Annotated in this window: 97 protein-coding genes and 3 tRNA genes (1 of these 100 running past the window's edge); 35 read left to right on the top strand and 65 right to left on the bottom strand. The window is 34.5% G+C overall.

Going from position 1 to position 115,343, the window contains the following annotated elements; translation table 11 throughout:
* From FNW17_RS02995 to FNW17_RS02980, 4 genes are all read left to right on the top strand, one after another.
* A protein-coding gene (locus FNW17_RS02995; protein ID WP_144070833.1) for a Crp/Fnr family transcriptional regulator crosses the window boundary here: on the top strand, positions 1-564 show its 3' portion. 12 nt of this gene lie to the left of the window's left edge; only the last 564 of its 576 coding nucleotides appear in the window; its start codon lies beyond the left edge, outside the window; it ends in the stop codon at positions 562-564.
* A 44-nt stretch (positions 565-608) separates the two neighbouring features.
* Positions 609-809, top strand: coding sequence for a hypothetical protein (locus FNW17_RS02990; RefSeq protein WP_126563200.1), 201 nt, complete (start codon positions 609-611; stop codon positions 807-809).
* A gap of 12 nt (positions 810-821) precedes the next feature.
* A complete protein-coding gene (locus FNW17_RS02985; protein ID WP_158618347.1) occupies positions 822-1,259 on the top strand; it encodes a putative polyvalent protein kinase domain-containing protein in 438 nt (145 codons plus the stop codon).
* A gap of 109 nt (positions 1,260-1,368) precedes the next feature.
* Positions 1,369-2,085 carry a pirin family protein gene (locus tag FNW17_RS02980; protein ID WP_144070832.1) on the top strand — a complete coding sequence of 239 codons (717 nt, stop codon included), beginning with the start codon at positions 1,369-1,371 and terminating at the stop codon, positions 2,083-2,085.
* A gap of 143 nt (positions 2,086-2,228) precedes the next feature.
* Here FNW17_RS02980 and FNW17_RS02975 read toward each other — a convergent pair whose 3' ends face one another.
* Positions 2,229-3,857 (bottom strand): hypothetical protein, encoded by a 1,629-nt coding sequence (locus FNW17_RS02975; protein ID WP_144070831.1) that lies wholly within the window; start codon positions 3,855-3,857, stop codon positions 2,229-2,231.
* Between the two features lie 226 nt (positions 3,858-4,083).
* On the opposite strand from FNW17_RS02975, the gene fabD reads away from it, so the two are divergent.
* Together fabD and FNW17_RS02965 are read left to right on the top strand one after the other, a co-directional pair.
* Complete coding sequence (fabD, locus tag FNW17_RS02970; protein WP_143390619.1) at positions 4,084-4,956, top strand: ACP S-malonyltransferase; 873 nt, start codon at positions 4,084-4,086, stop codon at positions 4,954-4,956.
* Between the two features lie 128 nt (positions 4,957-5,084).
* A complete protein-coding gene (locus FNW17_RS02965; protein WP_143390620.1) occupies positions 5,085-5,474 on the top strand; it encodes a hypothetical protein in 390 nt (129 codons plus the stop codon).
* 55 nt (positions 5,475-5,529) lie between these two features.
* Here FNW17_RS02965 and FNW17_RS16255 read toward each other — a convergent pair whose 3' ends face one another.
* The 4 genes from FNW17_RS16255 to FNW17_RS02950 form a co-directional block, all read right to left on the bottom strand.
* Positions 5,530-5,676 (bottom strand): hypothetical protein, encoded by a 147-nt coding sequence (locus FNW17_RS16255; protein ID WP_185964811.1) that lies wholly within the window; start codon positions 5,674-5,676, stop codon positions 5,530-5,532.
* 107 nt (positions 5,677-5,783) lie between these two features.
* On the bottom strand, positions 5,784-6,800 hold the full coding sequence (gene galE / locus FNW17_RS02960) for a UDP-glucose 4-epimerase GalE (RefSeq protein ID WP_143390621.1): 1,017 nt from the start codon (positions 6,798-6,800) through the stop codon (positions 5,784-5,786).
* 6 nt (positions 6,801-6,806) lie between these two features.
* Positions 6,807-7,247 (bottom strand): nuclear transport factor 2 family protein, encoded by a 441-nt coding sequence (locus FNW17_RS02955; protein ID WP_126563138.1) that lies wholly within the window; start codon positions 7,245-7,247, stop codon positions 6,807-6,809.
* 2 nt (positions 7,248-7,249) lie between these two features.
* Positions 7,250-8,383: a DegT/DnrJ/EryC1/StrS family aminotransferase gene (locus FNW17_RS02950; RefSeq protein ID WP_144070830.1), complete on the bottom strand. Its 1,134-nt coding sequence runs from the start codon at positions 8,381-8,383 to the stop codon at positions 7,250-7,252.
* A 143-nt stretch (positions 8,384-8,526) separates the two neighbouring features.
* On the opposite strand from FNW17_RS02950, the gene FNW17_RS02945 reads away from it, so the two are divergent.
* The 3 genes from FNW17_RS02945 (at position 8,527) to FNW17_RS02935 (ending at position 12,370) form a co-directional block, all read left to right on the top strand.
* Positions 8,527-9,771 (top strand): 3-deoxy-D-manno-octulosonic acid transferase, encoded by a 1,245-nt coding sequence (locus FNW17_RS02945; protein ID WP_144070829.1) that lies wholly within the window; start codon positions 8,527-8,529, stop codon positions 9,769-9,771.
* Positions 9,772-9,811: 40 nt separating this feature from the next.
* Positions 9,812-11,950 carry a S46 family peptidase gene (locus FNW17_RS02940; RefSeq protein ID WP_144070828.1) on the top strand — a complete coding sequence of 713 codons (2,139 nt, stop codon included), beginning with the start codon at positions 9,812-9,814 and terminating at the stop codon, positions 11,948-11,950.
* Positions 11,951-12,172: 222 nt separating this feature from the next.
* Positions 12,173-12,370, top strand: coding sequence for a hypothetical protein (locus FNW17_RS02935; protein WP_143390625.1), 198 nt, complete (start codon positions 12,173-12,175; stop codon positions 12,368-12,370).
* Between the two features lie 361 nt (positions 12,371-12,731).
* Here the strand turns inward: FNW17_RS02935 and FNW17_RS02930 are convergent.
* From FNW17_RS02930 to mutS, 3 genes are all read right to left on the bottom strand, one after another.
* A tRNA-Leu gene (locus FNW17_RS02930) sits at positions 12,732-12,817 on the bottom strand.
* Between the two features lie 279 nt (positions 12,818-13,096).
* A tRNA-Gly gene (locus FNW17_RS02925) sits at positions 13,097-13,169 on the bottom strand.
* A gap of 144 nt (positions 13,170-13,313) precedes the next feature.
* On the bottom strand, positions 13,314-15,920 hold the full coding sequence (gene mutS / locus FNW17_RS02920) for a DNA mismatch repair protein MutS (protein ID WP_144070827.1): 2,607 nt from the start codon (positions 15,918-15,920) through the stop codon (positions 13,314-13,316).
* 151 nt (positions 15,921-16,071) lie between these two features.
* On the opposite strand from mutS, the gene FNW17_RS02915 reads away from it, so the two are divergent.
* The 3 genes from FNW17_RS02915 (at position 16,072) to FNW17_RS02905 (ending at position 21,121) form a co-directional block, all read left to right on the top strand.
* On the top strand, positions 16,072-16,536 hold the full coding sequence (locus FNW17_RS02915; RefSeq protein ID WP_143390627.1) for a DUF1573 domain-containing protein: 465 nt from the start codon (positions 16,072-16,074) through the stop codon (positions 16,534-16,536).
* A gap of 74 nt (positions 16,537-16,610) precedes the next feature.
* Positions 16,611-17,147, top strand: coding sequence for an RNA methyltransferase (locus FNW17_RS02910; protein ID WP_143390628.1), 537 nt, complete (start codon positions 16,611-16,613; stop codon positions 17,145-17,147).
* A 35-nt stretch (positions 17,148-17,182) separates the two neighbouring features.
* The gene (locus FNW17_RS02905) at positions 17,183-21,121 is read left to right on the top strand and encodes an Ig-like domain-containing protein (protein WP_144070826.1); all 3,939 of its coding nucleotides are present in this window, start codon (positions 17,183-17,185) and stop codon (positions 21,119-21,121) included.
* A 49-nt stretch (positions 21,122-21,170) separates the two neighbouring features.
* Here the strand turns inward: FNW17_RS02905 and folK are convergent, their stop codons facing one another.
* A complete protein-coding gene (gene folK, locus FNW17_RS02900) occupies positions 21,171-22,307 on the bottom strand; it encodes a 2-amino-4-hydroxy-6-hydroxymethyldihydropteridine diphosphokinase (RefSeq protein ID WP_143390630.1) in 1,137 nt (378 codons plus the stop codon).
* A 134-nt stretch (positions 22,308-22,441) separates the two neighbouring features.
* Here folK and sppA point away from each other — a divergent pair, with 134 nt between their 5' ends.
* Positions 22,442-24,202 carry a signal peptide peptidase SppA gene (gene sppA / locus FNW17_RS02895; RefSeq protein WP_143390631.1) on the top strand — a complete coding sequence of 587 codons (1,761 nt, stop codon included), beginning with the start codon at positions 22,442-22,444 and terminating at the stop codon, positions 24,200-24,202.
* 58 nt (positions 24,203-24,260) lie between these two features.
* On the opposite strand, the gene FNW17_RS02890 is transcribed toward sppA, so the two are convergent.
* Positions 24,261-25,055, bottom strand: a complete 795-nt coding sequence (locus FNW17_RS02890) for a DUF2797 domain-containing protein (RefSeq protein WP_143390632.1) — start codon at positions 25,053-25,055, stop codon at positions 24,261-24,263.
* Between the two features lie 220 nt (positions 25,056-25,275).
* Here FNW17_RS02890 and FNW17_RS02885 point away from each other — a divergent pair, with 220 nt between their 5' ends.
* Positions 25,276-26,808 (top strand): GH3 auxin-responsive promoter family protein, encoded by a 1,533-nt coding sequence (locus FNW17_RS02885; RefSeq protein ID WP_143390633.1) that lies wholly within the window; start codon positions 25,276-25,278, stop codon positions 26,806-26,808.
* Positions 26,809-26,891: 83 nt separating this feature from the next.
* Positions 26,892-27,062 (top strand): hypothetical protein, encoded by a 171-nt coding sequence (locus tag FNW17_RS16250; RefSeq protein WP_185964813.1) that lies wholly within the window; start codon positions 26,892-26,894, stop codon positions 27,060-27,062.
* Between the two features lie 336 nt (positions 27,063-27,398).
* On the opposite strand, the gene serB is transcribed toward FNW17_RS16250, so the two are convergent.
* From serB to FNW17_RS02855, 5 genes are all read right to left on the bottom strand, one after another.
* Positions 27,399-28,634: a phosphoserine phosphatase SerB gene (serB, locus tag FNW17_RS02875; RefSeq protein WP_143390634.1), complete on the bottom strand. Its 1,236-nt coding sequence runs from the start codon at positions 28,632-28,634 to the stop codon at positions 27,399-27,401.
* Positions 28,635-28,922: 288 nt separating this feature from the next.
* Entirely contained in the window at positions 28,923-30,155 is a 1,233-nt protein-coding gene (gene clpX / locus FNW17_RS02870) for an ATP-dependent Clp protease ATP-binding subunit ClpX (protein ID WP_144070825.1), read from the bottom strand.
* Between the two features lie 77 nt (positions 30,156-30,232).
* The gene (gene clpP / locus FNW17_RS02865) at positions 30,233-30,904 is read right to left on the bottom strand and encodes an ATP-dependent Clp endopeptidase proteolytic subunit ClpP (protein WP_143390636.1); all 672 of its coding nucleotides are present in this window, start codon (positions 30,902-30,904) and stop codon (positions 30,233-30,235) included.
* Between the two features lie 221 nt (positions 30,905-31,125).
* A complete protein-coding gene (locus FNW17_RS02860; protein WP_144070824.1) occupies positions 31,126-32,451 on the bottom strand; it encodes a trigger factor in 1,326 nt (441 codons plus the stop codon).
* 123 nt (positions 32,452-32,574) lie between these two features.
* On the bottom strand, positions 32,575-32,916 hold the full coding sequence (locus FNW17_RS02855) for a phage holin family protein (protein ID WP_143390638.1): 342 nt from the start codon (positions 32,914-32,916) through the stop codon (positions 32,575-32,577).
* Positions 32,917-33,118: 202 nt separating this feature from the next.
* On the opposite strand from FNW17_RS02855, the gene FNW17_RS02850 reads away from it, so the two are divergent.
* Positions 33,119-34,435 (top strand): T9SS type A sorting domain-containing protein, encoded by a 1,317-nt coding sequence (locus FNW17_RS02850; protein WP_143390639.1) that lies wholly within the window; start codon positions 33,119-33,121, stop codon positions 34,433-34,435.
* Between the two features lie 60 nt (positions 34,436-34,495).
* On the opposite strand, the gene FNW17_RS02845 is transcribed toward FNW17_RS02850, so the two are convergent.
* The gene (locus tag FNW17_RS02845) at positions 34,496-35,287 is read right to left on the bottom strand and encodes an alpha/beta fold hydrolase (RefSeq protein ID WP_143390640.1); all 792 of its coding nucleotides are present in this window, start codon (positions 35,285-35,287) and stop codon (positions 34,496-34,498) included.
* Between the two features lie 72 nt (positions 35,288-35,359).
* The gene (locus tag FNW17_RS02840) at positions 35,360-36,073 is read right to left on the bottom strand and encodes a pyridoxine 5'-phosphate synthase (protein WP_143390641.1); all 714 of its coding nucleotides are present in this window, start codon (positions 36,071-36,073) and stop codon (positions 35,360-35,362) included.
* A 99-nt stretch (positions 36,074-36,172) separates the two neighbouring features.
* Here FNW17_RS02840 and FNW17_RS02835 point away from each other — a divergent pair, with 99 nt between their 5' ends.
* The 8 genes from FNW17_RS02835 (at position 36,173) to murI (ending at position 44,949) form a co-directional block, all read left to right on the top strand.
* The gene (locus tag FNW17_RS02835) at positions 36,173-36,832 is read left to right on the top strand and encodes a CBS domain-containing protein (protein ID WP_144070823.1); all 660 of its coding nucleotides are present in this window, start codon (positions 36,173-36,175) and stop codon (positions 36,830-36,832) included.
* Between the two features lie 3 nt (positions 36,833-36,835).
* Positions 36,836-37,720: an NAD kinase gene (locus tag FNW17_RS02830; RefSeq protein WP_143390642.1), complete on the top strand. Its 885-nt coding sequence runs from the start codon at positions 36,836-36,838 to the stop codon at positions 37,718-37,720.
* 171 nt (positions 37,721-37,891) lie between these two features.
* A complete protein-coding gene (gene porG / locus FNW17_RS02825; RefSeq protein WP_143390643.1) occupies positions 37,892-38,566 on the top strand; it encodes a type IX secretion system protein PorG in 675 nt (224 codons plus the stop codon).
* Between the two features lie 3 nt (positions 38,567-38,569).
* Positions 38,570-39,310, top strand: coding sequence for an isoprenyl transferase (locus tag FNW17_RS02820; protein WP_143390644.1), 741 nt, complete (start codon positions 38,570-38,572; stop codon positions 39,308-39,310).
* Complete coding sequence (locus FNW17_RS02815) at positions 39,243-42,011, top strand: BamA/OMP85 family outer membrane protein (RefSeq protein ID WP_144070822.1); 2,769 nt, start codon at positions 39,243-39,245, stop codon at positions 42,009-42,011. The genes FNW17_RS02820 and FNW17_RS02815 overlap by 68 nt, the downstream gene beginning before the upstream one ends.
* 35 nt (positions 42,012-42,046) lie before the next feature.
* Entirely contained in the window at positions 42,047-43,549 is a 1,503-nt protein-coding gene (locus tag FNW17_RS16720; protein ID WP_143390646.1) for an OmpH family outer membrane protein, read from the top strand.
* 15 nt (positions 43,550-43,564) lie between these two features.
* On the top strand, positions 43,565-44,065 hold the full coding sequence (locus FNW17_RS02805; RefSeq protein ID WP_143390647.1) for an OmpH family outer membrane protein: 501 nt from the start codon (positions 43,565-43,567) through the stop codon (positions 44,063-44,065).
* A gap of 107 nt (positions 44,066-44,172) precedes the next feature.
* Positions 44,173-44,949: a glutamate racemase gene (murI, locus tag FNW17_RS02800; protein ID WP_144070821.1), complete on the top strand. Its 777-nt coding sequence runs from the start codon at positions 44,173-44,175 to the stop codon at positions 44,947-44,949.
* 15 nt (positions 44,950-44,964) lie between these two features.
* Here the strand turns inward: murI and FNW17_RS02795 are convergent, their stop codons facing one another.
* Complete coding sequence (locus tag FNW17_RS02795; RefSeq protein ID WP_143390649.1) at positions 44,965-45,477, bottom strand: gamma carbonic anhydrase family protein; 513 nt, start codon at positions 45,475-45,477, stop codon at positions 44,965-44,967.
* Between the two features lie 33 nt (positions 45,478-45,510).
* Positions 45,511-46,509: a PorP/SprF family type IX secretion system membrane protein gene (locus FNW17_RS02790; RefSeq protein WP_143390650.1), complete on the bottom strand. Its 999-nt coding sequence runs from the start codon at positions 46,507-46,509 to the stop codon at positions 45,511-45,513.
* A 152-nt stretch (positions 46,510-46,661) separates the two neighbouring features.
* Here FNW17_RS02790 and FNW17_RS02785 point away from each other — a divergent pair, with 152 nt between their 5' ends.
* The 4 genes from FNW17_RS02785 to FNW17_RS02770 all read left to right on the top strand — a co-directional run bounded on the left by FNW17_RS02785 (position 46,662) and on the right by FNW17_RS02770 (position 51,010).
* The gene (locus FNW17_RS02785; RefSeq protein ID WP_143390651.1) at positions 46,662-47,561 is read left to right on the top strand and encodes a NifU family protein; all 900 of its coding nucleotides are present in this window, start codon (positions 46,662-46,664) and stop codon (positions 47,559-47,561) included.
* 48 nt (positions 47,562-47,609) lie between these two features.
* The gene (locus FNW17_RS02780) at positions 47,610-49,625 is read left to right on the top strand and encodes a thioredoxin domain-containing protein (RefSeq protein ID WP_143390652.1); all 2,016 of its coding nucleotides are present in this window, start codon (positions 47,610-47,612) and stop codon (positions 49,623-49,625) included.
* A gap of 50 nt (positions 49,626-49,675) precedes the next feature.
* Complete coding sequence (locus FNW17_RS02775) at positions 49,676-50,107, top strand: YtxH domain-containing protein (RefSeq protein ID WP_185964814.1); 432 nt, start codon at positions 49,676-49,678, stop codon at positions 50,105-50,107.
* Positions 50,108-50,182: 75 nt separating this feature from the next.
* Entirely contained in the window at positions 50,183-51,010 is an 828-nt protein-coding gene (locus FNW17_RS02770; protein ID WP_143390653.1) for a mechanosensitive ion channel family protein, read from the top strand.
* A gap of 5 nt (positions 51,011-51,015) precedes the next feature.
* On the opposite strand, the gene tsaB is transcribed toward FNW17_RS02770, so the two are convergent.
* From tsaB to FNW17_RS02735, 7 genes are all read right to left on the bottom strand, one after another.
* Entirely contained in the window at positions 51,016-51,684 is a 669-nt protein-coding gene (gene tsaB, locus FNW17_RS02765; RefSeq protein ID WP_144070820.1) for a tRNA (adenosine(37)-N6)-threonylcarbamoyltransferase complex dimerization subunit type 1 TsaB, read from the bottom strand.
* Between the two features lie 134 nt (positions 51,685-51,818).
* Complete coding sequence (locus FNW17_RS02760; protein WP_144070819.1) at positions 51,819-53,105, bottom strand: efflux RND transporter periplasmic adaptor subunit; 1,287 nt, start codon at positions 53,103-53,105, stop codon at positions 51,819-51,821.
* Positions 53,106-53,111: 6 nt separating this feature from the next.
* Positions 53,112-54,548: a TolC family protein gene (locus FNW17_RS02755; RefSeq protein ID WP_144070818.1), complete on the bottom strand. Its 1,437-nt coding sequence runs from the start codon at positions 54,546-54,548 to the stop codon at positions 53,112-53,114.
* A gap of 81 nt (positions 54,549-54,629) precedes the next feature.
* The gene (locus FNW17_RS02750; protein WP_144070817.1) at positions 54,630-55,745 is read right to left on the bottom strand and encodes an efflux RND transporter periplasmic adaptor subunit; all 1,116 of its coding nucleotides are present in this window, start codon (positions 55,743-55,745) and stop codon (positions 54,630-54,632) included.
* A 43-nt stretch (positions 55,746-55,788) separates the two neighbouring features.
* Positions 55,789-57,054, bottom strand: a complete 1,266-nt coding sequence (locus FNW17_RS02745; protein ID WP_144070816.1) for an ABC transporter permease — start codon at positions 57,052-57,054, stop codon at positions 55,789-55,791.
* Positions 57,055-57,056: 2 nt separating this feature from the next.
* On the bottom strand, positions 57,057-58,301 hold the full coding sequence (locus FNW17_RS02740) for an ABC transporter permease (protein ID WP_144070815.1): 1,245 nt from the start codon (positions 58,299-58,301) through the stop codon (positions 57,057-57,059).
* Entirely contained in the window at positions 58,294-58,995 is a 702-nt protein-coding gene (locus FNW17_RS02735; protein ID WP_144070814.1) for an ABC transporter ATP-binding protein, read from the bottom strand. Before FNW17_RS02735 ends, FNW17_RS02740 begins: the two co-directional genes overlap by 8 nt.
* A gap of 169 nt (positions 58,996-59,164) precedes the next feature.
* Here FNW17_RS02735 and FNW17_RS02730 point away from each other — a divergent pair, with 169 nt between their 5' ends.
* Positions 59,165-60,574: a DUF4403 family protein gene (locus FNW17_RS02730; protein ID WP_144070813.1), complete on the top strand. Its 1,410-nt coding sequence runs from the start codon at positions 59,165-59,167 to the stop codon at positions 60,572-60,574.
* Between the two features lie 93 nt (positions 60,575-60,667).
* On the opposite strand, the gene FNW17_RS02725 is transcribed toward FNW17_RS02730, so the two are convergent.
* The 29 genes from FNW17_RS02725 to FNW17_RS02585 all read right to left on the bottom strand — a co-directional run bounded on the left by FNW17_RS02725 (position 60,668) and on the right by FNW17_RS02585 (position 97,436).
* Complete coding sequence (locus tag FNW17_RS02725) at positions 60,668-60,979, bottom strand: hypothetical protein (RefSeq protein ID WP_394344360.1); 312 nt, start codon at positions 60,977-60,979, stop codon at positions 60,668-60,670.
* On the bottom strand, positions 60,972-61,511 hold the full coding sequence (locus FNW17_RS02720) for a DUF420 domain-containing protein (RefSeq protein WP_143390669.1): 540 nt from the start codon (positions 61,509-61,511) through the stop codon (positions 60,972-60,974). The genes FNW17_RS02725 and FNW17_RS02720 overlap by 8 nt, the downstream gene beginning before the upstream one ends.
* A 2-nt stretch (positions 61,512-61,513) precedes the next feature.
* Positions 61,514-62,200 (bottom strand): SCO family protein, encoded by a 687-nt coding sequence (locus tag FNW17_RS02715; protein ID WP_144070812.1) that lies wholly within the window; start codon positions 62,198-62,200, stop codon positions 61,514-61,516.
* A 12-nt stretch (positions 62,201-62,212) separates the two neighbouring features.
* Positions 62,213-62,854, bottom strand: coding sequence for a hypothetical protein (locus tag FNW17_RS02710; protein ID WP_144070811.1), 642 nt, complete (start codon positions 62,852-62,854; stop codon positions 62,213-62,215).
* Between the two features lie 77 nt (positions 62,855-62,931).
* Positions 62,932-63,282: a cytochrome C oxidase subunit IV family protein gene (locus FNW17_RS02705; protein WP_143390672.1), complete on the bottom strand. Its 351-nt coding sequence runs from the start codon at positions 63,280-63,282 to the stop codon at positions 62,932-62,934.
* A gap of 19 nt (positions 63,283-63,301) precedes the next feature.
* A complete protein-coding gene (locus FNW17_RS02700) occupies positions 63,302-64,279 on the bottom strand; it encodes a cytochrome c oxidase subunit 3 (protein WP_143390673.1) in 978 nt (325 codons plus the stop codon).
* 42 nt (positions 64,280-64,321) lie between these two features.
* A complete protein-coding gene (locus FNW17_RS02695) occupies positions 64,322-64,909 on the bottom strand; it encodes a cytochrome c oxidase subunit 3 (protein WP_143390674.1) in 588 nt (195 codons plus the stop codon).
* A 2-nt stretch (positions 64,910-64,911) separates the two neighbouring features.
* Positions 64,912-65,814 carry a heme o synthase gene (cyoE, locus tag FNW17_RS02690; RefSeq protein WP_126563107.1) on the bottom strand — a complete coding sequence of 301 codons (903 nt, stop codon included), beginning with the start codon at positions 65,812-65,814 and terminating at the stop codon, positions 64,912-64,914.
* Between the two features lie 621 nt (positions 65,815-66,435).
* A complete protein-coding gene (locus tag FNW17_RS02685) occupies positions 66,436-66,651 on the bottom strand; it encodes a hypothetical protein (protein WP_144070810.1) in 216 nt (71 codons plus the stop codon).
* A gap of 473 nt (positions 66,652-67,124) precedes the next feature.
* Positions 67,125-69,242, bottom strand: coding sequence for a capsule assembly Wzi family protein (locus FNW17_RS02680; RefSeq protein ID WP_144070809.1), 2,118 nt, complete (start codon positions 69,240-69,242; stop codon positions 67,125-67,127).
* A gap of 15 nt (positions 69,243-69,257) precedes the next feature.
* Entirely contained in the window at positions 69,258-70,001 is a 744-nt protein-coding gene (gene deoC, locus FNW17_RS02675) for a deoxyribose-phosphate aldolase (RefSeq protein ID WP_144070808.1), read from the bottom strand.
* A gap of 23 nt (positions 70,002-70,024) precedes the next feature.
* Positions 70,025-70,411: a VanZ family protein gene (locus FNW17_RS02670; RefSeq protein ID WP_144070807.1), complete on the bottom strand. Its 387-nt coding sequence runs from the start codon at positions 70,409-70,411 to the stop codon at positions 70,025-70,027.
* Positions 70,404-70,784 (bottom strand): glycine cleavage system protein GcvH, encoded by a 381-nt coding sequence (gene gcvH / locus FNW17_RS02665; RefSeq protein WP_144070806.1) that lies wholly within the window; start codon positions 70,782-70,784, stop codon positions 70,404-70,406. Before gcvH ends, FNW17_RS02670 begins: the two co-directional genes overlap by 8 nt.
* Positions 70,785-70,888: 104 nt before the next feature.
* Positions 70,889-78,046 carry a T9SS outer membrane translocon Sov/SprA gene (gene sov, locus FNW17_RS02660; RefSeq protein ID WP_144070805.1) on the bottom strand — a complete coding sequence of 2,386 codons (7,158 nt, stop codon included), beginning with the start codon at positions 78,044-78,046 and terminating at the stop codon, positions 70,889-70,891.
* A 36-nt stretch (positions 78,047-78,082) separates the two neighbouring features.
* Entirely contained in the window at positions 78,083-78,664 is a 582-nt protein-coding gene (gene ruvA, locus FNW17_RS02655; RefSeq protein ID WP_143390680.1) for a Holliday junction branch migration protein RuvA, read from the bottom strand.
* A gap of 88 nt (positions 78,665-78,752) precedes the next feature.
* The gene (locus FNW17_RS02650) at positions 78,753-81,038 is read right to left on the bottom strand and encodes an NADP-dependent malic enzyme (RefSeq protein WP_143390681.1); all 2,286 of its coding nucleotides are present in this window, start codon (positions 81,036-81,038) and stop codon (positions 78,753-78,755) included.
* A 152-nt stretch (positions 81,039-81,190) separates the two neighbouring features.
* A complete protein-coding gene (locus FNW17_RS02645) occupies positions 81,191-81,622 on the bottom strand; it encodes a CBS domain-containing protein (protein WP_144070804.1) in 432 nt (143 codons plus the stop codon).
* Positions 81,623-82,050: 428 nt separating this feature from the next.
* Positions 82,051-82,605: an REP-associated tyrosine transposase gene (locus tag FNW17_RS02640; RefSeq protein ID WP_143390683.1), complete on the bottom strand. Its 555-nt coding sequence runs from the start codon at positions 82,603-82,605 to the stop codon at positions 82,051-82,053.
* A 456-nt stretch (positions 82,606-83,061) separates the two neighbouring features.
* Complete coding sequence (gene queG / locus FNW17_RS02635) at positions 83,062-84,003, bottom strand: tRNA epoxyqueuosine(34) reductase QueG (protein WP_143390684.1); 942 nt, start codon at positions 84,001-84,003, stop codon at positions 83,062-83,064.
* 2 nt (positions 84,004-84,005) lie between these two features.
* Entirely contained in the window at positions 84,006-84,359 is a 354-nt protein-coding gene (locus FNW17_RS02630) for a four helix bundle protein (protein ID WP_143390685.1), read from the bottom strand.
* A gap of 198 nt (positions 84,360-84,557) precedes the next feature.
* Positions 84,558-85,580: a Holliday junction branch migration DNA helicase RuvB gene (gene ruvB / locus FNW17_RS02625; protein WP_143390686.1), complete on the bottom strand. Its 1,023-nt coding sequence runs from the start codon at positions 85,578-85,580 to the stop codon at positions 84,558-84,560.
* Positions 85,581-85,673: 93 nt separating this feature from the next.
* Positions 85,674-87,464 carry a cytochrome c oxidase subunit I gene (locus FNW17_RS02620; RefSeq protein ID WP_143390687.1) on the bottom strand — a complete coding sequence of 597 codons (1,791 nt, stop codon included), beginning with the start codon at positions 87,462-87,464 and terminating at the stop codon, positions 85,674-85,676.
* A 31-nt stretch (positions 87,465-87,495) separates the two neighbouring features.
* On the bottom strand, positions 87,496-88,647 hold the full coding sequence (locus FNW17_RS02615; protein WP_144070803.1) for a cytochrome c oxidase subunit II: 1,152 nt from the start codon (positions 88,645-88,647) through the stop codon (positions 87,496-87,498).
* 393 nt (positions 88,648-89,040) lie between these two features.
* Positions 89,041-90,405 carry a quinol:cytochrome C oxidoreductase gene (locus tag FNW17_RS02610; protein ID WP_143390689.1) on the bottom strand — a complete coding sequence of 455 codons (1,365 nt, stop codon included), beginning with the start codon at positions 90,403-90,405 and terminating at the stop codon, positions 89,041-89,043.
* Between the two features lie 21 nt (positions 90,406-90,426).
* Positions 90,427-90,978: a c-type cytochrome gene (locus FNW17_RS02605; RefSeq protein ID WP_143390690.1), complete on the bottom strand. Its 552-nt coding sequence runs from the start codon at positions 90,976-90,978 to the stop codon at positions 90,427-90,429.
* Positions 90,979-90,986: 8 nt separating this feature from the next.
* The gene (locus tag FNW17_RS02600; protein WP_143390691.1) at positions 90,987-91,511 is read right to left on the bottom strand and encodes a DUF3341 domain-containing protein; all 525 of its coding nucleotides are present in this window, start codon (positions 91,509-91,511) and stop codon (positions 90,987-90,989) included.
* Positions 91,504-92,907, bottom strand: a complete 1,404-nt coding sequence (gene nrfD / locus FNW17_RS02595; RefSeq protein ID WP_143390692.1) for an NrfD/PsrC family molybdoenzyme membrane anchor subunit — start codon at positions 92,905-92,907, stop codon at positions 91,504-91,506. The genes FNW17_RS02600 and nrfD overlap by 8 nt, the downstream gene beginning before the upstream one ends.
* Before the next feature lie 30 nt (positions 92,908-92,937).
* Positions 92,938-96,006: a TAT-variant-translocated molybdopterin oxidoreductase gene (locus FNW17_RS02590; RefSeq protein WP_144070802.1), complete on the bottom strand. Its 3,069-nt coding sequence runs from the start codon at positions 96,004-96,006 to the stop codon at positions 92,938-92,940.
* Between the two features lie 98 nt (positions 96,007-96,104).
* Positions 96,105-97,436, bottom strand: a complete 1,332-nt coding sequence (locus FNW17_RS02585; RefSeq protein WP_143390694.1) for a c-type cytochrome — start codon at positions 97,434-97,436, stop codon at positions 96,105-96,107.
* Between the two features lie 245 nt (positions 97,437-97,681).
* Between FNW17_RS02585 and FNW17_RS02580 the strand changes: the two genes are divergently transcribed.
* Positions 97,682-98,041 carry an SPOR domain-containing protein gene (locus tag FNW17_RS02580; protein ID WP_235893233.1) on the top strand — a complete coding sequence of 120 codons (360 nt, stop codon included), beginning with the start codon at positions 97,682-97,684 and terminating at the stop codon, positions 98,039-98,041.
* A gap of 125 nt (positions 98,042-98,166) precedes the next feature.
* Here the strand turns inward: FNW17_RS02580 and FNW17_RS02575 are convergent, their stop codons facing one another.
* The 6 genes from FNW17_RS02575 to rimP all read right to left on the bottom strand — a co-directional run bounded on the left by FNW17_RS02575 (position 98,167) and on the right by rimP (position 103,891).
* The gene (locus FNW17_RS02575) at positions 98,167-98,454 is read right to left on the bottom strand and encodes a hypothetical protein (protein ID WP_143390696.1); all 288 of its coding nucleotides are present in this window, start codon (positions 98,452-98,454) and stop codon (positions 98,167-98,169) included.
* 36 nt (positions 98,455-98,490) lie between these two features.
* Positions 98,491-98,763, bottom strand: coding sequence for an ankyrin repeat domain-containing protein (locus FNW17_RS02570; RefSeq protein WP_143390697.1), 273 nt, complete (start codon positions 98,761-98,763; stop codon positions 98,491-98,493).
* Positions 98,747-99,052 (bottom strand): hypothetical protein, encoded by a 306-nt coding sequence (locus tag FNW17_RS02565; RefSeq protein WP_144070800.1) that lies wholly within the window; start codon positions 99,050-99,052, stop codon positions 98,747-98,749. The genes FNW17_RS02570 and FNW17_RS02565 overlap by 17 nt, the downstream gene beginning before the upstream one ends.
* A 77-nt stretch (positions 99,053-99,129) precedes the next feature.
* Positions 99,130-102,018 carry a translation initiation factor IF-2 gene (infB, locus tag FNW17_RS02560; protein WP_143390699.1) on the bottom strand — a complete coding sequence of 963 codons (2,889 nt, stop codon included), beginning with the start codon at positions 102,016-102,018 and terminating at the stop codon, positions 99,130-99,132.
* A gap of 141 nt (positions 102,019-102,159) precedes the next feature.
* A complete protein-coding gene (nusA, locus tag FNW17_RS02555) occupies positions 102,160-103,413 on the bottom strand; it encodes a transcription termination factor NusA (RefSeq protein ID WP_143390700.1) in 1,254 nt (417 codons plus the stop codon).
* Positions 103,414-103,426: 13 nt separating this feature from the next.
* Positions 103,427-103,891 carry a ribosome assembly cofactor RimP gene (gene rimP / locus FNW17_RS02550; RefSeq protein WP_143390701.1) on the bottom strand — a complete coding sequence of 155 codons (465 nt, stop codon included), beginning with the start codon at positions 103,889-103,891 and terminating at the stop codon, positions 103,427-103,429.
* A 181-nt stretch (positions 103,892-104,072) separates the two neighbouring features.
* Here rimP and FNW17_RS02545 point away from each other — a divergent pair, with 181 nt between their 5' ends.
* Positions 104,073-104,897, top strand: a complete 825-nt coding sequence (locus FNW17_RS02545; RefSeq protein WP_143390702.1) for a universal stress protein — start codon at positions 104,073-104,075, stop codon at positions 104,895-104,897.
* Positions 104,898-104,983: 86 nt separating this feature from the next.
* On the opposite strand, the gene FNW17_RS02540 is transcribed toward FNW17_RS02545, so the two are convergent.
* Together FNW17_RS02540 and FNW17_RS02535 are read right to left on the bottom strand one after the other, a co-directional pair.
* Positions 104,984-105,054, bottom strand: a tRNA-Gln gene (locus FNW17_RS02540).
* Positions 105,055-105,387: 333 nt separating this feature from the next.
* Positions 105,388-105,801 carry a c-type cytochrome gene (locus tag FNW17_RS02535; RefSeq protein ID WP_143389321.1) on the bottom strand — a complete coding sequence of 138 codons (414 nt, stop codon included), beginning with the start codon at positions 105,799-105,801 and terminating at the stop codon, positions 105,388-105,390.
* 408 nt (positions 105,802-106,209) lie between these two features.
* On the opposite strand from FNW17_RS02535, the gene FNW17_RS02530 reads away from it, so the two are divergent.
* Both FNW17_RS02530 and FNW17_RS02525 read left to right on the top strand, forming a co-directional pair.
* Positions 106,210-109,482: a DUF2723 domain-containing protein gene (locus FNW17_RS02530; protein ID WP_144070799.1), complete on the top strand. Its 3,273-nt coding sequence runs from the start codon at positions 106,210-106,212 to the stop codon at positions 109,480-109,482.
* Positions 109,483-109,569: 87 nt separating this feature from the next.
* Positions 109,570-110,223, top strand: coding sequence for a polysaccharide deacetylase family protein (locus tag FNW17_RS02525; RefSeq protein WP_143389319.1), 654 nt, complete (start codon positions 109,570-109,572; stop codon positions 110,221-110,223).
* On the opposite strand, the gene FNW17_RS02520 is transcribed toward FNW17_RS02525, so the two are convergent.
* On the bottom strand, positions 110,220-110,516 hold the full coding sequence (locus FNW17_RS02520) for a thioredoxin family protein (RefSeq protein ID WP_143389318.1): 297 nt from the start codon (positions 110,514-110,516) through the stop codon (positions 110,220-110,222). The two genes, FNW17_RS02525 and FNW17_RS02520, sit on opposite strands and share 4 nt — an antisense overlap.
* Positions 110,517-110,589: 73 nt before the next feature.
* Entirely contained in the window at positions 110,590-111,825 is a 1,236-nt protein-coding gene (locus FNW17_RS02515; RefSeq protein ID WP_143389317.1) for a metallophosphoesterase, read from the bottom strand.
* Between the two features lie 237 nt (positions 111,826-112,062).
* Here FNW17_RS02515 and polA point away from each other — a divergent pair, with 237 nt between their 5' ends.
* Entirely contained in the window at positions 112,063-114,915 is a 2,853-nt protein-coding gene (gene polA, locus FNW17_RS02510; protein ID WP_144070798.1) for a DNA polymerase I, read from the top strand.
* 84 nt (positions 114,916-114,999) lie between these two features.
* Positions 115,000-115,161 carry a hypothetical protein gene (locus FNW17_RS16245; protein WP_185964758.1) on the top strand — a complete coding sequence of 54 codons (162 nt, stop codon included), beginning with the start codon at positions 115,000-115,002 and terminating at the stop codon, positions 115,159-115,161.
* Positions 115,162-115,343 lie beyond the last annotated feature (182 nt).

Here is a 115,343-nt window from a genome sequence, read left to right as displayed (position 1 = left end):
ATAGACAATCTCTCCAAACACATTTCACTGACTCCGCAAGAGCAGGAACTTTTTTTGTCTAAAACAGAAATTTGTCAGTATAAAGCCAAAACCATTTTGCTCAATGCCGGCGAGGTTTGCAAGACTTCCTATTTTGTGAATTCGGGTGTGTTGCGAAGTTTCAACATCAACGACAATATTGTGGAACACGTGATGAGTTTTGCTTGTAGCGGTTGGTGGATTAGCGATATGTACAGCTTGCTTTCGCAAAAGCCAGGCAATCTTTTCATTCAAGTCATAGAAGATGCAGAAGTGGTTTTATTATCTAAAGAAAATCAGGAAATACTCTTTAAAGAGATACCCAAACTCGAACGGTTCTTTAGAATTCTAACCGAAAATTCATTGGTAGCACATCAGGAACGATTAATGGATAATTTAAGCTTAACCGCCGAGGAACGCTTCGAAAAATTCTGCAACAAACACCACGACTTAATCCAGAAAGTTCCCCAAAAACAAATTGCCTCTTATTTAGGAGTAACTCCGGAATTTTTCAGCAAAATGAAAAGTAAGCTTTTGAGGAAATAATCAACAATTATTAAATAAAAAATAATTATTACATTTGTATAAAAATGATTTCAAATGATACCAAACAAACTCTTAAAAATATCATTAGCGGAACTATCATTGAAGGCAAAAATGATACGCTCACAACAACCCGAAATCAATTATGCACAAGCTTTAGAACAGATACAACTACTAAAAGAGATTTCGACAAACAATGCGAAATCAAAAAAGAGCAGGAAAAACAGCTAACCGATTATATTTCTTAAAATAATCTTTGTATAACTGACTTTTCAGATCAGGAAAATTATCTTACCGAAGGAGGCGAGGCCAAAATCTATTTCGGCAAAGACAATAAAAGTGTAATTAAACTTAACGATGCTATTTATTATTTCACTTGGTTGGATTCTTTCAACAGCTTATTTATTCATAATTTATTCTTTGAGGGAACAAAATATGAATTACTTGGCTTCAAAAGTTCAAACGAAACACTTTTTGCCGTTCTAAAACAAGCTTTTATTATTTCTGACAAACCCGTAAATTTGGATGATGTTAAGTATTTATTGGAATTTAATGGTTTTACAAACACACGCAGAAATGATTATTATAATCCTGAATTGGGATTAATATTAGAAGACATCCACGATGAAAATGTAATCGTGAATTCAAATGTACTATTCTTCATTGATACAGTTTTCTTTATCAACTTAAAAGAATAATTTGTTTTTTTTAATAATGTTGCTAAAATAATTTCTTAATCTACATTAAGTACCTTTTCTTACTTCCAGCGTAAATTTGTATAACAAAAAACAACTAAATTTATTTATTATGACATCTACCCTTTTACACAAAGCAGATACAAGAGGACACGCAGATCACGGATGGCTTAACGCTTATCATAGTTTTAGTTTTGCCAGTTGGTACAATCCAGATAGAATTCAATTTGGAATGTTGCGCGTTTTAAACGACGATACCGTGGCTGCCGGAATGGGTTTTGGAACACATCCACACGACAATATGGAAATTATTACCATTCCCTTGGAAGGTGATTTGGCACACAAAGATAGTATGGGAACTGAATCGACCATAAAAACGGGCGATGTACAGGTAATGAGTGCGGGAACTGGAATTAAACATAGTGAATTCAATCCCAATGCAGATCAACGCACCAAACTTTTCCAAATTTGGGTATTCCCAAAAGTGAGAAATGTGGAACCTCGTTACCAACAAATCACTTTAGACATTACTGAACAAAAAAACAATTTTGCTCAGATATTATCTCCAAATCCTGACGATGCCGGAGTTTGGATTCATCAAGATGCTTGGTTTCATTTAGCCGATTTCGAGGCAGAATTTGCTAAAACTTACGAATTGAAAAAAGAAGGAAATGGTCTTTATGTTTTTGTAATATCTGGAACAATAACTGTCGATGGTCAGGAATTGCAAACTCGTGATGGTTTGGGAATTACTGATTTCAAAACATTAGACATTAAAGCAACAACTGATGCGAAATTTTTGTTAATGGAGATTCCAATGGAACAATAAATAATAATCAGTGTTCCGTTAAAAAATTAATTTTAAATATTAAACTGTAAATTTTAAATAAAAAAAAGGGAAGTTCAGCAATTGAGCTTCCCTTTTTTATTTTAGACAAACATCTTCGAACTATTTTAAAAATAGGATAGGCATTATTTTTTCATACTGATGTTCTCAAATGTAGAAACATCAACAATCTCTTCATTATCTAAATCGAAGGAAATTTTCACCTTATCGCCAGCCACTGTTATGGGCAATTGATTGGATATTTGAGACGACCCTACAAAAATATTAGGATAATCTTTTACCGTAAAATAATAAAAACTATTCCCGTTTTTGACATCATTCTGAATTCGAACCACAACCGATTCGACTACTTTTCGTGCGGATTTTTCACCTGAATTTATTTTGTTTCCTGAAGAGTTAAACGCAGTTTTATAAGCCGTTAAAGCCTCACGCATAGTATTTCCTGTCCCAACAATGGTGTAATCTGAAATTGAAACCATAGCGTACATTTTTACCAATCCACCATTGTCTTTTAACGTCATTACATACGTTGGAATATTATTAATGTTATACGGAATGGGCAAGGAAGCTACAAAACCTTTTTCTTGCACTTTCCCTTGTGCAGAGCTTTGTGCAGCAAATTCTGTGGCACCACTTTGCTTGTAGAAAGTAGTTTCTTTAGTTCTTGTATCTACTAAAACAAATCCAACTGCAGATTCATCTTTTCCTACCGAAGTAATTCCTGTGTACCAATAGGATTTATTATCTTTTCCATAAACTAAGGTTAAATCTTCCGTAATTTGAAGTTTATTTTCGTTAGAAAAATTCCAATACCCTTTTACATATTCGCCCCAGTCATTCAACTGATCTTTAATAAATGAAATCGGCTGAATTCTATCTACCCATAGTGGTGTATTCTTAATATTATATTCTTTTATAGCTCCATTTTGCGCATTTACAATTACAACACCCGTGGCATCGTTTCCAGAAAAGCCAACTTTTTTAGCATATTTTGTAACCACCCAGTAAGGCACTCCATCGTCGTCGATTTCAAAACTAAAATCTGCTAAACCAACGGTGTTATACCCATTAAAATATAAATATCGGTGCAAATTACTACCAAAATAGGCTTCCCTTTGGTATTTTAAAAATAGTGGTTTTCCATTTACTTCTTGTACTAATTTTACGTCACGTTCGTTTGTTGCCGACACCATCACGTAACCAGTTGTACCTTGTTTATTATTTAACCATTTAAAAAAACCCGAATGCTCTAAAGGTGCAATCCAATATAATTTGCCGTCAACTTTCTGAATAAAAAATTCTTGCAATTGTGCCTGACTACCCAATGCAGGTTGAGAACCTAATATTTTTTCGCCTAATAAATGCGCTAAACTTTCATCTACAACTCTAATTTCGTTCATAGATATGGGAGCGATATGATTGGTCAATTTTTCGCCGTTTGCCACATTCCCAATTAAATTTCTAAAGTCTTGATTTCTAAAAACAGGGTGCGATGTAAAAAAAGGAAGTACAAATGAATATATAATAGAAATACCTACTAATAAAGCCGGAATTTTCCAGAACACTGTTATTGGTTTGTAGCTTTTCCCGTCTGAACTAATAGTAAATTTAGAAAAAGAGAAAAACAATATGGCAGAAATAATTAAAAATAAGGCTGTAACTCCTACAAAACCATAATTTAATACTGGTAGTGTTAGATAAAAGTAGAATAACGTGATTAATAGGATAATTGCGATGGGGAAAATTTTTCTCATTTTAATTTCTGTTTAGTTTTATCTATAATTAGACATTTATTTTTTTAGTTTGTTACAAAGTAAGTATTTTTGTTTGATAGAATTAAATCACATTGATGAAAAAAAATTTACATAAATTATTTTTCTTTTCTTTAGATACAAAATCGTAGGGTGTGTTTTACAATTAAATAAAAAACTTTTACTAATCATCAGTACACAATGATACTGCAATAATTTCAGAAAAAATATGAAAGCATACGTATTTCCTGGTCAAGGCGCACAATTTATAGGAATGGGCAAAGACTTATATGAAAACTCCGAATTAGCAAAATCACTTTTCGAAAAAGCGAATGAAATTCTAGGTTTCCGCATCACAGACATTATGTTTGAAGGCACCGCCGAAGAATTAAAGGAAACCAAAGTTACCCAACCAGCTATTTTCTTGCACTCGGTTATTTTGGCTAAAACTCTGGAAGATTTCAAACCAGAAATGGTGGCGGGACATTCTTTAGGCGAATTTTCAGCCTTGGTTGCCAATGGCGTTTTATCATTCGAAGACGGATTAAAATTAGTTTCACAACGAGCCTTAGCAATGCAAAAAGCATGTGAAATAAAACCTTCGACAATGGCGGCTGTTCTAGCATTAGCGGATAATGTTGTGGAAGAAGTTTGCGCTTCGATTGACGGAATTGTGGTAGCCGCCAATTATAACTGTCCTGGACAATTAGTGATTTCAGGAGAAACTTCAGCTGTAGAAAAGGCTTGCGAAGCAATGAAAGCTGCAGGAGCAAAAAGAGCTTTAATTTTACCTGTAGGTGGTGGCTTTCACTCTCCAATGATGGAACCAGCAAGAGAGGAATTGGCCGCAGCTATTAAAGCGACAACATTCTCCACTCCTATTTGCCCAATATATCAAAACGTGACAGCTTCTGCCGTTTCTAATCCGGATGAAATCAAAAAAAACTTAATCATCCAATTGACAGCTCCTGTAAAATGGACGCAATCCGTACAACAAATGATTGCCGATGGTGCAACTTTGTTTACCGAAGTGGGTCCTGGAAAAGTATTGGCTGGATTAATTGGAAAAATTAATAGAGAAGCTGCGACGGCTAACGCTTAAAATTTAGATTGCAGATGGCAGAATTTAGATTTCAGCTATTATATTGAAAATCCTCGTAAACTTATGTTTGCGAGGATTTTTTTTGAATTAGAAGTTGTATATTTACGAAGTGATGTAGCATTAATAAGATGAAAAAAACTAAATACATTTTAATAACTATATCAATTCTGTTTTTAACATCATTTTCTAATATTAGAAAAGAAGACAATTTATTGCTTAAAGTTTGGACTTATGAAAATTATAATAATGAAATCTTAACATACAAAAGTCAAAGAAATTTTTCAAAAAAATCTTCTGGAATAGAATTGAAAGAAAATGGGATTCTTAAAGTTAAGCAAAATGTTGGCTGGTGCGGAACATCTCCCATAACTTATGAAATTGTTGATGGAAAATGGAAAATGACTACCGATTCTATAATCCATTTAGAATATAAAAATTGGAATGGGAACGTTTATGAGAAAAGAAAAATAGTTGGGTTGACTTCAGATAAACTTGTTCTTCAAATACTAAAAAAATAAAAAAATATTATTTTCCCCACCATTCTCTAATTCTTCTATTGGATTCTGCTTTGGCTTACTCTGGAGTTAATCCATTTTTAAATTCTTCATCGAAATCAAAAGTAACTTTATCAATTCCTTTAAATTTAATCTTCGAAAATTCACAAACCACGTTGGGCTCTTCTACTTTGGATATTTTCGGATTTTCTTTTTTAGGATTCATAACTTTTGTTTTACGTAACTAATTTACAACTAATTCTTCAAACCAAAAAATCCTAAATTATCACAAAGGTAATTTAGGATTCTTGTTAACTAAAATCTGTAATCTGATTACTGCTGTCTGACCTTTTGTTCCCATTTCCAGGCACTTTCTATCGCTTCGTCTAATGTTGATTCTGCTTTCCAGCCTAGAACATTATTTGCTTTATTGGTATTAGCATAAGCTGAAATCACATCACCTTCTCTGCGAGGCACGATTTTATAAGGTAGTTTTTGTCCGCTTACTTTCTCGAATGCGTGAATCACTTCCAGAACCGAACTTCCTGTTCCAGTTCCCAGATTGAAAATTTCGACTTTGTCCAAATTCTTTTTATCCAACAAACGTTTCATTGCAATCACGTGGGCTTTCGCCAAATCGACTACGTGAATATAATCCCGAATACAAGTTCCGTCAGGCGTTGGATAATCGTCTCCATAAACAGATAATTCTGCACGCAAACCCAATCCAGTTTGAGTGATAAACGGCACTAAATTTTGAGGAACTCCCAAAGGCAATTCACCAATCTCAGCCGATGAATGCGCTCCAATTGGGTTGAAATAACGCAACAAAATCGCATTGATATTAGTTACTTTGGCGGTATCCGTTATGATTTCTTCTCCTATTTGTTTTGTATTTCCGTAAGGTGACATTGCGGTTTGAATAGATGCATCTTCGGTAATCGGCATTTTTTCGGCTTGACCGTAAACCGTGCAAGACGAACTAAAAATGAAGTTGGACTCCGGTAATTTCTGCAATTCCTGAAGCAAGTAAACCAAACTGTTGATGTTGTTTTCATAATACAACAATGGGTTTCCAACACTTTCTCCTACCGCTTTCGAAGCTGCAAAATGAATGACTCCCGAAATATCTTGGTGCTTTTTGAAAAAATCCTGCACTTGTCCTTTTTCACGCAAATCCAGCTTTTCGAATAATGGTTTTTTATTGGTAATAGCAACAATTCCTTTTAAAACTTCTTCCGATGAATTCGAAAGGTCATCAACAATCACGACTTCAAAACCCTGATTTTGCAATTCGACAACAGTATGTGAACCGATAAAACCTAACCCTCCTGTTACTAGTATTTTCATCTTTTTTTATGTTGTAGGTAATTTATATGCCTGTCTGGCAATGAGTAACCATTTGTTTTTTTGTTTTTGCCAAACCAGCATTATCCCAATTTTTATATCTTTATCTATTCCGCCATCTTTGGTGTGAGCGACTAAATTGTGGCGAACAATGGCATTATCTCCCACAATTTCAATGGTTTGATTTTGAAACTCAATCGTCACAAAATCAGATTCACCATTGGTGATTTTTTCAACAAAAACGGCTTGATTTTGGACATTACCATTAGAATGTCCATAGCTTAAACCAGCCGAAGTGAGTTCTTTTAATTTAGCACCATCGGCATCAATCATTGCTTGACGCAAAGTTTCGACACGATTAGCAACATCCATTTCGTCTTTAGATTTATTCTGAGCTGAACCTGAAAAATGAAACAAAACTACCGCAAAAATTGTCAAAAAGTATTTCATCGTTATTTGTTTAAAAATTCCAAAATGCTATCTGTTATAAATTGAATTTGCTCATCATCTAATTCGGTGTGCATTGGCAACGCAATTACTTCTTTCACCAATTGATTGGTTACTGGAAAATGGTCTTCTTTGTAACGAACATCCAAATACGCTTTTTGGGAATGCAATGGAATTGGATAATAAATCGCACAAGGAATTCCTTTATTCAACAAATGTTGCATCAAAGCATCTCTATCGGCATCAATAATTCGCAACACATATTGATGAAAAACGTGACAATCGCATATGTCGCAAATACTTGGCGCAATGATGTTTTTATGACCTTCAAAAGCTGCTGTATATTTTCTGGCAGCATTTTGACGTGCTGTATTGTATTCGTCTAACAAAGGTAATTTAGCATTCAAAACTGCCGCTTGAATACTGTCTAAACGTGAATTCACACCAACTACATCGTGATGGTAACGCTCGTACATTCCGTGGTTTACGATTCCTCGAATTTTGTGTGCCAAAGCATCGTCATTGGTAAAAATAGCCCCACCATCGCCATAACAACCTAGATTTTTAGAAGGAAAAAAGGAAGTTGAGCCAACGTTTCCAATCACACCAGCTTTCTTTTTGGTTCCGTCCGAAAACCTGCAATTGGCTCCAATAGCTTGTGCATTGTCTTCAATAACATATAAATTAAATTCTTTGGCGATAGCCATTATCGCTTCCATATTGGCAGCACGACCAAATAAATGTACTGGTACAATAGCTTTTGTTTTTGGTGTAATTGCTTTTTTGATTGCTTCGATAGAAATGTTCATATTAACTAAATCTACATCTACCAAAACTGGCGTGAGTTGCAACAATGCAATCACTTCAACAGTTGCTGCAAAGGTGAAATCAGCTGTAATTACCTCATCGCCTGGTTTTAAATCCAGTCCCATCATCGCTATTTGCAAAGCATCCGTACCGTTTGCACAAGGAATTACGTGCTTAACATCGAGATATTCTTCAAGGTTTTTTTGAAATTTGTGGACTTGTGGCCCATTAATGTAGGTATTGGTATCTAATACTTCTTGAATTGAAGTGTTCACCGTTTCTTTTATTTTATCATATTGACTTTTTAAGTCAACCATTTGCAATTTTTTCATTTAATCTTTAGTTTAAAGTTCACTTAAAACAAAATCTGCATCGCTCATTAAGTTTTAAATTCAGAACAAAAATAGGGATTTTAGGAGAATGATTTTATAGATATTTAAAAGAAAACGTATTTTAGCCGCAGAAATTTTTTGATATGCTTTTTCTCTACAACATAATTGTTCAAATTGCGAATTTTTCATTGAAAATCATCGCTCAATTCAGTCCGAAAATCAAACTTTTTATCGACGGTCGAAAGCCTGTTTTCAAGATTTTGACAGCCAAAATTAAGCCTACCGACAAAACGATTTGGTTTCACGCCGCTTCATTAGGCGAATATGAGCAAGGTTTACCTGTGATTGAAAAAATCAAAGAAAAATTTCCTAATCATAAAATCGTGATTACTTTTTTCTCGCCTTCTGGTTATGAAGTCCGGAAAAACAACACCGTTGCCGATATTACCGTCTATTTGCCTTTGGACACCAAAAAAAATGCTACAGCATTTATAAAACTGGTTCATCCAGAAATGGCATTTTTCATCAAATATGAATATTGGCCCAATTATTTGAATGAACTTCGAAAACTAGAAACACCAACCTATTTGATTTCGGGAATTTTCAGGAAAAACCAAATGTTCTTCAAATGGTATGGCGGATTTTACAGAAAAGCGCTAGACACATTCACGTACTTTTTTGTACAAAATGAAAGTTCTAAAAAATTGTTATTGCAATTAGGCAAAACTAATGTTGCTGTTTCTGGCGACACTCGTTTTGATAGAGTCGCAACCATTTTAGAAAAAGACAATTCTCTGGATTTTATTGAAGCTTTCAAAAACGATACGTTAACTATTGTAATAGGAAGTTCGTGGCCAAAAGACGAAAGCCTTTTAGTAGAATACATCAATCAAACTAACGAGAAAATTAAGTTTATCATCGCTCCCCACAACATTAAAAATGAACAAATTCAAGAATTGAAAAATTCTATTTCAAAAAAAACAGTTTTGTTTTCAGAGGTAGAGACGCGATTAATCGCGTCTCTACAAGATTTTGATGTTTTCATCATCGACACCATCGGAATTCTGACTAAAATTTACAGTTATGCAGATATTGCTTACGTTGGTGGCGGTTTTGGCAATCCTGGCGTTCATAATATCTTAGAACCTGCTACATTTGGCGTGCCGATTGTTATTGGCTCCAATTTCAGTCATTTTGCAGAAGCAACAGCTTTGGTAAATATGGGAGGCTGCATTTCTATTGCCAATAAAAATGAGCTTTCCGATGCTTTTTCGAATTTAATCAGAAACAACGACGTCCGACACGAAAAAGGACATATTTGCAGCACTTTCGTGCAAATGAATAAAGGCGCAACTTCTATTATTCTAAAACACATTTCGGAAGATTAAATATAATACCCCCAATAAATTACAACCTAAATCCCATACTATGAAAATTTTAAAAGTCCTCTTATTATTCTTCGTCCTTCAAATACAAGCCCAACAAGGCGGAATGTGGATTCCTTCTCTTTTAAAAGGAATGAATGAAAAAGAAATGAAAAATTTAGGGATGAAAATGTCCATAAAAGATATTTATGATGTGAATCAATCGAGTTTAAAAGATGCCGTTCCCCATTTTAACGGAGGTTGCACTTCGGAAGTGATTTCTCCAAAAGGACTGATTTTAACCAATCATCATTGTGGTTTTGATGCCATTCAAAATCATTCAACAGTAGATCACGATTATTTGGCTAATGGATTTTGGGCTTATAAAATGGATGATGAATTACCTAATGAAAATTTAGTCGTAACTTTCATCGTAAGAATTGAAGATGTTACCACAAAAGTTTTGGAAGGCACCCAAAATTTAACTTCGGAAGCGGAAAAACAAAAAAAAATTCAAGACAATATCACTGTTTTGAGCAATTCATTACCCAAAGAAAATTGGCAAGAAAATAAAATTAGAACCTTTTTTGAAGGCAATCAATATATGCTTTTTGTAACCGAAACTTTCAAAGATGTCCGATTGGTTGGAGCACCGCCATCCTCCATTGGAAAATTTGGAAACGACACTGATAATTGGGTTTGGCCCAGACATACTGGAGATTTTTCGTTATTCAGAATCTATGCTGACAAAAATAATCGTCCAGCAAATTATTCAAAAGATAACGTTCCGTATACACCAAAACATTTTTTACCCATTTCGTTGGATGGTGTAAAAGAAGATGATTTTACGATGGTTTTTGGTTATCCCGGAAAAACAAATGAATATTTGCCGGCAGTTGCCATTGCACAAATTGCCAACGAATTAAATCCTGCAAAAATCGAAATTAGAGATCAAGCATTGAAAGTAGCCGATGGATTTATGCGAAAAGACAATGCCATCAAAATTCAATATGCTTCGAAATACGCCAGTATTGCTAATTATTGGAAGAAATGGATTGGAGAAACACAAGGTTTGCTTAAATCGGATGCTGTAGCCATCAAAAGGAATCAAGAAATCGTGTTCCAAGAAAAAGTTGTGAAGGCTGGAAAACAAGCCGAATATGGTAATTTGCTGTCAGATTTTGAAAAGAATTACTCAGAAATTTCACCTTATGCCTTGGCGAGAGATTATTTTTCGGAAGTTGCTTTAAGAAACACAGAACTTTTGAGTGTTGGATATAAATTATATCAATTAGAACAAGTTTACAATTCCAAAGGAGAACAAGCTTTTACAGATAGAAAAAATAATTTAATTGCTAGTTTGGGAAGTTTTTATAAAGATTTTAATCCAAATGTGGATCAAAAAGTTTTTGAACAATTGATTCATGTGTATGCCACAAAAGTGCCTAAGGAATTTTTACCAAATTCTTTATCAAATACAAATGCGACAAATTTGGCATCTGAAATTTACGGACATTCGAAATTGGTCAATTATAACAGCCTTAAAGAATTACTTTCTGGCGATTCGAAAACGGTTTTAACCAACTTAAATTTGGACAAAGGCTATATCTTAATAAAAAATATGTCCGAAAAATTTCTTAAAGATGTTGCTCCAAAATATGATGAAATTAATTTGAAAATTACGGCTTTGCAACGAACTTATATGAAAGCTCAATTAGAATTAAACAATGACGCAAGGATATTTCCTGACGCCAATAGCACTTTAAGAGTTGCCTACGGAAAAGTAAAAGGATATGCGCCGAAAGACGCTACTTTGTACACTGCAATAACCTATTTGGACGGTGTTATGGAAAAATACATTCCCGGTGATTATGAATTTGATGTACCAGAAAAATTAATCGAATTATACAAAACTAAAAACTACGGTCAATATGCTGAAAACGGCAAAATGCCAGTTTGTTTTATAGGCACAAATCACACCACTGGAGGCAATTCAGGGAGTCCAGCTATTGATTCTAAAGGGAATTTAATAGGCCTTAATTTTGATAGAGTTTGGGAAGGAACGATGAGCGACATTTATTATGACCCAAATATATGCCGAAATATTATGGTAGATGCACGCTATATTCTTTTCATCATAGACAAATATGCAGGTGCAAAAAATATAATAAATGAGTTGAAATTGGTTCATCCAAAAAAATAAAACTAAGGGAAATGACACTCAAAATATTACAAAAAAAAGAGTTCTATTAGAATGCTGACTATTTATTAAGTATTTATTTATAAAGTCAAATTAGATGTAATTCCATTTCAAGTTTTTGAAAGAAAAAAAATATTTTAAAAAAATAATGAAAAAATATTTTAACTATTAAAAAATTTATATCTTTGCCCCGAATTAATAATTAACCTTTTATAATTAAGTAAGATGAAAAAAGTACTTTTAAGTTTAGCCGTTGTTGCTGTATTGACTGTTGTATCATGTAAAAAAGCTGAACCAGCTGCTGAAACTACAACTGTAGACACTACTGCTGTTGTTATGGACACTACTGCTGTAGTTACTGACTCAACTACTGTAGTTACTGACACAACTGCTGTTGCTCCTGAAGCTCCAGCTGCTAAGTAATTCTAAATTACAGAAAAAATAAGCTACGCATTGCGTAGCTTTTTTTTTGCCTTGATGTCAAAATTTTGAATTAGCGTTTATATGTATTATAGAGCAATTTAATTTTCGAAAAACAGAAAGCCATACACAGTAAAATGTTATGGCTTTTTTGTTTAATTTAAACTATCTTTTTTAAGTTATACTGAAATAGCCTTTGAATAGAAAGAATTGCTGGATCAATCCCAAAACCTGTGGATCGATAAAAATTAAGCATAAATATTAGTTAGTCTAAAAAGGAAGATTTGCTGAGGAAGAGTTTAGCAACAAGGCATAAAAAAAACCGAAAAGAATTAAAAATTAATTCTTTACGGCTTTTTTTCAGTACTCAGAGCGGGACTTGAACCCGCACGAACATTACTGTTCACTGGATTTTAAGTCCAGCGTGTCTACCAATTTCACCATCCGAGCATTTTGCTTTTAAATGTTATATCTAATTTTTAGAAAAAATTAATTAAATATAGCACCATCCGAGCGTTTCAATTTTTGCTTTTAAATGTTATATCTAATTTTTAGAAAAAATTAATTAAATATAGCACCATCCGAGCGTTTCAATTTTACTTTTAAATGTTATATCTAATTTTTATAAAAATTAATTAAATACAACACCATCCGAGCACTTTACTTTTTGATTTTAAACCCAATTGAAAAATTCAATTAAATCTAACACCTACTAAGCGTATGGTTTTGAGCGAAAAACGGGGCTCGAACCCGCGACCTCGACCTTGGCAAGGTCGCGCTCTACCAACTGAGCTATTTTCGCATTTTCATTTTAAAAAGAACTCAATACTTAACCGTATTGCGGATGCAAATTTAATACATTAATTCAATTATACAAGCGTTTTTTATAAAAAAAACACCGTCAAAAGCTAAGCTACTGAAAACCCAAACTTTAAAAGCAATAGAACTATTTTTTAGTCAGCATTCTCTTGATTTCGTTGAGTTTCATCAAGGCTTCCATTGGTGTAATTGTGTTGATGTCCAAGCTTAAAATCTCATTTTTGATTTCTTCCAACAAAGGATCGTCTAAATTAAAGAAACTCATTTGCATGTCATCTTTCGCAGATTTTATTCCGTTTAAAGCATCGCTGGAATGGTCTTTCTCTAATTTTTTCAAAAGCTTTTGGGCTTTCAAAATTACGATTTGTGGCATTCCTGCCATTTTTGCGACGTGAATTCCAAAACTATGCGCACTTCCTCCTTTTACCAGTTTTCGAATAAAAAGAACGGTATCTTTTAACTCTTTGACCGAAACATTATAATTCTGGATTCTCGGCAAGGATTCGCTCATTTCATTCAACTCGTGATAATGCGTTGCAAAAAGCGTTTTCGGCTTTGATGGATGTTCGTGCAAGAACTCAGCAATTGCCCAAGCGATAGAAATTCCGTCATAGGTACTAGTTCCTCTTCCGATTTCGTCTAACAAAACCAAACTTCGGTCTGAAATATTATTCAAAATAGAAGCGGTTTCGTTCATTTCGACCATAAAAGTAGATTCTCCCATCGAAATATTATCTGAAGCTCCTACTCTGGTGAATATTTTATCTATAATCCCCATTCTCACGCTATCTGCCGGGACAAAACTTCCCATTTGAGCCAAGAGTACAATTAAAGCGGTTTGACGCAAAATAGCTGATTTTCCAGACATATTTGGCCCAGTTATCATTATTAGCTGCTGCGTTTCTCTATCTAAGAAAACATCATTGGCAATATAAGGCACACCAACGGGCAATTGTTTTTCGATAACGGGATGCCTTCCGTTTTTGATCTCCAATTCGAAAGTCTCATCTAGTTCAGGACAAACGTATTTATTTTCGATTGCCAATTGCGTGAAGGAACACAAACAATCCAGTTGCGCCACCAAATTGGCGTTCATTTGAACCGGTTTGATATAAGTTGCAATCCAACCAACTAATTGCTCGAATAACTCCACTTCAATTTTATGAATTTTTTCCTCGGCACCTAGAATTTTAGTTTCATATTCTTTTAATTCCTCGGTAATGTAACGTTCAGCATTGACCAAAGTTTGTTTTCGAATCCATTCCGTTGGGACTTTATCTTTATGCGTGTTTCGAACTTCGATGTAATATCCAAAAACATTATTGAAGGAAATTTTCAAAGACGAAATTCCCGTTCTTTCGGATTCTCGTTTTTCGATTCCTTCCAAATATTCTTTTCCAGATGTTGATATGGCGCGCAATTCGTCTAATTCTGCATTGATACCTTTGGCAATGGCATTCCCTTTGGCGACAGCCACCGGCGCATCTTGATTCAAGACTGTTTTAATTTTTTCACGCAATAAATCGCAACTGTGCAGGCTGTCGCCAATGACTTTCACGGCTTCATGAGGACTTTGCAACGCTAAAGTTTTTATTGGAATAATGGCATCCAATGATTCTTTTAAATAAACCACTTCACGAGGCGATACTTTTCCAGCAGCAATTTTCGAAATCAAACGTTCCAAATCGGAAATCTGTTTGATTTGTTTTTGGATATTCTTCAAGACTTCTTGATTCGCTTTCAAATAAGAAACTACCTGATGGCGGCTTCTTATTTTATTAGCATCTTTCAAAGGCAAAGCCAACCAACGTTTGAGCAAACGTCCACCCATTGGCGAAAGCGTTTTATCTATAACATCCAGAAGCGTCACCGCATTGGGATTGTAACTATGATACAATTCGAGATTTCGAATCGTAAATCGATCCATCCAAACATAAGCATCTTCGGCAATACGCTGAATCGCCGTGATGTGTTGCACTCTATTATGTTGTGTTTCGGACAAATAATACAAAATCGCTCCCGAGGCAATAATTCCTTCCTTCAATTCTTCGACACCAAAACCTTTCAAAGATGTCGTTTGAAAATGCTTAGTCAAAGTTTCAAAAGCATAATCTTCTTTGTAAATCCAGTCTTCGAGATAGAAACTATGAAAATCTTCTCCAAAAGTTTCTCGGAAATCATTTTTATTGTTTTTTGGAATTAAAACTTCACTTGGATTGAAATTCTGCAACAATTTGTCTATATATTCGGCATTCCCTTGGGCTGTTAGAAATTCACCTGTGGAAACATCCAAAAATGAAATCCCGATAGATTTATTGGCAAAATAAATGGCTGCCAAGAAATTGTTTGTCTTCGATTGCAAAACCTCATCATTCATCGAAACTCCTGGAGTTACTAATTCGGTAACGCCACGTTTCACGATGGTTTTGGTCATTTTTGGATCTTCGAGTTGATCGCAAATCGCTACACGAAGTCCTGCTTTTACTAATTTTGGCAAATAGGTATTTATAGAATGATGCGGAAAACCTGCCAAAGCCGTTTCGGTCTCGGAGCCTGCACCACGTTTTGTCAATGTTATGCCCAGAATTTTAGAGGCGCGAACGGCATCTTCACCAAATGTTTCGTAAAAATCCCCCACTCTAAACAACAAGCAAGCATCAGGATATTTCCTTTTGATTTCGTTGTATTGTTTCATTAAAGGCGTTTCCTTGGTTACTTTTTCTTTTGATGACAAAATGTATTCTTTAAATTTATTAGAAAGCGAATTTATATATTTTAAAGCGAATAAAGAACACTCTGGAAATTTAAAATATTTTTAAGAAAAATTTAGGAGGGATTTTTAATTTTTTATATAAATTTGTCACTCAATCATAAAATAAAACGAAATGAAAAAAATTATTGCCCTTTCAATAGCCATTTTGACATTTACTTTTTCTAATGCTCAAGAAACTACAAAAATTACAAAAAAGACAACAAAAACCACAAAAGCAACTACACCAGCTTTACCGAAAGTTGAAGGCGCAGGAATGATTTTCGTATCAGAAACGATTGATTACGGGACTGTTGCTGCAAATTCAGACGGAAAACGCGAATTTGTATTTACCAATAACGGCAACAAACCTTTAATTATAACAAATGCTGTTGGTTCTTGCGGATGCACAGTTCCAACTTATTCAAAAGAGCCAATTGCTCCAGGAGCAAAAGGTGTTATTGGAGTGAAATATGACACTTCAAGAGCTGGACAACCTTTTACAAAAACAGTAACAATCACTTCAAATGCAGCCGGAAGTCCTTCAAAAACACTTACCATAAAAGGTAATGTACTTGCCCTTGAGGCTCCAAAAAGCTAAATTTTAAAATAATAGCATTAAAAAGCTTCCGTAATTTTGGAAGCTTTTTTTATTTTAACACCCATCCAATCCCTATGCGAAAGCTTGAAAACAGCGAACTCGATCGAAAATCTATTGAAGATTTTAAAAAATCTGAAAAAACTCCAATCATTATTGTTTTAGATGACATCCGAAGTCTGCATAATATTGGATCTGTATTTAGAACAGCCGATGCTTTTTTGGTTGAAAAAATAGTTTTGTGTGGTATAACTGCAACACCACCAAACAAGGAAATTCACAAAACAGCTCTCGGCGCAACAGAAACTGTGGCTTGGGAACATTCTAAAGACGTTCTTGAAGTTATTCAAAATCTGAAAGACGAAAAAGTCACCGTATTGGCTATCGAACAAGTGGAAAGCGCAATTTTTCTTCAGGATTTTAAAATTGAAAAAAACAAAAAATACGCTTTGGTTTTTGGCAATGAAGTGTTTGGAGTCTCACAGAAAGCAGTTGAACTATGTGATGGTTGTATCGAAATTCCTCAGTTGGGGACCAAACATTCCTTAAATATTTCGGTAAGTGCTGGAATTGTGGTTTGGGATTTGTTCCAAAAAATGAAATGGTCTAAATAATAGCTATTTAAAAAGAAAATTAATACTTTTATGAAATGAAATTGAATGTTTTTTATAAAATAATATTAGGTTTGATTTTCCTCATTCCAAAATCGATTTATGCAATCGACCCTCCAGTAATTACAGCAACAGGAAATCAAACGTATTGTTCAGGTACTTCTTTAAAAATTATTGAAACCATTTCGATTACAAATGACCCAACTGAACCCGCTACAGATGCCATTTATATTCAAATATCTTCAGGTTACATAAATGGTCAGGATTTATTAGCGCTAGCTAATCCGCTTTTACATCCCACAATTACCACATCTTGGAGTTCTTTAGAAGGAAAACTAAAACTATATAGTCCAACAGGAATTCCGGTTACTTATTCAGATTTTGAAGCCGCAATCAAAGATGTAACATTTACTAATTCGTCAATATCTCCTTCTGGAACTAGAGATTTTTCTATCAATTTAGGTTTTGGTTCAGCCAATTACTTGCCTTCAAATGGACATTTTTATGAATATGTTCCAAGTTTAGGGATTAATTGGACAAAAGCAAGAGACGAGGCTGCTGGAAAAACTTATTATGGCTTACAAGGCTATTTAGCAACGTTAACAGCTGCAGACGAAACTCAATTAGCAGGAGCTCAAGCACCAGGAACGGGGTGGATTGGCGGTAGTGACGCAGCAACAGAAGGCACTTGGAAATGGGTAACCGGACCAGAAGCAGGTACTACTTTTTGGATTGGAAAAGGCAATGGAGTAACAACTCCTCCTTTTAATTATGCCAATTGGAACACCTCTGGCAATGAACCTAATGACTCAGGCAATGAAGATTATGCTCACATAACAGCACCTGCACTAAATAGAATAGGAACCTGGAACGATCTTAGAGAAACAGGAGATCCAATTACTAACCCTAATTACTACCCCCAAGGCTATATAGTTGAATACGGAGGAATGCCTGGCGATCCAACTCTTAAAATTTCGGCAAGTACAAAAATCACAATTCCTAAAATAATCAGCACAACTCCAAGTTCCATTTGTGGTTCAGGAAGTCTAACTCTTCAAGCAACTGCAACTGATGGCGCCGTAGATTGGTACGAAACCCCAACTGGAGGGACAAAATTATTTACAGGAAATTCATTTACAACTCCAACTCTTACCACTACAACTTCTTATTATGTAGATGCTTCAAATGGAAGTTGCCCAAATGGTCCAAGAACAGAAATTATTGCCACGATAAAAGCTTTGCCTAATCCACCTGTAATTGCTGTTTCTTCTTCAAGTCCTGTTTTATATTGTTTGAATGCACCTGCTATTCCTTTAGCGGCAACTTCATCGACAGATTGCATTTTAAATTGGTACACTTTGCCATCTGGAGGCGTTGCTTCAGCTACAAGTCCTACACCAATTACATCCGTTGCAGGCTCTACCACTTATTATGTGAGTCAAACCAATACTATAAGCGGTTGCGAAAGTCCAAGAGCAGCCATAATAGTAACCGTAAATCCATTGCCTACAGCGCCAATTGTGAGTAATGTAAACTATTGTAATAATGAAACCGCTGTGCCTTTAACAGCAACAGCTTCTGCAAATTGCACTCTAAATTGGTACACAACAGCAACGGGAGGTACGCCAAGCGCAACACCTCCAACTCCATCAACAACAACTTTAGGCTCAACAAATTACTATGTGAGTCAAACCATAACTTCCACAGGTTGCGAAGGACCAAGAGCAGAAATCATTGTAACCATAAATCCATTACCTACAGCTCCAACAGTAAGTAATATTGACTATTGTCATAATGAAATTGCATCACCACTTACAGCAACTGCATCGGCAAATTGTACTTTAAATTGGTACACGAATTCAACAGGAGGTACATCAAGCGCAACAAGCCCCACTCCATCGACAGCCACTGTGGGTACAATAAAATATTATGTAAGTCAAACCATAACAGCCACAAGTTGCGAAGGACCAAGATCAGAAATCATAGTGACTATTAATCCATTGCCTATTGTCAACGATGTTACAATTACTCAATGTGATACAGACCTTATATCAGATGGAAAGACATTGTTTAATTTAACCGTAAATAATACTGATATTTCAACAAATTCTGCCAATGAAAATTTTACATATTACACTACGTTAAACGGCGCAAATAATGCCGTTCCCGCTGATTTAATTCTTAATGAACTGGCTTTTGAAAACACGACTCCAACATTAATGGACATTTGGTCGAGAATATCCAATAAAATAACTGGCTGTGCAAGTGTTGCCAAAATAACATTGAAAGTTCCCGCCACCAACATTAATCCAAACTACAAAATTCCATTCACACCAGTTTGCGATGATTTTTTAGATATCAATGGAAATAATACTGCCAACAACAACAATCGTGATGGCATTACTACTTTTGATTTCTCTGCGACCAAAGCTATTATATTGACCCAATTGCCCTTAAATCAAGTGTACAACATTAATTACTACAAAAATGAATCGGATGCCTTGGCAGAAATTAATGTAATTACCAATATTTCAAATTACAGAAACATTGGCTATCCCAATTCGCAAGACATTTGGATACGTATCGATAGCGATATGTACAATGCTTGTTACGGCTTAGGTCCGTATTTAACTTTAAATGTTGAAGCCTTACCTGTTGCTAATTCCGTAGGAATACCTAGACAATGTGACGACGATACTGATGGAATCTTCACTTTCAATACTTCTACGTTGGAAACTGATTTATTAAAAGGACAAAATAACGTAACTGTTACTTATTTCGACCAAACTAATAACCCCCTGGAAGACGCAAATGGAGTATTGATTTCAAGTCCATTTCCTCCAACTTTCACTTCTACATCTCAAACCATCAAAGCTGTTGTAACTAATAACAGTCCTCAGCTCTGTTTTGACGAAGTCGCCATTCAATTTATAGTAGATGATTCACCCGTAGCTTTTGCTGTTCCTTCAACTTTGACAACTACTTGTGATGACGAAGCTGATCCGATCGATCAAGACGGAAAATTTGCTTTTGACACCTCAACATTCGAAACCACAATTCTAGGCGGACAAACGGGAATGATTGTTAAATATTACGACCAAAATAATGTGCTTTTGCCAGGATTGTCCAATCCTTTTTCGACAGCAACACAGACAGTCACGGTTAACGTTCAAAACCCAAACAATACCATTTGCTCTGCATCGACAACATTAAATTTTGTTGTGAAACCGGTTCCAAATATTGACTTGAATTTGGATGGTCTTGACAATGAATTGGTATGTTCTAATCTTTCGACCTTTTTTGCAACCCTTGATGCTGGAATTACCGACGGTTCCCCAGCAAGCAATTACGATTATATTTGGACAAAAGATGGAAACCCAATTGGCACTAATTCGCCAACATTAGATGTAAATGAAGAAGGAATTTACACTGTAGAAGTTACCAATAATTTGGGATGCAGCAGGATTCGAACCATAACTGTTACCGCTTCTAATAAAGCAAGTATTGTCTCTGTTGATGTTGTAGATTTAACCGATGTAAATACCGTAACTGTTAACGTAACCGGACCCGGATTATACGAATACAGTATTGATGAACCCAATGGATTTTGGCAGGATTCTAATTTCTTTAACAATGTTCCCGCTGGAATTCATACTGTCTATGTCAATGATAAAAATGGCTGTGGCTCAGTTAATCAAGAAATTGTAATAGTAGGTGTGCCAAAATTTTTCACGCCAAACGGTGATGGCTATAATGATTATTGGAGTGTAAAAGGGGTGAATCAAACTTTTAATTCAAAATCTATAATCTACATTTTTAACAGATACGGAAAACTCTTAAAACAATGGGTTCCCTCTTTAAATCAAGGTTGGGATGGTACTTTCAACGGAGTCCCTTTACCTACAGATGATTATTGGTTCACACTAAAATTGGAAGACGGTAGAGAAGCAAAAGGGCATTTTTCGCTAAAAAGATAAGAATCCTGCAAACCCTCTCAGAAGGTGAGGGTTTTAAAAGAGATTGATTTTATTTACAAATTTTTTGTCTAATTTCTTCCAAAATATAAAGATAATCTTCTTGGTTTTCTACAAAATCTCTGTCCGAAACATCGATAATCAAAACATTCAAATCGGTTTGAGATTTGATGTAATCCAAGTAGCCACTATTAATTTTGTCTAAATAATCGGCCGGAATATTTTGCTCGTAACTTCTGCCTCTTTTTTTGATATTCTCTAATAAACGCTCCGTATTTTGGTATAAATAAATATACAAATCTGGCTTGGGCATTTCTCTGTAAACAATGTCAAAAAGCGTTCGATAGAGTCGATACTCGTCTTCGGCCAGCGTTATTTTGGCAAAAATCAAGGATTTAAAAATATGATAATCAGCCACAATAAAATCCTTAAACAAATCGAATTGCGCTAAATCGTCCGACAATTGTTTATATCTATCGGCAAGAAATGACATTTCGAGTGGAAAAGCATAGCGGTTTTGATCTTCGTAAAATTTAGGTAGAAACGGATTATCGGCAAAGCGTTCCAAAACGGTTTTGGCATTAAAATCTTCGGCAATTTTTGTGGACAAAGTTGTTTTTCCTGCTCCAATATTCCCTTCAAAAGCAATATAATTGAATTGATCCAAAGGAATTTTATCCAAAGGAATTTCCATTTTTTGTACAACGCTACAAACACTTTCGTCAGGAGAAATTTCGAGTAATTCCGCTATTTTTTTATGAAAAACAGGATGAACCCAATTTAAATTCAAATCCAGCATGGGCATCAACACAAACTTTCTATTTTGCATCAACGGGTGTGGAACTTGAAGTTTTTCAGCATCAATAATTTCTTCGTTGAATGCAATCAAATCGATATCGATAATTCGAGATTGGTATTCTAAAGTTTCGCCACGAATACGTCCCAATTGTTTTTCAATATTCAAAATTTTGGTTAAAATGGTATTCGCCGACTTAAATGTATGTAAAACTAAGGCGCAATTATAAAACACATCACTGTCAAAACCCCAAGAAGGTGTTTCGTATAATTTGGAAATTTTGATAACCGTTCCCACTTCTTGATGAATCAATTGGATACAATTTTCAATATTTAGAAGACGATTGCCCTTATTGGTTCCTAGCGATAAAACGACCTGATGTTGTGATTTCATAATAACCACAAATTAACTAAAACAATTTCAGAATTGAACTATATTTGCACTCGTGTTGATAACTATTTTTACCGTTTTTAAATCTAAAATTGTAACACATTGCCCCTTTTTACTACTTATTAAAAAAAATAATTATGAGATTTTTAGGAAATGTATTAGCAACCATCGTTGGTTTATTCGTTTTTTTGATGCTATTCTTTTTTGGAATAATCTTAATTGCTGCTGTTTTTGGCGGTGATTCTGAAGAAGTATCCGTAAAAAGTGATTCGGTTATTGAATTGAAATTAGAAAACATCAAAAACGATTATGCTGGAAAATATAAAGACCCATGGGTAACCATCCTATCCGAAGGTGAGAATATAGGTCTTTCGGACATTATCAATGCTATTGAAGCCGCAAAAACAGACAAGGATATCAAAGGAATTTCGATTTTGAATAACGAATCTGAATTAGGAATAGCGCAAAGAAAAGCACTTAGAGATGCTTTGGAAGACTTCAAAAAATCAGGGAAATTTGTTATGTCTTATGCCAATACCTATTCACAAAAAGAATATTATTTAAATTCTGTAGCAAATACTATTTACATCAATCCAGTAGGTGATTTTGATTTCAAAGGATTATCGGCCGAATTGATGTTTTTCAAAGATTTACAAGAAAAATCGGGTGTAAAAATGGAAGTTATCCGCCACGGAAAATATAAAAGTGCCGTTGAACCTTTCCTTGACAACAAAATGAGCGAAGCCAATAGGGAACAAACAATGTCATTATTAAATTCGGTTTGGAGTTCCGTATTAGCTGACATTTCGAAAAGTAGAAATATTTCGGTAACCAAATTAAATGAAATTGCCAACGGACTTATGGCTCGAACTCCCGAAATGGCCAAAGCAGAAAAAATGGTCGATGTCATTGCATATGAAGATGTATACCACGATGCAATAAGAAAAAAATTAAAAGTTGACAAAGACGAGGATTACAACAAAATAAGCATTAAAGATTATGCTCGAAAAGTAGCTACCACTTCTGAAAGCAACGATTCGCAAGATAAAATTGCAGTTATTTATGCTCAAGGTGAAATTATGAGTGGTGAAGGCGATACCAATACCATTGGCGAAGGCTCAATGAATCGCTCTCTGATTGAAGCCCGAAAAGACGAAAATGTAAAAGCCATTGTGCTAAGAATTGATAGTCCTGGCGGAAATGCTTTAACATCAGATTTGATTTGGAGAGAAATTGAACTGACCAAAAAAGTAAAGCCTGTCGTGGTTTCCATGGGGAATTATGCGGCTTCCGGAGGTTATTATATTGCCTGTAATGCCAATAAAATATTTGCCGAAAGCAACACCATTACGGGTTCGATAGGCGTTTTTGGAATATTGCCTAATTTTACTCAATTGGCAACAAAAATTGGCATTCACACCGAACAAATTAAAACCAATGAAAACGCCTCAGAATACAGTCCGTTTGTACCAATGGACGAAAAATTTAAAGCTATTACTCTCGAAAGTGTCGAACACATTTACAAAACATTCGTATCACACGTTGCCGCAGGAAGAAAAATGACTGTTGCACAAGTAGATTCAATCGGGCAAGGTAGAGTTTGGTCTGGTTCACAAGCTTTAAAAATTGGTCTTGTAGATAAAATTGGAGGTTTGGATGATGCTATAAAAGAAGCAGCATCTTTGGCAAAAACGAAAAAATACGGCACCCAGAATTTTCCAGAATTCGAAAAAGATATGAATGATATTTTTAAGAATTTCCCTTTTGCAAAATCTAAAGAATCTTTTATCAAAGAAGAATTAGGCGAAGAAACCTTCCGTTTGATGGAACAAATAAAAAGAGTTCAAGCTCGAAAAGGAGTTCAAGCCATGATGCCTTTTGAAATTACTATTCAATAATTTTTTTTAATAGTTGGCCCTTTCAACCCTATGCCATTGGATTGAAAGGGTTTGTTTTTTAAACATTAATTCGCACCACATACCCTTCGGAGCTGCGGACATTAAAAACAGTTCCGTCTTCAAAGATTAAATATTGCCCTTTTATTCCGGTCAATTTACCTTGAAAACTGGGTGTTTTTTCTAAACTCAGACTATTTATTTTTTTCGGATATTCAAGAACAGGAAAGTGCATTTCGTATAAATCATTTTTCTCTGAGTAGAAATATTCCTGAACTTCGGATGGAATCAGGTTTTCGACTTTCAATCTTTCAGCAATTAAATCTACTTGTTCTACATCGTTTTGAAGCATTTTTCGCCAATTGGTTTTATCAGCAAAATGATTTTTCAAGGCGACTTCAGTAATTCCTGCCAAATATCGATTGGGAACTTCAACAATAGAAATGGCTTGGGATGCGCCTTGGTCAATCCATCTTGTAGGCATTTGAGTCTTTCTCGTTACCCCAACTTTTACTTCGCTGGACAAAGCCAAATACACAATATGCGGTTGCAATTGTACTTTTTCTTCATACACTAAATCTCGATCTTGAATTCCAAGATGCGCCGTGCTCAATTCGGGTTTCATAATCCAATCGCCAACGGCTGGACTCGAATAAAAACAATCGTAACAAAATCCCTGACGGTATATTTTCTTTTTTTTACCACAATTCAAACATTGGTAACCCACAAAATTAATTTCCAGATTCTTGTTCAGTAATTGATTTACATTCAAAAAACTATTCTCAAAAACCAAATAATATTGAATTGGATTTGCAAATTCGGTTTGCATTTTAGTAAGCGTGCCTTCGTAAGTCATTTGATATCTGATTGTAGATTAACAATTTCTGATTTTAGATTTGAGGTGCGAATTTTAGATTTCTTTTTATTGGAAACCACATCTACATCAGAATCTTTATAGTAAATAGAATTGTTTTTTATAAAAAAACACTATTTTTGATACGAATGCAAAGTTAGTATTTGTAAATCGATAATCAAATCTAAAATCTAGAATCAGCACTCTAAAATCATAAATCTCAATGCCAATAACCGTAATCAATTCATTTGCTTCTTGGGTTCTAAAACAACGAATTCATCAAATAGAACTTTTTTTGAAGTACCCAAATGAAGTTCAGGAAGAATTGCTAATGAATTTGATTCGAGCAGCCGAAAATACGGTTGTTGGTAAGAAATACGATTATGATTCTATTCATTCTTACGCAACTTTTACAGAAAGAGTACCCGTTTCTACTTACGAAGAATTGCAGCCTTTGATAGAACGCACCCGAAAAGGGGAGCAAAATGTTTTTTGGGAAACCCCCATAAAATGGTTTGCCAAATCCAGTGGAACGACCAATGCCAAAAGCAAATTCATCCCTGTAAGTCCAGAAGCGTTGGAAGATTGTCATTACAAAGCAGGCAAGGATTTGTTGTGTATGTACTTGAACAACAACGAAAATTCCGAAATGTTTTTGGGCAAAAGCCTTCGTCTTGGCGGAAGTGCCCAAATTTATGAAGACAACAATACTTCTTTTGGCGATTTATCGGCCATTTTAATCGAAAACATGCCACTTTGGGCAGAATTTAGTAGTACGCCAAATAAGGAAATTTCGTTGATGAGCGATTGGGAAACAAAACTTCCCGCGATAATCAACGAAGTCAAAAACGAAAATGTAACCAGTTTTGCAGGTGTTCCTTCGTGGCTATTGGTTTTAATGAACAAATTACTCGCAGAAACGGGTAAAGGAAATTTACTTGAATTTTGGCCTAATCTCGAAGTGTATTTTCACGGTGGTGTTAATTTTGAACCGTATCGAGAACAATATCAAAAGATTTTACCTAAAAAAGATTTTAAATACTACGAAATATACAATGCTTCCGAAGGATTTTTTGCGATTCAGGATTTGAATTATTCTAGCGATTTATTGTTGATGTTGGATTATGGCATTTTCTATGAATTCATTCCAATGGATACCTTTGGAACACCAGATCAAAAAACCGTTCGATTAGCGGATGTGGAACTTTTTAAAAATTATGCCATCATCATCACCACCAATTCCGGTTTGTGGCGTTATATGATTGGCGACACGGTGCGTTTTACTTCCTTGAGTCCTTATAAAATTCGGGTAACTGGAAGAACCAAACACCATATTAATGTTTTTGGCGAAGAGCTAATGGTCGAAAATACGGATCAAGCCATTGCCAAAGCCTGTCATATTACTAGAACCGAAATAGTAGATTATACCGTTGCTCCCGTTTTTATGAAAGACAAGGAAAAAGGTGCACATGAATGGATTATCGAATTCAAGAAAAACCCAGATGACCTTGCTCATTTCCAAAAAGTATTGGACGAAACTTTGCAATCCTTAAATTCGGATTATGAGGCGAAACGTTACAATAATATGACTCTGAATCCTTTGATAATTAATCTTGCCAGACCGAATTTATTTTACGATTGGTTGAAAGAAAAACATAAATTAGGCGGTCAACACAAAATTCCAAGATTGTCGAACGAAAGAGATTATTTGGAGCAATTAAAAAAAATGCAGTCGGAAGTTTTTGGTTTAAAATAAATCCCTAATTTTATCATTATGAAGAAAATAACAATAAATATTGAAAAAAAAAATATTCGTTCTTTTTAGAATTGATAAAAAGTATGGACTTTATATCTATTGAAAACGAGGAAGATTGGTATGAAAACCTTTCGTCTTCAGAGAAAAAAAACATTCAAAAAGGAATTGATGATATTGAGAATGGAAGGGGTTTTTCTCATAATGAAGTGATGACTTTGGCAAAAAAGAGAATTGCAGCATTAAAAAATAAATAATGAAGGTTGTCTGGTCAGCTTTGCAAAGGAATATTACATTTTCATTATTGAGCAACTTTTCGAAAAATGGAATATTGATATTGTCGAATTATTTGAGAAGGAAACAATCGAACTAATTGATAGAGTAGAAAATCACAATCATATTTGCCCAAAATCAAAAATTGCCAATTTACACAAATGTGTAATTAACCAACATATTTCTTTGATTTACAGAGTTGAAAATGAAACAATAGAAATCATCACATTTATATTCAATCAATCTGAACAATTGTATTAACAAAAAAGCCTTAGCTCAAATGAGAACTAAGGCTTTTGTAATTTAAGCTACAAGATTTTTTACTCCTGCATCATATCAATATGTCTATCGTGATAGCCCAATAAATATAAAACTCCGTCGAGACCCAAGCTAGAAATAGAAGTCGAAGCACTTTCTCTAACTTTTGGTTTGGCGTGAAAAGCAATTCCTAAACCTGCCAAATTCAACATAGGCAAATCGTTCGCTCCATCACCCACGGCAATGGTTTGGTTGATGTGAATGCCTTCTTTTTCGGCGATGGCTTTTAGGTATTCTGCTTTTTTTGCACCATCTACAATTTCGCCAAGATATTTCCCTGTTAGTTTGCCGTCTTTTATCTCCAATTGATTGGCGTAAACGTAATCAATCCCTAATTCTTTTTGCAAATAATCACCAAAATAAGTAAATCCTCCAGATAGAATAGCCGTTTTATAACCATAATATTTCAAGGCTTTCATCAAGCGATGTGCGCCTTTAGTTATTGGTAAATTAATAGCCACATTGTGCAACACATCTTCGCTCAAACCTTCTAGCAAAGCCATTCTTTTTTTGAAGCTTTCGCTAAAATCAATTTCGCCATTCATCGCTGATTCAGTAATGGCTCTCACTTGTTCGCCAACACCAGCTAATTCTGCCAATTCATCGATTACTTCGGTTTGAATCAAAGTCGAATCCATATCGAAACACACCAAACGACGATTTCTTCTGTACATATTGTCTTCTTGAAAAGAGATATCGACATTCAATTCTCCAGAAACTTCCATAAAACGGGCGGTCATCGCTGCCTTGTTTACTATGGTTCCTGTAACTGATAATTGCACGCAAGAACGAGGATATTCTTCTATATCGACTACTGAGGTTCGTCCTGTTAATCTAATAATGGAGTCGATATTCAAATTTTGATCCGACATTATTTTGGTTACAGCCGCTAATTGAGTTGCGGTCAAAGTTTCACCCAATACATTAATGATATACCGTTGTTTGCTTTGTCCTTTTACCCAAATTTCGTAGTCAGGAATCGAAATCGGAATAAATTTGACCTTAATTCCCAATTCATAACCCTTAAATAATAAATCTTTTAGCACACTGCCTGAACCCGAACCTGCTTTTACTTCAAATAAAATTCCTAAAGATAGCGTATCGTGTATATCGGCTTGACCAATATCTAAAATGGTAGCCCCATAAGTGGCCAATATAGCGGTTAAACCCGCAGTTACACCAGGTTTGTCCTGTCCAGAAACTTTTAATAAAATAATCTCTTTATCTACTGTTGCCATTTTTATTGTATTAATTTAAGATGGGCAAAAATCGACAATCTATTGGTTATAAAAAAGGATATTGGATGTTTTTTTGGGAAGAGCAAATGGTTGAGTTTATTATTTTATTTTCGGATTTAATAAAATAGGTTTTATATAAACATTAAATCCCTCAGGAATTTATCATAAACAATTAACAAACTGACATTCATAAAATTTAAGGCTTTCGAGCTCCCACCATTAACGAATAAAGCTCAAAAACATCTGTTTTTGAGCTTTGTTTTGCATTTTATTGAGCCTGAAATTTACTTACGAAGCAATCTCCAATCGTTTCAATAAATTTCTATTCAAGGTTTCTTTGGCATAATCTACGTCGATTTCTAATGTTTTATCATCAGAACTTGGCAATTCATACATCGCATCGGTTAGGATAGCTTCGCATAAAGAACGCAATCCACGAGCTCCGAGTTTGTATTCCAAAGCTTTTTCGACAATAAAATCCAAAGCTTCGTCTGTAATCGTAAATTCAACCTCATCCATCATAAACAATTTTTTGTATTGTTTAATTAGGGCATTTTTAGGTTGTGTCAAAATCGCTCTCAGAGTTTCCCTGTCTAATGGATCCATATGAGTCAAAACTGGTAATCGACCAATAATCTCTGGAATTAAACCAAAATCCTTGATGTCTTTTGGGATAATGTATTGTAACAAATTGTCTTTGTCGATATTATCCACATTTTTAGAAGTAGAATATCCCACAGCCTGACGATTCAAACGTTTGGAAATAATTCGCTCGATTCCGTCGAAAGCACCTCCAGCAATAAACAAAATATTTTGGGTATTTACCTCAACGAATTTCTGGTCTGGATGTTTTCTTCCTCCTTTTGGCGGCACATTTACCACAGTTCCTTCTAATAATTTCAATAAAGCTTGTTGAACTCCTTCTCCAGAAACATCACGCGTGATAGATGGATTATCGCTTTTGCGGGCAATTTTATCGATTTCGTCAATAAAAACAATACCTCTTTCGGCTTTGGCGACATCATAATCAGCAGCTTGAAGTAAACGTGTCAAAATACTTTCGACATCTTCTCCAACATAACCAGCTTCTGTAAGAACAGTTGCATCGACAATAGCCAAAGGAACATCTAGCATTTTTGCAATAGTTTTTGCTACCAATGTTTTACCAGTTCCGGTTTGACCTACCATAATGATGTTACTTTTCTCGATCTCTACCTCGTCGTGCAATTCTTGTTGCATCAAACGTTTGTAGTGATTGTAAACTGCAACTGCCATTACTTTTTTAGTTTGGTCTTGACCAATAACATATTGATCCAAGAAAGCTCTAATTTCTTTTGGTTTTTTCAACACCAAGTCGGTTGGTAAATTTACTTTTCCGCTTGATTTTAATTCTTCTAATACAATTCCGTGGGCTTGTTCGATACATTTATCACAAATGTGCGCATCGATTCCAGCAATCAATAAATTGGTTTCCGGTTTTTTTCTTCCACAGAAAGAACATTCTAATTTTGGTTTTGCCATCTTTTGAGGTTGGAGGTCAGAGGTTAGAGGTTAGAAGTCCGCAATCGTACCTCTAATTTCTAACCTCTAACTTTAATTTATCTTCTTAATACTTCATCAATCATTCCGTATTCTTTTGCTTCATCGGCAATCATCCAATAATCGCGCTCGCTGTCTTTGTGCACTTTATCGAATGTTTGTCCTGAATGACTCGAAATGATTTGGTATAATTCGTCTTTTAATTTCAACATTTCACGCAAGTTGATTTCCATATCCGTTGCAACACCTTGTGCTCCGCCCGATGGTTGGTGAATCATTACTCTTGAATGCGGCAATGCCGAACGTTTTCCAGCTGCACCAGCACACAAAAGAACCGCTCCCATTGAAGCTGCCATTCCGGTACAAATTGTAGCAACATCTGGTTTGATGTATTGCATCGTATCATAAATTCCCAATCCTGCATAGACGCTTCCTCCTGGAGAGTTCAAATAAATTTGAATGTCTTTTGAGGCATCGGCACTTTCTAGGAAAAGCAATTGCGCTTGAACGATATTAGCGATTTGGTCATCGATTCCTGTTCCCAAGAAAATAATTCTATCCATCATCAATCTCGAAAAAACGTCTAATTGAGAAATATTCAGCTGACGTTCTTCAATAATATAAGGCGTCATATTTGTTGGATTCATCGCTGCTACGATTTTGTCGTAGTACATTGCGTTTACACCTTGGTGTTTTGTAGCAAATTTTTTAAATTCTTTACCGTAGTTCATTTTTAAAAAGTTTAAAAGTTTAAAGGTTCAAAGGTTTAAGGTGGTTCAACTAGAAGCCTTAAAATCCTCAAACAAAAGAGCGTCAAAAAATATTTTTTCTGACGCTCAAATATACTTATTTTTTATTGTTTTGGCTTTGTAATAAAATCATAAAGTTATTCAGGTTTTGCTTTGAAATTTTCACGTCTTCCAACTTCCAACTCCCCGCTTCCAACTTTAATTTATTCTCCGTAAGAAGCAGCAATAAATTCGTCGTAAGTCACTTCTTTAGTTGTTGGATTCGCTTTCACTTTGAAGATTTCCAATAATTTCTCGGCAACCACTTGGTCTGAAAGTCTTTTTACTTCGTCTTGGTTAGACAAAACTCTTGCAACAATTCCTTGAACTTCTTCGTCAGTTGGATTTGTTTGTCCGAATTGGGCCATTTGCTGACGAATATTTTTTGTAGTAAAGGTTTTCAAATCTTCGAAAGTGATTTTGATATCGTTTTGAGCCAACGCTTTTCCTTCGATCAATTGAAAACGCAATCCTTTTTCAGAACGTGCATATTCTACTTCAGCTTCTTCTGGAGATAATTTTTTCTCACCAACTGTTTGCAACCATTTTTTAAGGAATTCGGATGGTAAATCGAATTTGGTGTTTTCGATTAAAAACTCCGTTACATCACCTAATAATTTTTGATCGGCTTGTTGCGCAAATTGAGCTTCAGCATCTTCTTTGATTTTTGCTTTCAAGTCTTCTAATGAAGCTACGATTCCAGCACCAAACAATTTATCGAACAATTCTTGATTCAACTCCGCTGGTTCCGAAATAGCAATTGCTTCGATTGTAAAATCAACATCGATTTCAATACCGTGAACATTGTCGTGACCAACTTTAAGATAGTCCATCAATTGATGATCGTCTTCGAATAAACCTTTAGTATTTACAGTTACTACATCACCTACTTTTTTACCAATGAATTTATCAGCAGTAGCTTTATCTTTGAAAATTGACAAAGTAATAGTTGTAGTATTTCCGATTCCTTCGGCTTCGTTTGTAAAAACTCCTTTAATATCAACACCTTCAACAACCACTTCTTGAGGAATTGGATTGCCAAATTGCTTTTGTATGCGTTCTACTTGACCGTCGATTAATTTATCATCGGCTTTTACTATATATTTTACGATGTCATTTTTGGCATCTAAATCAATTTCGAAAGCTGGAACCAAACCGATTTCATATTCAAAAGTTAATTCTTCAGCATCCCAATTGAAATTTTCGTTTTCTTTAGCTAGAGGAGTTCCTAGAAGATTTAATCTTTCTGAAGCTAAGTAACGCTCTAAAGCCAAGTCAACTACTTTTTTAACTTCTTCTTGTTTGATTGGTTTACCATATTGTTTTTCAACAAGGTCTTTTGGTACAGCCCCTTTTCTAAAACCTTTTACGGTTGCCAAAGGCATTTTTTCGTTTATTCTTTTTGCTACTTGACCTTTGTAATCCATGTGAACAACTGTCATTACAATTGTTTCGTTTACTGCGTCTAATGCTACTCTTTTGATATCCATCTTCTTCGTTAATTTACATAATAAAATTGGGTTGCAAAATTATAAAAATTTTACAACCCAAACAAGTTTTTAAGCTATTGAATTTTCGCTTCGTATTTACTCTTTAAATCCGATACCTTTTTATTAATCTTTGCCTACAATTGCAAACAAAATAGACTGAGAAAGAGACAATACAACACTAAAAAGCAATGCTGTCCAAAAAGTATCTACACTAAATCCCCCAACTATATTGGTACATAACAAGATAATTATAGCGTTGATAACCAGCAAAAATAACCCTAAAGTAATAATGGTAAACGGAAGTGTTAACAATACAAATATTGGTTTTATGAAAATATTGAGTAATCCCAACACAACGGCTACAAGCAATGATGTAACAAAACCAGCAACGTGAACGCCGGTCATAAAATTGGAAATAACCAAAACCAATACCGATGTAATAATAATCCTGACAAGTAGTTTCATATGTAAATATTTACTGTTTTTATTGTTCGTATGTAATTGCTTCGACTGTTCGCGAAAGCTCGCGTCGCTTATCTTCATTGGTGTCTGCAACCAATTATCATTTATGCTCATTTCATGTTTTTTTTTATTTCAAAAGTAAAATAAATTTTCTAAATATGTATGATTTTCTTTATCTTTGTTTTATATTCTTAAATTTAAAACTATGAAAAAACTATTACTTTTCCTGATAATGATGAGTTCGTTTGTTGCAAATGCCCAATTTTGGTCTGAAAAAGCAACTGGATTTGCAACTGCTAACAGAACTTTAAGTAGTATTTCAATTGTAGACGCGAGCGTGATTTGGGGTATTGCTTTAGATAATTCTGCGATACCAGACTATACCATAAAAGAATTTACTAAAAGCACTGATGGCGGAGAAACTTGGACTCCTGGAACGATAAATTTAGGCACTAATACCGCTGGATTGGGGATTACGAGTATTTCAGCTATTTCAGATCAAATCGCTTGGATATCAGCCGCTCCAGACGTTAGCGATCTTGGTGGTGTATGGAAAACAACCGATGGTGGGCTTACTTGGACTAAACAAACTACCGCTTTGTTCAACAATCCTACCGATTCTTACACAAGTTTTGTTCATTTTTGGGATGCCTTAAATGGCGTTACAGGTGGCGATACAGAAAGTGGAAGTTTCGAAATTTACACGACATCAGACGGAGGAAACAATTGGAACCGAGTTATTGGAGCAAACATTCCCGATTCTTTAGCTGGGGAAACAGGTTATGTGGGAGTGACTTCTATTAGTGGAAACACTTTTTGGTTTGGCACATCAGCAGGTAGAATTTTTAAATCTATGGATAAAGGTTTGTCTTGGACTGTTACAGATTCTGTGGTTAGTATTGATTTTGGATTAGATAGATTTAGCTTTTCAGATGCAAACAAGGGCATTTTAATGGTTGAAGACACTCAAAAACTTTATAAAACTACAGATGGCGGTACAACTTGGACTCCAATTACGACACCTGATTTTTACAAAACCGTAATTGCCTATATACCAGGAACGTCAACAGTTATTGCCGGAGCTGCAGCAAACCCTTTTGGTTCTTCTTACAGCATAGACAATGGATTAACCTGGACAACTATAGACACAGCGGTTTTTCACGGAACATTAGCTTTCTTGAATGATAGTTTTGGATTTTCGGCTGGAATGAATACTGACGCAACAACCGGAGGGATATCTAAATTCACAGGAATACCTTTAAAAAACCCTAGTTTTGATAATAATAAACAAATTGCTGCGTATCCAAATCCAACAAATGGAACATTATATCTAAAGTCTGAAACATCCCTAATAAAAGAAGCTTCCGTTTTTGATTTACTAGGAAAACAAGTTTATAAATCTAATTTTTCGGCGTTAAATAATGTTAACTTAGATTTAAAATCGCTACAAACTGGTGCCTATTTATTGAAAGTAACTTCTGATTCTGGAAAAACAGAAACTATAAAAATTATGAAAAACTAAATCGTAGTTTTTCAAAGATAAAGCCCTTTTCAAATTGATGAAAAGGGCTTTTTTATGCTTTTATTTCAAAAAAGAACTCGTAATTTCATAAAACAATTTTGGGTTTTCGGCGTGAAGCCAATGCCCAACATTCGGAATAGTTTCAATTCTAGAATCTGGAAAATGTTTTTTAATGTATTCGAAATCTTCATCGAGTATATAATTCGAATTACCTCCCCGAATAAAAAGTGTTGGTTTATTGAAAATAGCATCCTCCGGAAGTGGCTTTCCAATTTCATCCATATTGACATTGAAAACGGCCAAATTAAATCGAAAAGCCAATTGTCCCGGCTCTTGCCAGAACAAACTTTTCATCAGAAATTGACGTGTTCCAAAATCGAAAATATATTTCGATAAAATTTCTTCGACTTCATTTCGACTAGGTTTTAATGTAAAATCCACTGCATTCAATCCTTCGAAAATAGTTTGATGATGTTGAGGATAAAATTTTGGACCAATGTCGGCAACAATTAATTTTTCAACCATTTCTGGATACTTTGCGGCAAAAAGCATAGCTGTTTTTCCGCCCATCGAATGCCCTAGAATATTGATTTTTTGGAGATTATTGGCTTGACAATAATCAAAAACATCCTGAGCCATTATTGCGTAACTAAACTCATCCGAATGAAAACTCTTGCCGTGATTGCGCAAATCAAGTAAATGTACATGAAATCCATCGGCTGCGAATTGCGTCCCGATTGTTTTCCAATTATCAGACATCCCTAGAAATCCATGAATAATTAGTAGTGGTTTAGCTTCGCTCGATTCACCTTCGGCTCGGGTGCCTTCGCCTTCTATTTTTGAATACAACATTAAATTTTAGATTGCAGATTGCAGATTTTAGATTGCAGATTGCTTTCCAAATTCTTTTCTATTTATTAAAAACTATTTCAATTTTTGCAAATACATATTGACTACATTGTCCAATCCCAAATAAATAGCTTCGGAAATGAGTGCGTGACCAATAGAAACCTCCAATAATCCGGGAATATTTTGATTAAAAAACTGAATATTGTCGAGACTCAAATCGTGCCCCGCATTGATCCCCAAGCCCAATTCATTTGCCAAAACTGCAGATTTAACATAAGGGTCAATTCCATTTTTGTTTCCCAAACCGTAATCGTGGGCAAAAGCTTCAGTATACAATTCGATTCTTTCGGTTCCAATAATTTTGGCACCTTCAATCATTTCGAGAACAGGGTCCACAAAAATAGAAGTTCTGATTCCGTTTCTTTGAAATTCTTGTACCATTTCGGTTAAAAAATCCTTGTTTTTAATAGTGTCCCAACCTGCATTTGAGGTTATTGCATCAACTGCATCGGGCACCAAAGTCACTTGTTCGGGTTTGATTTCGAGAACCAAATCGATGAAGCTCCTCTCAGGATTTCCTTCGATATTGTATTCGGTGTAAACGATCGATTTCAAATCTCGGGCATCTTGATAACGAATATGCCTTTCGTCGGGTCTTGGATGAATAGTGATTCCCTGTCCACCAAATTTTTGAATATCGGTGGCTACTTTTAGTAAATCGGGAACATTTCCTCCACGAGCGTTTCGTAAAGTAGCTATTTTGTTAATATTTACGCTTAACTTTGTCATTGGAATAATTTTCAGGCTTTGAAGGGCAAAAATACAAAGTAAAATTTGCTGTTATTGCATAATTTTGATTATTTTGCATCAAATATTTAGGATGAATATATGACGGAGATTACAAACTATATTAGTAATGATTACAAAGCGATTGACAGTCAGGAAACTATTGCGGCTGTTCAAGAGTTTTTTAACGAATTAACTTTTTCGCATTTTCCTGTTGTCGAAGAAGGAATATATATAGGTAGCATTGGTTCCGATGATATTGAAACGCTTGATGGAGTCAAAAAAGTTTTGGATTATCGCTATTCTCTCGAAGGTTTTTTTGCCAGAGAAAATATGATTTGGCTCGATGTTTTGGAAGTTTTTGCTAAAAACCATTCCAATTTAGTTCCTGTTTTGGACCAAAAAAACCAATATTTAGGTTATTATGAAATTAGAGACATCCTGAATTTTTTTCACGAAACTCCTTTTTTACAAGAATCTGGCGGAATACTTGTGGTTAAAAAAAATACATCAGGGTATTCGATGGGAGAGATCACCCAAATCATCGAAAGTAATAATGGCAAAATCTTGGGTTTATTTATATCAGAAGCTGATTCAGACAGCACACAAGTAACTATAAAAATTAGTTTAGGAGTGATGAACGAAATAATTCAATCTTTTAGAAGATACAACTATGAAATAATTTCGGAACATTATGAAGACAATTACATCAACACATTAAAGGAACGTTCGGATTATTTAGACAAATATCTCAATATCTAATAAATGAAAATAGCCATTTACGGTCAATACTATCAAAATAGTACAGAACCCATCATAAAAGATATTTTTGCTTTTTTGATTAAGAATAATGTTGAGATGATTATCGAATCCTATTTTCTAGAAATCTTATTCGAAAAAAAACTTATCAAAAAAGAGTATCCTACATTTGAGTCTCATACTGAACTAGACAGCAGTTTTGATGTTCTGATAAGCATTGGCGGAGACGGAACTATTTTAAGAGCAGCAACATTAGTCAGAGATTCTGGGGTCCCTATTTTAGGAATAAACTCAGGTCGTTTGGGGTTTTTGGCTACAGTTCAAAAAGACAATATTGCTGAATTCTTGCAGTTTATTATCGATAAAAAGTATACTATATCTAAAAGAACCTTGCTCAGTTTATCTTGTTTGCCAGAAAATGAAGCCATAAAAGACCTAAATTTTGCCATTAATGAAATTTCTGTAAGCAGGAAAGAAACCACATCGATGATAACCATCGAAACATATTTGAACAACGAATACCTAAATTCCTATTGGGCCGACGGTTTGATTATAGCAACGCCAACAGGTTCTACAGGATATTCTCTGAGTTGCGGAGGTCCAATTTTGACTCCAAATGTGGAAAGTTTTGTAATTACTCCAATTGCACCGCATAATCTTAATGCGCGCCCGCTAGTGGTTACCGATGAAACAGAAATTAGACTCAAAGTTTCAGGGAGAGACGACCATTATTTAGTTTCTTTAGATTCAAGATTATTTTCTGTCAAGAATGATACTATTTTATACATCAAGAAATCTCCTTTTGAAATAAATATGGTAGAAATTCCAGATGCAACCTTCTTGAAAACATTACGAAATAAGTTGTTTTGGGGAGAGGATCGTAGAAATTAAATCAAATTAGCGCTACGATATACAATATTCCGTTTTTTGCCGTTTCTGTACTATTATAGACAGTGATTCCCAAATAATTTTAGTTTCAATTATCCAATTATTTATACATTTAACAGAATGAATGTTTATTGGCGTTGATAATTATTATATTTGCACGCAATTTTTAATTAAATGTATAAATTATTTAATCTAATTTTCTTGTTTTTCTTCTTTTCTATGAATGCACAAATTCATGAAATTGGTGTTTTTGTTGGTGGTAGTAACTATATTGGTGACGTTGGATCTACCACATATATTGCCCCGAACGAACTTGCGATGGGGATTTTATATAAATGGAATAAAAATCCCAGACTCGCCTATCGTTTTTCATTAAATGGCGCCTATTATTCAGCTAACGACCTTGATTCTGACGAACCAAGTAGAAATCAAAGAGGATATCATTTTAGAAATAGTATAAAAGAAGTATCTTTAGGCCTTGAATTTAATTTTTTTGATTTTAATTTGCACGAAGTAAAAATGAAATACACGCCTTATGTTCATTCAGGATTAAATTATTTGAGATTTCGGGATAGCTATTTAAAATCTAACAATATTGTAACAGAGCAAAGAACGGGTGCATTCGCTATTCCAATGACATTGGGAATAAAATCGAATGTATTCCCTCATGTGATTTTAGCATTAGAAGTTGGAGCAAGATATACCTTTACGGATAATTTAGATGGCAGCAATCCAAAGGACGGTGCCTTGATGAAATTTGGAAATATAAATAATAACGATTGGTATGTTTTTTCGGGGGTGACACTAACTTATACCTTTGGAAACAAACCCTGTTATTGCGCAGAATAAAAAATGAATTTAAAAGATAAAATAGACTTAACAAATTTACCCAAACATTTAGCTATCATTATGGACGGCAATGGTCGCTGGGCAAAAAAGCAAGGCTTTTTAAGAACTTTAGGTCACGAAAGTGGAACAAAATCGGTAAAAGAAATAATAAAGTCTTGTGCTAAATTAGGAATAGAAAATCTTACACTTTATGCTTTTTCTACCGAAAACTGGAACAGACCCAAAATTGAAGTCGACACTTTGATGAAAATTTTAGTCAGATCATTGAAGAAAGAGCTTAAAACTTTGCAAGACAACGACATCAAATTAAACACCATTGGCAACTTAGAAAAATTACCTAAATCAGCACAAAACGAACTTCTGGACGTCATTGAAAAAACAAAGAACAATTCTCGAATGACACTAACCCTAGCCTTAAGCTATGGTTCAAGAGATGAAATAGTAAATGCTGTAAGAAACATTAGCGATAAAGTTAAAAATAATATAATTTCAATAGACTCTATTGACGATTCAATTATAAATGAGCATCTTTACACGCGAAATTTACCAGAGGTAGATTTATTAATCAGAACAAGTGGAGAGCATAGAATAAGTAATTTTTTGTTATGGCAAATTGCCTACGCAGAGTTATATTTTACCGATATATTATGGCCAGACTTTAAAGAACAAGATTTGTATGAGGCTATCATTAGTTATCAAAAAAGAGAGCGTAGATTTGGAAAAACAAGTGAACAAATTAAATAATTTTTTAGTGTTACAAAAAAGCATAAAGTTACTCATAGGCCTATTGATTTTTGGAAGTTTTTCGCAAATTAAAGCACAAGAACGAGTACCATTCGACCAAGGAAAAACGTACATACTAGCTAAGGTTGATATAGTCGGAAAAATAAGTTTTAACGCAAATACTGTAACTACATTTGCAGGTCTAGAAAAAGGTCAGGAAATCACTGTTCCAGGTGAAGAAATAAGTAATGCAATCAAAAAACTAGGGAAGCTAGGACTTTTTGACGAAATTTCCTTTTATATAAACAGAATTGAAAAAGACAGTATTTACCTTGATTTACTTGTCGAAGAATTGCCGAAATTAAATGAAGTAAAATTTGTTGGCATTAATAAAAGCAAAATTGAAGGATTAATAAAAGACAACGGCCTTACAAAAGAGAAAGTAGTCAATGAAAATTTAATCACTACCACCAAAAATTACATCGAAAATAAATACAAAAAAGATGGTTTTTACAATACCAAAGTAACCATAAATACCGTTATTGATACTTCGCTAGTAAACCATGTTAATATGGTTGTAAAAATTGATAGAGGATCGAAAGTCAAAATTAAAGATATTGTATTCGAAGGAAATAAGGAAATAAAATCTGAAACCCTACGTGCAGCGATGAAAGATACAAAGAGAAAAACGCTAATCAGCATCAAAACATCTAAATTTATCCAAGCAAAATACGATGATGACATAGAAAAAGTGATTGCAGCTTACAAAGAACGTGGATACAGAGATGCCCGAATTATATCAGATTCAGTAGCTTACAATGAAGATTTAAAGGCTTTAATGATAATAATAAAAGTTGAAGAAGGCAATAAATACCGTTTTGGAAATATCAAATTCCTTGGAAATACAATGTATTCAGACGAAGGACTTATGGGAATGATTGGTATCAAAAAAGGGGATACTTATAATGGAGTACTTTTAGAAAAAAGAATTGCAGATAAGTCAAAACCAGATGGAGATGATATCACCAATTTATATCAAAATAACGGATATTTGTTTTCTAATATTAACGTAGTGGAAACCAAAACAGCAAATGATTCCATCGATTTTGAAATTCGAATTACCGAAGGCCCAATTGCGTACTTCAACAAAATTACGGTAACAGGAAATGACAAAACAAACGATCATGTTGTGTATCGTGAGTTGAGAACAAAACCAGGAGAAAAATACAATAAAGATTTGCTTATCAGAACTATTCGTGAAATTGGACAATTGGGATTTTTTGATCCTGAAACTATTGAACCCAAATTCAAAAATGTTGATGCGGCAGCTGGAACTGTTGATATAGAATATCCTTTGACAGAAAAAGGAGCCAGTCAAATAGAATTGCAAGGTGGTTATGGTGGAGGTGGTTTCATAGGGACTTTAGGACTGTCGTTTAATAATTTTTCTGCCAGAAATCTATTTAAGAAAGAAGCTTACAAACCTCTTCCTATGGGTGATGGTCAAAAAGTATCACTACGATTACAAGCAAGTTCGTACTATAGAACCTACAGTCTTTCGTTTTCAGAACCTTGGTTTGGAAAAAGAAAACCGGTACAATTAAACACTTCGTTATCTTACACAAGTCAGTATTACAATAATTTTCAAACTCAAAGAGTAGACAAAAGTAGAAGTTTTAACATCTTAACAATTTCAGCAGGTATATACAAAAGACTTACCATTCCTGATGATTACTTCGGATTATCACAAACTATAAGTTACCAACATTACGACTTAAAAAATTATAATACAGGTCTATTTACTTTTGGCGATGGAGCATCAAGAAACTTAGCTTATACAATAGGATTTTCGCGTAGCAACAAAGGAATCAATCCAATATTTCCAATATATGGTGCAGAATTTAGTCTAACTGGAAAGTTTACACTGCCTTACTCTTTATTTAATGGTGTGGATTATGCAACCTTAGGCGATCAAAAAGAATATAAATACATTTATTCTGGACCTTCATACACCGGAAATAATGGAATTAGAGTAAATAATGGAGATTACTTAGAGGCTATTCCAAGTACAACAAATCCGACACCAAGCAGTGTTGCAGATTATAAAGATGGTGCTGCTGACCCTGCAAAAGTAGATCAGAAAAAATACAATTGGCTAGAATATTACAAAGTAAAATTCAAAGCAGATTGGTACACAAAAGTAGCTGGAACAAATAAGAGTCCATTAGTTTTAAGGTCATTAATCGAATTTGGTTTCTTAGGGGCTTATAATCAAGAAAGAGGAATTATTCCTTTCGAAAGATTCTTTTTAGGAGGTGATGGTATGGCAAATTATTCAATGGACGGTAGAGAAACAGTAGCCTTAAGAGGATATCCTAATGGCTCATTAACCCCTGTTAGCGATGGTCAAGAATCAAATGGTGCAAACATTTACAATAAGTTTTCATTGGAATTGAGATATCCTATAACCTTAAAAGCATCGGCCTCAATATATGCACTAACATTCTTAGAAGCAGGATCTTCGTTTGACACCTTCAAGAATTACAATCCTTTTGCTTTAAGCCGTTCTGCAGGAGTAGGATTAAGAGTTTTTATGCCTGCATTTGGATTATTGGGAATAGATTTTGGATATGGATTTGATGGATTGCCAATGGCAAATGGTCAACTATCTCCAAAAGCAAATGGTTGGGAAACGCACTTTATTATTGGCCAACAATTTTAATAGTTGGATATAAATTTTTCTAATACATCTACGTTATGAGAAAAGAATTTTTATTTATATTTTTAGCCCTAACTGTAGCGAATACGGTTCAGGCACAAACTAAAGGCACGAAAGTGGGGTATATTGATATGGAATACATTTTGCAAAATGTACCCGATTACACCGAAGCGCAAAACCAACTAGAACAAAAAGCCCAAAAATGGAAGCAAGAAGTTGAAGCCAAAAAAAATGAAATCAATAAACTAAAAGAAGCTTTAAAAGCCGAAAAAGCCTTATTGACAAAAGGTCTTATTGAAGAAAGGATTAGTGAGATTGCTTTCCTTGAAAATGAAAATTTAGAATACCAACAAAAAAGATTTGGCCCAAACGGTGATTTAATGACGCAAAAAAATGCTTTAACAAAACCCATTCAAGACCAAGTATTTACTATAGTTCAAGATATAGCTGAAACCAAAAAATATGATTTTATTTTTGACAAAACGTCAGATATGACCATGCTTTTTGCAGCAAAACGATTTGACATCAGTGACCAAATAGTTCGTGTTTTGAATAGAACAGAAAAAAGAGAACAATTAACAAAAAAACAACTCAAAGAAGAAGCAGATCGAGAAGCCAAAGAAGAAGCATTGTATGACAATCCTGAATTGGCAAAAAAACAAAAATCTTTGGATGCAAAAAAAGCAACTCGAGATGCAGTTATTGCTGATAGATTAGCAGCACAAGAAGAAAGACGAAAAGCTGCTGAAGATAGAAAATTACAAATTGCGGCCGATAGAGAAGCGAAAAAGAATGGAACCGCTCCATCAACAACTAAAACGACAACTTCATCTGATAATAGTATAGACAAAGAAGCCGCTGCAACCGCTGCTGCAGAAGCAAAACAAGCACAAGCCGATCAAAGAGCTGAAACGCTTAGAATTCGACAACAAGCAGTTGAAGACAAGAAAAAAGCTTTAGAAGAAAGAAGACAACAAATTCTTGATGAAAGAGTAGCAAAAAAATCAGCTGCACTTCCTACAACGAACAAAACAACGGAAGCAACTGCAAACCCTGATGCACAAAATCAGGGTGCAAAAACTGCCGCTTCAACAGCTGCAGAGGCAAAACAAAAACAAGCTGAAGCTAGAGCAAAAACGCTAGAGGACCGCAAAAAAGCGGCAGAAGAAAATAAAAAAGCTCAAGAAGAAAAAAGAAAACAAGCCTTAGAAGCAAAAGACACTAAAAAAACTGGCACGGTTTCTGACAATACAGTAAAAGGAGATGGAAATACTCCAACATCTACAGCAACTGAACCAGATAAAACTGCAACAGAAACAGCCGTTACAAAAGACACTACAGCTAAAACACCTGCAGAAGAAGCAAAACAAAAACAAGCTGAAGCTAGAGCAAAAGCAATCGAGGACAGAAACAAAGTAATAGAAGAACGCAAAAAAGCTTTGGAAGAAAAAAAGAAAAAAATACTAGAAGATAGAGAAGCCGCTAAAAAAGCAAACGAAGAAAAATTAAAAACAACAAAAGAGAATACAAACAATAATTAATTAATATTTTAAACAATGAAACAAATCAAAACTTTACTAATTGCTGCAATACTTGTTTTAGGAGCTAGCCAAACTATAAATGCTCAAGCAAAAGCAGCTCACGTTGATGTAAGCGACATTATGACAAAATTGCCTGCAATGCTTGATGCTCAAAAACAACTAGAAAAACTGAGTGCCACCTATGATGCAGATTACAAAAAAATGGCCGAAGAATTTCAAGCCAAATTAAAGAAATATGATACTGAAGCTGCAACTGTTACAGATGCTGTAAATGCTGAACGTCAAAAAGAAGTTCAAGACATGCAAAAAAGAATCCAAGATTTTGGTCAAAATGCACAAAAAGAATTGCAAACTAAACAAGAGGAAATAACAAAACCAATTTACGAAAAAGTAAGAGCTGCTATCCAGAAAGTGGGTAAAGCAAAAGGTTTTCAATATGTTCTTGATGGATCAAATCTTTTACTTGCTGACGGTCCTAACTTGACTGTAGATGTAAAAAAAGAATTAGGTTTCTAATAAAAATCTATCTTCTCAAAAGCGCTCAACTAATTTTTTTGGTTGAGCGTTTTTTTTATAATATCAATTTTTAGGTTTTTAAAAAAGATGCAACTAACTTTGTTACTATGGATAACAATAAACCTATAGGAATTTTTGACTCAGGCATTGGAGGAACTTCTATATGGTCCGAAATTCATCAGTTACTTCCTGACGAAAAAACTATTTATCTAGCCGATAGCAAAAACGCTCCTTATGGTCAAAAATCTAAAGCCGAAATAATAGCTTTGAGTTGTAAGAATACCGAATTTTTGCTCGATATGGACTGCAAATTAATTGTTGTAGCTTGCAATACCGCCACTACAAATGCTATTCAGGAATTACGAGCAAAATACAAAGTGCCCTTTATCGGAATAGAGCCTGCGATAAAACCAGCTGCAACTCATTCGAAAACTCAAACCATTGGAATTTTAGCAACTCAAGGAACTTTAAACAGTGAGCTTTTTAATAAAAATGTCGAAAAGTTTCATAACACAAAAATTGTAGAACAAGTAGGTCACGGATTTGTGCAACTTATTGAAAAAGGTGAAATAAATTCGCCTGAAATGACAACTCTTCTTAAATCCTATCTCACACCAATGATTGAGGCAAACATCGATTATCTCGTCTTAGGATGCAGTCATTACCCCTATTTAATACCCCAAATCAAAAAAATTCTTCCTGCTCACATCCAAATCATAGACTCGGGAGAAGCAGCGGCTCGCCAAACTCAAAATGTTTTGAAGAAAAAAGTGGGATTGTCAAATCTAAAAAATAGAGAACCCCTATTTTATACTAATTCTGACCCAAAAGTACTTTCAGAAATTTTAGGAAACCAATATGAAGTAATCGAAAAAAATTTCTAAGGAATTAAATTATTCTTAAGTTTTGTACCAACCGGAATACATCACATAATTATTGGCAATGCGCTCAATTTCTCCGGCGAAATCTGATTGATCAATGTCTTTTACCTTTTTTGCTGGAATTCCAGCATAAATACTACCCGATTCAACTACTGTATTTTGAGTCACAACAGCACCCGCAGCAATAATCGAATTACTATTTACAACACAATTATCCATAACAATAGCACCCATTCCTATTAAAACATTGTCGTGAATCACACATCCGTGAACCATTGCATTGTGACCAATAGATACATTGTTCCCAATAATTGTAGGGTGTTTTAGGTAAGTACAATGAATAATGGCTCCATCTTGAATATTTACTTTATTTCCAATGGTTATAAAATGAACATCACCTCTAACCACAGCATTAAACCAAACACTACAAGAATGTCCAAAGATAACATCGCCAACAATAGTAGCATTTTCAGCCACATAGCAATCCTCAGGAATAATAGGTGTTTTTCCGTTTACAGATTTTATTAGCATTTTATGGAAATTAAAATTGGATAAATTTAAAATCTAATTAATAGCAGGACAATTACATTCGTATTTTTCGCGCTTGCAAAACAAATCGATTCCCAAAGTAATTTGATGAAAGCCCCCGGTGTCAAAATTCACATCGCCAGAAAGATAAGAATACGTATAGGCAAACATAAATTTATTGTAATTGATTCCAAAAACTGGCGATAAGTATTGCAGTTTTTGAGAAGAAACCCCACTACCACTAAGATATTCTGAACCATCAAAACTTGTACGATACGATAAAGCTGCCCAAAGCCTACCAAAATCGAAGCTCTTGTAAGCTTTCATATTGATGTCAATCGATTTTTCTTTGGTTTGATCTACAAGTTGAAACATCAGAGATGGCTCCCACAAAATTTTGTCTCTATCCCCAAAAACATAACCAGCACTAAATAAATATCTTCTCAAATTAGTACTTTCGTACTCTGTGTAAATTTTTCTTTTTGTTTCAATCACATTTTGAATAGTTCCGTGAACATAAAAATCAAGATAATTATAGGAAGCACCTAAGTCAATATTAAAATAAGAAGCATCTTGAACAATAATTCCGTTCACAATTGGATCAAAATCTCCGGATTGCAACCACTCTGTTTCATCTAATTGGCTTTGGGAAAAATCAGCACTCATACCAAATGACAATTGATTCAAATCGATATCATCTCTAGAAAACATAAGATGATGCGCATAAGTTAATTTTGCGCCTTTTTGAGAGTGATATCCGTTTTTGTCATTAAAAAGAATAATTCCAAGACCAGATTTCTCGCCCGCTCTTCCATTATAACTTAAGGTCTGAAGTGCTGGAGCATCTGTCTGGTCAAACCATTGTTTCCTTGCAGTAAGTCTTATTTTGTCGCAATTTGCTGCCCCAGCCATCGAAGGATGAAGCAAATAATAATTATCCGATAAATAATCTGAATAGACAGGAATTCCTATTTGTGAAAAGGAATTATGTGCTATAAAAAATAGAACTATAAAAATCTTAAATTTATCGTACATTCAAAAAAAATTACATTTAAAATGGGGCAAACGATTAAAAAATAATTATTAATCAACTTAAAACGTTATATAAGTTAATTTATTCTTTAAAAAATCAAATATAGTTAATAGTAGAAAATATCTTTGTTAAATTTGTAAAAAATTAAAAAATTATGTCAAAAATAGCTATTAAAGAAACGCAAAACGCAAGTATATTAAAGTTCGAATTCGAAGATTTTATCACACAGAATGAAAGTTTTGAATTCAAAAACATTGATGAGACCAAAAATTCTCCTCTCGCACAGCAATTATTTTATCTGCCATTTGTAAAAACAGTTTACATCTCGGGAAATTTCATTGCCATCGAAAAATTCAGCATTGTAGAATGGGATGATGTAAAAGATGCTGTAGCGGAACAAATCGAAACCTTTGTAACCAATGGCGGAATAATCATTACACCATCTGAAAATAAAGCGCAAAAACAACCGATAACCGTTTATGGCGAAACTACTCCAAATCCGGCTGCTTTGAAATTTGTGGTAAGCCGAATGTTGACCAAAAGCCCTGTTGAATTCAAAAATATTGATGATACAGCAGCTTCTCCATTGGCAAAAGAATTATTCAAATTTCCGTATGTAAAAGAAATTTTCATCGATGAAAATTATATTTCGGTAACCAAATATGAAGTCAACAACTGGGACGAAATCACATTGGAATTAAGAACTTTTATCAAACAATACATCGAAAACGGTGGAACAGTTCTTGACGAAAGTATCATCGTAGCCAAAGCTGAACAAGAAAAAACGAAAACTAAAGAGTTCGATAATCTTGATGTTACCTCGCAACAAATCATCAACATATTAGAAGAATATGTAAAACCAGCCGTACAAGCCGACGGTGGAAATATTGCTTTTGAATCGTATAACGAAGCCGACAAAACCGTGAAAGTAGTTCTTCAAGGAGCTTGCAGCGGTTGCCCTTCATCAACATTTACCCTAAAAAGTGGTATAGAAAATATGCTAAAAAGCATGCTTAACGACGAAGACATTAAAGTTGAAGCCATAAACGCTTAATATTTTAGATTTTAGATTGCAGATTTCAGATTGATTAAAACTTAAAAAATGAATTTACTTTCTCAAGAAACCAGCCCGTATTTGCTGCAACACGCCAATAATCCTGTACATTGGAAAGCTTGGAATACCAATTCATTGGACGAAGCCAAAGAAAAAAACAGTCTAATTGTCATAAGTATTGGTTATTCAGCTTGCCATTGGTGTCACGTTATGGAACACGAAAGTTTCGAAGACCAAGAAGTGGCCGATGTTATGAATACAAATTTCGTTAATATCAAAGTCGATCGTGAAGAACGTCCTGATGTAGATGCGGTTTATATGAAAGCCATTCAGCTTATGACTCGTCGTGGCGGTTGGCCCTTGAATGTGGTTACACTTCCTGACGGAAGACCCATTTGGGGCGGAACGTATTTCAGAAAGGAAGAATGGATACAAACTCTTGGCCAATTGCAAGAAGTATATCTATCAAATCCTGAGAAAGTGATTGATTATGCCGAAAAATTGCATGAAGGGATTCAATTATTGAGTATTATTGAAAATAAAAAATCGGAAACTACAGTAAATCAAGAAGACTTAATTCCTTTAGTCGAAAAGTGGAAAGAAGATTTTGATTGGGAATTTGGTGGAATGTCAAGATCACCAAAGTTTATGATGCCCAATAATTATCATTTTTTATTGCGTTTTGCTTTCCAAAAAAATGATATGAAATTGTTCGATTTTGTAAATCTCACCTTGACAAGAATGGCTTACGGAGGAATTTTTGACACAGTCGATGGAGGATTTTCGCGTTATTCAGTAGATAATAAATGGCACGTTCCTCATTTTGAAAAAATGCTGTACGACAACGGCCAGTTGATTTCCTTGTATAGTGATGCTTTCAAATTGACCAAAAAACCGTTGTACAAAGAAGTCATCGAAAAAACGATTTCTTTCGTCGAAAGAGAATTAATGAATCCCGAAGGCGGTTTTTATTGCGCCCTCGATGCCGATAGCTTAAATCCTGAAAATCATCTCGAAGAAGGTGCTTTTTATGTTTGGAAAATCCCTGAATTGAAAACCATTATTGGCGATGATTTCGATTTATTTAGTCAGGTTTTCAACATCAATACCTTTGGATTGTGGGAAGACGGAAATTATGTTTTGATTCAAAATAAAAGTCTGGACGAAATTGCAAAAAACAACAATATTACCCTTTCGACACTTCAAAAAAAGAAACTATTCTGGGAGCAAATCCTTTATATTAAAAGAGAAAAACGTTCAAAACCAAGATTAGACGACAAATGTCTAACCTCTTGGAACGCCATAATGCTCAAAGGTTTTGTTGACGCTTACAAAGCATTGGAAAATGAAAATTATCTCGTTTTAGCCCTTAAAAATGCTAATTTTATCATTAAAAATTTGTGGTCAAACGAAGGGAATTTGTTCCATAATTACAAAAACGAGAAAAGCACCATCAACGGTTATTTAGAGGACTATTGCTTTGTAATTTCCGCCTTTATTAGTTTATACGAAGTAACATTCGACGAAAAATGGCTTCACTATGCCAAACAATTAACAGATTATAGTTTGGAACATTTTTATGACGAGAAATCAGGATTTTTTGCCTTTACCTCCAATCTGGATGAAGCCCTAATAACATCACATTTCGAAACTGAGGACAATGTAATTCCAGCATCGAACTCGGTTATGGGAAAAAACTTGTTTCTGTTGAGTATTTATTTTGAAAACTCCTATTACGAAAAAGTAAGTCAAAGAATGTTGCAAAATATTATGCCAAACATACAATATCCGTCTGCTTATTCGAATTGGATGGATTTGACTTTGAATTATTCCGAACAAAATAAGGAATTGGCGATTTGCGGAGAATCAGCATTGGTATATTGCAGCAAAATAAATGCATTATACTTTCCAAATGTAGTTTTGGCTGGAACCAAAAAAGTTTCGACTCTTTCCTTTTTGAAAGACCGATTTGTTGCCGATCAAACCCTTTTTTATCTTTGCCAAAACCGTACTTGTTTAACTCCTACTGATGATTTTCAGAAAATTGTTAGTAATTTAATTTAACTTAAAATAAAAATGCTTACTATTGCTAACTAATTAAAAATCAAAAAACTATGGGAGTATCATCATTTTTTAAAAATCTATTTGGCAAAGCCAATATAGATGTAGATTCGATAGCCGATCAAGCTGAAACTATGGCAACCGATGCCTTTGCGAAAGCAAAAGAAGCCACAGCACCACTTGTGGACAAAGTGGAAGATTTTGCAGAAATGGCCAAAGAAAAAGCAAAAGAATATATTCCTGCTGCCAAGGAAGCAATAGAAAACGCAATAGAAACCGTAAAAGAAAAAGCTAGCGAATATGCAGATAAAGCTGAAGAACTTGCCAAAAGCACTTCGGAAACTGTAAAAGAAAAAATAAGCGATTTAACTTCCGAAGCTGTAACGACAACAGAAGCTGTAGCGGAAAAAACAGTTGAAAAAATTGAAGAAACTAAAGCTGTAGCGGAAGAAACAGTTGAAAAAATCGAAGAAGACAAAAAATAATTATTTAAAATTTATAAGTATATTTGCTTTGTAAACCAAAACCTTCTCCATTGAGAAGGTTTTTTATTAAACAAAATGACAGTTAACACAGAAAACATTGCCAATTACGCAGAAACTTTCATCAAAGTTTTAATCGATTATTCTCCAAAATTGATATCGGCATTTCTAATTCTATTTGTAGGCCTTTACGTAATTCGAGTAATCAACAGGCTCATTCGAAAAATAATGATAAAAAGGGAACTTGACCCTACTTTGACCAAATTTCTTGCCGACATCCTGCTTTGGGTTTTGAGAGTGTTGTTGTTTGTAACTTTCATTTCCAAATTAGGAATCGAAACCTCATCCTTTGTAGCAATCTTAGGGGCGATGGGACTTGCCGTAGGTTTGTCGCTTCAAGGATCGTTGTCAAATTTTGCTGGAGGAATGCTGATTATACTATTCAAACCGTTCAAAGTAGGCGATACGATTGAGGCTCAAACTATGATTGGAACTGTTAGCGAAATACAAATATTTGTAACTAAATTAATCAATGCCAACAATCAGACGATTTTTATTCCAAATGGTTCCTTGTCCAACGGTATTATTACCAACTATTCGATGCAAAGATTTCGAAAGGCCGATTTGACCATTTCGATTTCTTATGACACTGAAATCAAGAAAGCTAAAGATATTATCACTGAAGTTTTAAAAAACAACCCAAAGGTACTAAAAACTCCCGAAGCAGAAGTATCTGTAAAGCTATTGACTGATAGCTCGATTCAACTCGCCGTCAGGCCTTGGGCAAATAACGAAGATTTTGGTGCTGTTTTCTCTGAAACTTTGGAGAGTTGTAAATTGGCTTTTGACACTGCAGGAATTGTGATTCAACCTTTTGTGAAAGAGTCATCCGCAAAAAACAATTAAATTATTTATTTTTTCGAAACTGTCATCATAAAATCCTTCAAATAATACGGTTCAAAGTAGGCGACATCTACAAAGTCATTTTTTTGATATTTATCAAAACTCAAAAAGCTCATTTCTTTTGCTGATGGATATTTAATTTCTTCCAAGAAAATAAAGTTTTCTTTGGTCAAGACAGTCTTGCCTTTTTCGGCACAATCACCTACAAAATAAAGGGTTTCCCGCAAATTTTCGAAAGAGCTTTCGGTGATTACTTCGGCTTGAACGGCTCTTTTGTTTTCGAAATTTGGAGTAAAAATAGCGCTATAGACTTCCATTCTTCGGGCATCTAGCATTGGAATAATCAATCCGTTGGAAACCTTGACTTGCGATGCCAAAACTTGCAAAGTATCTACTGCAATCAAAGGAATTCCCAAAGCATAACACAAACCTTTTGCGGCAGAAACCCCAATACGCAATCCGGTGTAAGAACCTGGCCCTTGACTCACAGCAATCGCCGATAAATCTTGGAAAGTTATTTCCGATTCCTTGATAATTTCTTCAATAAAAACGTGCAAACGTTCCGCATGAGAATAGCCTTCTTCGGCAATTTCTTTGCATAGAATAGTTTTTCCGTCTCTTGCCAAAGCAACAGAACAATTTTTGGTAGCGGTTTCGATGTTGAGAATGTAAGACAAGGTTTGAAGTTAGAGGTTAGAAGTTAGAGGTTTGAAGTTAGAGGTTAGAAGTTAGAAGTTAGAAGTTAAAGGTTAGAGATTATAAGTAGGCAGTAAGAACTGAATGCTAAAAACTGATTATTGCAAACTGAACACTATTTTTTTTCTTCTACTTTATCAATAGTTACTTTATCGCCAGAATTCAAATCCTTCGAAACGGTTGAATAAGGTCCCGTGATAACAACATCACCTTTTTTGAGTCCAGTAAGAACTTCAATATTCGTATCGTCCTGAATTCCTGTTTTTATGATTCGGATTTTGGCTTTATCGCCTACTTTTACAAAAACACATTCTAGTTTTTTGTCGCTTTTTGGGGCAGCTTTTTTCTCGTCTTCGTCTTCCACTTTAAATCCTTTTACGGCTGTCGTGTCTGATTTGACCACTACTGAACTAATTGGCACAGCCAAAACGCTAGCTCTTGTTTTTGTAATAATATCAACCGTTGCGGTCATTCCTGGTCTAAAAGGCGAATAAGTCACCGGTTTCCCTTCTAATAAATCTTGATACGATTCTTTCAAAATTCTAATTTTTACTTTAAAATTGGTTACTTGATCCGCTGTCAAAGTAGAACTCGCCGAATTGGAAATACTCGTTACAATGCCTTTGAATTGTTTTTTCAAATAAGCATCCACCTCAACCTTAGCTTCGTTACCCACTTTTATTTTTACGATGTCATTTTCATTTACATCGACTTCCACTTCCATATTATTCAGGTTGGCCACACGAAGAATTTCGGTTCCCGCCATTTGTTGGGTTCCTAAAACTCGTTCGCCCAATTCCACGTTTAGTACCGAAATTGTTCCATCGGCTGGCGCATAAATCGTGGTTCTGCCAAGATTGTCTTTGGCTTCATTTACAGTTGCCGAAGCACTTTGCACATTGAAATAAGCAGATTGTTTGCTGGCTTTGGCAACTTCAAAACTCGCCACTGTTTTGTCCCAATCCGATTTGGAAATAATTCCTTTATCAAATAATGTTTTGTTTCTGTCATAATTGGCTTTGGCTTCTTTAAAGGAAGCATCGGCTTGGCTCAAATTTGCTTTAGTTCCAGATAAATTAGACAGGGTACGATTGTATCCTGAAGTGTATAAATCTGGATTTATCTTTACTAATAAGTCTCCTTTTTTGACCACTTGTCCTTCGATTACATTCAAAGCTATAATTTCACCGGAAACTTCTGAGGATATTTTCACTTCAATTTCGGGCTGAATTTTCCCAGTTGCCGAAACAGTTTCGACAATAGTTGTAGCGTTAACATTGGTAATTTCTACCGATTTTCCTTTGTCTTTATTACCAATAACACCCGATTTAGAAAGTATAATTAACAATCCAATGATGGCAACGGTCGCTCCAATTAATATATAAATAGTTTTCTTAGACATAATAAATTAGTTTTTTATGATTGGAATTCCAAAGTAGAATTCTAGTATTTTTATTTTGAAAATATAGTCGTATTTGGTTCTTAACACTTCTGATTGTGCAACGGTATATAATGTTTGCGATTGATTAAAATCGAAAGAATTCATCATTCCAACTGCATATTTTTCTTTGGCATAATTATAAGCTTCTTGTCTCGCCTCTAAAGCAGAAAGGGCAGATTCATAAGCATTCAAACCACCTTTGGCATCTGTAAAGGCTGTGTAAACATTTCTTTGCAAAGTTAATTCTTCTTGTTCAACTGCAATTTTTGATTTTTCTAAACTTACTTTCGAACGTTCTACATTATTTCTTACTGACCAACCATTAAAAATTGGGATTGCTAGTTGAACTCCAAAAGACTGTCCTTTATTATCTATAAATTGGTCCTTAAAAGTAGGCGAACTTCCCAATACAGGAATTGAGTTTGGAGATAACACGTTTTGACTTGTTCCTTCAACAAATCCAATAACAGATGTTGGATTGGATAGGTTTGGCACAAATCCAGAAATTACATCAGCATACGAAATTCTCGTATTAATATTATAAAATCCTTGTAAAGTTGGCTGAAAACCTCCTTTGGCGATGGCTAGATTTTTTTCGGAAATTTCTAAATTGGTTTTGGCAATTTTCAATTCTGTTCTTTGCTCTTTTGCTTTGTCGTACACAGCAATTGGAGTTTGAGCCAATATGTTGTTTTCGTCTTTGGCCGAGGTATTATCGGTCACGTCAAAATCATAAAACTCTTTCAACTGTAACAATTGAGCCAAGCTCAATTTAGAAATTAACAGTGAATTCTCTGCCGCAACCACTCTTTGACTATCCGAAGCTACAGTTGCTTTTATGTCTAACAAATCTCCTTTAGGAACGGATCCTGCTTTTACTAATTCTTCGGAACGAGACAATTGTTTTTCGTTTATGGCTCTTTGTTCCTGTTGCACTTTCAAATTTTCTTTATTGAAAAGTACTTGCAAGAAGGCATTGGCAACATTTAACGCTACATCTTCCTGCATTTTTGTCAATTGATATCTAGCCGCAACAATCGATAGATTTGCTCTACGAAGCGTATTTTGATTTTGCAAACCTTTATAAATATCAAAACCAACACCGACTCCAAATGAGGAATACTGTGTAGTTTGATTTCTTAAAAGTCCCGTTGTTGGGTCTTGATTTAAACCAATATTCCAAGAGTGGTTTGCATTAGAATTTAAAGAAGGAATAAAATTTCCAATAGCACCTTTTTTGTCAATGTCTGCCGTTTTAGTATCTAATTCAGTTTGTTTGATGGAGATATTGTTATCTATAGCGTATTTTATACATTCTTCTAATGTCCATTGTTTTGTTTGAGCCTGAATCGACAAGCTAAACAGCAGGATAATAACGAAAGGGATATAATTAATTTTTTTCATATTATTTGAATGAAAGCGTAGCAAAGGTACTACACAAATTTAACATTTATTTGAAATTCTATTTGTTTTTAGGAGAAAAATCTAAGGTTTTGGTTCGTCTGCTTTCAAACCTTGATTCCAAACTTTAATTTTATCCGAAGATTTAATTCCGCTTTTCACTTCTACATAAATCCCATCACTTACACCCAAAACGACATCTTTTCTTTGAAACTTTTGTGTTCCGGTAACAATCTCAACATAAGGTTTTTGTGTTTTTTTGTCAAATTGGATTAATGATTCTTTCAAGGATTGAACTTTATCTGCTTTTTCTAAAATAATAGAAGCATTGGCACTTAATCCTGCTCTGATAAATGTATTGTCTCTATTGGTCAAAGTTGCTTTTATTTCAAATTGAATGGCGCCATTTTCGGTTTTTCCTTTTGGAGCAATGTAAGTCAAAACGGCTTCAAATTTTTTGTTCTCAATGGCTCCAACAGTAATTTCGATGGGCATATTCAGTTTTATTTTCCCTACTTCAGATTCATCTACTTTACCCACAAATATCATTTTTCCGATATCGGCAACACTCGCGATGGTTGTTCCTTCGTTGAAATTATTACTTTCGATTACTTGATTCCCCACTTTTACAGGAACATCCAGCACCATTCCGTTTACTGTTGAACGAATTGTAGTATTGGCATAACTTCCCAGTCCAGAAGTGGTTCCAGTTTTTGCAATGTCATAGTCCTGCTTTGAAGCTGAATAATTTTGCTTGGCCTGTTTGTAAGCCACTTGAACCGCATCAAAATCATTTGCAGAAATAACACCTTTGTCGAATAAAGTTTTTTGTCTTTGGTATAATTTCTCTTGATTCTCCAAGTTTATTTTGGCTGTTTGAACTTGGTTTTGAGTGTTGCTCAAATTAGACACATTAGCAACCACTTTTATTTTGGCTATCATATCGCCAGCTTTTACAGATTCGCCAGCTTTGATATAAACCGCTTCTATGATACCCGATATATTAGGTTTAATTAATACTTCTTCATCAGGAACAATATTTCCGGTTGCAAGAGTGCTTTTAATAATGGTTTTTACTTCTACTTTATCCGTTTCAAAAACGATTGGTGATTCTTGGTTTTTGGCGTATAAATAATACAAAGCCCCGAAAAAAACTATCGCTATTAGAATCAATACGGTTATGGTTACTCCTTTTTTCATTTTACTATTTTTAGTCGATTATTATTGTTTTTTGATTGATTTATTATTCTGTTCGTAAAGCATCTATTGGTTTAACATTTATGGCGGTTTGTGCGGGAATTAATCCGGCTAATAATCCAGAACCTACTAATATAAGTAAAGCAATAAACACTACCGTCAAATCAACACTTGGATTGATAAACATCATTCCATCGGTAGGCATTGTTGCTAAAATCATATTAAGTATCGCCAATAATCCTGTTGCCACAGCGATTCCAAACATACCTGCTATTATGGTTAGAAAAATGGCTTCTAATAATATTTGAGATCGAATTGCGCCGGGTGTTGCGCCTAAAGCTCTTCGTATTCCGATTTCATTTGTCCGTTCTTTTACAACAATTAACATAATATTTGAAATCCCAATTACACCAGATAACAATACTAAAGTCCCAACAAAATAGGCAATAAATTTTAGCACCATAAACAATTGTTGCACTTTTTGAAACTCTTCGAACAAATCAAAATTACCAACAGCTCTTTCGTCATCGGGATGAATAGAATGTCTTTCTCGCATAAAGGCTAAAATTCCCGGTTTGAGTGCAGTTATGGAAGCATCGTCTTTTGCTGTTAGTGCCATCCAACCCACTGTATCCCCAAAATTAAACGCTTGTTGAAAAGTGGTAAACGGAATGAATATGTTTTTTTGAGCACCTTCGCCATTTCCTCCATTATTTCCTTTGGATTTATACACTCCAACTACCATAAAATTGACTCCGTTTATTTTTATATAGGTACCAATTACTTCTTCGGCATTCAAATACAATTCTGTAATAACTCCTTTACCAATTATTGCCACTTTACGTCTCGAGACTATATCTTGTTGATTGACAAAACGGCCTTTGATAATTTCCATTTGCTCTTGCTTGATCAACTCAGGATAATCTCCATAAATGGTATAAGCTCCAGTTTTCGTTCCTCGAACTACGTTACTCACCCCATTAAAATCACCTAATTGATTGCGAGGAGAAACATATAAAAGGTCTGGGAATTTTTGTTTTAAGGCTTCAACATCATTGTTCTTGAAATCGAATGGTCTAGTTTTAGGCAATCCTTTGTATGCTTTTGAGGTGCCTTGAGTCCACATAAACATGGTATTGGTTGCGATTCCGTCAAATCCTTTTTTGACTCCATTTTCCAATCCGTTAGAAGCAGCCAATAAAATGACTAAAATAAATATACCCCAAAACACTCCAAAAGCTGTCATGAGCGTTCGAAAAGTATTGGCAGTTAATGCCTCCAAAATTTCATTCCATTTTTCTCTATCAAACATAATTATTCGTCTCTAAGTGCTATAATAGGTTTAATTTTTGCAGCACGATACGCTGGAATAAATCCCGCCAAAGCTCCCGCAATCACTAAAACTATTAAGGTCGATATGGCTACAGTAAAATCTACTTGTGGATTCCTAAAATATTCACTTTCTGCCTGAGGACCTACTAATTCAAGTAAAGCTAAACCTGTCAAAAGGCCCATAAAACCAGAAATAGTGGTTATAAATATAGATTCGTGCAAAATCATGATTATAATGGAAAGTGGTGAAGCACCAAGCGCTTTTCGAATGCCAATTTCCTTAGTTCGTTCTTTTACTATAATCATCATAATGTTACTAACTCCAACTACACCAGCGATAATAGTACAAATCCCAACCCACCAAAAGAACAAGCGGATATACAGATTCAAATCATAAAACTTTTTGGCTTCAATAACTGAATTATTGATTCCAATAGCGCTTTCGTCATCAGGAGCGACTGAATTTTTACCTCTTAGCAAAAGGCCTAAATCTGTAGAGAATTTAGTCGCTTCGGCGACAGCTTCTTCATAACTATCTTTCTTTTTTAAAGTATAAAACAAAACACTTACTTTATCTCCTACTCCATACACTTGTTGCGTAGTAGATAATGGCAAGTACACCCGACCTTCTTCCCTCTCACCAGCTGGATCAGTAAAAACCCCAACCACCTTAAAATTGATATTATTTATTGCTATTTTTTCTCCAATAGGATCTTTTCCCTTAAATAAATCTAAATTAATTTTTTGACCAATCACTGCCACTTTTTCAGAATTAATCAAGTCATTAGCATTTACAAAACGCCCCTTAACTACAGTAGCATTTTCAATGGCTAAATAATCTGGATTTACGCCACGATATTGGTAATTTCCAGACTCTTTTCCATATACAATACTAGCTCCCCAAGCATTATAAGTTGCACCATTTTTATCAAATAAATCACCATATTTTTGAACTGAAATATCATAATCACTATTTCGAAATTGAATGTTTCTACCTGGATTCATTCCCTTATAAGCCTTGGTAGTTGTGCCAGACCAAACTTCAATAATTCCAGCAGCATCACGCTCAAACTGTTTTTCAATTCCGTTTTGCAACCCTTTTCCAACTCCAAGAAGAATAACTAAAATAAAGATCCCCGAAGCCACAGAAAGTCCCGTGAGAAAAGTTCTCAGTTTGTTTTTGGCGATTGCCTCAAATATTTCTTGCCAGCGTTCTATATTAAACATAAGAAGAAGCTCTTACTTGTTCTACAAATTTATCGTCGATGATTATTCCGTCTTTTAAGACTACATTCCGTTTGCACATGGCAGCAATATCAGGTTCGTGCGTCACAATTAAAATGGTTTTTCCTTCGTCATTTATTCCTTGTATCAATTCCATGACTTCATAAGAAGTCAAAGTGTCCAAAGCTCCTGTTGGCTCATCAGCTAATAAAACTTTAGGGTTTGATGCCAAAGCTCTTGCAATAGCCACACGTTGTTTTTGTCCTCCAGAAAGTTCATTGGGCAAATGGTGCGAATGGGATGCTAGACCCACTTTCTCTAAATACCGCATCGCAATTTCGTTACGCTCTTTTCGCTTCAACCCTTGATAATACAATGGCAGAGCCACGTTATCTAAAGCACTTTTATAATTAATTAGATTGAAAGATTGAAAAACAAAACCAAGAAATTGATTTCGATATCGAGAAGCGATAGTTTCGTTTAATTTTTTGATAGGCACATTGTCCAAAGTATAAAGTCCTGAATCGGCTTCATCCAAAATCCCAAGAATATTCAATAACGTAGATTTTCCTGAGCCTGACGATCCCATAATCGCGACCAACTCACCTTCTTTGATATTGAAATTGATTCCTTTTAGCACGTGCAATTCCGAACCTCCTACGGTGTACGATTTATGTAAGTCTTTAATTTCAATCATTTTAGATAATTTTAAACAAATTTAGGAATTCTTTAATTTTAATTTTAACAAGAAAATGTTAAACGTTCCATACTATTTTTATATAAGACCTAATTTCTATAAATATGTTACAGCCTAAGCCTAAAAATATATTTGTTTTGTTAATTTTGTTGAATCAAATTAAAATAAAATGTTCAAATTTCTTTCCGTCCTAGTTGTTTTTCTAGTAGTTTTCTTAATATCTAGTTGTTCTTCAACTAATAAAATAGCAGCACTAAAACCAGAACCCGACAATGCCGACCCATTGGTTTATGAAAACGCTGTTTCCTATATTAATTTACCTATCAGTGTAAAATTGAAAGACGTTGAAAATCAAACCAACACACTCTTGAATGGTTTAATTTACGAGGACAATAATATTGAAGACGATAATATAGAAATGAAAATTTGGAAATTGGCTCCAATAACAATCGAAAGTGACAAAGAAAGCGCCACTGGAAAAATAAAAACAATTTTACCTTTGAAAGTCTTGTTCAAATATAGAATTGGCACCAAAACTTTAGGTGTGGATTTATATAACACTAAGGAATTCAATCTTAACGGAGTGGTTACTTTGATGAGCGACGTGGCTTTGACCAATTGGAAACTCATAACCAAAACTGAACTTAAATCGTTAGATTGGAACGAAAGCCCAACGATGGTTGTTTTTGGAAAAAATGTTCCCGTTACTTATGTTATGACTCCTGCAATCAAGCTTTTCAGAGCAAAAATAGAGAAGAGCATTGATGGTGCGATAGAAAAATCGATGGATTTCAAGCCTAATGTTTTAGCCGCTTTAGAAAAAATTTGCACTCCATTTCAAATGAGTGAAGCTTATGAAAGTTGGCTCCGAATAACTCCCATTGAAATTTATTCGACCAATGCCGTACTCAAAAACGATTCTTTTTTGATGGACATGGGAATGAAATGCACTATGACTACATTAATAGGAAAACAACCAGAATCAAAATTCGATGCATCAAAAATTGTCCTAAAGCCGGTAACAAAAAACCCAAACCAAATCACAGCAAACATTGCTGCAGTTTCCACTTTTGCAGAAGCTTCAAAAATAATGACCAAGAATTTTGCTGGACAGGAATTTGGCTCTGGAAGCAAAAAAGTAAAAGTTCAAAAGGTGGACATTTGGCATAAAAATGACAAAATGGTTATTGCGTTGGATGTTTTAGGAAGCGTAAATGGAACAATTTATTTAACAGGTTTTCCGCAATACAACGAACAAACAAAAGAAATCTTTTTTGACAAATTGGATTATGCCTTAGATACCAAAAATAAATTAATGCGAACCGCCAATTGGCTTGTACAAGGGCTGGTTTTAAGAAAAATTCAGGAGAGTTGTCGCTATTCTATCGTTGCAAATTTAGAAGAAGGAAAACAAAATATGGCCGCTTATTTAAAAAATTACTCTCCAATGCCGGGCGTTTTTGTCAACGGAAAAATGGATGATATTCAATTCGAGAAAATTCAACTTACTAATAAAGCTATTATTGCTTTCATAAAAGTTAAAGGGACAGTGAATGTGTCTGTGGATGGCTTGAAGTAATCCCTTCCCCAGCTCTCCTCGAAGGAGATGAGGCGATAATCGAAAAGTATGATGATTTTGTGAATTAGGAATTTCAAATTTTCATTGAAATTGTTATTGCTTATTCTTTTTTCGCATTCGATACACATAATATCCAATTCCAGCAACAAGCAAATACGGAATCACCATCAAGTAAACGATACCATCATTTACAGCTTCGGCTTTAACCTTATTGCCTTCACCCGCCAGAGCAGCACGACACATAGCGCATTGAGCATAAGATGAAACTCCAAAAAAGAAAAAACAAATTCCAAAAAAGAAAGTCTTTAATTTGGAATTTGTTTTTCCAACTTCCATCTTCCCTCTTCCAGCTCCCAACTTCCAACTTCTAAATTCTAAATTCTCACTTCTAAATTTACTAAACATAATAAGGGGAAATCATTAAATAAACCACGACACCAGTTACAGCAACATACAACCAAATTGGGAATGTGATTTTAGCAATTTTTTTATGCCTATCAAAACGTTCTGCCAAAGCTCGAACATAAGTTATCAATACTAATGGAATAACTGCAATAGACAAAATGATATGGGATATTAAAATGAAGAAATACACCATTTTTATTGAACCTTCACCACCAAATTTTGTCGAATCTGTAGTCATATGATAAGCAACATACATCACCAAAAAAGCTACTGAAAGTGCAATTGCCGAAGTCATCAACCGTTTGTGAAGTATTCTGTTTCCGTTTTTAATAGCAAAAACACCTGCAACCAATACTAGAGCTGTAATTCCATTTATTGTAGCATAAATTGGTGGAAGAAACGGAAGTGGCTCCACATTGTAGCCAAGATCTTTTAGCTTAACAGTAAAAAGCAGTGCAACCACAACCGGAATTAAGATTGACACTCCTACAATAACCTTACTGAATTTTTTTTCTAATGAATTATTTTCCATGTTTATTCTTTTAATAAAATTGCGATATCTTGTTGAATGTCCCTAACTCCTGTTTTTTCTAAACCATCATAATATAAAATCGGGTTTCCGTATTTGTCTCTTCGGCAACGAATGTCACCATTTTTATCAATCAAGGCAAACAATCCCGAATGTTCAAACCCTCCTTTTGCTTTGTTATTCTCTCCTGCATAAAGATTGAACCCTTTGTTCGAAAGATCAAATATATAGGTTTTATCACCTGTCAAAAAATTCCAGTTCGAAGATTTTACGCCTAATAATTCCCGATGTTCTTTTAAAACTTTAGCAGTATCATGTTCAGGATCGATAGTAATAGAAACAATTCCGAAATTAGGATTACCAAAGAAGGTTTTTTCTATTTGTAACATACTTTGGTTCATCTTCGGACAAATAGTAGGACAGGTCGAAAAGAAAAATTCTAAAACATAGACTTTACCCTTATAGGTTTCATTAGTAACCTTGATATTATCCTGATTGACCAATTCGAATTTTGGAGCTGGACCAATTTTCACCAAACTTTCATTATTTGAATTAGAATTAGAAATTTTGTCCAACCGATCTCCTTTTACAATTTCGTTGTTTTGAAAACGGTCGATAATTTTAGGAATGACATAGATTCCGAAAACCAAAATGATGAAGGATATCCCGATATAAGATTTATTTTTGAACATTATTTCTATTGTTTAAAGTTTTTTTGTAGCATTATGATTTTTCTTTAAAGCTGCACGATATTCGTAAAGAATAACTTTGAAATCGTCCAGCATTTCGTTGCTCAATTCAGCAGGATGAAAAGTGTTATACCCTTCTTTATACCCTTTTTTTTCTTTTCTTCCGCGAAGATTTCTTTCCTTATCAACAATATATACGTTTGGAGTTCCAAAATCTGAATCCAAATTTCCAACAAGTTTTAGCTGGTCGTAATAGGTTTTGATTTCATCTGGCGATGTAAAAACAAAATGCCATTGACTAACATCTGTAGAAGCGCTTAAGGCATCGATAATGGTCTGTGCATCCCCTTGGGTTCCCAAAGGACAAATAACCACAAATTGAAGATCTTTGAATTCGTGATAACGCTGATAAATTTTTGCGTTAAGATTAAAAAAATTGCCTCTATTTTTTAGAATATTGGTTCCCGAAAAACCAAGAATAGTAATTTTGTTATCAAGACTGACTTTCTCGTTTTTCAGCGATTTCCAATTGCCAAAATCGGCGACTTTTGGAGTGATTATTGGTAATTTTGTAAAACTGTTTACCCCTGATGCGAAAAAAAGATAGGCAACAATGGGTAAAACAAAAAGAACGAAGAGAACAATGTTTTTTTTCATAATAGAAGCAACAGAATAATGTACAAAAATAAAAAAAGGCACGCAATGCGCACCCTTTTTATTGAATTAATATTTTGTTAAAAATTCCACTTGATGGTAGAATTCTTAAAAACCTCGAAAATATAATTTCCTTCTATCAAAAGAATGAAAAGTAAATAAATAATCAAAAATATAAAAGGTAAAATAACAGCATATCTTAAAGCCGATTTTTCGCCTTCCATGTGCATGAAAGCATATACTATATAATATGCTTTAACCAAAGTTAAAATAATAAAAATCCAGTTTAACAAGTTCAAGCCTAATAAACTATTGTTGTGCAAAATTCCTGGCTTAATAATTCCTAAAATTACCTCAACAATTGTTATTAAAGACAAATATCCAAAAACTGTCCAAATTCTTTTTGTGTTAGAAACGTGTGCGTGTGACATAATAATACCTTTTTGTGAATTAAACTAGATAGAAAACTGTGAATACAAAAACCCAAACTAAATCAACAAAGTGCCAATAAAGCCCAACTTTTTCAACCATTTCATAACTTTTTCTTTTCTCGTATGTTCCAAGTAACACATTAAAGAAAATGATAATATTAATAATAACTCCAGAAAATACGTGGAAACCGTGAAAACCTGTGATAAAGAAAAAGAAGTCAGCAAACAACTTACTGCCATATTCATTTCTAGTCAGATTTGCACCTTCTACGACTAAACTAGCGTCTTTCAAACGCGATTCAGACTCGCTTCTAGTCAGCACTGTTTTTTTCTTATTGGCATCTATCATCTCTGTTCTTACCAAAATATTTGGATGTGCTTTGAAACCTGCTTGAACTTCGGCAACGGAATAGGATGGCAAAGTAGGCTCATCCATGAACCATCTTCCTTTATCTCGTGTCAATTGTTCTCTTTCTTCTGGCAGCGTTGCAGCAAAATCAGCAAGTGCTACTCTTTTTCCATCTGTATCAACAAACTGAAGTAAACTTCCTCCTTTGGTTTCAACAGCGCCAAATTCTCCTTTTATAAAGTTTTTCCATTCCCAAGCTTGTGACCCTACGAATATTAAACCACCAATAATGGTCAAAAACAAATAAATGACTACTTTGTCCTTTTTCATTTCGTGACCAGCATCAACAGCAAGAACCATTGTTACGGATGAAAAGATCAAAACAAAAGTCATAAATGCTACATAAAGCATTGGCTGAGGGTTTCCATGCATGAAAGGAAAGTGCGTAAACACTTCATCAGCTAAAGGCCAAGTTTCAATAAATTTAAATCTTGAAAATCCATAAGCAGCAAGAAATCCTGAAAATGTTAATGCATCTGACAGGATAAAGAACCACATCATCAATTTGCCATAACTGGCACCTAAGGGCTGGTTGTCGCCGCCACCCCATACTTTTTCTCCACTATTCGCAGTTGTAACTGTACTCATAAAAATATTTTAATTAAAAGTTTCCAAATCTACAATTTTTTCTTATTCAAAGAAAAATAAAAATAAAAATAAATAAATCCACAATAAATCTAGGAAGTGCCAATACATAGCACCTAGTTCAATGCCTAAAGTTTGTGTTGAATTGTATTTATGTTTCAATTGTTTAAATATAATAATAAAAAGAGCGATTAATCCGCCAGCAAGGTGCAACAAGTGAACCACCGTTACTATGTATAGAAATGTTGTTGTAATGGAACTTTCGGCTCCAGTAAAATAATAACCACTTTCTACAATTTGTCCAAAACCTACAAATTGCAACACCACAAATAAAATCCCTAAAGCTAAAGTGGCTAAAAGAAATGTTGTTGTTAATTGTTGCTTGTCCTTTTGAATGGCTTTTTTAGCCAAATGAAAAGTGATGCTACAACCAATAATTACTATCGTACTGTAATAAAAAGCTGTTGGCAATTGAAAATCCTTCAACCAATCGGCTCTTGATTTACTCACCACAAAAGCACTAGTGAGGCCAGCAAACATCATAATCATACTGATCATAGCAAACAACAACAACAATTTGTATGATCTTGCTGTTCTTGATTTATGCTCTTCGGCGGTCATTGTAGTTGTCATATCTATCTTAAAATTTTGTCAAATATATAAATTAATTGCAATAAAGTAATATAAGAGACACTTACTAACATTAAAGTTCTCGCGGCTTTGGTAGTTCTTGACTTATACAATTTCACTGCATAAAAAAGCATCCAAAGTCCTAGCAAAAAGACCAAAACTGCCGCCACGGGCGAAATAAATAATTGTCCGGTATAACCTAATGACGGCAAAAGTGTAGCTATAATTAGCCAAACTGTATATAATATGATTTGCAAAGCCGTTCCGTTATCTTTTTTTCCTGTTGGTAACATAAAGAAACCTGCTTTTTCATAATCTTCGTATAAGAACCAACCGATTGCCCAGAAATGAGGAAACTGCCAAAAAAACTGAATTAAGAATAGGGTTCCAGCTTCGATGCCAAAATTACCCGTTGCCGCAACCCAACCCAACATAAAAGGAATCGCTCCGGGAATCGCTCCCACAAAAACCGACAACGATGTCACCGTTTTCAGAGGCGTGTAAATACTCGTGTATAAAAATATTGAAATCGCTCCAAACATAGCTGTTTTTGGATTGATGGTGTAAAGCAACACAATTCCGATAAGAGTAAGAATGCTAGCAATGACCAAAGCGACATTCGGAGACATTCTTCCTGCGGGAACGGGACGATTCTTGGTTCTATCCATCAAGGCATCGAGGTCTTTTTCGATAACTTGATTGTAAGCATTCGAAGCGCCTACCATACAATAACCACCAATGGCTAGCTTAAGCAAAATTGTCCAATCTAAAGAAAGAATATCTGGAACTCCAAGCAAAAATCCTGCTATTGACGAAAAAACAACACTAATAGCTAAACCCGCTTTTGTGATTGCTTTAAAATCAATATAAATGGATTTTATGGAAATGGAATTGGGTGTACTATTCAAAGTTTGCTTGGTTTGTTTTTTAAAACTTTTGCAAAAGTAGTTTATCAAAAGGGATTAGGCAAAAAACAATTCATAAAAAAGGAATTTTGTCATTTCATATTCAAAATGCTTGTTAATTGCTTTAGTTTTCCAAAAATAATTTTGGATTATTGATTCTTTGAAATACAAATCCTCCAAGTAAAGGAATGAATAGTAGGGATTTTTAGGATTTAACGCAAACTAAAATGGCTTTACGTATTTTAGTTATGTCTTCGATGGTCTTATGTTTTAACCTTAACGGAATGGTCTGTATGACCGAACTGCCATTTTTTAATTTTATTTTCAAAACAAAGCGTTTATAACTATACAATTTTATTACACCGACAAAAACCAAAAACAAGGGCGAAAACGCAACCAATGTTAACCCAAAAATCCACAATGAGAGTAAAACTATACTTAAAGACACCACAACAAATAACAAAACATATTGTATTGGAGTTTTTTTTACTTTAATATATATTTGGTTAATTTCTGAAAACGGAATTTCTTTTGGCTCTTTCGACTTAAACTTCAGAATCACTCCTTTTTCACCGATAGTTATTTTTTTGAAATTGTTTACAATCATAATTCATACAGATTTCTTTAAATTAAATCTTTTCGGTTTTCAGACGGCAATTGTTTTTTACAAAACTCCGTCATTTTATCGTAGAAATTCCCTGTAATGGGATACTTCCTTTTTACTAATTCGTCGTGAGCGATTACAACCGAATTTGAATCGTACTCTTTCCAAAAGAAAATCACATAGCTCAAATCCAAGCTAGATATTTTTTCTAAAGATTCGTTTTCGATAGTTTTCATTCTATAATTTGTTATTTTGACACAAACTTAAAGTCAATAAAATTAACTTCCTTACGGTTTTCCTCATTTTGGAAGATTTTTTTAAAATAAAAAAACCACAACTTTTGGGGTTGTGGTTGCGATTTTAACTTTTGAAAAATTGGAAGATTTTCGAGATTGAGATTTATTTAAAAAATTGCTTTTAGAAAGTATATTGCAAATAATATTGCAGATAGAATAATCAAACCTAAAGATTTTATGGAAGATTTACAATAATACTTATCATAATCGGTTAAAGGCCCCATATTTTTTTTGCTTTTTAATTCAAATTTATAAATAACACAAATAAAAATTAAAAAAATAAAATAAAATACACTCAATTGAAAATCAGCTGGATGAATTAGATCAATCATATTATTTAGCACTATTCATTTGTTAAATTACACATGGTCTATATTGCAAAAAGTCTTTCTTTAACAAAAAATTTTAAACCTCTAATAATCAAAATACCAATTAAACACATCCGAGCGAATGCCTAAAGAAAACCAAGTGGTGCTTTCGTTAAAGACTGTTGCCGTGTTTTGATTTGGGTTGAAGTTTCTGTAAATAAAACTGCCAAAAAGTTTCATATTCGTCATTGGATTTACCAAATATCCGGCTTGTAAATCGGTGATAAAAATATTGGTTTTATTTCCTTGTCCTACTTTCACACCGGAATCATACGGCCTATTCACATCATAATCTTTGTAGATATTTCCTCCATAATTAAATGTGTTTTGAGTAGTGTCATAATCCAAACCTTTTGTCCCAATAGTAATTTTTGCATCGGCATAAAGTCGGCCTTTGTGGTAACGCCCTATAACAAGAAGCTCTTGAAAATTTCCTCCCCAAGGATGCCCAATATTTTGATTATTATGTCCGTAATTAGTAATCGGCACGCTATGCGAATACACATAAGGACGCACGTGATTGAATTCGAATTGCAACAATAAATTATCCACTTTAAAGGCATTAAAATATTTCACACCCAATTGATACGCAAATTTATTTTTCCAACTATTCGATTCGTTCTTCACTTCACCAAGCGAAAATTCATCTAAAAGAAATTGACCATAAAACGTCACATTGTTGTTCCATTTGAATTTAGAACTCAAGCCCAAAACTGCATTTCCAGTTCGAGCCGATGAAGTAAACTCAACTGTACGATAAAAAATAATTGGGTTTACAAAATGCACATCAAAACCCCGATTATTGGTATCTGTCCAAATTACAGATTCAAATAAACCTAGATTCCATCGATTCGTAACATTCAAACTCAAATAATGGTTCGCCATATATTTGGTCGCATAGGTTCGTTCGAGAGTTACTTCAGGACGCACATCTTTGAGCCACATATAGGTATTTGTGTATTTTATTTTCCAGAAATTAGTGTTAATTTTAAAATAAGGATACGGACTTGCTCCATCACTTTCGAATATGGAACGGTACCCATCGCCAATAAAATTTCGTCCATAACCCAATTGCAAATCGACGAATTTTGCTGGAGCAAAAGTCAAATTGGCATCAGCCGAGGGAATATCATAAGCATCCGTCTTGAAATCTTTAGCGATTCCAATTCCAGGAATGATGGCCGGGTTTCCACCTGCAGGTCTAATAGACTCGGCATAACGGTTGTAATAATCTGCAAAACGACCTTGACTTTCATAAATGGTTGTAGTGAAATTTAGTTTAGGACCCAAGCCACCACTCAAATTTATTCCTCGTGTGTTGATGAAGGTATCAACTTGATTTTTGCCGGAAGCAGTTCCCACTTGCAAATCGAAAATTGGATTTAAAACAAACCAATAGTCTTCCCCTTGAATTTCGACCAGGTTTTCGTTCCATAATTTTCTCGCCCACCAGCCAGAAGCTTTTTTCTTTATCTTTTCGTTTTCTGCAGCAAGATTGTAATATTTGGCCACTTCTACATAAGTATATGGCTTTGAAGCGGTATGATTATTAGCTCCTACCTGATTCATTGCTGGGTCAAAATGAGCATAATAACTGTGTGAAAACGGCACATTCAAATGGCTATTGTACTGTGGATTATTGAATTTTTCATACACAATACTATCTAATTCCGTAAGTTGCTTAGGAATTGCTTTTGTAGATTCGGCTACAACTAAAGCTTCAGAAGCCAATTGTTCTATACTTTTCAAAGGTATTGCAATGGTGACGTTGTACTGAGAAAAAGTAGGGTTTCCGTTGTAAGTTGATGGTTTAATATTTGGGAATTTTGCAAAAACTCTTTTCGTTTCTTTAATCAAAGCATCATCGACAGCGTTTACATAAATCACTTTGAAAACTCCGTTTTTATCGACTTCGAAAAGTACTTTTACATTGCCTTTAAATTTATTTTGAACCAAGTTTTCAGGAACTACAAAATTTTGGAAGACGAAATCCTGCACCTCATTGTAGAAACATTTTTCTAATTCTTTGGACTGCAAATTCTCGCATTTTGGAAAAACAGGAAACTGCTCTGCAGAAAAAATGGTCTTTTTACTATTTACATCTTGAGAAAAAGCAACAAGAGTGCTAAGAGACAAAAACAACGTCAGTAATCCTTTTTTCATATTGTGTTTTTGATTTTAGTAACCGCCTTCTGTTTTTTGCCCATTTGCAATAGCTTTGGCTCCAGAAGTGCCAATTCGTTTTACACCCAATCGAATCATTTCGACTGCTTCATCATAGGTTCTCACTCCACCCGCAGCTTTTACAGGAAGTGGATTGGCATTTTCGAGCATTATGATAATTGATGAAACTGTAGCGCCGTTTGGCAAATTATTTTCTGTTTTAAAAAACCCTGTTGACGATTTTACAAAAACCGAAGCATAATTCTCTTCTTTAAAATTAGAAATAACAAGGTTTTTTATTAAAGCCGAAAGCTGAATAATTTGCTTTTCGCTAAGTGCTGCCACTTCGATAATCCATTTTACAACTTTGTTATTGGCTAAGCCTAATTGGGTACACTTTAAAATTTCTTCTTTGACCAAATCCACATTTCCAGCTTTGAAAGCTTCGTAATTACAAACAAAATCTAAATCATCGGCTCCATCTTGAATCGCTTGAGCTGCTTCGACAAGCTTAGCTTCTAATCCTGCTTTTCCTTCTGGGAAATCGATTACAGTTCCTATTTGCACCACAGAATTTGCATCTGTAATCATTTTGCTTGCTAATGAAACCAAATCCGGTCGAATCATAATGAGTTTAAAATTCTCATCGATGGCTTCTTGAATAAATTCTTTGACAATAATTGTATTCTCAGCTTCAGTTAGTCCTGCTTGTGAGGGTGTTTTTAAATAAGTCGAATCTAAGTATTGCTTAATATTCATTTGTTTAACTTGTAATTTGTGAATTAAATTCTATCTATTAACCCATTGTAGGCATTCACCAAAATGATTAGGAATGCTGCAAGAAAAGCTCCCAACAAATTAGCCAAAACATCCAAAACGTCTGCTGTTCTGGTTGTTGTAAGATATTGTTGCATCAGCTCGATTGCTATGCCAAAAACTAAGGAGATAATTAATGTTACAGCTAAAAGATTAATATTATTTGAAATCTTAAACTTCTTTTTTAAATACAAAAACCAAAGCATTGTAAAAACAAAATGAAAGACAAAATGAATAATTTTATCAAAGTTTGGTATTTCTATTTGTTTGATTTCATTGGCGTTTTTCAAACACAAATAAATAATCAAGCCACTCCAAAATATAGCCAAGTATAAAAAAATCGTTTTACGCACCTATCAATTCTTTGTAAGATTCACTCGAAAGAAGAGAATCAATTTCGGCATTATTTGCAATTTTCACTTTTACCATCCATCCATCTCCATAAGGATCAGTGTTTACGCTTTCTGGCTTGCTTTCTAGCGCATCATTAAACTCTATAATTTCACCCGAAAGAGGAAGAAACAAATCTGAAACTGTTTTTACGGCTTCAACTGTTCCAAAAACTTCATCTTTTTCGAGAGTTTGGTCTAAAGTTTCTACTTCAACATATACAATATCGCCTAATTCTTTTTGTGCAAAATGAGTAATTCCTACTGTTGCAACATCACCCTCAATGCTAACCCATTCGTGATCTTTTGTGTACTTTAAATTTGCTGGTACGCTCATATTATTTTAGATTGCAGATTGCAGATTTTAGATTGCAGATCTTGATTTTTTTCAAAAGTATTATTTCTAATTTTATTATTATACTGATTGTGATAAAACTTTAATTAATTTCCGAAATTATATCGCATTGTAAACCCTGAACGAACATTTGTCAAAGGAAAAGAAGTTGATACAACAGCTTGCGAAAAAGCATGATCGTAATAGAAAATAGCGGTTAGATTTTTACTAAAGGAATAATCGGCAGTCAATTTCAATGACCAAATGTCTTGTCCACCTGCCAATTGATTGTTGTCGTAATCTAAATATCGCACGATCGTTTTATTGTTGCGATAGGACAAATCCGCTTTTATAATGACGTCACTTTTTATAATTCCAGTAGGATTATCGGCAAGGCTCGAAGAAAAAACCACGTCTTTTATACGATAGCCCATTCCTACTACATATTCTATTCCTTTGACTTCGGTCAATAAATTGTTATCAAAACTCATCGATAATGCTCGGTCTTTTTTAATTTCAGTAAGAATTTTTAATGAATTTTTCAATTCGAAATCCATTCGAAGTAACGGGTTAAATTGCTCAACCAAATTGACATTAGACATAATGGTTTTGTTATAGAAATTGCCGCTTAAATCAACTCCATTTGGATTTTTATCGTATTCGAAATTAGATCTAAAAGCATTTATAGTATACGAAGCCCTATAGTTTTGTTGTAAAGAGAATCGTTTGAAATTCTTTTTGAAGAAATCAAAACGCATCAAACCATTGTACTTGATAGACCAGTTGGGCACCGGAAAGCTTCTGAAAATTCCCGTAGAAACACTTGAAGCATTCTCACCAGAATAGGCTGCTAAAAAAGCAGGTAATAATACCGCCTGATTGTTTTTTCCAAATCCTTTTGGATAACCGTCGGCATCAATATTGGCAGGATTAGTTAGATCGACTCCTTTTTCTGTTGCCAATCTATTTGCAACCAACAATCTATTGCTTCTAAAGTCGTCAAATGCAGCTGAAGAATTCTCATCACTAGTAGAAAAAGAGGTTTTGATTAAAATAGTCGAAATAGAAAACATTCCATAATTGTAAGGTGATCTAGGGTTATAATCCAAAACCCCATCATTATTGATGTCCGAAACATCATATTGTTCCGAAAAGTTTTCAGAATACGATCGGTCTAAAGACAAGTCAATTTTTAAATCAGGTAATAAATCGATATTAACCGTTGATTTAAATATCTCATTGGTAACTTGCGTATAATTTTGGTTAAAATCCTGATAGGATGTAAGCCATCCCTGTTTGGCGGCTTCGTATCGAACATCGTCTTGGCTTCCAAAAATAAATCCAAGGGTTGGTTTTGAGGTTCCAAAGAATCCAATTCCTGGTGTATATCCTGGCAGAACTGTACCGCTGTTTTTGGTGTAATTTGCTTGAATGGTTTTTACGCTGGTCAAAACTCCTATTAAACCATTCATGAAATTATTCGTTTTTGGTGTCAAAACATTGGTATCAATCAGTTTTTCGCCTGGTTTTGGAGCCGCAGTTTTTGGTTTTGCTTTTAACTGCGCTTTTTTAGTCAGTCCGATATATTTATAAAACAAATCCATATTCATATTGGCATTCAAATTATGAGAAATGGCATTTTGAACTGTATTCCCTAAATTATAAGAAGTCCCTTCAATTTCTATATTAGACAATGCGACTGAAGCACGCTGCCAGCTGTAGTCTCCTGTATACGAATAATTTGCTTTTATAAAACTAAATACGGGTATTTTGTCTAATGGAATTTCATAATTCAAGACCAATTGTTGCATGTGTTGATTGGCTTGTCCCACATTCAAATAACTATCCCAAATGGTTAAATCATCAATTGGAACATTATCGGAATTCATATAATTTTTTACAATATTATTTGAAGATGCGGTATAATTGAATTTCAAATTTTTAGTCAAATTATAATTGAATCCATAATTGTAATTAAACGCATAATTTCTTCGGTACATTGGATCTAATCCAATTCCTTGTACATCTACTTGTCTGAATTGTTGACGGTTGTATTGTCTTAGAATATTAGTGTTAAAATTGATATTCGTAGGCAAATAATTGAAATTGAAGTCACTTAATGCTTTCCAATAAGCACTTTTTTTGGTGAATTTTGATTTCTTAAACGGCTCGATTGGTTTAGGCTGAAAACTAAAAACATAATCAACTGCTGTATTGGCTTCTTGATTTGTAAATTGTTCGATTTCATAATCGTGGTGTTCAACTTCATTAAAAGATTGAGAAAAAGTAAAATTTTCTATATCGTAAATCCGCTGCTTTTGCTCCTCTCCTCTATCTTTTCTTACTCCAATAAAATTGATGCTTTTTCTTTTTGTGTAATCAACAGCTCTACTTTTGATGTTATCTCTACTGGCTACATCGGTAGTATTGTCTAATAATTGTTTTAATTTAATATCCACATTAAATGGATCGTATTCTGGAGTAATTGTTTCTTCTCCAATAGCGAAATTAAACGGCAGATTGATTCTCCATTTCGGTGGTAATAACTTTCCTAAACTAAAGTTGGTAACAATATTATATTGTTGAGTATCTTCACGATTTCTATCGTTTGGCCCTTGTTCTATGCCACCAAACCCGATGGTGCTTTTTCGACCTGCTGCCGAAACAGTGGCAAAATCAGCAAAATTAGTATCAACATTCAATACGGCTGCCATCCCTTTACTATTATCCATATCGGCAACACGCAACTCATTGAACCAAACTTCTCCTTTTATATCTTGATGGGGTTCATTGCTTTTTACTCCCAACATTAAAGTTCGAACCATACCAAAATTAGGATTTCCTTTGATACCCAACCTCAATTTATTGGCTTTTCCTACTAATGAAGGATCAAGTTCTTCTTCGTTTTGATAATAGATTCCGTCCGCTGGCAAAGTGCTCGGGTCAATAGTCATCGCTTGAATTTTCAACTGCGTCAGTAATGACAGTGCCAAATCTATTTCATTATCGGCTGGCCAAACTGTTTCTGAACTTAAAGCAGCACAATTTGCTCCAATTGAAGAGGCTGGTTGCGTTACTTTTAAAGGGATTTCTATTTGATAAAAATTCTGAGTAAAGTCATTTCCAAAACGGATAAAACCTACCATTTGATCGTCATTAAGAACCATTTCGTTTGGTAAAGATTCAGCGTGCAAAAACATTTTTAACTTGTTGAATTGTCGCATATCGACACTTACGTTTTTGAAAACGGCCCTCGAATCCGCAGGCTCCAATCCATCTCCCGAAACTCTTAGTGACAAAGATTGCTCATTTTGATTAATAACCGTATTGCCGCTATACAATTGTTCTTGTTGCACTCCCGGAGGTATGATATAATTTATAGGACATCTATCATTATTTTCTTGAAGATTTACTGCCAATACATCCAAGTTTGTTTTGTCATCGGCTGGGTTGGTGTCGTTTGGATCCAAGGTGTTTGTATATCTTCTCCAATCGCCTCTAACTAAATCTAAAGCACCAAAACGAACGGTAACTGTATCGCTAAAACCTGTCATAAACATTCTCATAAAACGAATGGATCTAAAATCGGATATATTTCCGATGGTGTTTTCAGGTTGAGCAACAGGAATTTTAAACTGAATCCACCTAGCGTCAGTTACTTGCCCATTGTCCATTGTAATTTGAGTGTTTCTAACATCGGTAATGTAATTTTGCCCAACGGTCATATTGGGTCTCATATCAACACTGTATTCATAATAGGCATTGATGGTATTCATCGTATTGTCCCTGTTGATGTCTTCTACATCTGGTTCAGATGTTGCTGCTCTATTGGCATCATTTATATCAACGGCAGAGTTTCCTTCTACTCCATTATAATCTCTATATCGATCAATAATCCCTCCGCTTGCATTCAAATAATAGGTGTAATCATCTGCCGAAGGATCGGGTTGTGAAGCGTAATTAGTATAAATAGCTGCTTCTTTAGAACCTGGCAAACCGTCTAAACCTAAATCTTGATTGGTTCGGTTTGTGGCATTGACATCAAAGGCATAAATTAAAGATTGAGAAGCTGGAACATCTCCCCAAAGCGGTTGTGGGTTTACTTTTACTTGATCTGGACCCAATCCGTTTTCATATTGTTTTCGTCCGTCTTTCAAAATATCTTCGGAGATTTCTCCTAAATTGAAATAAATTTTTCCTGTATTTGTTGTTGGAATTTCGCCTGCGCCAACATAAGGATCCAAAACCCAAAACTGAATGTATTCCACATTTCCTTGTTCGAAATTGGTTGAATTTAAAGACCGCATTATTCCACCAAAATTATCTTTGGCACTAGTAGAAACATTCAAAGCATTATTATACATACCTCTTTCGGTCGGATAATAAGTCAAGTCTAAAGTGTTCACCACTTGGGATTGTCCTTGAGCAATATCAGTAAGCGGATATAATTCTTCACTAAAAATTCTTCTAGTGGTATTTAAAGACAAATCATCATTTGAAATTCCTGAGGGTTTTGAAGTAAAAAAAACAGGGTCGATGGTGTACCAAGATAATTTAGCTCTTTTGAATCCATAACTCAAGTCGTTGGCATTCGCATTAAAATTATAGAGACTTTCAGCATCATTCATAGGAGTTGAGGACAATTTCCAAGCAAATGGTGAACGCATATCGATTGTGGATTGCGAGCCTTCAAAATCATCTACATAAATGGTTGATTCCCCTTGAAAACTATTTCCTTTGGGATCATCTGGTTCCAAAAATGCAATTTCACCTCTCACCGAAAGATTGGAAGGCACATCGGTATCCATATTGGGTAATTTGTTTACTAATCGGGTGAAAAACGGAACTTCCGTTGCATAATTTCCGTTGAAACCAAACATACTATTGTTTACAGCTTCTTGGCCAAAGCTAGATTTTTGGGTAAATGGTCTTTCATTTAATTTTAAGAAAGTGGCACCCAATAAAAATTTATCTGAAATTTGATGTTCTACATATACTCCGAAAAAACGTTTGGTTTGTTGACCAAAAATGGAATTGTTTTCTAATGAAACACTAATTGGCGTATTTGATGCTTGAAGAGATGGATCCAAAATTTGAACTCTCCCTAGTTGATAATTGACACTATAATCAATTCCTTCTACCAAAACTCTTCCGCCAGCTGTAACCACTACAGAACCTTTAGGCACGTTGAAAGCTCCAATCGGAATTCCATCACCACCTGTAGATTTGTATTTTCCTCTTAATAGGAATTTGTTTTTATCACTGTCTTGCAATGCTCCGGCTTGTGTATTGGCATACATACTTCGGAACACATATTTTCTTTGATTTGCGTTATAGGTAGTGCCATCTTTGTAATCTTCCCCAGCTCCATTAGACAATTTCGAGAATAACAATTCTCCAAAAGGCTCTTTGGTAGTAAATATAATTCGACCGTTTTGCGTATCAATCGTTAAGCCTTGCATAAAATCGAAGAAACCATCACCACCAACTTGTGGGTCATTATTAAAATTCAATTTATCTAAATTGAATACTTTCAATAAAGGTGTTTCGTCCACTTCATTACCTTGAGTTGGATTTGGCGGAAAGCTGCTTCCAGTTACGGGTTGAATATAATTTAATGGCGAAGGATCACTATAAAGAATATTGAATCTAAAATTTTCTTGTTTCAATTGATACGCTCCCGGAATTTGATAAATATTTTTCATCATCAAGTTCCAAACTGGATTTTTAACATTGGTCAAGTTACTTTTCAACATTTTCAAAACCAAACTTTGTGAAATAATGGCTTGATCGGCAGGCGTTGTTCCGGTAACAACTGTAGCATCGACACCGTCATTACCAAATTCTCCCACTTGATACACTTGATCACCAATGGTGTATTGATAGGCAACGGCAAGAACTTCATCATTAGCTAGGCGTTGTTGTAACGAAATATATCCCAATTGGGGATTGAAGGAATATTCGTTTGACGTTAATTTTCTAGCATTTTCCAACTTAGAATAATCGGCTCCTTCATTTACAGTAGCATTAAATCCAGAACCTGAAGTAGCTATTTCACGAATATTTTTGTTCAACAAACCAGTTCCTGCATCTATTTGTGCTGGATCATAATCGTTGTTGGTATTGTCAGATGGCGAGTCAATAGGATTGTTAAACATTCCTGTAGATGGGTCTAAAACTACTATTTCGCTGTTTTGCAAACCCGATAATTGCGCTTCACCTAAATCTTGAAGTGCAATGATATTTCTAAGGTTGTTATTGGTGGTTGTAACTCTGTTTTGTCTATTGGTTACCCAAATTTCTAACCTTGTAATTTGAACTCTACTATCTATAAAAGGATAGTTTTTCAAAGCTGAGTCGTATTTATTTCTAAAATATTGCGAAAGGAAAAAGTGTCTGTCATTGTCATAATCAAGCGCAAACATATCAAAGTCTTGAATCGTTCCACCACCTTCAGCAACTACAGTTTTGGTCTCCGATTTTTGTTCTGAGAAAACACCTGTTATACTGGTTTTTCCAAATTGCAGTTTTGTTTTCACCCCAAAAAGACTTTGCGCACCTTTAATCAAAGAGCTATTCAATGGCATACTTACGTTTCCGACTTCAATTTTTTGAATGATGTCGTCATCTGTTGGTGTGTATTCTAGCTTGATTAGGTTTTGGAATGCAAAAGTGGACTGCGTATCATAATTGACATTTACATTGAGTCGGGTTCCCACTTTTCCCATCAAACTCATACTAATTCTTTGATTAAAATCGAAAGCAATCACAGATCTATTTCTTGGAGAAAAGGCAGGATTATCTTGTTTTGTGTAGCGTAAACCAAAATCCATTTCGATAGAACCAGTCGGTTTTATATCGATAGTATTGCTTCCGAAAATGGTTTCGAAAAGTCCAGATTTTATGTAATATCGTGGTAATAAATCTTTTTTGGCAACATCATTTTCGCCTTTTTTCCCATCTATGGCATCCAGTTTTTCCTTAAAATAGTTGCGCATCGATTCTTTTCTGAGTCGGTCTTCATATTCCTTTGGAGACAAAATAGAAGGGTAACTTGCGGGGAAGCCTCCCACAGTTTTCGATAATATGTACATTTCGGTAACGGGGTCGTAGGAATACGCTTTGACAACACTTTGCGGATCTTTAATATCAATTTTTCCAGTTGAAAATCCAGTTGTAATTGTATCCTGAGCTGCCGGATTTACTTGAGCTTGTGATGCAAAGCCACAAAATAATAGTATTAAAAACGCACAAATTTTATACACGTATAGATCCTTTTTAAAATAGTGTAATTTCAACTTTTATAAGTTTTTTAAAGCCTGCTTGATAATAAATTCAACGGAACTGTCTGGGGCATCTTTAATAATTTTTTCTACAACTCGTTCTGAAGATTTCCGAACAAAACCTAAAACCTCCAAAGCAGATAACGCTTCATCTCTATTTGTATTGCTTTGTGACATCGAAACTTCGTCTAAATCATATAGTTTTAGCACTTTTTCTTTCAAGTCGAGTATGACTCTTTGAGCTGTTTTACTGCCAATCCCTTTAATAGATTGAATCGTCAACACATCGCCGGAGGCAATTGCATTTGTAATTTGTTTGGGATCTAATGAGGACAACATGGTTCTGGCAATGCTTGCACCAATTCCTGAAACCGACAATAATAATTTGAAAATTTCTCTTTCTGATTTTTCTACAAAACCAAATAAAGTATGGGAGTCTTCTTTGATTTGAAGATGGGTAAACAATTTGATAAAATCAGTAGTTGGAAGTAACGAGTAGGTATGCAACGAAATATTGACGTGATACCCTACTCCACCACAGTCTATTACTACTTGAGTTGGTGTTTTTTCTACTAATTTTCCCTGTAAGTGCGCTATCATACAATGCTTTAAATGTGTCCAAATATAACAAAACTTATATAAATTTTTGCCAAATTTATATAAGTCCTGCTTTAAAGTAAAAAATAATTTATTTTTTAACTTTTCTCTTTTCTAATTCTTGTGCATCAATTACTGCAATTGCAGCCATGTTTACCATTTCTTCTACACTTGCACCCAATTGAAAGATGTGAACAGGTTTCCCCATTCCTAACATAATTGGTCCAATAGAATCTACTTTGTTTAATTCTTTTAAAAGTTTATAGGTAATATTTGCAGATTCTAGATTTGGAAAAATCAGGGTGTTTACTTTCTTTCCTGCCAGTTTAGAAAAAGGAAATTTGGCTTTCAACATTTCAGGATTTAAAGCAAAATCAGCTTGGATTTCACCGTCAATAATCATTTGAGGATGGTGTTTGTGTAAGTATTCTACAGCCTCTCTCACTTTGGTTGCGCTATCATTTGTTGAAGACCCAAAATTAGAATAAGAAATCATGGCAATTACAGGAGGGACTCCAAATAATTTAGCCACTTTGGCTGTCATTATGGCAATTTTAGCCAATTCCTCAGCCGTTGGATTTGTGTTAATAGCGGTGTCGGATAAAAACATTGGACCTCGACTGGTCATCATCAAATTGGTTGTAGCGATTAGAGAAACTCCAGGTGCTTTGTCAATAAGTTGCAACATAGGTTTTACTACAGATGGATAACTTCTAGAATAACCTGACAACAAAGCATCTGCTTCCCCTTGATTGACCATCATTGCTGCAAAATAATTTCTTTCGCGCATTAAATTCTGTGCGTCAAACAATGAGATGCCTCTTCTTTGTCTCGATTTCCAATAGGCTTTTGCAAACTTATTTTTTCTAGTAAGTTCCTCTGGAGTTTTTGGATCAATAATTGGAACATCGGCATCAAAACCAAGTTCATTTTTCAATTCCAAAATGACATCTTTTTTTCCTAGTAAAATAGGGAATCCAATTCCTTCTTCATAAACAATCTGTGCTGCTTTTAGTACATCCAAATGATCTGCTTCGGCAAAAACTATTTTTTTAGGGTCGGTTTTGGCTCTGTTAATCAGCATTCGAACCATTTTATTATCACTTCCCATACGATCGAAAAGTTCACTCTCATATTTTTTCCAATCTAGAATTGGATTTAGAGCTACTCCTGAGTCCATTGCGGCTTTTGCTACAGCTGGAGCCACAACCGCTATCAATCGAGGGTCAAATGGGGATGGAATAATATAATCACGACCAAAAGTCAATTTTGTTGCTCCATAAGCAATATTTACTTGTTCAGGAACTGTTTCTTTAGCCAAAGCAGCGAGGGCGTGAACAGCTGCCATTTTCATTTCTTCATTTATTTTTGTAGCACGAACATCTAATGCTCCTCTAAAAATATAAGGAAATCCAAGAACGTTATTCACTTGATTAGGATGGTCTGAGCGACCTGTAGCCATAATGACGTCTTTTCGGGTGGAAATAGCTAGATTATAGGCAATTTCTGGATTAGGATTTGCCATTGCAAAAACAATTGGGTTATCAGCCATTCCTAATAACATTTTTGGTGTCATAATATCTCCAGAAGATAAACCTAAGAATATGTCTGCACCAACTAAAGCTTCTTCTAGATTCATTGGTTTTTTATCCGTTGCATATTTTAATTGCATTTCGGACAAGGCAGAATTGTCTTTTGTTAAAACACCCTTACTATTGAACATTAAAATGTTTTCGACTTTAAGCCCAAGTAAAACATACATATTGGCACAAGCCAAAGCAGCTGAACCAGCGCCAGAAACTACCATTTTTAAATCTTCGGTTTTTTTTCCTGCTAATTCTACCGCGTTTATTAATGCTGCCGACGAGATAATTGCTGTTCCGTGCTGATCGTCGTGCATCACCGGAATATTTAATTCTTCGACCAATCTACGTTCTATTTCGAAAGATTCTGGCGCTTTTATATCTTCAAGATTGATTCCCCCGAAAGTGGGCGCTATGTTTTTTACGGTTTGGATGAATTCTTCTACATCTTTCGTTCCAACTTCAATATCGAACACATCGATTCCAGCAAAGATTTTGAACAACAATCCTTTTCCTTCCATTACTGGTTTTGATGCTTCGGGCCCAATGTCCCCGAGTCCTAAAACTGCTGTTCCATTTGATATTACAGCAACAAGATTACCTTTTGAAGTATATTTATATACATTGTTAATGTCTTTGGCTATTTCTAAACAAGGTTCGGCTACTCCGGGTGAGTATGCTAAAGAAAGATCTCTTTGGGTTGCATGTTTTTTTGTTGGTACAACCTGAATTTTTCCAGGTGTTGGTTTTGCATGATATAATAATGCTTCTAATCGTTTGCTATTCTTATCCATTGTTTCAAATTAAATTCTGACACCCAAAGATAGCAGATTTACATCAAACAGGGGCTTTTTTAAGCTCCATTTATTTACAAAAATGGATTTTTCTGTAATAAAAAAAATAGCTGCAAAATTTGCAGCCATTTCAACTATTCTTTGATAATAATCTACGATTTTCCATTAATATAGGAATCTAAATAATTTATCGTTTCTTTTTGTAAATCTATTATGGATTTCACAACATCTCCAATAGAAATAATTCCGATAATAGTTTCATTTTCTAAAACAGGTAAGTGCCTGATTTTTTTTGTGTACATTAATTCCATACAATAATCCAAGTCATCACTAGGTTTTACGGTTATCACATTGCTTGCCATAATTTCGTGTACCAATGTTTCTTTTGAGGATTTATCTTTCAAAGCAATTTTTCGAGCATAATCTCTTTCGGATAAGATTCCCTTCAAAATAGTGTCTTCTACTACTAAAATAGCTCCAATATTTTTATCACTCATACTAACTAAAGCCTCGAATACTGTGATCGAAGGCAGTACTGAATACACTTCTTTTCCTTTTACTGCTAATATTTGATTTACTGTCATAATAGAATAAATTAATTTGAAGTTAAAATTAGGAAAAAAAATTAATTAACCAACATCCTATTTGAATATTTAATTAAAACTATTCTTAATGAAAATTTAAAGTGTTATTGATTTAGAAAAGGGAGCTAAATTTCTAAAATTATAATTTTTGTCACTCATTCAAAAAATCTAAATTTCTAATTATCCCAGAATATTTTGTTCAAACAACAACGGTTGTTAGCTTTCTAAACCCGATTTCTCGAAGTCTTCAAAAAAAAGTTCCTAAAAATCAGGGGATGCTGTGCGAATGTCTCGCTCGGATATGCAAAATAGTCCTTGTATGGATAGCGCAGAATTGCATTCTGTGCTATACCCGATTGCTCGGATATGTAAAATAGCCCTTGAGTGGATAGCGCGGATTTGCAATCCGTGCCCACTTCAATAATCCACTAAAACAAATCTAATAAAATTACTTCTAATTCATAATCTAATCCTGCATAATTTCTTGCTGAACTAAAATAATAATCTTCTGGAAGAGTTACAATTTTTTCTTTTACTGGGTTGTTGTGGATATAATTTATTTTTTGTTTGATGAACCAATTACTTTCAACAATTTCAGCGTGATAACCTCCTTGCCACACTTTATATTTTTGGTCTTTTTTGAGATGTTCACAAGACTTTTGAAAATACTCCAACATCCATTCTCTTCGACTCTCAGGCTCTTCTTGTATGGTTTTTAGTATTTGTTTAGAAGTGAATTTCTTGAAATCACGCATAATATCAGATAAAATAAAACCATCTGTCCCTTTGCATAACAAATGCAAATGGCTAGACATTATACAATAGCCGTAAATTTCTAAACCTTTCTTTTCTTGGCAATGTTTCAATGCATTGGTAATAACGTATTTTTGGTTCAATCTCGTAAAAACATCTATCCAACCTACTGTTGTTATGGTTATAAAATAAGCTTCGTCTGTAGTTGTGGCTTTATATTTTGTTGACATATTTTTGTTTTAAAAATACGAAAAAAGCTATACCGTTTTGATATAGCTTTTTTTGATTTGTTTTGCTTGCTCTCGTAAGTGGGCAAAGAATGCGATTCTGCGCTATCCGTTGACGAGAAAAATTACTGCATTTCCGAGCGATCGGGTGCTATCCGTTGACGAGAAAAATTACTGCATATCCGAGCGATCGGGTGCTATCCGTTGACGAGAAAAATTACTGCATTTCCGAGCGATCGGGAAAATTGAGGTGGTTGTAAATGATCCACGCTGACCGAAGTCTTCTAAAACCAAAAGGTCTTAAAAACCGGGGATGCTTTGCGAATGTCTCCGACTCGGTCAGCAACACCGAGTTTTCATAACGTTTGTTTTATTAAGGAACACTTGCAATCTGGAAAAATCTTATAGCGTTATTTAGGGAAGAAAATAAAATATGAAATGTTAATGAAATAACATTAATTACTCATTCAAAAAATCTAAATTTCTAATTATCCCTGAATATTTGGTTCTTTTTAGGGGAGAATTTTTAAAAACAGCTTTAAAAGTTTCTTCAGTAAGTTCAATCCAATCTTTTTTGGACATAGAAAGCACTTCTTTATTCGAATTGAAAAGCGGTTCCTTATGTGGTTTCGAAAAGCGGTTCCAAGGGCAAACATCTTGGCAAATATCGCAACCAAAAATCCAATCATCGAATTTGCCTTTCATTTCTGGCGGAATGTTTTCCTTGAGTTCGATAGTAAAATAGGAAATACATTTACTTCCATCAACTACATACGGGGAAACAATTGCCTCCGTTGGACACGCATCAATGCAAGCAGTACAAGAACCACAATGATCGGTAGTGGCGTGGTCGTATTCTAAATCTAGGTCGATAATCAATTCTGCAATAAAATAAAAAGAACCCACTTTTTGGGTCAATAAATTGCTGTTTTTGCCTCTCCAACCCAAACCGCTTTTGGCTGCCCAAGCTTTATCAAGAACTGGTGCCGAATCTACAAAAGCTCTTCCTGAAACTTCACCAATAGTTGACTGAATCGAAAAAAGTAATTCCTTCAGTTTTTCCTTGATGACAAAATGATAATCTTGTCCGTAAGCGTATTTTGAAATTTTGTATGAATCCCCATTTTGAAATTCGGATGGATAGTAATTTAATAAAAGGGAAACCACACTTTTGGAATCATCGACAAGCAACGTTGGATTCAATCTTTTGTCAAAATTGTTTTCCATATAGGACATTTGACCATTCATTTGGTTGTTTAGCCAATCTTCCAATCGGGGTGCTTCTTCCTCGAGAAATCCTGCTTTAGATATACCACATGACAAAAACCCGAGGCGTTTGGCTTCGGCTTTTATGAAGGATGTATAGCGGGAAGCGGGAAGTTGGGAGCGGGAAGTTGCCATTATTACTTCAATTTAGTTTTAAAAGCAATAGTCATATTCATCAAATCAAATGAATCTTTATAAAGTCTATCAAAAACGTCTTCATTTATGTAGCCTCTTCTTTTTGCTTTATACAAACAAGTAACAACCTCGGCTAATGATCTTACAGAATAACCTAAAAATCTATTAAACTCAGCATTAGATTGCTCTATAGAACCTTCAGAAATATTCAAAGCAACAGAGTCCGAAGCTCTTAAAAGTTGTGAAGAGAGATTGTAGATTTCATGCTTTGGGAATTCTTTAATTATAGTATTAATATCCTCTCCAAAATCCATTGATTTTTGCCAGATAATTAATTTTTCGAATTTAAAACTCATACGTTAGTTTTTTGTTGGGAGCTGGAAGATGGAAGTTGGAAGTTGGAAGATGGAAGATGGAAGATGGAAGATGGAAGATGGAAGATGGAAGATGGAAGTATATTATAGAAAATTAAAAAATTTACGCATCTCACCTTCCTACCTCTTTCTTACTAATCGCCTCTTCCCGCTCCCTGCTCCCAACTTCCATCTTGTTACCTAAAAAAGTCCGCCCTGAACGTTTGTTTTCACTTTACCTAAATGCTTATATGCTTTTTCGGTAACTTCTCTTCCTCTTGGCGTTCGCATAATGAATCCTTCCTGAATTAAGAATGGTTCATAAACCTCCTCAATAGTTTCACTACTCTCAGAAACGGCTGTTGCTAAAGTAGATAATCCTACTGGACCTCCTTTGAATTTATCGATTATGGTGGTTAGAATTTTATTATCCATTTCGTCCAAACCATGAGCATCAACATTCAATGCTTTTAAGGCGTAACGAGCAATTTCAATATCGATAGTTCCATTTCCTTTAATTTGAGCAAAATCGCGTACGCGACGCAATAATGCATTAGCAATTCTAGGTGTTCCTCTGCTTCGTCCCGCAATTTCGATGGCAGCTTCCATAGAAATAGGCATTTTGAGGATTGTTGCACTTCTTTCGACAATTGTCGTTAAAAGTTCTGTCGTGTAATATTGCAAACGTGATGAAATCCCGAAACGAGCTCTCATTGGTGCGGTCAACAACCCGGAACGTGTAGTTGCTCCAATTAAGGTAAACGGATTCAGATTGATTTGAACCGTTCTGGCATTTGGTCCAGATTCGATCATAATGTCAATTTTGAAATCTTCCATTGCCGAGTACAAATATTCTTCTACAATTGGACTCAAACGGTGAATTTCATCAATAAACAAAACATCTCTTTCTTCGAGATTGGTCAACAAACCTGCTAGATCTCCTGGTTTGTCTAAAACGGGTCCAGAAGTGATTTTAATTCCAACTTGCAGTTCATTTGCTAAAATGTTTGCTAAAGTAGTCTTTCCCAATCCCGGAGGTCCGTGAAAAAGGGTGTGGTCTAGCGCTTCGTTTCTTTGATTCGCAGCTTGAACAAAAACTTTCAAGTTTTCGAGTATCTGTTCCTGTCCGGCAAAATCATCAAATGACAATGGCCTTAACTTTTTCTCGAGGTCAAGTTCTTCTGGATTGTAACCGTCGTTTGTTGGGTCTAAATTTTCATTCATTTTACAAATATAACAAAGATATAAGTAAATAAAAATGCCTTTCGACCTCGAAGTTTCGAGAGAAAGGCATTTTGTATTTTATAAAACTAAAATTTAGTGATGTAGAACTTCTTCGCCATCTTTCATCGGAACATTTTGTGGCACAAAATCCTCCTCATGAGCTGGATTACTATAATCATACGGCCAACGGTGAACTTCTGGAATTTCACCAGGCCAGTTTCCGTGTATGTGTTCTACAGGTGCTGTCCACTCTAAAGTATTTGATTTCCATGGGTTTTGAACTGCTTTTTTACCGTAGAAAATACTACTAAAGAAGTTGTACAAGAATACCAATTGGAATATTCCACCTATTAAAGCAAAAGTAGTTATAAGAACATTTACATTTTGTAAATCATCGAATAATGGAAAGTTAGTGTTGGTATAGTAACGCCTTGGTAAACCAGCTAGCCCGATGAAGTGCATTGGAAAAAATACTCCATAAGCACAAACGGCAGTTACCCAAAAGTGAACATATCCTAAGTTTTTGTTCAACATTCTTCCGAACATTTTTGGAAACCAATGATAAATTCCAGCGAACATTCCGTAAAGAGCAGAAATACCCATTACCAAGTGAAAGTGTGCTACAACAAAATAAGTATCGTGAACATTGATATCCAAAGTACTGTCTCCAAGAATAATTCCTGTCAATCCACCTGTGATAAAGGTAGAAACCAAACCAATGGAGAACAACATTGCAGGATTCAGTTGCAAGTTTCCTTTCCAAAGTGTTGTGATGTAATTAAATGCTTTTACAGCAGAAGGAATCGCAATCAACAAAGTGGTAAAGGTAAATACAGATCCTAAAAATGGATTCATACCCGAGATAAACATATGGTGTCCCCAAACTATGGTCGATAAAAATGCGATTGCCAAAATAGACATAATCATCGCTCTGTAACCAAAAATTGGTTTACGAGAATTGGTTGCAATAATTTCAGAAGTGATACCTAAGGCTGGTAAAATAATAATATAAACTTCAGGGTGTCCTAAGAACCAGAATAAATGCTCAAACAATACTGGAGATCCACCTTGATAATGCAAAACTTCACCAGCAATATAAATATCTGACAAGAAGAATGAAGTACCAAAACTTCTATCAAAAATTAATAATAAAGCAGCAGACAATAAAACTGGGAACGAAATAACTCCAATAATTGCTGTTACAAAGAAAGCCCAAATTGTTAATGGTAATCTTGTCATCGACATTCCTTTTGTTCTTAGATTGATTACCGTTACAATATAATTTAACGACCCCATTAATGAAGCTGCAATAAATATAGCCATAGAAACCAACCACAATGTCATTCCCGCTCCGGAACCCGAAATTGCTTGTGGGAGCGCACTCAAAGGAGGATAAATTGTCCACCCAGCATTTGCAGGTCCAGCTTCGACAAATAACGAAGAAAGCATAATAACACTTGACAAAAAGAATAACCAATAGGAAATCATGTTTAAAAACCCTGATGCCATATCTCGTGCACCAATTTGAAGTGGAATCAACAAGTTACTAAAGGTCCCGCTTAATCCAGCAGTTAAAACAAAGAATACCATTATGGTTCCGTGTATCGTTACTAATGCCAAATAAATATCATTAGCCATAACTCCATTTGGAGCCCACTTATCACCCAACAATACATTGAATATTTTGAATGACTCTTCTGGCCAAGCTAATTGCATTCTAAAAAGCATAGACATTACTACTCCAACAACTCCCATAACAATTCCTGTAATCAAGTATTGTTTAGCAATCATTTTGTGATCTATACTAAAAATGTATTTAGTTATAAAAGTATCTTTATGGTGGTGTTCGTGTTCGTGTGTATGTTCTTGAACTTCTGCTGACATATCTGTTTACTTTAAATTTTTCTTGAATTAATTATTTCATTACTACTTTAGCAATAGCCGCAGTGTCTTTTGCTTTTATAGAATCTGCACCAAGTCCACCTTCTACTGGTTTAGAAGCATTAGCAGTCTTTACTTCTTGAACGATAGTTGGCTTATCACTCAACCACTTTTTAAAATCTTCTGGAGTATCTACAATTACTTTCATTTGCATATTGTAATGAGAGGCTCCACAAATTTTATTACAAAGCAATAAAAAATCAAAAGTGTATGGATCAAGAGCTGCTTGACCATTGGTTACAAGTATTTTACTTTTGGCAACACGCAAAGCATTAATATTTTTTACTTTTTCTACCATAAAAGGCATTGCTCTGTATTCATCTGTGGTATATACAGGTTCGAAAGCAAATTCGGTTACCATTCCGGGAACACAATTCATTTGAGCCCTAAAATGTGGAAAAAAAGCAGAGTGCAAAACATCTTGAGAACGAATTTTGAAATGTATTTTTTTTCCAATTGGGATATGAAGTTCTTTAACTACAATATCGTCTTGAGCATTTGGATCAGCTAAGTCAACTCCTAAAGTATTAACACCTTCTATCAATCTTACATTCGCTTTTCCCAACACATTGTCGGTACCTGAATATCTTGCAGTCCAATTAAATTGTTGTGCATACAATTCGATTTCAATAGTATCTTCATTTTCATCAACAAACATAATATCTACCCAAGCATACAAACCATATCCAATTAAAAGAGCTAAAACAACAGCAGGAATACCACTCCAAATCACTTCTAATCTATTACTATCTGCAAAGAACAAGGCTTTATTCCCTTTTTTTCCTCTGTACTTGAAAGAAAAATAATGCACCAATACTTGAGTAATCGCTTGTACTAAAAATATTAGTACCCAAGTGATATTCATCAAATTATCAACAGTTTCACCGTGTTTAGAAGCTGAAGTATGCAGCACTAATGGCCCCCATTTTATTAATCCATAGATTGTAAAAATATAGATAAATGCCAGAAAACCGAACATCAAATAGCCTTGAGTGTTATTATCACCGTCATTTGCTACCTGAGAATCATCTTTATCACCCACCTGAGTCAAATCGAATATCTTAGTCAACTGCCATAACGCAATAGATAACAGAACTAAAACTAAAATTACCAACAAAATCTCCATATATAAATTACTTTTTAATAATTAACACCCGAAAATAATAATAAAAAACTACCATTTAAAAAATGACAAATGTCATATTTTCGCCAAAAATAACAAATTTAAACACACTAGCAAAACAAAATGAATTTATTGATTAAAAATAAATTTACATTCTGGAATAGCAAAAAAGGGACTCAATTAATTTCAAATATATTTATCTTAATATACCTAAATTATATTAATTGATTTAACAAAAAAGAAGAAAGCTTAATAACTAAAATACTTACATTCTATTTATACCTGTTTTAAAATTTTCATCAATAAATTGTTTCCAATAAAAGTTAAAATGAAAAGGAAAAAAAAGGCTGATTCAAGAAAAGTGAAACAGCCTTTAAAATATAAACTATTTGAATTCTAGTAATGAAAATGTTTACTTTCTTCAATGAATGGATTTCTTTTTGGCAACAACGGTACTTTTGTCAATGCTGAAAAAACAACATATATAAACAATCCCATGAAGAACAAAACAGAAGCAATTTCTGAAACTCCAATAAACCACTGGTCGCCAACAGTTCCTGGCATAATCATATTGAAGAAATCAATATAGTGTCCTAACAATATTACCGTTCCAGCCATTACAAGTACCCAAGAAATACGTTTGAAATCCGTATTAATTAATATCAATAATGGAAAAACAAAATTCATAACTACGGCTCCAAAGAATGGAAGGTTATACAATTCTATTCTGGTAACAAAGTAAGTTACTTCCTCTGGAATATTAGCATACCAAATCAACATAAATTGTGAAAACCACAAGTAAGTCCAAAACACACTAAAACCAAACATAAATTTCGCTAAATCGTGAATGTGACTTGTATTTACGTGTTCTAAAAATCCTTTAGATTTTAGATATAAAGAAACTAAACATATTGTTGTTATAGCACTTACTATAAAACTTGCGAAAACATACCATCCAAACAAAGTACTAAACCAGTGTGGATCAACAGACATTATCCAATCCCAAGACATTATTGATTCTGTAACAATAAAAAATACTAAAAATCCAGCTGACATTTTGAAGTTCTTTTTGTAGAAACTATCATCGGTTGATTCATCCTGAGCCAAACAATTTTTTCTAGAATAATACCTGTAAAGATTCCAACCTATCAAGAATATAGCAGCTCTAATTATCCAAAACGGGAAGTTTAAATACCCTGATTTGTTTGCAATCAATTTGTCATGCGCAACTACTTCTGGATCCATCCAAACAAACAAATGATTTAAATGAATATGTTCCGAATTTGTTATTCCGATAATAACTAAAAATATAAAGAAAATTACAGATCCAACAGGTAAATAAGCCGTGATTCCTTGCATTACTCTAAATAATACTGGTGACCAACCTGCTTGAGCCACTTGCTGAATGGCATAAAAAGCCAAAACACCAAGAGTAACTAGCAAAAAGAAAATACAGGCAACATACAAAGCAGCCCAAGGTTTGTTTTGCAATTGATGCAAGACATGCTCCAAATGTTCTTTATGTTCAGTATCAACAGATACTACTTTATGCTCAGCTGTTTCGGCTTTGTGCCCTCCAGCTACTTCGTGCTCTTCGGTTGATTTTGAAACTTCATGACTTCCGTGAGCATCTGCAGCAAGAATTTCTTCTACTGCTTGAATATCTTTGGGTGCAGCATAAAAACCATATCCAATTCCTAAAAGTCCTGCAACCATTAGTATTAGAGAAAATGTTTTTAATTTACTTGAAAATGTGTACATATCTTTTACGATGAGTTTGTTTTATAATTTACTTTTTAGCTCCATCACATACGCTGCAACCATCCAACGCTCTTTTTTGCTCAATTGATTGGCGTGTGAACCCATTAAATTAAGACCATACGTTCCAACATGAAAAATACTGCCTTCGTTTATTACTCTATCTTTATAACTAGGAACCCCTAGAAATTTACCTTGAGTAACGAGTTTTCCTTGTCCATTTCCAGCATTACCGTGACAAATGGCACAATAAATTTCATATAAAGCTTTGGCTTTTTCCATATCTTTTTCAGATAACGTTCCAAGTGGCGATTTTAGATTTGCCGCTTTAACAGCAATCAAGGCCTCAGGCGTATCTGGATATTCATACACTTCAAAACCTCTGTTTATGGTTCCATCTACCGGAAGTTGCCCTTCTTTACCACCCTTAAAAACTTCTGCTTGAGAATAAGTATTATAACTTACCGACTCATACATATTTGGCATGTATTGATAGTTTGGTTTTAAATCGTCTTTACATGACGAAACCAAAATAGTAATACCTACTAAAAGTGTTGTTTTATATATGCTTTTCATATCCACTATTAATGCTTATCTATTACTTTAACTTCTACTGCTCCTGTATTCTCGAAAAAAGAAACCAATTCTTTCTCGTTATCGTTTACTGCAACTTCCATTAAGAAATGGTCATCGGTAGTACGAACATCTGGATTTTCGGCTTCTTTAAACGGCCATAATCTACTTCTCATATAAAAAGTAATAACCATTAAATGCGCTGCAAAAAATACTGTTTCTTCAAACATAATTGGTACGAAAGCTGGCATATTTTCAATATAACTGAAACTTGGTTTACCTCCAATATCTTGCGGCCAATCTTGAATCATTATATAATTCATCATCCAAGTTCCAAATGAGATTCCGATGCAACCATAAATAAAAGCACAAATAGCTAATCTTGTTGGTGCCAATCCCATTGCTTTATCCAATCCGTGAACCGGAAATGGAGTAAAAACTTCTTCAATATGATGATGCGCTGCACGTGTTTTCTTTACGGCATCCATCAATATATCATCGTCATTATAAATGGCGTGTATTACTTTATTACTCATGGTGTGAATCTTTATTTGCTGCTCTCGCTTTTATAAAATTATCTCCAGTTCCTTTCAAAATTGTTTTTACTTCTGCCTGAGCAATCACTGGGAATGTTCTAGCATACAATAAAAATAACACAAAGAAGAAACCTATTGTTCCAATGAAAATTCCAATATCGACAAATGTTGGCGAAAACATCGTCCAAGATGACGGAAGGTAATCTCTGTGCAACGAAGTTACGATAATTACAAACCTTTCGAACCACATTCCAATATTTACCACAATCGAAATGATGAAAGAGAACATAATACTTGTTCTTAATTTTTTGAACCACATAAATTGTGGAGAAAATACATTGCAAGTCATCATTGACCAATACGCCCACCAGTAAGGTCCAGTAGCTCTGTTCAAGAATGCGTATTGTTCGTATTCAACTCCTGAATACCAGGCAACAAAAAGTTCAGTGATATAAGCAACACCTACGATAGAACCTGTAATCATAATTACAATATTCATTAATTCGATATGTTGAATCGTAATGTAAGCTTCAAGGTTAGATACTTTTCTCATAATGATAAGCAAAGTATTTACCATTGCAAATCCTGAGAAAACTGCTCCAGCCACAAAATATGGAGGAAAAATGGTAGTATGCCAACCTGGAATTACCGAAGTAGCAAAGTCCATAGATACAATGGTGTGTACTGAAAGCACAAGTGGCGTAGCCAAACCTGCAAGAACTAAGGAAACTTCCTCAAAACGTTGCCAGTCTTTTGCTCTTCCGCTCCATCCAAAACTCAAAATAGAATAAACTCTTTTATTGAAAGGAGTTATTGCTCTATCTCTTAACATTGCAAAATCGGGCAACAAACCTGTCCACCAGAAAACCAATGAAACCGAAAGATAGGTTGAAATTGCAAATACGTCCCAAAGTAATGGTGAATTAAAGTTTACCCAAAGTGATCCAAATTGATTCGGAATTGGAACAACCCAATAGGCTAACCAAGGACGCCCCATGTGGATGATTGGAAATAAACCTGCTTGAATTACAGAGAAAATTGTCATCGCTTCTGCAGAACGGTTAATCGCCATTCTCCATCGTTGACGGAATAATAAAAGTACTGCCGAAATCAAAGTTCCTGCGTGACCAATACCAACCCACCAAACGAAGTTAGTAATATCCCAAGCCCAACCTACAGTTTTGTTTAATCCCCAAGTACCAATACCTGTTGAAATAGTGTAAACTATACAGCCCAATCCCCAAAGGAAGGCTATTAATGCGATCGAAAATACAATCCACCATTGTTTGTTGGCTTTACCTTCAACGGGTGCAGCAACATCTACTGTTACATCGTGATACGTTTTATCACCTATGATTAAAGGTTTTCTAATGGGAGCGTCGTATATATGAGACATAATCCTTTAAATTGATTTTTAAATTATCTTTTAAGTATTTCTAACTTTAACGTGGTAAATCACATTTGGTTTTGTTCCAACGTGCTCTAACAAATGATACATTCTTTCGTCTGCAACCAACTTGGCAACTTGACTTTCTTTATCATTGATATCTCCAAAAACCATCGCTCCAGTAGTACAAGCACTAGAACAAGCCGTTTGGAATTCGCCATCAACAATTGCTCTTCCTTCGTTTTTGGCTGCCAAAATAGTTGCTTGTGTTTTTTGAATACACATGGAACATTTTTCCATAACCCCACGAGAACGTACACTCACATCTGGATTCAATACCATACGTCCTAAATCGTCATTCATATGGAAATCAAATTCGCTATTTTTGTTGTATAAGAACCAGTTGAAACGACGTACTTTATAAGGACAGTTGTTAGCACAGTAACGAGTACCAACACATCTGTTATATGCCATATGATTTTGACCTTGACGGCTGTGTGATGTAGCTGCAACAGGACAAACTGTTTCACAAGGTGCGTGATTACAGTGCTGACACATTACAGGTTGGAAAGCCACTTGTGGATTATCCGATGCGCTTTCCATTTCATTAAATGTAGAAAGTGAACTTGATAAACCGGAAATATTTTCTTTTCTTTCGTTGTCGCCCGCAAAAGTTTCTTCGGAAGAATAATACCTATCAATACGCAACCAGTGCATATCGCGACTTCTTCTTACCTCAGATTTCCCAACTACAGGAACGTTATTCTCGGCGTGGCAAGCAATAACACAAGATCCACAACCTGTACAAGCATTTAAATCTATCGAAAGGTTGAAATGATGTCCTACTGAGCGATCAAATGAAGCCCATAAATCAACTGTTGTTGCTTGAACTTCTTTGTGATCCAATGATACCATTGGTTGTTCATTCCAAAATTCTGCATCTTTGGTATTGAATATTTCTAAAGTAGTTTCTTTAATAATATCGCCACGACCCATTAACGTTTTTTGACCTTGAACACAAGCAAATTCGTGCTCTCCACCAGCTTTTGTTAATGTTACCGATTGTACATTACTGAAACCTTTATATAATGAGTAAGCGTTTACACCTACTTGCATTTCTTCTTTTAAAGCTGCCTTTTTACCATAACCAAAAGCCAAACCTACTGTTCCAACAGCTTGTCCTGGCTGAACAATTACCGGAACATTTTCTAATGTAAACCCATCAGCGGTTTTGATAGTAGCATAACTTCCGTTCAAACCACCATTGGCAACAATTTCGTTTGACAATTCTAATTTCTTGGCATCAGCACCAGAAACAGTAACATAATTATCCCAAGAAACTCTTGTGATTGGATCTGGAAACTCTTGTAACCAAGGATTGTTTGCTTGCTGACCATCTCCTAATCCAGTTTTTGTATATAAAACCAATTCAAAACCTTGCGCTCCTTTTGATTGGGCCAAAGCAGTTGCAGCACCACTATAATCAGCTGTGCCTCCTGCAGTTGTTGGTATTGTGCCAACAAAGATTCCGTCGTGTAAAACTTGATTCCAAGTTGAACCAGAAATTATCGATGCTGAATTTGCTTTTAAATAATTGTAATAAGTTCCAGCAATACCATTCAAAGACAATAAAACTTCTTGAAATTGTTTGGTATCGAATAAAGGACGAATCGTTGGTTGAGTCAAACTATACGTTCCTCTTGTTATGCTTACATCTCCCCAAGATTCTAAATAATGAGGCGCAGCTGCAGCAATAGTAGTAATCGAAGCAGTTTCATCTTCTTTCAAAGAAAATGAAGCCGAAAGACTAACTTTTTTTAATCCATCAACAAAATCTTTTGAATTTGGTAAAGAATAAACTGGATTCACACCGCTCATAATCAAAGTATGAACGCTTCCTGCCTTCATATCAATAATCAATTGAGCTACTTTTTGGTTTGAGCCTTTTCTGATTTGTCGTGTTCCAACTGTTGTAAAAGATTCGCTATTCAATACTTGATTGATAGCTAAAACCAACAATTGTGCATTTTTATCTTGAATACCAGAAACCAAAACTCCTTTGCTTCCAGATTTACCCAATTCTTGAGCAATTTTTGAAACTTCAGCTTTTAATTTTGCATCCAATGTTACTGGAATTGATGCTCCAGCAACTAAATTATATATAAGTACTAATGCTTGCTTTTGATTGGCAGTTGACATCGCAACACGTTTATCGGCAGCAGCACCAGACAATGTCATATTAGATTCCAATTGGAAATGACGAGATATTTTTTGATTTCCTTTTGGTCCTTGAGGAATTCTTCCTTTTGCATAACTTGAACCATAATTTCCACCTTGCCAATCTCCTAAGAAATCTGCACCAACAGAAACAATTACTGAAGCTTTTGAAAAGTCATAATCAACCAAAGCTCTTTCGCCATAAACGGTTTCGAATGCGTCTAAAGTTTCTGATTCAGAAACAGCATCGTAGATAACGTGTTTTGCATTTGGATTTTTATCTAGAAATTCAGCAATCAACTTTTCAGTCGATGGACTTGCCAATGTATTGGTCAAAAGAACAACTTGTCCTCCTTTGGCTTTGGCATCAGCCAAACTTGATTTTAGTTTTGAATCCACATCAACCCAAGTTGCCGTTTTACCAGCAATTTTTGGCTCTTTCAAACGCATACTATCATATAATGACAATACTGATGCGTGAATTCTGGCGTTGGCGGCAAATTTTGCGCCTACCATTGTATTATTATCCACTTTGATAGGACGCCCTTCACGAGTTTTTACTAAAAGATTAGCAAAGTCGAAACCATCAAAAACTGTAGTTGCATAATAATCGGCAATTCCAGGGATAATTTGTTCTGGCTGAACTACGTAAGGTATTGACATGTGAACAGGACCTTCGCAAGCTGCAAGTGTGGCTGCCGCAGTGGTAAATCCAACGTACTTTAAAAAATCACGACGTGTTGTAGCTGTTGATGACAAAGCACCACCGTTTCCTAAAAATTCATCAGTAGGAATTTCTTCAACAAATTCGTTATTTCTAAGCGCCTCAACAATAGAACTATTTCCGTCTAGTTCTTCAACACTTTTCCAGTATTTTTTGTTTGATGACATATTCTATATAAATATTAGCTTCTTAATTTTTTGTTTCAAGTTTCTTTTGTTTCAAGTTTAAAGTTTCAAAAACCTGAAACTTTATACTTTAAACTGTTTTAATAATGGCATTTACCACATTCCAATCCACCCATTTGTGCTGCAGTCAATTTTTCTACACCATATTTTTTGGAAAGTTGTTCGTGTATTTTGGTGTAATATTCATTGCCTTCCATTTTAACTTCTGTCTTTCTGTGACAATCTATACACCAACTCATGGTTAGCGGCGCAAATTGTTTTTGAATTTCATATGTTTGAACTGGACCGTGACAGGTTTGACATTCTATTCCGGCAACATTCACGTGCTGTGAGTGGTTGAAATATACAAAACTTGGCAAATTATGAATACGAACCCATTTTACTGGTTCTGTTTTACCGGTGTATTTTTGGTTTTCTTTATCCCAACCCACCGCTTTGTATAATTTATCGATTTCTTTATCGTAAAAATCTTTAGAATACTCCTCTGTTGCTGTAGTGTCAGATACTTCAGCGATATTTTTGTGGCAATTCATACATACATTCAAAGAAGGAATTCCTGAATGTTTGCTTACACGTGCAGATGAGTGACAGTAGTTACAGTTAATTCCATTACTTCCTGCGTGAATTCTGTGTGAGTAGTGGATAGGCTGAACTGGAGCGTAGTCTTGATCAACACCAATTTGCATCAAATAACCATACACAAAAAATGCACTAGCCAATAATAAGAATATAGCCGAAACCAATATTAAAAACTGATTTTTCGCAAAGGCTTTCCAGATAGAAATAGTTGGTTCTTTTGGAGCAACACTGATTCCATTTGCAGCAGCAACTTTTCTTAGTACATTGTTTACCAATACTAGCATAACTACAAGTATTGCCATTACTAAAGACAAAGCGCCTAAAATTATATTATTAGAAATTCCACCAGCATTACCATCTGTTCCAGGAACTTTTTCCCCAGCAACTGGCACAGGAGCTGCAGCTTTTGGTTCCATTGTGTAAGCAATGATATTATCAATATCTGCTTCCGACAATTGAGGAAAAGCACTCATTGGTACTTTGTTGTATTCTTCATAAATCTTTACAGCACCAGCGTCGCCTGATTTAATTAAATCTGCGCTGTTGTGAATCCACTTATAAAACCAAGCTTTTTCATACTTAGCACCAACACCTCTTAGCGCTGGACCAGTTGCTTTTGCATCTAGTTTGTGACAAGCCGCACAATTAGTGTTGAAAATCTCTTTCCCTTTTACTGGATCGCCACCCGAACTAACTGTCGGAGATGCTGTAGGAGTAGCTGTTGCAGCAGGAGCTGCATCTTGTGCATAAGAAGTTAACGATAAGCTTAACATTAAAACTAAGCTTAAATATAATTTTCTTGTAATCGAATTATGGTAACCCACCTTTTTCATATAGTTAGTGATTATCTACAATGTTGAATATGATTTTTCCCAAATATAAAATATGATAAAAATCACTTTTTCTTAAATATTCGACAAAAATACACTTTATGAGTTATTCTCAAAACCTTAAAATAGTCTTAAATATAATTTATATTGATTCTAAATAGCGATAGCACTTCTATTTAATTCAATAAACACTATTTTTGTATAAAATTATTCAAATAATGAAAATTATAGCCCTAAAAAAAATTATTATGTCTTGCATATTTATAGGCATTTCAATAAATTACTCAAATGCTCAAGACCAAAACGTTACGGTAAATCAAGATCCAAAATTTGAACAATTGTTAAACGAAAAACGCAAAATAAACACTTCGCTCACCGTAAATGACTCCTACAAAATTCAGATTTTTACCGGTAGCAGCGAAAATGCAAAAAAAACGCTGAACGAATTCAGACAAGAATTTACAGCTATTGACGCTACAATCATTTTCAATACTCCTAATTATAAAGTTTGGGTTGGCAGTTTTAGAACTCGAATTGAAGCCGAAAAAACTTTGGCAGACGTTAAAGATCGATACAAAAACGTGCTTTTGATAAAACCGAGTAGGTAGAAATTAATTTTTAATATGAAAAAAAGCAACTCCAATTTGAGTTGCTTTTTTGTTGTATTATTGTTGTAAATACAGATTAAACCAAATAATCCCCACATCCAACAACGTTGTTTTGTAACGTTAAGCTAATATCTTTTCACATACTCCTGCCAATTGTCAGGATACATATTTTTCATATATTCTACAGTTCCTTCAGGAATAGGTTCTTTATCGTAATCTAATCCTTTCGCTTTCAAGAAAGCAACCACCTTCATTTTATATTTGTATTGTTCCGAATCTAAATCAATCATAGAACATCTTAACAAGTACAAAACAGAAACATCTTCTCCTTCAATTACTGTAGGCGTTATCGGTTTAGTATAATCTGCTCCTTTTTCTATAAGATATAAAGCTACATCCATTTGTTCTGACATCAAAGCTTGTCCAAAAGCTGTTTGAATGATTCCTTTTTAAGCATAATTGATAACAACCCCAGCTTCCACAAACAATTTTACTTTTTCAAAGTCGTTTTTCCCGTCTATAGCAGAAATACAAGCGGTTAATGTAGAATTTCTTTCTGAACTGATTCTTTTTTTTGGTCCAGAAAATACATTTTCTATCGAATTAGGGTCATCTTTATAGTCTAATAGTAGTTTTAAGTATTTGGGGTCATCATTGTCTGCGGCAACTATTACAGGTGTTTCTCCTTTAAACGTAGTGTGCAAATTAGGCTTTCCTCCCAATTCTAATAGTGTTTTTTGCAGAATCGTACTCACTATTAAAGATAGCTAGCATCAGTAAGGTATTCCCAAACCGAGATTCTTGATAATCTACCGAAACCTTTTTTTGAAATACTTCTTCCTTTATTTTTTTAACATCTCCAGCTTCAACTGCTTTAGCAAGTACCCAGGCCGGAGTATCTTGAAACAATCTGTAATCGTTGCCCATTAATTTGCTTTTATCAACTAGTGTTTCCTGATTATAACAACTGGTAAGACAAAACAAAAGACCAATAGAAATTAATTTTTTCATGCTTTAAATTATTATCAACCAAAGCTAAACAAAAAAAATCCCGATTGCTCGGGATTTCTTATGAATATATCGAAATTTTATTTCAATTTCTTTTTGATCGCTACTTCGTGGAACGCTTCGATAACGTCTCTTTCCTCGATGTCGTTGTATCCCTTTATTTGAATACCACAATCGTACCCTTTGGCTACTTCTTTAGCATCATCTTTGAAACGTTTCAAGGCGATTAGCTCACCTGTGTGAACCACAACACCTTCACGAATGATTCTGATTTTGGCATTTCGGGCAATTTTACCATCCATAACCATACAACCAGCAATTGTACCTACTTTAGAAATTTTGAATAACTCTCTAACTTCTGCAGTTCCAAGAATTTCTTCTTTCATTTCTGGCGCCAACATTCCTTCCATCGCGTCTTTCAAGTCATCGATTGCTGCGTAAATGATAGAATAATAACGGATATCAATTTCTTCTTTATCGGCTAATTGTCTTGCATTTCCAGCAGGACGAACATTAAATCCGATGATAATCGCATCGGAAGCAGAAGCCAACATTACGTCAGTTTCAGTAATCGCTCCAACACCTTTATGAATAATATTGATTTGAATTTCGTCAGTAGATAATTTAGAGAACGAATCAGACAAGGCTTCAACAGAACCATCCACATCCCCTTTAAGGATGATGTTCAATTCTTTAAATTGACCCAATGCAATTCTACGTCCAATTTCATCCAAAGTAATATGTCGTTGTGTACGAACCGATTGTTCACGCATCAATTGAGAACGTTTTGAAGCAATTTGTTTGGCTTCTTTTTCGTCTTCAAAAACGTTGAACTTGTCACCCGCAGTCGCCGCACCATCTAAACCTAATACAGAAACCGGAGTTGATGGACCAGCTACAGTCACAATATTCCCTCGTTCATCGTGCATGGCTTTAATTTTACCGTGGTGTTTTCCAGCCAACATATAATCCCCAATTTTCAAGGTTCCGTGTTGCACTAATATGGTAGAAACGTATCCTTTTCCTTTATCCAAAAACGCTTCTACAACAGTTCCTTGTGCCGCTTTGTTTGGATTAGATTTCAAATCTAAAAGTTCTGCTTCTAATAATACTTTTTCTAATAATTCTTTTACACCTGTTCCAACTTTCGCCGAAATATCATGTGATTGAATTTTTCCACCCCAATCTTCAACTAGCAAATTCATTCCTGCTAATTTTTCTTTAATTTTCTCAACATTAGCATTTGGCTTATCAATTTTGTTGATAGCAAATATAATTGGCACGTTTGCAGCCTGAGCATGAGAAATGGCCTCTTTAGTTTGTGGCATTATATCATCATCGGCAGCTACTACAATAATAGCAATATCGGTAACTTGAGCACCACGAGCACGCATTGCGGTAAACGCTTCGTGACCAGGTGTATCAAGGAAAGCAATTTTTTGACCGTCTTCCAATGTTACTCCATAAGCACCAATGTGCTGTGTAATTCCTCCAGATTCACCCGCAATAACATTTTCTTTACGAATATAATCCAGCAAAGATGTTTTACCGTGATCGACGTGACCCATTACTGTTACGATAGGCGCTCTATAAACTAAATCTTCTTCTTTATCTGGAACAACTTGAATCGCTTCTTCAATGTCAACTGTGATAAATTCGACTTCGTATCCAAATTCGTCACAAACTATAGTCAATGTTTCTGCATCAAGACGCTGATTCATAGTAACCATGATTCCAAGTGACATACAAGTTCCAATCACTTTAGTAATTGGCACATCCATCATAATGGCGATTTCACCAACGGTTACGAACTCAGTAACTTTAATAGTTTTACTACCTTCGTCTATCGCTCTTTGCTCGTCATCCGATTTTTGGCGGTGTGTATCTCTTTTGTCTCTTCTATATTTAGCTGCTTTCGATTTACCACCTTTACCTTGTAGTTTCTCTAAAGTCTCTCTAATTTGATTTTTAACTTCCTCTTCGGTAGGTTCAACTTTAGCAGTGATTGCTGGTCTTGCCCCCTTCACAAAGCCAGGTCTTGCACCTCTGTTGGCATTAAATCCGCCACCTCCAGCATTTGGAGTAATTTTATTAGGATTTGGCGCACCCGGAACTCCAGGAATCGCAGGCGGTCTTGGCGCACCCGGTTTAGGCGCAATCCTTTTTCGTTTATTTTTGTTAGCATTATTTGCCGCACTTCCAGGTGCTCCAGGAGTTCCAGGTTTGTTTGGCGTAATTTTAGGCTCTTCTTTTTTCTTTTTAGGCTTATTAAACTGAGATAAATCAATAGTTTGACCTGTTAAAGTAGCACCAGATAATTTTGTGTATTTTGTAGTGATTGTTTCCTCTGAGGAAACTTCGGTTACTTCTGGAGCCGTTTTCTTTGGAACTTCAACTTCAGTCTTTTTTGCTTTAATTTCGACAACAGGTTTTACCTCATTTGTCTCAACTACAATTTTTTCTTGAACAGGTTCTTTTGGAAGTGACTCTTTTTGAATAGGCTCCTTGTGAACTGGTTTTTCTTTAGGAATTTCAGCAACGGGAAGCGGAATGTTTTCAACAACTGGTGTTGGAGCTGGTGCTGGTGTTGGAATTTCTTTTTTTGGATTAAGATCGATTTTTCCAATATGCACTGGACCAGAAATATTACCTTTTGCTCTAATAATTTCTTGACTTTTTAAGCGTTCCTCGTCTTGTTTGCGCTTATCCTCAACTTCTTTTTCTCTTTCAATTCGCAAAGCTTCTTTCTCTTTCCTCTTTTCTTCACCTACCTCTTTTGAAGCTTCTTTGTTGCCCTTGTCTCCCGCAAATTGATTTTGCAGAATGTTATATTCTACTTCAGAAATTTTTGTGTTGGGATTTGATTCAACAGAAATACCCTTATCTTTAAGATAATCCACAGCTCTTTCTAAAGAAATATTAAATTCCCTTAAAACTTTGTTTATTCTAATAACTTTCTCTTCAGACATAAAACCTTTTTAATATTACCTTTTTTTTTACTCTAGCCCTCTCGAAAAGAAAGAAATCAGAATGATTTTTTATTATTTCCTCACACTAACCCTCAGCTGGAGAGAAAAAATAAGGTTAAAATTTATTTTTGGAAGAATTGACTAACTATCAAATTCTTCTTTTAGTATTCTCATTACATCTAGAATTGTTTCCTCTTCTAGGTCAGTTCTTCTAACTAAATCATTTACATCTTGTTTCAAAATACTTTTTGCAGTATCCAATCCAATTTTTGCAAATTCTTCGATAACCCATTCTTCAATTTCATCTGAAAACTCTGTTAATTCAACATCATCGTCATCTGCAACAGCACCAGCAACGTCTCCTTCGCGGATAACATCGAGTTCATAACCCGTTAATTGACCTGCTAATTTAATATTGTGTCCACCTCTACCAATTGCTTTTGAAACTTCTTCTAATTTCAAGAAAACTTCAGCTCTTTTAGTATCTTCATTAATCTTAATAGAAGAAACTTTTGCAGGGCTTAATGCTCTTGTTATGTAAAGTTGAATATTACTAGTATAATTGATAACGTCAATGTTTTCGTTACCTAATTCACGAACAATTCCGTGAATACGAGATCCTTTCATTCCCACACAAGCACCTACAGGGTCAATTCTATCGTCATAAGAATCTACGGCTACTTTTGCTTTTTCGCCAGGAATTCTCACCACATTTTTAACCATTATCAATCCGTCGAAAACTTCCGGAATTTCTTGTTCGAATAATTTTTCTAGGAACTTCTCCGAAGTTCTAGACATAATTATTTGTGGTTTATTTCCTTTTAATTCAACACTTTCAATAATTCCACGAACGTTATCTCCTTTACGGAAAAAGTCAGATGGGATTTGTTTCTCTTTTGGCAAAACAATTTCATTACCGTCATCGTCAATCAAAATTACAACTCTTGGACGAACATGATGAACTTCGGCAGTATAAATTTCGCCAATTAAATCTTTAAACTGTTTGTAAAGATTGGTGTTATCGTGTTCATGAATCTTAGAAATCAGGTTTTGACGCAAGGCCAAAATAGCTCTTCTTCCTAAATCTATCAACTTCACTTCCTCTGAAACTTCTTCTCCAATTTCGAAATCTGGTTCAATTTTTCTAGCTTCTGTTAATGTAATCTCAAGATGGTCTAAATCTAAATCATCATCAGCAACGATAATTCTTCTTTGCCAGATTTCCATATCGCCTTTATCAGGATTGATAATAATATCAAAGTTATCATCCGATCCAAATTTTTTCTTCAATGCATTTCTAAACACATCTTCTAATATCGCCATAAGCGTTACACGATCAATAAGTTTATCGTCTTTAAACTCTGAAAATGAATCGATTAATGCTAAATTTTCCATGCCAACTATTTAATTAAAATGTTACTGTAACAATTGCTTCTTTTATTTCTGAATACGGTATTTCTTGTCTTTTTTGAACCGTTTCTTTCCCTTTTCCTAGTTTTTTGGCTTCTCTTGCTTTCCACGACAAAATTATAAAATTATCATTAGCTTCAACTAATTCTGCTTCAATAGTTTCAGTTGCCAATTTTGCTATTAAGGTTCTACCAATATTTTTCTTGTATTGTCTTACCATTTTTAATGGAGAACCAACACCTACTGAGGCTACTTCTAAAGAAAAATCTTGTTCTTCGCGGTCTAAATTATTTTCAATTGCTCGACTTACATCAATACAATCCTGCAAAGCCACACCATTATCACCATCTAAATTCACGATAATTTTAAAACTATCAGTTATTTTCAAATCAATCAGAAAAATAGAAGGATTTTCTAGCAATGCCTCAACTACCAAGCCGTTTACTTTATCTTTAAATGTCATATTTTATAAAAAGAGGCACGCTATGCGTGCCTCATTATCTAGTTTTTTAATAAATAACTGTGCAAATATAGTGATATTTTTTATAAATTAAAAATGATTGTTTTATGTTAAAAAAAATTTGTAAATTTAATCACCCAAATTTCATCCTCTAATTGTCAAATAATTTTAAAATTTTATAGATATGAAACGGATTTTAGTACCTGTCGATTTTTCTGAATATTCAATTGAAGCTTTAAAAGTCGCCTCTCAAATTGCCCGAAAGAACCATTACGAAATCATTATTTTGCATTTATTAGAATTGCCTCAACAAATTAGCGACGTTATTGGAAACAGCAAGAGCATTCCAGAAATTATTTTTTTTAAAAATAGAGCGATTGAAAAGCTCGAAGAATTAATGGAATCAACCTTTTTGAAAGGTATTGAGGTATTTGAATCTATCGAATTTAATAAAGTTGACTTGGGAGTTGTTGATGCAAGCAAAAGAAACAATGTCGATTTAATAATTATGGGATCGCACGGAACTTCAGGATTTAAAGAATTACTTGTAGGTTCTAATACTGAAAAAATCGTACGCTACTCCAAAATTCCTGTTTTAGTAATCAAAAAAGAAACGAAGGAATTTAAAGCAACAGATTTTGTTTTCGCTTCTGATTTTTCAAGAGAAACAAAAAAACCTTTTAGAAAAATGCTTGAGTTTGCAAAAATTTTCAATTCCAAACTGTTTTTAGTAACCATTTGCACTCCTTCTAGTTTTAAAACCACAAATGCCACTGAAAAAATTATGGAGAATTTCATCGCTAATTTTGATATTGAAAACTATTCTACCCATATCTTTAACGACACAAACATAGAAAACGGAATTATTAATTTTTCCAAGAGTATAAATGCAGATTTAATAGGAATATGTACTCATGGCAGAACAGGTTTGGCTCATTTTTATAACGGAAGCATTGGCGAAGACTTGGTTAATCACGCTTCAAAACCCGTAATCACATTTAAAATCTGATGTTCATATTCCATTTAAAAACATAAAACTATATTAAATTAACAATTTTACATAAAAAAACCTCTCAAGATTTGAGAGGTTTTTTGTTGGTCTACAAGGACTCGAACCTTGAAAGACTGCACCAAAAACAGTTGTGTTACCATTACACCATAGACCAATACCTTTGCTGTTAAGCGAGTGCAAATTTAATACAAATTTTAATTTTTACAAATTTTTAATCTCTTTTTATTGAAAAACTTTCTTCTAATCAGATTGTATATGAAATTTACCCTCCTTTGTATCGCCGTTAGTCGCATTAAAAATAATCATTAATTCAAATAAACCCTTAGAATTGATGGATATAGAAAGTAACTAATTAATCCGTTAAAAGGTTTTTGAAGACATATTGATTGATTTGTTGTTTTTTTTCAAAATTAACCAGATTTTAAAATTAAACAAAAAATGGGACTATAAAACCCCATTTTTAATAAATAATGTTATTCAAATGTTTTTACTTTTTCTTAAAAGCGCGAATGAAGTTCACAATATCCCATCGCTGATCATCTGTTATTTCAGTTAATGGCATAGGTCTTCTTGCTTCAGAAATCTTCCAAAATAATTCGCCATCAGTTTGTTTCTGGATGGCATCAGAACCTAAATCCGAAACTACTTGTTGCACTTTTTCGGAGTTAGTTCCGTCTCCATTACCGCTTTTACCGTGACATCGAACACAATCTATCTGATAAGAATGCCTTCCTCTTTCAAATGAGTATTGATCAGCCGGATATGGGTTCTTCATTTTTACAGCAACTTTGGAAACTTTCAAAGAGACTTCATGTTGAGCAGAAACCATAGATATAAACAAAAATGCAATTAAAATGAACACCAAATTTGTAACGATTTGATTTTGATACTTGTTTTTCATAAAACTATATATTTAAGAATAATTAAAGACAAAAAAACTTAGAATCAAACAAACATTTATTAAAAAACACACTCAAATTTACGTAATTTATTGAATATCCGCAGCATAAAAAAGCACTTATTTATCTGTATATTGTAAGATTTTTGAGAAATAATGTTTTTAAACGGGCAAATAAAATGAGGACAAAAAGGTGTTAAATATGAGACATAAAAAAACAAACACATAACAGTAATAATTATTAAGATGCCAATTCAAAATTTTAAAAATAAAAATCATAAAAAAAACCTCTTTTAAAGCAATTTAAATGACCGTATATTTGTTTTTGGAAATTTTTGTTAATGCTCGTGTCATTACGCAAAAAAACATTTTCTTTGTGTTTGAAAAAAAATAAATTTTTAGCATCTAAATATGGCAACATTTAATTTCAATAAATGGAATACAATTACTGGCTGGTGTGCGTTTGCAGTCGCTTTAATAACTTATACATTAACCGTTGAACCCACAATGAGTTTTTGGGATTGTGGAGAATACATTGCTACATCGGCAAAACTTCAAGTGGGACATCCGCCTGGAGCGCCATTATTTCAAATGATTGGTGCTTTTTTTGCCATGTTTGCTATAGATGACAAACATATTGCTTTGATGGTAAATATGATGTCGGTTTTTTCGAGTGCTTTTACCATTCTATTTATGTTTTGGTCGTCATCGATGATTTTAAAAAAAATAATTTCGCAGTATTCGGAGGTAAATAAAAATAATGCTATTGTAATTCTTGGCAGTTCTTTTGTAGGCGCTTTGGCTTTCACTTTTTCTGATAGTTTTTGGGCAAGTGCTGTAGAAGCCGAGGTTTATGCAATGGCTTCCCTATTTATTGCATTGCTCTTTTGGCTGGGATTACGTTGGGAACAAGATATGGATTCGCCAAAAGGCAATAAATGGTTATTGGTTATTTCACTTGTAGTTGGACTTACATTTGGCGTCCATTTTATGGCATTACTGACCATTCCCGCCATTGGTTTTCTTTATTATTTCAAACATTATAAAGAAGTTACAATCAAAAATTTTATAATTGCAAATATTGTCGTTGTTGCTGTTTTATTATTTATTTTCAAATTACTATTACCTTTAACGATGGCTTTCTTCGGTAAAACCGAAGTTTTTATGGTTAACGAATTAGGAATGCCGTTTGACTCGGGAACTATTTTTGTGGTTTTGCTTCTCATTGCTTTCTTTTATTTTAGTCTAAAATACACTCGTACCAAAGGGCTAATAAAATTTAACACGCTAATATTGTGTGTTCTTTTCATCCTGATAGGATTTTCGACTTGGATGATGTTGCCTATTCGGGCCAATGCCAATACGGTAATTAACGAGAATAAACCATCGGATGCTCGTGAAGTTTTGGCTTATTATAATAGAGAACAATACGGTTCAAATCCTTTGTTTTACGGGCCACAGTACACCGAAGCTTTTGCTGGTTTAGACGAAAATAATCCTTATTTAGATAAGGCGCCCAACTATGAAAGAGACTATACAACAGGTAAATATGTTATTGTAAATAATTTCAAAAATGCTGAGCAAAACAGCGATGACAATCAAAAAACTTTTTTACCCAGATTATGGAGTGGCGAAAACATTGTAAGTTATATCAGTTTTACAAATCCACCGGAGTTTAGACTAAATCCTGATTATCCTTACGAACAAGATTTATCGAAATACGGTGTAGATCCAAACCAACTTTCGGAAGAAGATTTAGCTCAAGCCACGGCACAATTGAGAAATGAAATCGAAAAAACAGTTGTTGAATTTAGAAAAGCTTATGCTCAAAAACAACTTGACACCGAAGATTATGTGAAATTTTTGAAAACTTACAGCGATTATTTAATCGTAGAAAAACCAGCAACTGTTGATAATTTGAGATTTATGGTTGAATATCAATTTGGCTATATGTATTTCAGGTATTTGATGTGGAATTTTGTGGGGCGTCAAAACGATATTCAAGGAAAATACGACTACCAAGACGGAAACTGGCTTAGTGGCATTCCGTTTATAGACGAATTACATTTGGGCACACAACAAAACTTGCCTTCGGATGTATTGAATAATAAAGGACGAAATGTCTATTTCTTTTTGCCCTTAATTTTAGGGCTAATTGGAATAATGTATCACGCCAGCAGAGATCGAAAAAGTTTCTATGTGCTATTAGTTTTGTTCCTATTTATGGGACTTGCCTTGAAAATTTACCTCAACGAAAGACCTTTCGAACCTCGCGAAAGAGATTATGCTTTGGTAGGTTCGTTTTATGTATTTGGCATTTGGATAGGCTTTGGAGTTTATGCGTTATATGAAAGTTTACAAAAATATTTAGCGCCAAAAATAGCTGGACCTTTAATAATTGGCGCAAGTTTAGTGGCAGTTCCAGTTCTAATGGGATTCCAAAACTGGGATGACCACGACCGTTCGGATAAATATACCGCAACTGCATTGGCAAAATCGTATTTAGAATCTTGCGATCCAAATGCTATTTTGTTTACCATTGGTGACAATGACACTTTCCCTCTTTGGTACGCTCAAGAAATTGAACACGTAAGAACCGATGTTAAGATTGTAAATACAAGTCTTTTTATGACCGACTGGTATATCGATCAAATGAAAAGCAAATCATACGAATCGAATTCGTTGCCTATTTCATTTACGCACAATGAATATGTAGGAGATAAATTAGATTACACAGCTCATATTCCAAAAGTGGAAAGCCGTTGGGAAATTAAAGATTTTATCGATTTTATTAAAAATCCAAAATCAACTGTTGAAATGCAAAACGGCCAAACCATCCATTTTTATCCAACCAATAAAATCAGGATTCCTGTTGACAAAAACGATATTATCAAAAATAAAGTTGTGGCCGCAAAATACAATGATTCTATTGTTTCTTATATTGACATTGACATCAAAGGAAACGCATTATACAAAAACCGATTGATGATGCTTGACCTAATTGCAAATAACAATTGGAAAAGACCTATTTATTTCAGTCCAGGTGCTTTTGAAGATGAGGATTATTTGTGGATGAAAAGCTACCTTCAACTGGAAGGGATGATATATAAATTAGTTCCAATAAAAACTAAGGCTGACAAAGACACCAACCCAATGGATATGGGCGGACTTGATGCCGACAAAATGTATTCTATTGTAATGAAATGGGATTGGGGTAACAGCCGTGGCGATATTTATCACGATCCTGAAACCAGAAAAAATAGCATTTCTTATCGCTCTGTCCTATCAAGATTAATGGATAAACTAATCGCCGAAGGGCAAATGGACAAAGCCAAAAAAGTAATCGAATTATCTTTGACAGAAATGCCAGTAGAAAAGTTTGGCTATTACTCAATGGTCGAACCTTTTGCAAAAGGATATTATGAAGTAGGCGAAAAAGAAAAAGCTCAGCAACTTCTTGAAAAACTGATAGGCAAATACAAAGAAAACTTGAATTATTACGGTACTTTAAGCTCTTCAGATCAAGTAGATTTAGCCATTGATATCATCACTGATATTGAGCGTTACAGAAGTTTATTGAGTGTAATGAAAGAAAATGGCGATGTACAATTTTACAATAAAAACAGATCCGCATTTAATACTTATATCAAAATGTTTGAACGTTTTGAACGTGAGAGAGAGTAATAAATATAAGATTTGAAAAATTAATAAATGTAGCGCTATTGAAAAATACCGCTACATTTTTTATTTTATTTAATAAAAACCTGTGCAATGAATTTCTATTGGATAAAAACAAACCGATTTATTAAAAAAATATTCTCAAATTATGTTTGGGATATTCCCAATACGGAAAACAAAATCTACCTTACTTTTGACGATGGTCCAATACCAGAAATTACTGAATGGGTTTTGCAAGAGTTAGAAAAATACAATGCTATAGCCACTTTTTTTTGTATTGGCAACAACATCGAAAAGCATCCTGAAATTTTCGAGAAAGTAATTGCCAAAGGGCATTCTATAGGAAATCACACGTTCAATCACTTGAATGGTTGGAAAACCCAAACTGAAGATTATTTGAAAAGCAGTATTCAGTGGTCAGTAGTTAGTGGTCAGTCTCCAAACTGCAAACTGCAATCTGAAATCTGCAATCTGTTCCGACCTCCTTACGGAAAGATAAAAGCTTCTCAAGCTGAAAAACTGCAAAAACTAGGCTACAAAATAATTATGTGGGATGTTTTGAGTGCCGATTATGACGCTACTATTTCCAAAGAAAAATGTTTAGAAAACGCAACAAAAAAAGTAAGCGCAGGAAGTATCATCGTTTTTCACGACAGCGTAAAAGCATTTCCGCATTTACAATATACATTGCCAAAAGCGCTGAAACATTTTAAAGAAAAAGGGTTTGTTTTTGAAAAGCTTGCCTAAAGATATTCTTGAACCAGATTAATTATCGAATTAGCATCTAATTCTCCAGATTGTCTCCAAATCATCTGTCCATCTTTGTAAATCATCAAAGTAGGAAGCCCTTTGATACGCAAAGCTTCGGCTAGTTCTTGATTTTTATCGACATCAATTTTTATTACTTTTGCCTTATCGCCCAGAGCTGCGGCTACATCTCGTATTACTGGATGCATCGATACAGATGATTCATTCCAATCTGTGTAAAAATCAATTAACACAGGGACTTGAGTGCTTATAAGTTCTCCAAATTTTGACATAAAACCAATGAATTTAATTTTCTAAATCTATTGAAAAGAGATATTATTTTACAAATGTAGCATTTTAAACGAATTATGACACATTCTTGCCTTTTTTTAGTTGGATTACGGTAATTTCTGGCATAATCCCTACTCTTCCTGGATAAGCGTGAAAACCAAAACCTCTGTTTACATACACGTATCTCCCCATATTTTCATACAAACCAGCCCAATGTTTATAAATATATTGAATAGGACTCCACTTAATTACACCCGGAATTTCTATACCAAACTGAAATCCGTGCGTATGACCAGAAAGCGTTAAATGAAAATGCTTTGGGTGATTTTGCACTTCGCAATCCCAATGACTGGGGTCGTGACTCATCAGAATTTTAAAATCTTCTTTTGTCAAATTGGCAGAAGCCAAATTAATATCTCCTACTTTCTTGAAATTAGTTCCCCAATTTTCGACGCCAATCAATGCAATTTTGTCATTCCCTTTTTCGATAAAAGTATGCTCGTTCAACATTAATTTGAAATCAATTTGACCGTATAAATTTTTAATGTTTTGAAAATTTTCTTCTTTTGCGGCTTCAGTAGGCCAAGGAACATATTCGCCATAATCATGATTTCCTAATATTGAATATTTACCGTATTTATGGGCCTTAATCCTTTTGAAAGTGTCAATCCAAGGGTGCATTTCCTTAGCATGAGTATTGACAATATCGCCCGTAAACAAAATCATATCCGAATTTTGTTCATTGACCAAGTCAATCGCATAATTGATTTTATCAGGATCATCAAAACTACCGCTATGCACATCGGATATTTGTGTTATGGTAAAACCGTCAAAAGCATCGGGTAAATCAGGGAAAAATATGGCTTGTTTAATCACTTTGTAATTATACTTCCCTTTTGTAACGCCATATATTAAGGACAATAAAGGAACCGCAGCAAGTCCTAAACCAATTTGACTAACAAATTTTCGCCTTGAAGCAAGGAAGTCAACACTGTTATTGAATTTTGCAAAGTGATTTACGGAGCCAAAACCAACTCGATAAATATCCTCTCCAAATAATACTAAAGTCAAAATAATTTTAGGAAGATATACCATTAGTAACAAACCCATGGTTTGCATGGTTTGGGGTGTTTGTCCAATCTTGCGGTCAAATTGTGTGAAAGAATAAACAATATAGGCTAAAACTAGCGCACTTATTATTTGATAGGAAATGAGAATAGGTCTTGCTTTTACTACAGTTCTTAATGCTTGATAAGCATAGATTTCTATTACGAAAAGCACCAAACATAATATTAATAAGCGTAAAAACATTAAGATATATTTTTTGTGCAAAATAACAATTAAATTAAGTTATTTAAATTTTTGTTAATTGAAATTTAACTAAAATCATACCAAAATTATTTCGAATTAAATATTTATATAAAGGTTAACAACTCCCTTTTGAACTACTTCTATTAAAAAGCAAAAGGATTTCAATATAAAGTTCGATATAAACATCGCAAAAAGTTTTAAACTTTCGTTACTTTTACGCTCAATAATTTATTTACTATGTCACAAAAACGCCTTTACCTTCTCGATGCTTACGCTTTAATCTTTCGTGGATATTTTGCTTTTATAAAAAACCCAAGAATCAATTCCAAAGGAATGGATACTTCGGCCATTATGGGGTTTATGAATGCCTTGATGGACGTTATTAAACGCGAAAAACCCGATCATTTGGCAGTAGCTTTCGACAAAGGCGGAAGTACGTATCGCTACGAAATGTACCAAGAATACAAAGCACATCGCGACGAAACTCCTGAAGCCATAAAAATTGCGGTTCCCTACATTCAAGAATTATTGAAGGCAATGCACATTCCTATTATTGAAGTGGCAGGCTTTGAAGCCGATGATTTGATTGGGACTCTTGCCAAACAAGCCGAAAAAGAGAACTTCCAAGTTTTTATGGTTACTCCTGATAAGGATTTTGCGCAATTGGTTTCTGAGAATATTTTTATGTACAAACCCGCACGAATGGGAAATGGAATCGAAATTTGGGGGATTCCTGAAGTTTTAGCTCGATTCGAAATCGACCGTCCAGAGCAAGTGATTGATTTCCTTGGAATGATGGGCGATGCCGCCGACAACATTCCAGGATTACCGGGTGTTGGCGAAAAAACAGCTAAGAAATTCTTGAAAGAATACGGTTCAATGGAAAATCTATTGGCCAACACACATCAATTGAAAGGTGCAATTAAAGATAAAATCGAAGCCAATGCCGAATTGGGTTTGTTATCTAAAAAATTAGCCACAATTCTTTTGGATTGCCCTGTACAATTCAATGAGTCCGATTACGAACTATCTAAACCAGATGTTGAAAAAACAGATGAATTATTCCAGGAATTGGAATTTCGACAAATGAAAGCGCAGTTTGACAAATACTTTGGCACCGGAAAAGAATACGACGAAATCAATACCAATGACAATAGCAATGGCAATGAAATAATAATTAAAAAAGCTCCTGCTAAAAAAACGAATGAAGATCAATTTGACTTGTTTGGATTTTCTGATGAAGAAACTGGCGAAGTAAAATCGAATTCTTTCTATGCAACTTTAGAAAATACCGAACATTTTTACCAAAGTATTCAAGGTGATTTTGCCGTTAAATTGCTTTTGCGAAACTTGATGAACCAAACTTCGGTTTGTTTTGACACCGAAACAACTGGAATTGATGCTTTGAATGCGGAACTCGTTGGAATGTCATTCTCTTTCGAAAAAGGGAAAGCATTTTATGTTCTATTTCCAGAAAATCAAGAAGAAGCACAAGTTTTGGTGGATAAATTTAAACCATTTTTCGAAAGTGAAACCATCGAAAAAATTGGCCAAAACATCAAATATGACTTGAAAATTCTGTCGCATTATGGTGTTCAAATCAAAGGAAAATTATTCGACACGATGATTGCGCATTATTTGATTAATCCTGATATGCGTCATAATATGGATGTTTTAAGTGAAACCTACTTGAAATATTCGCCAAAATCGATTGAAGATTTAATTGGTAAAAAAGGCAAGAATCAAAAATCAATGCGAGACGTAGCTTTGGAAGAAATCAAAGAATACGCCGCCGAAGATGCCGATATTACCTATCAATTGAAACAAAATTTCAGCCCGATTCTGGACAAAGCCGAAACTAAAAAATTATTTGACGAAATCGAAATTCCGTTGATTCCAGTTTTGGCAGCAATGGAATTGGAAGGAATTAATTTAGACGTTCCTTTCTTAAAAGCGATGTCGGTTGAAATGGCAAAAGAAAGCAACGGTTTGGAACAGAAAATCTACGAAACCGCTGGTGAAAAATTTAATTTAGCTTCACCAAAACAACTCGGCGATATTTTATTCGATAAATTAAAAATTGGTGGAGCGAAACAAAAGAAAACCAAAACGGGTCAATATGCCACTGGCGAAGAAATATTAAGTTATTTAGAAAAAGACAATCCAATCGTAAAAGACATTCTCGAATGGCGTCAAATGGTGAAATTACAAAGCACGTATATTGATGCTTTGCCGAACCAAGTTGACACAAAAACAGGACGCGTTCACACCGATTATATGCAAACCGTTGCCGCAACGGGACGATTGAGTTCCAATAATCCCAACTTGCAAAATATTCCTGTTCGTACCGAAAGAGGACGATTAATTCGTAAAGCCTTTATTCCTCGTGACGAAAATTACACCTTGGTTTCTGCGGATTATTCCCAAATAGAATTGCGAATTATCGCTGCTTTGTCTGGCGAAGAAAATATGATTGCAGCTTTCCAAAACAACGAAGACATTCACAAATCGACAGCTGCGAAAGTATTTAATGTTCCTTTGGAAGAAGTAACCAAGGAACAACGCAGCAATGCTAAAACGGTGAATTTCGGAATTATTTATGGTGTTTCTGCTTTTGGATTGAGTAATCAAACCTCGCTTTCGCGAAAAGAAAGTGCGGAGTTGATTGATGCTTATTATGCAACGTATCCAAAACTAAAATCTTATATGGCGAATCAAGTAGATTTTGCTAGAGAAAATGGTTATGTGCAAACGGTTTTAGGAAGACGACGTTATTTGAAAGATATTAATTCTGCCAATATGATGGTCAAAAGTGGCGCCGAACGAAATGCCGTAAACGCCCCAATTCAAGGTTCAGCCGCCGACATCATCAAAATTGCGATGATAAATATTCACAAGAAATTAGTTTCAGAAAACTGGAAATCGAAAATGTTGTTGCAAGTACACGATGAGTTGGTTTTTGATGTTCACAACTCAGAACTAGAAAAAATCCAACCGATGATTAAACACGAAATGGAAAATGCCTTTAAAATGGATGTTCCGTTGGATGTAGAAATTGGAATGGGGGAAAATTGGCTGGAAGCGCATTGAAAATAGTGGGCAGTTGACAGTTTTTAGTGTTCAGTTTGAGCAACTTTGTTATTCCGTAGCAATCTTAAAAAACTTATACATATAATGAGTATAACAGAAGAAGAAATAATTCAATTCTTAAAAGAAAAAACTTACGAAGAACTAATCACATCTGAAACTGATATTTTCATTTCGCTGATTTATTCTTTAGTAAGAAAATATTTTAGAAAAATTATTGACTATTTCAATCTCCAAACTAGATTATAAATACCCCTGGATTAATTAGAAATTACTAGTGTTTGAAAAAAATTCCAATAATCTACAACTCCTTTTAAGATTGAAATAAAAACAGGTAATTTGGACAATAATCTTTATGACTATCCGTTACTTGTACCATTATTTAAAAACACCTATCTTTGAACAAGAAAATCAAATCAAAGGAAAATGAA

Origin of the sequence: Flavobacterium franklandianum (assembly GCF_007097365.1) — a bacterium.
In the GTDB taxonomy this organism is placed as follows: Bacteria; Bacteroidota; Bacteroidia; order Flavobacteriales; family Flavobacteriaceae; genus Flavobacterium; species Flavobacterium franklandianum.
The sequence above is the reverse complement of the archived record's forward strand: the minus strand, read 5'-3'. Positions and strand labels throughout refer to the sequence as shown.

Bases quoted from the DNA above. Each gene is read 5' to 3' on its own strand.
- clpP (WP_143390636.1), bottom strand. From the start codon at position 30,904: ATGAACTACGGTAAAGAATTTAAAAAATTTGCTACAAAACACCAAGGT.
- serB (WP_143390634.1), bottom strand. From the start codon at position 28,634: ATGGCAACAGTAGATAAAGAGATTATTTTATTAAAAGTTTCTGGACAG.
- galE (WP_143390621.1), bottom strand. From the start codon at position 6,800: ATGAAAATACTAGTAACAGGAGGGTTAGGTTTTATCGGTTCACATACT.
- porG (WP_143390643.1), top strand. From the start codon at position 37,892: ATGTATAAATTATTTAATCTAATTTTCTTGTTTTTCTTCTTTTCTATG.
- FNW17_RS02695 (WP_143390674.1), bottom strand. From the start codon at position 64,909: ATGACAACTACAATGACCGCCGAAGAGCATAAATCAAGAACAGCAAGA.
- FNW17_RS02840 (WP_143390641.1), bottom strand. From the start codon at position 36,073: ATGACAAAGTTAAGCGTAAATATTAACAAAATAGCTACTTTACGAAAC.
- FNW17_RS02835 (WP_144070823.1), top strand. From the start codon at position 36,173: ATGACGGAGATTACAAACTATATTAGTAATGATTACAAAGCGATTGAC.
- FNW17_RS02685 (WP_144070810.1), bottom strand. From the start codon at position 66,651: ATGAAAACTATCGAAAACGAATCTTTAGAAAAAATATCTAGCTTGGAT.
- murI (WP_144070821.1), top strand. From the start codon at position 44,173: ATGGATAACAATAAACCTATAGGAATTTTTGACTCAGGCATTGGAGGA.
- FNW17_RS02525 (WP_143389319.1), top strand. From the start codon at position 109,570: ATGAATTTCTATTGGATAAAAACAAACCGATTTATTAAAAAAATATTC.
- FNW17_RS02605 (WP_143390690.1), bottom strand. From the start codon at position 90,978: ATGAAAAGCATATATAAAACAACACTTTTAGTAGGTATTACTATTTTG.
- FNW17_RS02830 (WP_143390642.1), top strand. From the start codon at position 36,836: ATGAAAATAGCCATTTACGGTCAATACTATCAAAATAGTACAGAACCC.
- FNW17_RS02650 (WP_143390681.1), bottom strand. From the start codon at position 81,038: ATGGATAAGAATAGCAAACGATTAGAAGCATTATTATATCATGCAAAA.
- FNW17_RS02890 (WP_143390632.1), bottom strand. From the start codon at position 25,055: ATGACTTACGAAGGCACGCTTACTAAAATGCAAACCGAATTTGCAAAT.
- FNW17_RS02720 (WP_143390669.1), bottom strand. From the start codon at position 61,511: ATGGAAAATAATTCATTAGAAAAAAAATTCAGTAAGGTTATTGTAGGA.
- FNW17_RS02520 (WP_143389318.1), bottom strand. From the start codon at position 110,516: ATGTCAAAATTTGGAGAACTTATAAGCACTCAAGTCCCTGTGTTAATT.
- FNW17_RS02710 (WP_144070811.1), bottom strand. From the start codon at position 62,854: ATGAAAAAAAACATTGTTCTCTTCGTTCTTTTTGTTTTACCCATTGTT.
- FNW17_RS02915 (WP_143390627.1), top strand. From the start codon at position 16,072: ATGAAAAAAATTATTGCCCTTTCAATAGCCATTTTGACATTTACTTTT.
- FNW17_RS02760 (WP_144070819.1), bottom strand. From the start codon at position 53,105: ATGTCTAAGAAAACTATTTATATATTAATTGGAGCGACCGTTGCCATC.
- FNW17_RS02590 (WP_144070802.1), bottom strand. From the start codon at position 96,006: ATGTCATCAAACAAAAAATACTGGAAAAGTGTTGAAGAACTAGACGGA.
- FNW17_RS02980 (WP_144070832.1), top strand. From the start codon at position 1,369: ATGACATCTACCCTTTTACACAAAGCAGATACAAGAGGACACGCAGAT.
- FNW17_RS16250 (WP_185964813.1), top strand. From the start codon at position 26,892: ATGGACTTTATATCTATTGAAAACGAGGAAGATTGGTATGAAAACCTT.
- FNW17_RS02535 (WP_143389321.1), bottom strand. From the start codon at position 105,801: ATGAAAAACAAGTATCAAAATCAAATCGTTACAAATTTGGTGTTCATT.
- FNW17_RS02845 (WP_143390640.1), bottom strand. From the start codon at position 35,287: ATGTTGTATTCAAAAATAGAAGGCGAAGGCACCCGAGCCGAAGGTGAA.
- gcvH (WP_144070806.1), bottom strand. From the start codon at position 70,784: ATGAGCGTACCAGCAAATTTAAAGTACACAAAAGATCACGAATGGGTT.
- FNW17_RS02750 (WP_144070817.1), bottom strand. From the start codon at position 55,745: ATGAAAAAAGGAGTAACCATAACCGTATTGATTCTAATAGCGATAGTT.
- rimP (WP_143390701.1), bottom strand. From the start codon at position 103,891: ATGACATTTAAAGATAAAGTAAACGGCTTGGTAGTTGAGGCATTGCTA.
- FNW17_RS02700 (WP_143390673.1), bottom strand. From the start codon at position 64,279: ATGAGTACAGTTACAACTGCGAATAGTGGAGAAAAAGTATGGGGTGGC.
- FNW17_RS02725 (WP_394344360.1), bottom strand. From the start codon at position 60,979: ATGTTTAGTAAATTTAGAAGTGAGAATTTAGAATTTAGAAGTTGGAAG.
- FNW17_RS02585 (WP_143390694.1), bottom strand. From the start codon at position 97,436: ATGAAAAAGGTGGGTTACCATAATTCGATTACAAGAAAATTATATTTA.
- FNW17_RS02775 (WP_185964814.1), top strand. From the start codon at position 49,676: ATGGGAGTATCATCATTTTTTAAAAATCTATTTGGCAAAGCCAATATA.
- FNW17_RS16245 (WP_185964758.1), top strand. From the start codon at position 115,000: ATGAGTATAACAGAAGAAGAAATAATTCAATTCTTAAAAGAAAAAACT.
- FNW17_RS02795 (WP_143390649.1), bottom strand. From the start codon at position 45,477: ATGCTAATAAAATCTGTAAACGGAAAAACACCTATTATTCCTGAGGAT.
- FNW17_RS02905 (WP_144070826.1), top strand. From the start codon at position 17,183: ATGAAATTGAATGTTTTTTATAAAATAATATTAGGTTTGATTTTCCTC.
- clpX (WP_144070825.1), bottom strand. From the start codon at position 30,155: ATGGCAAAACCAAAATTAGAATGTTCTTTCTGTGGAAGAAAAAAACCG.
- FNW17_RS02950 (WP_144070830.1), bottom strand. From the start codon at position 8,383: ATGAAAAAATTGCAAATGGTTGACTTAAAAAGTCAATATGATAAAATA.
- FNW17_RS02935 (WP_143390625.1), top strand. From the start codon at position 12,173: ATGAAAAAAGTACTTTTAAGTTTAGCCGTTGTTGCTGTATTGACTGTT.
- FNW17_RS02770 (WP_143390653.1), top strand. From the start codon at position 50,183: ATGACAGTTAACACAGAAAACATTGCCAATTACGCAGAAACTTTCATC.
- FNW17_RS02990 (WP_126563200.1), top strand. From the start codon at position 609: ATGATTTCAAATGATACCAAACAAACTCTTAAAAATATCATTAGCGGA.
- queG (WP_143390684.1), bottom strand. From the start codon at position 84,003: ATGGCAACTTCCCGCTCCCAACTTCCCGCTTCCCGCTATACATCCTTC.
- FNW17_RS02580 (WP_235893233.1), top strand. From the start codon at position 97,682: ATGTCTTGCATATTTATAGGCATTTCAATAAATTACTCAAATGCTCAA.
- nrfD (WP_143390692.1), bottom strand. From the start codon at position 92,907: ATGTCTCATATATACGACGCTCCCATTAGAAAACCTTTAATCATAGGT.
- nusA (WP_143390700.1), bottom strand. From the start codon at position 103,413: ATGGAAAATTTAGCATTAATCGATTCATTTTCAGAGTTTAAAGACGAT.
- FNW17_RS02740 (WP_144070815.1), bottom strand. From the start codon at position 58,301: ATGTTTAATATAGAACGCTGGCAAGAAATATTTGAGGCAATCGCCAAA.
- FNW17_RS02680 (WP_144070809.1), bottom strand. From the start codon at position 69,242: ATGAAAAAAGGATTACTGACGTTGTTTTTGTCTCTTAGCACTCTTGTT.
- ruvB (WP_143390686.1), bottom strand. From the start codon at position 85,580: ATGAATGAAAATTTAGACCCAACAAACGACGGTTACAATCCAGAAGAA.
- FNW17_RS02755 (WP_144070818.1), bottom strand. From the start codon at position 54,548: ATGAAAAAAATTAATTATATCCCTTTCGTTATTATCCTGCTGTTTAGC.
- FNW17_RS02965 (WP_143390620.1), top strand. From the start codon at position 5,085: ATGAAAAAAACTAAATACATTTTAATAACTATATCAATTCTGTTTTTA.
- FNW17_RS02945 (WP_144070829.1), top strand. From the start codon at position 8,527: ATGCTTTTTCTCTACAACATAATTGTTCAAATTGCGAATTTTTCATTG.
- FNW17_RS02565 (WP_144070800.1), bottom strand. From the start codon at position 99,052: ATGAAAAAATTAATTTCTATTGGTCTTTTGTTTTGTCTTACCAGTTGT.
- FNW17_RS02575 (WP_143390696.1), bottom strand. From the start codon at position 98,454: ATGTCAGAACAAATGGATGTAGCTTTATATCTTATAGAAAAAGGAGCA.
- FNW17_RS02790 (WP_143390650.1), bottom strand. From the start codon at position 46,509: ATGTACGATAAATTTAAGATTTTTATAGTTCTATTTTTTATAGCACAT.
- infB (WP_143390699.1), bottom strand. From the start codon at position 102,018: ATGTCTGAAGAGAAAGTTATTAGAATAAACAAAGTTTTAAGGGAATTT.
- FNW17_RS02630 (WP_143390685.1), bottom strand. From the start codon at position 84,359: ATGAGTTTTAAATTCGAAAAATTAATTATCTGGCAAAAATCAATGGAT.
- FNW17_RS02940 (WP_144070828.1), top strand. From the start codon at position 9,812: ATGAAAATTTTAAAAGTCCTCTTATTATTCTTCGTCCTTCAAATACAA.
- sppA (WP_143390631.1), top strand. From the start codon at position 22,442: ATGAGATTTTTAGGAAATGTATTAGCAACCATCGTTGGTTTATTCGTT.
- FNW17_RS02735 (WP_144070814.1), bottom strand. From the start codon at position 58,995: ATGATTGAAATTAAAGACTTACATAAATCGTACACCGTAGGAGGTTCG.
- FNW17_RS02785 (WP_143390651.1), top strand. From the start codon at position 46,662: ATGTCAAAAATAGCTATTAAAGAAACGCAAAACGCAAGTATATTAAAG.
- FNW17_RS02730 (WP_144070813.1), top strand. From the start codon at position 59,165: ATGTTCAAATTTCTTTCCGTCCTAGTTGTTTTTCTAGTAGTTTTCTTA.
- FNW17_RS02745 (WP_144070816.1), bottom strand. From the start codon at position 57,054: ATGTTTGATAGAGAAAAATGGAATGAAATTTTGGAGGCATTAACTGCC.
- FNW17_RS02620 (WP_143390687.1), bottom strand. From the start codon at position 87,464: ATGTCAGCAGAAGTTCAAGAACATACACACGAACACGAACACCACCAT.
- FNW17_RS02855 (WP_143390638.1), bottom strand. From the start codon at position 32,916: ATGAAACTACTTGTCAGGATTATTATTACATCGGTATTGGTTTTGGTT.
- FNW17_RS02815 (WP_144070822.1), top strand. From the start codon at position 39,243: ATGAGGCTATCATTAGTTATCAAAAAAGAGAGCGTAGATTTGGAAAAA.
- FNW17_RS02715 (WP_144070812.1), bottom strand. From the start codon at position 62,200: ATGTTCAAAAATAAATCTTATATCGGGATATCCTTCATCATTTTGGTT.
- FNW17_RS02640 (WP_143390683.1), bottom strand. From the start codon at position 82,605: ATGTCAACAAAATATAAAGCCACAACTACAGACGAAGCTTATTTTATA.
- FNW17_RS02600 (WP_143390691.1), bottom strand. From the start codon at position 91,511: ATGAGTAATAAAGTAATACACGCCATTTATAATGACGATGATATATTG.
- FNW17_RS02885 (WP_143390633.1), top strand. From the start codon at position 25,276: ATGCCAATAACCGTAATCAATTCATTTGCTTCTTGGGTTCTAAAACAA.
- FNW17_RS02850 (WP_143390639.1), top strand. From the start codon at position 33,119: ATGAAAAAACTATTACTTTTCCTGATAATGATGAGTTCGTTTGTTGCA.
- folK (WP_143390630.1), bottom strand. From the start codon at position 22,307: ATGAAATCACAACATCAGGTCGTTTTATCGCTAGGAACCAATAAGGGC.
- FNW17_RS02705 (WP_143390672.1), bottom strand. From the start codon at position 63,282: ATGTCACACGCACACGTTTCTAACACAAAAAGAATTTGGACAGTTTTT.
- deoC (WP_144070808.1), bottom strand. From the start codon at position 70,001: ATGAATATTAAGCAATACTTAGATTCGACTTATTTAAAAACACCCTCA.
- FNW17_RS02860 (WP_144070824.1), bottom strand. From the start codon at position 32,451: ATGGATATCAAAAGAGTAGCATTAGACGCAGTAAACGAAACAATTGTA.
- FNW17_RS02975 (WP_144070831.1), bottom strand. From the start codon at position 3,857: ATGAGAAAAATTTTCCCCATCGCAATTATCCTATTAATCACGTTATTC.
- ruvA (WP_143390680.1), bottom strand. From the start codon at position 78,664: ATGATAGCGCACTTACAGGGAAAATTAGTAGAAAAAACACCAACTCAA.
- FNW17_RS02530 (WP_144070799.1), top strand. From the start codon at position 106,210: ATGGCAACATTTAATTTCAATAAATGGAATACAATTACTGGCTGGTGT.
- FNW17_RS02820 (WP_143390644.1), top strand. From the start codon at position 38,570: ATGAATTTAAAAGATAAAATAGACTTAACAAATTTACCCAAACATTTA.
- FNW17_RS02610 (WP_143390689.1), bottom strand. From the start codon at position 90,405: ATGTACACATTTTCAAGTAAATTAAAAACATTTTCTCTAATACTAATG.
- FNW17_RS02645 (WP_144070804.1), bottom strand. From the start codon at position 81,622: ATGACAGTAAATCAAATATTAGCAGTAAAAGGAAAAGAAGTGTATTCA.
- fabD (WP_143390619.1), top strand. From the start codon at position 4,084: ATGAAAGCATACGTATTTCCTGGTCAAGGCGCACAATTTATAGGAATG.
- FNW17_RS16720 (WP_143390646.1), top strand. From the start codon at position 42,047: ATGAGAAAAGAATTTTTATTTATATTTTTAGCCCTAACTGTAGCGAAT.
- polA (WP_144070798.1), top strand. From the start codon at position 112,063: ATGTCACAAAAACGCCTTTACCTTCTCGATGCTTACGCTTTAATCTTT.
- FNW17_RS02515 (WP_143389317.1), bottom strand. From the start codon at position 111,825: ATGTTTTTACGCTTATTAATATTATGTTTGGTGCTTTTCGTAATAGAA.
- FNW17_RS02780 (WP_143390652.1), top strand. From the start codon at position 47,610: ATGAATTTACTTTCTCAAGAAACCAGCCCGTATTTGCTGCAACACGCC.
- FNW17_RS02545 (WP_143390702.1), top strand. From the start codon at position 104,073: ATGAAACGGATTTTAGTACCTGTCGATTTTTCTGAATATTCAATTGAA.
- FNW17_RS02805 (WP_143390647.1), top strand. From the start codon at position 43,565: ATGAAACAAATCAAAACTTTACTAATTGCTGCAATACTTGTTTTAGGA.
- FNW17_RS16255 (WP_185964811.1), bottom strand. From the start codon at position 5,676: ATGAATCCTAAAAAAGAAAATCCGAAAATATCCAAAGTAGAAGAGCCC.
- FNW17_RS02615 (WP_144070803.1), bottom strand. From the start codon at position 88,647: ATGGAGATTTTGTTGGTAATTTTAGTTTTAGTTCTGTTATCTATTGCG.
- FNW17_RS02910 (WP_143390628.1), top strand. From the start codon at position 16,611: ATGCGAAAGCTTGAAAACAGCGAACTCGATCGAAAATCTATTGAAGAT.
- FNW17_RS02955 (WP_126563138.1), bottom strand. From the start codon at position 7,247: ATGAAATACTTTTTGACAATTTTTGCGGTAGTTTTGTTTCATTTTTCA.